At 63.4% G+C, this 113,980-nt stretch carries 106 protein-coding genes, 1 tRNA gene, 1 other RNA gene and 1 riboswitch; of the genes, 52 read left to right on the top strand and 56 right to left on the bottom strand.

What is annotated here, in order from left to right; translation table 11 throughout:
* Positions 1-140 precede the first annotated feature (140 nt).
* From dacB to B0G73_RS25985, 3 genes are all read left to right on the top strand, one after another.
* On the top strand, positions 141-1,892 hold the full coding sequence (gene dacB, locus B0G73_RS25995; RefSeq protein ID WP_106284133.1) for a D-alanyl-D-alanine carboxypeptidase/D-alanyl-D-alanine-endopeptidase: 1,752 nt from the start codon (positions 141-143) through the stop codon (positions 1,890-1,892).
* 188 nt (positions 1,893-2,080) lie between these two features.
* Entirely contained in the window at positions 2,081-3,043 is a 963-nt protein-coding gene (locus B0G73_RS25990) for a sterol desaturase family protein (RefSeq protein ID WP_106284089.1), read from the top strand.
* 97 nt (positions 3,044-3,140) lie between these two features.
* Positions 3,141-4,391, top strand: coding sequence for an SGNH/GDSL hydrolase family protein (locus tag B0G73_RS25985; protein ID WP_106284088.1), 1,251 nt, complete (start codon positions 3,141-3,143; stop codon positions 4,389-4,391).
* Positions 4,392-4,498: 107 nt separating this feature from the next.
* Here the strand turns inward: B0G73_RS25985 and B0G73_RS25980 are convergent, their stop codons facing one another.
* The 9 genes from B0G73_RS25980 to B0G73_RS25940 form a co-directional block, all read right to left on the bottom strand.
* Entirely contained in the window at positions 4,499-5,539 is a 1,041-nt protein-coding gene (locus tag B0G73_RS25980) for an L-threonylcarbamoyladenylate synthase (protein WP_106284087.1), read from the bottom strand.
* Between the two features lie 10 nt (positions 5,540-5,549).
* Positions 5,550-6,746: a 5-(carboxyamino)imidazole ribonucleotide synthase gene (locus B0G73_RS25975; RefSeq protein WP_106284086.1), complete on the bottom strand. Its 1,197-nt coding sequence runs from the start codon at positions 6,744-6,746 to the stop codon at positions 5,550-5,552.
* A 112-nt stretch (positions 6,747-6,858) separates the two neighbouring features.
* Complete coding sequence (gene purE / locus B0G73_RS25970) at positions 6,859-7,377, bottom strand: 5-(carboxyamino)imidazole ribonucleotide mutase (protein ID WP_106284085.1); 519 nt, start codon at positions 7,375-7,377, stop codon at positions 6,859-6,861.
* 223 nt (positions 7,378-7,600) lie between these two features.
* Entirely contained in the window at positions 7,601-8,491 is an 891-nt protein-coding gene (locus B0G73_RS25965; protein ID WP_012434235.1) for a phosphoribosylaminoimidazolesuccinocarboxamide synthase, read from the bottom strand.
* Positions 8,492-8,623: 132 nt separating this feature from the next.
* Entirely contained in the window at positions 8,624-9,688 is a 1,065-nt protein-coding gene (fba, locus tag B0G73_RS25960) for a class II fructose-bisphosphate aldolase (protein WP_106284084.1), read from the bottom strand.
* A 316-nt stretch (positions 9,689-10,004) separates the two neighbouring features.
* Positions 10,005-11,441: a pyruvate kinase gene (pyk, locus tag B0G73_RS25955; RefSeq protein ID WP_106284083.1), complete on the bottom strand. Its 1,437-nt coding sequence runs from the start codon at positions 11,439-11,441 to the stop codon at positions 10,005-10,007.
* 457 nt (positions 11,442-11,898) lie between these two features.
* Positions 11,899-13,092, bottom strand: a complete 1,194-nt coding sequence (locus tag B0G73_RS25950; protein WP_106284082.1) for a phosphoglycerate kinase — start codon at positions 13,090-13,092, stop codon at positions 11,899-11,901.
* 273 nt (positions 13,093-13,365) lie between these two features.
* Complete coding sequence (locus B0G73_RS25945; RefSeq protein WP_106284081.1) at positions 13,366-13,689, bottom strand: AzlD domain-containing protein; 324 nt, start codon at positions 13,687-13,689, stop codon at positions 13,366-13,368.
* Positions 13,686-14,432: an AzlC family ABC transporter permease gene (locus B0G73_RS25940; RefSeq protein WP_106284080.1), complete on the bottom strand. Its 747-nt coding sequence runs from the start codon at positions 14,430-14,432 to the stop codon at positions 13,686-13,688. Before B0G73_RS25940 ends, B0G73_RS25945 begins: the two co-directional genes overlap by 4 nt.
* Positions 14,433-14,652: 220 nt before the next feature.
* Between B0G73_RS25940 and B0G73_RS25935 the strand changes: the two genes are divergently transcribed.
* The 6 genes from B0G73_RS25935 to B0G73_RS25910 all read left to right on the top strand — a co-directional run bounded on the left by B0G73_RS25935 (position 14,653) and on the right by B0G73_RS25910 (position 19,553).
* On the top strand, positions 14,653-15,576 hold the full coding sequence (locus B0G73_RS25935) for a branched-chain amino acid transaminase (RefSeq protein ID WP_106284079.1): 924 nt from the start codon (positions 14,653-14,655) through the stop codon (positions 15,574-15,576).
* Between the two features lie 62 nt (positions 15,577-15,638).
* Positions 15,639-15,833 (top strand): zinc-finger domain-containing protein, encoded by a 195-nt coding sequence (locus B0G73_RS25930; protein ID WP_007180502.1) that lies wholly within the window; start codon positions 15,639-15,641, stop codon positions 15,831-15,833.
* 357 nt (positions 15,834-16,190) lie between these two features.
* Positions 16,191-17,216 (top strand): lipopolysaccharide heptosyltransferase II, encoded by a 1,026-nt coding sequence (gene waaF, locus B0G73_RS25925; RefSeq protein ID WP_106284078.1) that lies wholly within the window; start codon positions 16,191-16,193, stop codon positions 17,214-17,216.
* Between the two features lie 167 nt (positions 17,217-17,383).
* Positions 17,384-17,830, top strand: coding sequence for a nuclear transport factor 2 family protein (locus B0G73_RS25920; RefSeq protein ID WP_106284077.1), 447 nt, complete (start codon positions 17,384-17,386; stop codon positions 17,828-17,830).
* A 39-nt stretch (positions 17,831-17,869) separates the two neighbouring features.
* A complete protein-coding gene (locus B0G73_RS25915) occupies positions 17,870-18,976 on the top strand; it encodes a hydrolase (protein WP_106284076.1) in 1,107 nt (368 codons plus the stop codon).
* A complete protein-coding gene (locus B0G73_RS25910) occupies positions 18,969-19,553 on the top strand; it encodes a DUF2946 family protein (RefSeq protein WP_106284075.1) in 585 nt (194 codons plus the stop codon). The genes B0G73_RS25915 and B0G73_RS25910 overlap by 8 nt, the downstream gene beginning before the upstream one ends.
* Positions 19,554-19,632: 79 nt before the next feature.
* On the opposite strand, the gene B0G73_RS25905 is transcribed toward B0G73_RS25910, so the two are convergent.
* Positions 19,633-21,342, bottom strand: coding sequence for a M48 family metalloprotease (locus tag B0G73_RS25905; RefSeq protein ID WP_106284074.1), 1,710 nt, complete (start codon positions 21,340-21,342; stop codon positions 19,633-19,635).
* Positions 21,343-21,466: 124 nt separating this feature from the next.
* Here B0G73_RS25905 and moaC point away from each other — a divergent pair, with 124 nt between their 5' ends.
* Positions 21,467-21,943 (top strand): cyclic pyranopterin monophosphate synthase MoaC, encoded by a 477-nt coding sequence (gene moaC, locus B0G73_RS25900; RefSeq protein WP_106284073.1) that lies wholly within the window; start codon positions 21,467-21,469, stop codon positions 21,941-21,943.
* Between the two features lie 60 nt (positions 21,944-22,003).
* Here moaC and B0G73_RS25895 read toward each other — a convergent pair whose 3' ends face one another.
* From B0G73_RS25895 to recA, 8 genes are all read right to left on the bottom strand, one after another.
* The gene (locus B0G73_RS25895) at positions 22,004-23,788 is read right to left on the bottom strand and encodes a Wzy polymerase domain-containing protein (protein ID WP_106284132.1); all 1,785 of its coding nucleotides are present in this window, start codon (positions 23,786-23,788) and stop codon (positions 22,004-22,006) included.
* Positions 23,789-23,947: 159 nt separating this feature from the next.
* The gene (locus B0G73_RS25890; RefSeq protein ID WP_243856787.1) at positions 23,948-24,433 is read right to left on the bottom strand and encodes a pilin; all 486 of its coding nucleotides are present in this window, start codon (positions 24,431-24,433) and stop codon (positions 23,948-23,950) included.
* 281 nt (positions 24,434-24,714) lie between these two features.
* A complete protein-coding gene (locus B0G73_RS25885) occupies positions 24,715-25,419 on the bottom strand; it encodes a TerC family protein (RefSeq protein WP_106284071.1) in 705 nt (234 codons plus the stop codon).
* Positions 25,420-25,563: 144 nt separating this feature from the next.
* Complete coding sequence (sucD, locus tag B0G73_RS25880; protein ID WP_106284070.1) at positions 25,564-26,445, bottom strand: succinate--CoA ligase subunit alpha; 882 nt, start codon at positions 26,443-26,445, stop codon at positions 25,564-25,566.
* A 152-nt stretch (positions 26,446-26,597) separates the two neighbouring features.
* Entirely contained in the window at positions 26,598-27,767 is a 1,170-nt protein-coding gene (gene sucC / locus B0G73_RS25875) for an ADP-forming succinate--CoA ligase subunit beta (RefSeq protein WP_012434252.1), read from the bottom strand.
* On the bottom strand, positions 27,764-28,504 hold the full coding sequence (locus B0G73_RS25870; RefSeq protein WP_106284069.1) for a DUF2889 domain-containing protein: 741 nt from the start codon (positions 28,502-28,504) through the stop codon (positions 27,764-27,766). The genes sucC and B0G73_RS25870 overlap by 4 nt, the downstream gene beginning before the upstream one ends.
* A 150-nt stretch (positions 28,505-28,654) precedes the next feature.
* Complete coding sequence (recX, locus tag B0G73_RS25865; RefSeq protein WP_106284068.1) at positions 28,655-29,362, bottom strand: recombination regulator RecX; 708 nt, start codon at positions 29,360-29,362, stop codon at positions 28,655-28,657.
* A 7-nt stretch (positions 29,363-29,369) separates the two neighbouring features.
* Positions 29,370-30,446, bottom strand: a complete 1,077-nt coding sequence (recA, locus tag B0G73_RS25860; RefSeq protein WP_012434255.1) for a recombinase RecA — start codon at positions 30,444-30,446, stop codon at positions 29,370-29,372.
* Positions 30,447-30,678: 232 nt separating this feature from the next.
* On the opposite strand from recA, the gene B0G73_RS25855 reads away from it, so the two are divergent.
* The 5 genes from B0G73_RS25855 (at position 30,679) to B0G73_RS25835 (ending at position 35,512) form a co-directional block, all read left to right on the top strand.
* A complete protein-coding gene (locus B0G73_RS25855; RefSeq protein ID WP_106284067.1) occupies positions 30,679-31,467 on the top strand; it encodes a response regulator transcription factor in 789 nt (262 codons plus the stop codon).
* 9 nt (positions 31,468-31,476) lie between these two features.
* Positions 31,477-33,024, top strand: a complete 1,548-nt coding sequence (locus B0G73_RS25850) for a sensor histidine kinase (RefSeq protein WP_106284066.1) — start codon at positions 31,477-31,479, stop codon at positions 33,022-33,024.
* A 218-nt stretch (positions 33,025-33,242) separates the two neighbouring features.
* Positions 33,243-34,901, top strand: a complete 1,659-nt coding sequence (locus B0G73_RS25845) for an MFS transporter (RefSeq protein WP_106284065.1) — start codon at positions 33,243-33,245, stop codon at positions 34,899-34,901.
* 89 nt (positions 34,902-34,990) lie between these two features.
* Positions 34,991-35,067: transfer RNA gene (locus B0G73_RS25840), tRNA-Met, on the top strand.
* Between the two features lie 94 nt (positions 35,068-35,161).
* A complete protein-coding gene (locus B0G73_RS25835) occupies positions 35,162-35,512 on the top strand; it encodes a PepSY domain-containing protein (protein ID WP_106284064.1) in 351 nt (116 codons plus the stop codon).
* A gap of 126 nt (positions 35,513-35,638) precedes the next feature.
* Here B0G73_RS25835 and B0G73_RS25830 read toward each other — a convergent pair whose 3' ends face one another.
* Positions 35,639-36,082, bottom strand: coding sequence for a MarR family winged helix-turn-helix transcriptional regulator (locus B0G73_RS25830; protein ID WP_106284063.1), 444 nt, complete (start codon positions 36,080-36,082; stop codon positions 35,639-35,641).
* Positions 36,083-36,217: 135 nt separating this feature from the next.
* Between B0G73_RS25830 and B0G73_RS25825 the strand changes: the two genes are divergently transcribed.
* Positions 36,218-37,756: a DHA2 family efflux MFS transporter permease subunit gene (locus B0G73_RS25825; protein ID WP_106284062.1), complete on the top strand. Its 1,539-nt coding sequence runs from the start codon at positions 36,218-36,220 to the stop codon at positions 37,754-37,756.
* 57 nt (positions 37,757-37,813) lie between these two features.
* Here B0G73_RS25825 and B0G73_RS25820 read toward each other — a convergent pair whose 3' ends face one another.
* Entirely contained in the window at positions 37,814-38,491 is a 678-nt protein-coding gene (locus B0G73_RS25820; RefSeq protein ID WP_106284061.1) for a FadR/GntR family transcriptional regulator, read from the bottom strand.
* Positions 38,492-38,781: 290 nt separating this feature from the next.
* On the opposite strand from B0G73_RS25820, the gene dgoD reads away from it, so the two are divergent.
* The 3 genes from dgoD to B0G73_RS25805 all read left to right on the top strand — a co-directional run bounded on the left by dgoD (position 38,782) and on the right by B0G73_RS25805 (position 40,776).
* A complete protein-coding gene (dgoD, locus tag B0G73_RS25815; protein ID WP_106284060.1) occupies positions 38,782-39,930 on the top strand; it encodes a galactonate dehydratase in 1,149 nt (382 codons plus the stop codon).
* Positions 39,931-40,217: 287 nt separating this feature from the next.
* Positions 40,218-40,520 carry a hypothetical protein gene (locus B0G73_RS25810; RefSeq protein ID WP_106284059.1) on the top strand — a complete coding sequence of 101 codons (303 nt, stop codon included), beginning with the start codon at positions 40,218-40,220 and terminating at the stop codon, positions 40,518-40,520.
* A 13-nt stretch (positions 40,521-40,533) separates the two neighbouring features.
* Positions 40,534-40,776, top strand: coding sequence for a YodC family protein (locus B0G73_RS25805; protein ID WP_106284058.1), 243 nt, complete (start codon positions 40,534-40,536; stop codon positions 40,774-40,776).
* Positions 40,777-40,954: 178 nt separating this feature from the next.
* On the opposite strand, the gene B0G73_RS25800 is transcribed toward B0G73_RS25805, so the two are convergent.
* Positions 40,955-41,884: a CopD family protein gene (locus B0G73_RS25800; RefSeq protein ID WP_106284057.1), complete on the bottom strand. Its 930-nt coding sequence runs from the start codon at positions 41,882-41,884 to the stop codon at positions 40,955-40,957.
* Positions 41,881-42,258, bottom strand: coding sequence for a copper homeostasis periplasmic binding protein CopC (copC, locus tag B0G73_RS25795; protein WP_106284056.1), 378 nt, complete (start codon positions 42,256-42,258; stop codon positions 41,881-41,883). The genes B0G73_RS25800 and copC overlap by 4 nt, the downstream gene beginning before the upstream one ends.
* A 382-nt stretch (positions 42,259-42,640) precedes the next feature.
* Between copC and B0G73_RS25790 the strand changes: the two genes are divergently transcribed.
* The 4 genes from B0G73_RS25790 (at position 42,641) to B0G73_RS25775 (ending at position 47,278) form a co-directional block, all read left to right on the top strand.
* Positions 42,641-43,372 (top strand): c-type cytochrome, encoded by a 732-nt coding sequence (locus B0G73_RS25790; protein ID WP_012434267.1) that lies wholly within the window; start codon positions 42,641-42,643, stop codon positions 43,370-43,372.
* Positions 43,373-43,393: 21 nt separating this feature from the next.
* Positions 43,394-44,692: a cytochrome c gene (locus B0G73_RS25785; protein WP_106284055.1), complete on the top strand. Its 1,299-nt coding sequence runs from the start codon at positions 43,394-43,396 to the stop codon at positions 44,690-44,692.
* Between the two features lie 196 nt (positions 44,693-44,888).
* Positions 44,889-45,509, top strand: a complete 621-nt coding sequence (locus B0G73_RS25780; protein ID WP_106284054.1) for a hemolysin III family protein — start codon at positions 44,889-44,891, stop codon at positions 45,507-45,509.
* A gap of 215 nt (positions 45,510-45,724) precedes the next feature.
* Complete coding sequence (locus B0G73_RS25775; protein ID WP_106284053.1) at positions 45,725-47,278, top strand: DEAD/DEAH box helicase; 1,554 nt, start codon at positions 45,725-45,727, stop codon at positions 47,276-47,278.
* Between the two features lie 183 nt (positions 47,279-47,461).
* Here the strand turns inward: B0G73_RS25775 and B0G73_RS25770 are convergent, their stop codons facing one another.
* From B0G73_RS25770 to ggt, 4 genes are all read right to left on the bottom strand, one after another.
* The gene (locus B0G73_RS25770; RefSeq protein ID WP_106284052.1) at positions 47,462-47,986 is read right to left on the bottom strand and encodes a hypothetical protein; all 525 of its coding nucleotides are present in this window, start codon (positions 47,984-47,986) and stop codon (positions 47,462-47,464) included.
* A gap of 102 nt (positions 47,987-48,088) precedes the next feature.
* Positions 48,089-48,916, bottom strand: a complete 828-nt coding sequence (locus tag B0G73_RS25765; RefSeq protein WP_106284131.1) for a ferritin-like domain-containing protein — start codon at positions 48,914-48,916, stop codon at positions 48,089-48,091.
* A gap of 347 nt (positions 48,917-49,263) precedes the next feature.
* Positions 49,264-50,628, bottom strand: a complete 1,365-nt coding sequence (locus tag B0G73_RS25760; protein WP_106284051.1) for an MFS transporter — start codon at positions 50,626-50,628, stop codon at positions 49,264-49,266.
* A 192-nt stretch (positions 50,629-50,820) separates the two neighbouring features.
* Positions 50,821-52,458 (bottom strand): gamma-glutamyltransferase, encoded by a 1,638-nt coding sequence (ggt, locus tag B0G73_RS25755; protein WP_106284050.1) that lies wholly within the window; start codon positions 52,456-52,458, stop codon positions 50,821-50,823.
* 349 nt (positions 52,459-52,807) lie between these two features.
* On the opposite strand from ggt, the gene B0G73_RS25750 reads away from it, so the two are divergent.
* From B0G73_RS25750 to B0G73_RS25740, 3 genes are all read left to right on the top strand, one after another.
* The gene (locus tag B0G73_RS25750) at positions 52,808-53,587 is read left to right on the top strand and encodes a DeoR/GlpR family DNA-binding transcription regulator (RefSeq protein WP_106284049.1); all 780 of its coding nucleotides are present in this window, start codon (positions 52,808-52,810) and stop codon (positions 53,585-53,587) included.
* 305 nt (positions 53,588-53,892) lie between these two features.
* A complete protein-coding gene (locus B0G73_RS25745; RefSeq protein ID WP_166679045.1) occupies positions 53,893-54,090 on the top strand; it encodes a hypothetical protein in 198 nt (65 codons plus the stop codon).
* A gap of 208 nt (positions 54,091-54,298) precedes the next feature.
* The gene (locus tag B0G73_RS25740; protein WP_106284047.1) at positions 54,299-54,928 is read left to right on the top strand and encodes a TetR/AcrR family transcriptional regulator; all 630 of its coding nucleotides are present in this window, start codon (positions 54,299-54,301) and stop codon (positions 54,926-54,928) included.
* Positions 54,929-55,002: 74 nt separating this feature from the next.
* Here the strand turns inward: B0G73_RS25740 and B0G73_RS25735 are convergent, their stop codons facing one another.
* Positions 55,003-55,377 carry a hypothetical protein gene (locus B0G73_RS25735; protein ID WP_106284046.1) on the bottom strand — a complete coding sequence of 125 codons (375 nt, stop codon included), beginning with the start codon at positions 55,375-55,377 and terminating at the stop codon, positions 55,003-55,005.
* A 203-nt stretch (positions 55,378-55,580) separates the two neighbouring features.
* Between B0G73_RS25735 and glpD the strand changes: the two genes are divergently transcribed.
* From glpD to B0G73_RS25715, 4 genes are all read left to right on the top strand, one after another.
* Positions 55,581-57,110, top strand: coding sequence for a glycerol-3-phosphate dehydrogenase (gene glpD, locus B0G73_RS25730; RefSeq protein ID WP_106284130.1), 1,530 nt, complete (start codon positions 55,581-55,583; stop codon positions 57,108-57,110).
* Positions 57,111-57,286: 176 nt separating this feature from the next.
* On the top strand, positions 57,287-58,786 hold the full coding sequence (glpK, locus tag B0G73_RS25725; RefSeq protein ID WP_106284045.1) for a glycerol kinase GlpK: 1,500 nt from the start codon (positions 57,287-57,289) through the stop codon (positions 58,784-58,786).
* Between the two features lie 94 nt (positions 58,787-58,880).
* A complete protein-coding gene (locus B0G73_RS25720) occupies positions 58,881-59,594 on the top strand; it encodes an MIP/aquaporin family protein (RefSeq protein ID WP_106284044.1) in 714 nt (237 codons plus the stop codon).
* Between the two features lie 177 nt (positions 59,595-59,771).
* Positions 59,772-60,458 carry an HAD family hydrolase gene (locus B0G73_RS25715; protein WP_106284043.1) on the top strand — a complete coding sequence of 229 codons (687 nt, stop codon included), beginning with the start codon at positions 59,772-59,774 and terminating at the stop codon, positions 60,456-60,458.
* A 171-nt stretch (positions 60,459-60,629) separates the two neighbouring features.
* Here B0G73_RS25715 and ribB read toward each other — a convergent pair whose 3' ends face one another.
* The 4 genes from ribB to B0G73_RS25695 form a co-directional block, all read right to left on the bottom strand.
* Positions 60,630-61,349, bottom strand: coding sequence for a 3,4-dihydroxy-2-butanone-4-phosphate synthase (gene ribB, locus B0G73_RS25710; protein ID WP_106284042.1), 720 nt, complete (start codon positions 61,347-61,349; stop codon positions 60,630-60,632).
* A gap of 147 nt (positions 61,350-61,496) precedes the next feature.
* A riboswitch (FMN riboswitch) is annotated at positions 61,497-61,680 on the bottom strand.
* Between the two features lie 119 nt (positions 61,681-61,799).
* Positions 61,800-62,489 (bottom strand): helix-turn-helix domain-containing protein, encoded by a 690-nt coding sequence (locus tag B0G73_RS25705; RefSeq protein WP_106284041.1) that lies wholly within the window; start codon positions 62,487-62,489, stop codon positions 61,800-61,802.
* A gap of 187 nt (positions 62,490-62,676) precedes the next feature.
* Positions 62,677-63,843 carry an MFS transporter gene (locus B0G73_RS25700; protein WP_106284040.1) on the bottom strand — a complete coding sequence of 389 codons (1,167 nt, stop codon included), beginning with the start codon at positions 63,841-63,843 and terminating at the stop codon, positions 62,677-62,679.
* Between the two features lie 16 nt (positions 63,844-63,859).
* Positions 63,860-64,258 carry a VOC family protein gene (locus B0G73_RS25695; protein WP_106284039.1) on the bottom strand — a complete coding sequence of 133 codons (399 nt, stop codon included), beginning with the start codon at positions 64,256-64,258 and terminating at the stop codon, positions 63,860-63,862.
* A 109-nt stretch (positions 64,259-64,367) separates the two neighbouring features.
* Here B0G73_RS25695 and B0G73_RS25690 point away from each other — a divergent pair, with 109 nt between their 5' ends.
* From B0G73_RS25690 to lnt, 7 genes are all read left to right on the top strand, one after another.
* Positions 64,368-65,351 (top strand): LysR family transcriptional regulator, encoded by a 984-nt coding sequence (locus B0G73_RS25690; protein ID WP_106284038.1) that lies wholly within the window; start codon positions 64,368-64,370, stop codon positions 65,349-65,351.
* A gap of 151 nt (positions 65,352-65,502) precedes the next feature.
* Positions 65,503-66,876 (top strand): tRNA (N6-isopentenyl adenosine(37)-C2)-methylthiotransferase MiaB, encoded by a 1,374-nt coding sequence (miaB, locus tag B0G73_RS25685; RefSeq protein ID WP_106284037.1) that lies wholly within the window; start codon positions 65,503-65,505, stop codon positions 66,874-66,876.
* A 59-nt stretch (positions 66,877-66,935) separates the two neighbouring features.
* Positions 66,936-68,009, top strand: coding sequence for a PhoH family protein (locus B0G73_RS25680; protein WP_106284036.1), 1,074 nt, complete (start codon positions 66,936-66,938; stop codon positions 68,007-68,009).
* A 48-nt stretch (positions 68,010-68,057) separates the two neighbouring features.
* Positions 68,058-68,519, top strand: a complete 462-nt coding sequence (gene ybeY, locus B0G73_RS25675; protein ID WP_106284035.1) for an rRNA maturation RNase YbeY — start codon at positions 68,058-68,060, stop codon at positions 68,517-68,519.
* 48 nt (positions 68,520-68,567) lie between these two features.
* Positions 68,568-69,269, top strand: a complete 702-nt coding sequence (locus B0G73_RS25670; protein WP_106284034.1) for a gamma-glutamylcyclotransferase — start codon at positions 68,568-68,570, stop codon at positions 69,267-69,269.
* A gap of 201 nt (positions 69,270-69,470) precedes the next feature.
* The gene (locus B0G73_RS25665) at positions 69,471-70,364 is read left to right on the top strand and encodes an HlyC/CorC family transporter (protein ID WP_106284033.1); all 894 of its coding nucleotides are present in this window, start codon (positions 69,471-69,473) and stop codon (positions 70,362-70,364) included.
* Positions 70,365-70,424: 60 nt separating this feature from the next.
* Positions 70,425-72,128 carry an apolipoprotein N-acyltransferase gene (gene lnt, locus B0G73_RS25660; protein ID WP_106284032.1) on the top strand — a complete coding sequence of 568 codons (1,704 nt, stop codon included), beginning with the start codon at positions 70,425-70,427 and terminating at the stop codon, positions 72,126-72,128.
* Between the two features lie 137 nt (positions 72,129-72,265).
* On the opposite strand, the gene B0G73_RS25655 is transcribed toward lnt, so the two are convergent.
* Together B0G73_RS25655 and B0G73_RS25650 are read right to left on the bottom strand one after the other, a co-directional pair.
* Positions 72,266-73,024, bottom strand: coding sequence for a M48 family metallopeptidase (locus tag B0G73_RS25655; RefSeq protein WP_106284031.1), 759 nt, complete (start codon positions 73,022-73,024; stop codon positions 72,266-72,268).
* Between the two features lie 302 nt (positions 73,025-73,326).
* Positions 73,327-73,941: a glutathione S-transferase C-terminal domain-containing protein gene (locus B0G73_RS25650; protein WP_181196645.1), complete on the bottom strand. Its 615-nt coding sequence runs from the start codon at positions 73,939-73,941 to the stop codon at positions 73,327-73,329.
* Positions 73,942-74,144: 203 nt separating this feature from the next.
* Here B0G73_RS25650 and B0G73_RS25645 point away from each other — a divergent pair, with 203 nt between their 5' ends.
* From B0G73_RS25645 to purH, 5 genes are all read left to right on the top strand, one after another.
* Positions 74,145-75,551, top strand: coding sequence for an aminopeptidase P N-terminal domain-containing protein (locus B0G73_RS25645; RefSeq protein WP_106284129.1), 1,407 nt, complete (start codon positions 74,145-74,147; stop codon positions 75,549-75,551).
* Positions 75,552-75,557: 6 nt separating this feature from the next.
* Positions 75,558-76,964, top strand: coding sequence for a UbiH/UbiF/VisC/COQ6 family ubiquinone biosynthesis hydroxylase (locus B0G73_RS25640; RefSeq protein WP_106284029.1), 1,407 nt, complete (start codon positions 75,558-75,560; stop codon positions 76,962-76,964).
* Between the two features lie 240 nt (positions 76,965-77,204).
* Positions 77,205-78,269, top strand: coding sequence for a tRNA dihydrouridine synthase DusB (gene dusB, locus B0G73_RS25635; protein ID WP_106284028.1), 1,065 nt, complete (start codon positions 77,205-77,207; stop codon positions 78,267-78,269).
* A complete protein-coding gene (locus B0G73_RS25630) occupies positions 78,266-78,499 on the top strand; it encodes a Fis family transcriptional regulator (protein WP_007180440.1) in 234 nt (77 codons plus the stop codon). The genes dusB and B0G73_RS25630 overlap by 4 nt, the downstream gene beginning before the upstream one ends.
* 55 nt (positions 78,500-78,554) lie before the next feature.
* A complete protein-coding gene (gene purH, locus B0G73_RS25625; RefSeq protein ID WP_106284027.1) occupies positions 78,555-80,120 on the top strand; it encodes a bifunctional phosphoribosylaminoimidazolecarboxamide formyltransferase/IMP cyclohydrolase in 1,566 nt (521 codons plus the stop codon).
* Positions 80,121-80,357: 237 nt separating this feature from the next.
* Here the strand turns inward: purH and B0G73_RS25620 are convergent, their stop codons facing one another.
* A complete protein-coding gene (locus tag B0G73_RS25620) occupies positions 80,358-80,597 on the bottom strand; it encodes a hypothetical protein (RefSeq protein ID WP_106284026.1) in 240 nt (79 codons plus the stop codon).
* Between the two features lie 128 nt (positions 80,598-80,725).
* On the opposite strand from B0G73_RS25620, the gene ruvC reads away from it, so the two are divergent.
* Positions 80,726-81,268 carry a crossover junction endodeoxyribonuclease RuvC gene (ruvC, locus tag B0G73_RS25615; RefSeq protein WP_106284025.1) on the top strand — a complete coding sequence of 181 codons (543 nt, stop codon included), beginning with the start codon at positions 80,726-80,728 and terminating at the stop codon, positions 81,266-81,268.
* Positions 81,269-81,485: 217 nt separating this feature from the next.
* On the opposite strand, the gene B0G73_RS25610 is transcribed toward ruvC, so the two are convergent.
* Positions 81,486-82,118, bottom strand: a complete 633-nt coding sequence (locus tag B0G73_RS25610; RefSeq protein ID WP_106284024.1) for a LysE family translocator — start codon at positions 82,116-82,118, stop codon at positions 81,486-81,488.
* A 160-nt stretch (positions 82,119-82,278) separates the two neighbouring features.
* Here B0G73_RS25610 and ruvA point away from each other — a divergent pair, with 160 nt between their 5' ends.
* From ruvA to B0G73_RS25595, 3 genes are all read left to right on the top strand, one after another.
* Positions 82,279-82,860, top strand: a complete 582-nt coding sequence (ruvA, locus tag B0G73_RS25605; RefSeq protein WP_106284023.1) for a Holliday junction branch migration protein RuvA — start codon at positions 82,279-82,281, stop codon at positions 82,858-82,860.
* 117 nt (positions 82,861-82,977) lie between these two features.
* Entirely contained in the window at positions 82,978-84,042 is a 1,065-nt protein-coding gene (gene ruvB, locus B0G73_RS25600; protein WP_106284022.1) for a Holliday junction branch migration DNA helicase RuvB, read from the top strand.
* A 35-nt stretch (positions 84,043-84,077) separates the two neighbouring features.
* Positions 84,078-85,019, top strand: a complete 942-nt coding sequence (locus tag B0G73_RS25595; RefSeq protein WP_106284021.1) for an oxygenase MpaB family protein — start codon at positions 84,078-84,080, stop codon at positions 85,017-85,019.
* A 186-nt stretch (positions 85,020-85,205) separates the two neighbouring features.
* Here the strand turns inward: B0G73_RS25595 and B0G73_RS25590 are convergent, their stop codons facing one another.
* The 3 genes from B0G73_RS25590 to tyrS form a co-directional block, all read right to left on the bottom strand.
* Positions 85,206-85,877 carry a histidine phosphatase family protein gene (locus B0G73_RS25590; protein ID WP_106284020.1) on the bottom strand — a complete coding sequence of 224 codons (672 nt, stop codon included), beginning with the start codon at positions 85,875-85,877 and terminating at the stop codon, positions 85,206-85,208.
* Between the two features lie 104 nt (positions 85,878-85,981).
* The gene (gene dtd, locus B0G73_RS25585; RefSeq protein WP_106284019.1) at positions 85,982-86,440 is read right to left on the bottom strand and encodes a D-aminoacyl-tRNA deacylase; all 459 of its coding nucleotides are present in this window, start codon (positions 86,438-86,440) and stop codon (positions 85,982-85,984) included.
* 31 nt (positions 86,441-86,471) lie between these two features.
* The gene (tyrS, locus tag B0G73_RS25580) at positions 86,472-87,722 is read right to left on the bottom strand and encodes a tyrosine--tRNA ligase (RefSeq protein WP_106284018.1); all 1,251 of its coding nucleotides are present in this window, start codon (positions 87,720-87,722) and stop codon (positions 86,472-86,474) included.
* A 206-nt stretch (positions 87,723-87,928) separates the two neighbouring features.
* Between tyrS and B0G73_RS25575 the strand changes: the two genes are divergently transcribed.
* On the top strand, positions 87,929-89,059 hold the full coding sequence (locus tag B0G73_RS25575) for an anhydro-N-acetylmuramic acid kinase (protein ID WP_106284017.1): 1,131 nt from the start codon (positions 87,929-87,931) through the stop codon (positions 89,057-89,059).
* A gap of 83 nt (positions 89,060-89,142) precedes the next feature.
* Here B0G73_RS25575 and erpA read toward each other — a convergent pair whose 3' ends face one another.
* The 3 genes from erpA to rplM form a co-directional block, all read right to left on the bottom strand.
* Positions 89,143-89,508, bottom strand: a complete 366-nt coding sequence (gene erpA / locus B0G73_RS25570) for an iron-sulfur cluster insertion protein ErpA (protein ID WP_007180424.1) — start codon at positions 89,506-89,508, stop codon at positions 89,143-89,145.
* A 278-nt stretch (positions 89,509-89,786) separates the two neighbouring features.
* Positions 89,787-90,179 (bottom strand): 30S ribosomal protein S9, encoded by a 393-nt coding sequence (gene rpsI / locus B0G73_RS25565; protein WP_007180423.1) that lies wholly within the window; start codon positions 90,177-90,179, stop codon positions 89,787-89,789.
* Positions 90,180-90,190: 11 nt separating this feature from the next.
* Complete coding sequence (rplM, locus tag B0G73_RS25560) at positions 90,191-90,619, bottom strand: 50S ribosomal protein L13 (RefSeq protein ID WP_007180422.1); 429 nt, start codon at positions 90,617-90,619, stop codon at positions 90,191-90,193.
* Between the two features lie 646 nt (positions 90,620-91,265).
* Between rplM and B0G73_RS25555 the strand changes: the two genes are divergently transcribed.
* Positions 91,266-91,688, top strand: coding sequence for an OsmC family protein (locus B0G73_RS25555; RefSeq protein ID WP_106284016.1), 423 nt, complete (start codon positions 91,266-91,268; stop codon positions 91,686-91,688).
* Positions 91,689-91,801: 113 nt separating this feature from the next.
* On the opposite strand, the gene rnpB is transcribed toward B0G73_RS25555, so the two are convergent.
* From rnpB to pyrC, 3 genes are all read right to left on the bottom strand, one after another.
* An RNA gene (rnpB, locus tag B0G73_RS25550) (RNase P RNA component class A) lies at positions 91,802-92,215 on the bottom strand.
* A 119-nt stretch (positions 92,216-92,334) separates the two neighbouring features.
* Complete coding sequence (locus B0G73_RS25545; protein WP_106284015.1) at positions 92,335-93,162, bottom strand: DUF3025 domain-containing protein; 828 nt, start codon at positions 93,160-93,162, stop codon at positions 92,335-92,337.
* 11 nt (positions 93,163-93,173) lie between these two features.
* Positions 93,174-94,235, bottom strand: a complete 1,062-nt coding sequence (gene pyrC, locus B0G73_RS25540; RefSeq protein ID WP_106284014.1) for a dihydroorotase — start codon at positions 94,233-94,235, stop codon at positions 93,174-93,176.
* Between the two features lie 166 nt (positions 94,236-94,401).
* Here pyrC and B0G73_RS25535 point away from each other — a divergent pair, with 166 nt between their 5' ends.
* Positions 94,402-95,337 carry a class II glutamine amidotransferase gene (locus B0G73_RS25535; RefSeq protein WP_106284013.1) on the top strand — a complete coding sequence of 312 codons (936 nt, stop codon included), beginning with the start codon at positions 94,402-94,404 and terminating at the stop codon, positions 95,335-95,337.
* A 118-nt stretch (positions 95,338-95,455) separates the two neighbouring features.
* On the opposite strand, the gene B0G73_RS25530 is transcribed toward B0G73_RS25535, so the two are convergent.
* The 6 genes from B0G73_RS25530 to B0G73_RS25505 all read right to left on the bottom strand — a co-directional run bounded on the left by B0G73_RS25530 (position 95,456) and on the right by B0G73_RS25505 (position 101,276).
* Entirely contained in the window at positions 95,456-96,181 is a 726-nt protein-coding gene (locus tag B0G73_RS25530; protein WP_012434314.1) for an amino acid ABC transporter ATP-binding protein, read from the bottom strand.
* Complete coding sequence (gene gltK / locus B0G73_RS25525; protein WP_106284012.1) at positions 96,178-96,855, bottom strand: glutamate/aspartate ABC transporter permease GltK; 678 nt, start codon at positions 96,853-96,855, stop codon at positions 96,178-96,180. Before gltK ends, B0G73_RS25530 begins: the two co-directional genes overlap by 4 nt.
* Entirely contained in the window at positions 96,855-97,595 is a 741-nt protein-coding gene (locus B0G73_RS25520; protein ID WP_106284011.1) for an amino acid ABC transporter permease, read from the bottom strand. Before B0G73_RS25520 ends, gltK begins: the two co-directional genes overlap by 1 nt.
* Positions 97,596-97,677: 82 nt before the next feature.
* Complete coding sequence (locus tag B0G73_RS25515; protein WP_106284010.1) at positions 97,678-98,571, bottom strand: glutamate/aspartate ABC transporter substrate-binding protein; 894 nt, start codon at positions 98,569-98,571, stop codon at positions 97,678-97,680.
* Positions 98,572-98,858: 287 nt separating this feature from the next.
* Positions 98,859-100,181: a Glu/Leu/Phe/Val dehydrogenase gene (locus B0G73_RS25510; RefSeq protein ID WP_106284009.1), complete on the bottom strand. Its 1,323-nt coding sequence runs from the start codon at positions 100,179-100,181 to the stop codon at positions 98,859-98,861.
* Positions 100,182-100,319: 138 nt separating this feature from the next.
* A complete protein-coding gene (locus tag B0G73_RS25505) occupies positions 100,320-101,276 on the bottom strand; it encodes a LysR family transcriptional regulator (protein ID WP_106284008.1) in 957 nt (318 codons plus the stop codon).
* Between the two features lie 236 nt (positions 101,277-101,512).
* On the opposite strand from B0G73_RS25505, the gene B0G73_RS25500 reads away from it, so the two are divergent.
* The gene (locus B0G73_RS25500; RefSeq protein WP_106284007.1) at positions 101,513-102,265 is read left to right on the top strand and encodes a glycosyltransferase family 2 protein; all 753 of its coding nucleotides are present in this window, start codon (positions 101,513-101,515) and stop codon (positions 102,263-102,265) included.
* A gap of 127 nt (positions 102,266-102,392) precedes the next feature.
* Positions 102,393-103,781 carry an adenylosuccinate lyase gene (purB, locus tag B0G73_RS25495; RefSeq protein WP_106284006.1) on the top strand — a complete coding sequence of 463 codons (1,389 nt, stop codon included), beginning with the start codon at positions 102,393-102,395 and terminating at the stop codon, positions 103,779-103,781.
* Positions 103,782-103,871: 90 nt separating this feature from the next.
* Here the strand turns inward: purB and B0G73_RS25490 are convergent, their stop codons facing one another.
* From B0G73_RS25490 to edd, 4 genes are all read right to left on the bottom strand, one after another.
* A complete protein-coding gene (locus B0G73_RS25490) occupies positions 103,872-104,369 on the bottom strand; it encodes a gluconokinase (protein WP_106284005.1) in 498 nt (165 codons plus the stop codon).
* 10 nt (positions 104,370-104,379) lie between these two features.
* Positions 104,380-105,777, bottom strand: coding sequence for a GntP family permease (locus tag B0G73_RS25485; RefSeq protein WP_106284004.1), 1,398 nt, complete (start codon positions 105,775-105,777; stop codon positions 104,380-104,382).
* Between the two features lie 259 nt (positions 105,778-106,036).
* Positions 106,037-106,678: a bifunctional 4-hydroxy-2-oxoglutarate aldolase/2-dehydro-3-deoxy-phosphogluconate aldolase gene (gene eda, locus B0G73_RS25480; protein ID WP_106284003.1), complete on the bottom strand. Its 642-nt coding sequence runs from the start codon at positions 106,676-106,678 to the stop codon at positions 106,037-106,039.
* 87 nt (positions 106,679-106,765) lie between these two features.
* Positions 106,766-108,676 carry a phosphogluconate dehydratase gene (gene edd, locus B0G73_RS25475; RefSeq protein WP_106284002.1) on the bottom strand — a complete coding sequence of 637 codons (1,911 nt, stop codon included), beginning with the start codon at positions 108,674-108,676 and terminating at the stop codon, positions 106,766-106,768.
* A 298-nt stretch (positions 108,677-108,974) separates the two neighbouring features.
* On the opposite strand from edd, the gene B0G73_RS25470 reads away from it, so the two are divergent.
* On the top strand, positions 108,975-109,820 hold the full coding sequence (locus B0G73_RS25470) for a MurR/RpiR family transcriptional regulator (protein WP_106284001.1): 846 nt from the start codon (positions 108,975-108,977) through the stop codon (positions 109,818-109,820).
* Between the two features lie 68 nt (positions 109,821-109,888).
* On the opposite strand, the gene B0G73_RS25465 is transcribed toward B0G73_RS25470, so the two are convergent.
* The gene (locus tag B0G73_RS25465; protein WP_106284000.1) at positions 109,889-110,638 is read right to left on the bottom strand and encodes an OmpA family protein; all 750 of its coding nucleotides are present in this window, start codon (positions 110,636-110,638) and stop codon (positions 109,889-109,891) included.
* A 126-nt stretch (positions 110,639-110,764) separates the two neighbouring features.
* Positions 110,765-113,980 (bottom strand): YadA family autotransporter adhesin (locus B0G73_RS25460; RefSeq protein ID WP_181196644.1); only part of this gene is annotated, 3,216 nt, incomplete at its 5' end.

Below are 113,980 nucleotides of genomic sequence, written 5' to 3'. Positions count from 1 at the left end.
GCAGCCTGGCGGCAACTCTCTACAATGGGCGCTTTGCTTCGCGCGGCCGGCGTTTTGCATCCGCGCGCCAACGCGATCCATCGGCGCCGCCGGGATTGCCGCGTGCCCCACGCTCTGACATTTTGCTTTTTCGCCCGTCCATGACGCACGCTTTTCTGGTTTCTCTTGCACGCCGCATCAAGTATGTTCGTCATGTCGCGCTGCGTACGCGATCCGCTTCTGCTTCCGCCGCTCCAGGCACACTCGCTGAGCCGTTCTATGGCGTGGTTCGCGCAGCTTCGGCCATAACACCCGCTTCCACCATGCATCTGCCGCGCCGGTTCGCGCCGCGCGCCGTGACATGGCTCGTCGCCTGCGCCGCGCTCGGCTGCGGCGCATCGCTGCCGCTAGTCGCGCAGGCTCGCGCCAAGGCCACGCGTCCGAGCGTCAACGTCACCACGGTCTTGCCGCAGTCGGTGATGCAGGGCTTGCAGCGCGCGCACGTGCCCTTGTCGTCGATCAGCGTGGTCGTGGAGAAAGTCGGCGATCGCACGCCGATCCTCGCACTGAACGCCGGTAAGCCGATGATGCCCGCCTCGACGATGAAACTCGTCACCACCTACTCGGGCTTGTCGATACTTGGCCCGGACTACCGCTGGCGCACGAGCGCCTACGCGGACGGCAACGTCGATGCCAACGGCGTGCTGCACGGCAATCTCTACATTCAGGGCACGGGCGACCCGAAGCTCGTGCCGGAAGAACTGATCGATCTCGTGCAGAAGATCCATAAGGCCGGCATCAACGGCATCAACGGCATCGACGGCGCACTGGTGCTCGACAAGCGCTACTTCGATGCGTCCACGCGCGACCTACCGCCGTTCGACGACGACGCCAGCGCGCCGTACAACGTCGGCCCCGATCCACTGCTGTACGCATTCAAATCGCTGTCGTTCACGCTGACGCCGTCGCCCGACGGCAGCGTCGCGATCGACGTGCTGCCCGCGCTCGCGCAGTTGCAGATCGACAACCAGATGCACGCGGTGAACGGCCCGTGCCGCGGCGACGCGGCCTCAGTGTCGCCCACTGTCACGCCGCAACCGAACGGCACCGTCGTGGCCTCGTTCAGCGGCGACTATTCGATGCGCTGCGGCCCGCGCACGATCAACGTCGCGGTACTCGATCACTCGGCGTTTTTCGCGGGCGGTTTTCTCGCGCTCTGGCAGCAAACCGGCGGCACGTTCAGCGGCGCGACGCGCGAAGGCGCGGTGCCCGTCGGCGCGAAACTGGTGGCGACGCATCAGGGGCCGGTGCTGTCCGATATCGTTCGCGACATCAACAAGTTCAGCAACAACACGATGGCGCGCAACCTGTTCCTGACGATCGGCGCCGCCGAGGAAAAAGGGCCCGCGACGACCGCCAAATCGGCGCGCGCAATCCAGGCGTTTCTGCGCCGCGACAGCGTGGACATGGAATATCTGACGCTCGATAACGGCTCGGGCCTCTCGCGCGACGAGCATGTCACCGCGCTCTCGCTCGCCGATCTATTGCAGCGGGCCAACGCGAGTCCGGTCGCGCAGGTCTTCGTGGAGTCGCTGCCGATCGCGGGCGTCGACGGCACCATGCGCAACCGCTTGACCAACCAGGGCGCGGGCGGCAATGCGCACATCAAGACGGGCACCTTGCGCGACGTTCGGGCAATCGCGGGCTATGTGGCCTCGGCGGACGGTAACAGTTACGTGGTGGTCAGCCTCATCAACGATCCGCATTCGGAAGCCGCGCGCGCCGCGCACGACGCGCTGCTCGAATGGGTGTATCAAGGACCGTCGCAGGGCTTCACCAAGGTGTCCGATCCGGTCGTCGAACCGCGCAGCATCAAGCCCAGGAAAAACCCGCACGCGCGTGGCGCTCACTGAGTGTTCCTTCTAGCGAAGCCGCGCGCGGCAACGTGCTCAAGCGTGTACGCTGTCGGGCAGTGTTTGAGGCGCGCGTAATACGCTGGACGTGGCGCCGGGGCGGTGCATCGATTACGGTCCCGCTCGAACAAAAACGACAACATCCGCTGCGCACAGCGCGGCGGCCAGGGACCACGGAGGAAGACACAATGCAATTCGATGCCGAATTGCTGCTGCTCGCCATGGCGCCGGTCTTTCTCGCATGCATCGGCTGGGAGGCGTGGCACCTGCGGCGCACGCTACCGGGCGCGCAACTCTATAGCTGGCGCGACACGCTCTGCAACGCCGCGCTCGCGCTGATGCAGCAAGCCGCCGACAAGCTCGCGTGGCTCGCCATCATTCCGGTCTACGCGTTCTTCTACGATCACTATCGCATCTACACATGGCAGGCGGGCTGGGTCTCGTTTGCCGTGCTGTTCATCGCGCAGGATCTGCTCTACTACGTGTTCCACCGTTGTAGTCATCGCGTGCGCTGGCTGTGGGCCGCGCATGTCGTGCATCACTCGTCGGAGCGCATGAATTTTTCGACCGCGTTCCGTCAGAGCCTGATGTATCCGGTCGCGGGCATGTGGCTGTTCTGGACGCCGCTCGCCGTGCTCGGCTTTCCGCCGAAGCAGATCGTCGCGATCGTGCTGATCAATCTCGGCTTTGAGTTTTTCGTGCATACGCAGGCCATCGGCAAACTCGGCTGGCTCGAAAACGTGTTCAATACGCCGTCGATTCATCGCGTGCATCACGCGCGCAACGACCGCTATATCGACCGCAACTACGCCGGCGTGCTGGTGATCTGGGATCGCCTGTTCGGCAGCTACGTCGAGGAAGATTTGCGCGATGCGCCGGTGTACGGCATTGTCGAGCCGCTTCACACGTACAACCCGCTGAAGGCGACGTTTCACGAATGGGCGTCGATGGCCGCCGACTTCGCGAGCGTGCGAGGCGGGCGCAACAAACTGCGCGCGCTGTTTGCGCCGCCCGCGTGGGCGGCGGATTATCATGCGCGGCGCGCCGCCGGTTCATCGGGAGCGCGCATGGACTCAGGTGAATATTCGAGCGAGGCTACGCGCGCGAAGCAAGACCATACGGCCGCGTTTCAAACACCACGCAGGCCGTAGAAGATTCTGTAAGCTGTCGTCACGCCGCCTAAGCGGTGGGCGCTGCCTGCAACACATGGCAAAGGGCCACACATACATACGAGGAGATGTCGTCAACATGAAGCAAACAGCATCGCGGAAACAACATTGGCTGCGTGTCACGCAGATCGCCATGGCCAGCACGGCATTCGCTCTGCTCGCGGCTTGCGGCGGGGGGAGCGACAATAACAACAACGCCAGCAGCACGCCTGCGGGCGGAGTCAAGTTGCAGGTCGTGTCGTTCGGCGACAGCTTGTCGGATGTCGGCACGTACTCGCCGGTCATTCAGGGGAGCTTCGGCGGCGGCCGCTTCACGACGAACCCGGGTGAAGTGTGGACCCAGAAGGTCGCTGAGTATTACGGCGACACGTTGACGCCGGCCTACCTCGGCGGCTTCGGCCAGCCGCTGGTCGCAACGGGTGGCCTGGGCTATGCGCAAGGCGGCTCGGACGTCGTCAATGCTCAAGGCCAGGGTTGGGCGCCCAACAACATGGCCGCGACGACCGTGCCGGTCGTGACCCAGGTGGCCAACTACCTGGGCGCGCATGCGAGCTTCAATCCGAACCAACTCGTGCTGATCAACGGCGGCGCGAACGACATCTTCCAGTTCGCGGGGACTACCGCCAATCTGACGGCGCTGGGCGCCGCGCTACAGACGCAATACCCGCTGCTCGTGCAAGCCGGCACACTGCCTAACTCGCAAGCGGGCCAAGTGGCGTTCATCGTCGGCTACCTGCAGAAGTTGCCCAATCCGCAGATCGCGCAGGCCGCCACGCAGCTCGCGGCGCAAGTCCAGAAGATCGTCGGCTCGGGCGCGACTCACGTGGTGGTGTCGACGGTGCCGGACATCGGCAACACGCCGCTCGGCGTCGCCGCCAACGCAAGCACGCCGGGCACAGCTGCGCTGCTGTCCGGCATTACCGCGGCGTATAACTATCTGCTGGTGCAGAACCTGACGGCTCTCGGCCTGGTGGGTACGGGCAAGGTCATCGTGGCCGACGCGTTCACCTGGATCGATCAGCAATTGCCGAACTACAAGGCGCTGGGCTTCACGGTGTCGAACACCGGCACGGCGTGTAACCTCACGTCGATGCAGGCCAACGCAACCGCATACGCCACCGCCAATCCGAGCGCGACGAACGGGCTGACGCCGGCTCAGTACGGCGCCCAGTTCGGCCAGTCGCTGTTCTGCTCGCCGCAGACTTATACGGTGGCTGGCGCTGACCAGACCTATATGTTCGCGGATACGGTGCACCCGAGCACGCATTTGCACGCGTTGTTCGCGCAGTACGTGCAGCAGCAGATCGCTGCGACGGGGTTGGGGAAGTAAGCAGGCGAGACGTTGCAGGCAAAACGGCGGATCGAGGCTCGATCCGCCGTTTTTCTTTGCTGTGGTGAATGAGAGGCCCGGCGGCTGATGCAGCCGTGCTGCCGGCATTATCCTTGCGCTTCGAACGCGGCGGCCGCCCGGCCAAGCCGGTCATTCACTGCGATCCACTCAATCGTATCCGGCAGCTTCTCGATCAGAATCCGCGTCACGTTCGCGCGATCCAGCGCCCGCAGCAAGCCATACAATTCACGCGCGTAGACATGCGGATCTTCAGGCGCCGCGATGAAATGCACGCCTTCGGCATCGGCCCAAGGTCCGGCTCGAGACGCACGCGCCACCAACGCCACGCGCTCATCCGCTTGCCGCGCGGCAAGCAAAGGCTCCAGCGCGACGAACGGCAACAGCGCCAGCGGCGTGCGCGGCGCGTAATGCGCCTTCAACGTGCCGGAAGCCCGCGGCGCAGTCGCGTCCGAGCCGTCGGGCAAACGCGGCGCCTCGCCGAGCACGTCGGCGATGTCTTGCGGTGTTACACGCCCCGGTCTCAACAACGCCGGAAAGCCGCGCGACAAATCCAGAATGGTCGATTCGATACCGACATCCGACGCGCCGCCGTCCAGCACATGAATCGTGTCGCAGAACTCGTCGCGCACGTGTTGCGCCGTAGTCGGGCTCACATGTCCGAACCGGTTCGCAGACGGCGCAGCAACGCCGCCGTGTCCGCCGCGCAATGCATTGAACGCCTCGAGCAACGCTTGCGCGACCGGATGCGACGGGCAGCGCAATCCCACCGAATCCTGGCCGCCGCTCACCGCCGCCGGAATGCGCGCGGCGCGCTTCAGAATTAACGTGAGCGGACCCGGCCAGAACGCGTCGATCAACCGCTGCGCCTCCGCAGGCAAATGCTCGACCCAATAGTTCGGGTCGCCTTGCGGCGCGAGATGCACGATCACCGGATGATTCGCCGGCCTGCCCTTCGCCGCGTAAATGCGCGCGACGGCGTCGGGACTTTCGGCGTCGCCGCCGAGACCGTAGACCGTCTCCGTGGGAAACGCGACCAGGCTGCCCGCGTCGAGCAGCGCCGCCGCGTGTTCGATCTGCGCGGCGCTCACCGGCATTGCGGCTTCGGCGTGTTTCGGTTGATCCGGCATGATGCTCGCGTCAGCTCGTGATGATGTGCAGAAGCCGCGCGCAATCGCGTCCCGCCGTGCGCGCTTCTTCGAGCGTGGCAGCCGTGAAGTTCACGTGGCCCATCTTGCGGCCGCATCGTGCCTCTTCCTTACCGTACAGATGCAGACGGGCTGCCGGCATGGCGGCGACTTCATGCCACGGCGGCGTGACGGCGGCGCGCTTCGGACCGTCCGGAAACCAGACGTCGCCGAGAATGTTCAGCATGACAGCCGGCGAATGCTGGCGCGTGTCGCCGAGCGGCATGCCGGTCATGGCGCGCACCTGTTGCTCGAACTGGCTGGTCGCGCAGGCGTCGACGGTGTAGTGGCCGGAATTGTGCGGGCGCGGCGCCATTTCATTGGCCACCAGCGAACCGTCTTCGAGAATGAAGAACTCGACGCACAGCACGCCGACGTAACCGAGCTTGTCGGCGATTTGCAGCGCAGCCTGTTGCGCCTGCTGGACGAGCGTGGGGCTCGCATCGGGCGCCGGGACGATGGTGTGCGACAGCACGCCGTCGCGATGCGTGTTCTGCGCGAGCGGATAAACCACCGACGCGCCGCTCGCCGCCCGCGCGATCAGCGCGGACACTTCGAACTTCAACGGCAAACGCTTTTCCAGCACGCACGGTACGCCGGCCAGCGAAGCATGCGCCTCGCGCACTTCCTCGGCGTTGCGCACGCGAATCTGGCCTTTGCCGTCGTAGCCCATGCGGGCGGTCTTGAGAATACCCGGCAGCACGGCTTCCAGCTTCGCATCGTCGAGCGCGGCCAGCGCATCCGACGATTCGATCACCACGTGCGGCGCCACCGTCACGCCCGACGACGCGATAAAACGCTTCTCGGCAATACGGTCCTGGGCTACGGCGACGCAGCGCCCGGCCGGACTCACGAACGTAGTCCGCGCGAGGAAGTCGAGACTCGCGGCCGGCACGTTCTCGAATTCAGTCGACACCGCCGCGCACAGCCGCGCCAGTTCGGTCAGCGAAGCTTCGTCGTCGTAAGCCGCGCGCAAGTGGCGATCGGCGACGGCGCCCGCCGGACTGCTTTCGTCCGGATCGAGCACGGCAACGCGATAGCCCATGGCCTGAGCGGCGAAACAGAACATGCGGCCGAGCTGGCCGCCACCGACCATGCCAAGCCATGCGCCGGGCAGAATCGGTGAAACCGGTATGTTGTCTGGGTTCATCTTAGTGGTCGGTCGCGGCCGGGTGCTGTGTGCAATGCGTGCGTGCAATGCGATGTCAGGCACCCGGCCGGGGGTCGGACAGGGGACGTCTTCAAGCAATCGGTTCGTGCGCTTACAGCGCCGGCAACACCATGGCGTGAGCCGCTTCGTTCTGGCGCACGCGGAACGCAGCCAGCTTCTGCGCGTACTCGTCGCTCGTGCCGCTCAGGAGCGACACCGCGAAGAGCGCCGCGTTCGCCGCGCCCGCTTCGCCGATCGCAAATGTGGCGACCGGCACGCCCTTGGGCATCTGCACGATCGAATGCAACGAATCGACGCCCTTCAGGTACTTGCTCGCCACCGGCACGCCGAGCACCGGCACCGTGGTCTTGGCGGCCAGCATGCCCGGCAGATGCGCCGCGCCGCCCGCACCCGCGATGATCGCGCGAATGCCGCGCTCGCGCGCGCTTTCAGCATAGGCGAACATTTCGTCGGGCATGCGGTGCGCCGATACGACCTTCGCTTCGTAGGGCACGCCGAATTCCTGCAGAATCGCCACGGCGTTCTTCATGACTTCCCAGTCGGAACTGGAGCCCATCAGCACGCCGATAACCGGCGCGCCATGCGTATGGGCGGTTTGTGCTTCACTCATCTTACGGCTTCCTTGTTTCTTGAGAGCGCCCGGCCCTGTCGCTTCGCGCCAGACGCCCCGGCGGAGCGGAATAGTTAGCAGCGGCCCGGCGCCCGGTTAGAAGCGCCACAAAGTCGTCGCTTCGCGCCGCCCGGCGAGGCCGTGGTTGCAGAGACGGCTTCCTCGGGAGCGGGCAAGCCACGGCGGCCCGCGCTTTCTCGCGCGCGCCAAGCGCTGCGCGCAATCAGGCGAGCTTATGTCCGGTCAGGCGTTCGAGCGCTTCCTGATACTTCTCGCCCGTCTTCGTGACCACGTCGTCCGGCAGCTTCGGCGCCGGCGGCTCTTTCTTCCACGGCTGGGTTTCGAGCCAGTCGCGCACGAACTGCTTGTCGAACGACGGCGGGTTGGTGCCGACCTGATACTGGTCGGCCGGCCAGAAGCGCGACGAATCCGCGGTCAGCGCCTCGTCCATCAGATACAGCTTGCCGTGATTGTCCAGACCGAACTCGAACTTCGTATCCGCGATGATGATGCCGCGCGTGGCCGCGTAGTCGGCCGCTTCCTTGTACAGCTTGATCGAGATGTCGCGGATCGTGGCCGACAGTTCGGTGCCGATGCGGCGCTCCATCTCGTTGTACGTGATGTTTTCGTCGTGATGGCCCATTTCGGCCTTGGCTGCCGGCGTAAAGATCGGCTCAGGCAGCTTCTGCGCGTTTTGCAGACCCGGCGGCAGTTCCACGCCGCACACCGAACCGGTGGCCTGGTAGTCTTTCCAGCCGCTGCCGGCCAGATAGCCGCGCACCACGGCTTCGACGAGGATCGGCTCAAGGCGCTTGACGACAACCGCGCGGCCCTTGACCTGCTCGACCTCGTCCGCCGCCACGACGGACTCGGGCGCGACGCCCGTCAGGTGGTTCGGCACCACATGCTTCAGTTTCTCGAACCAGAAGTTCGCCATTTCGTTGAGCACGCGTCCCTTATTCGGAATCGGCTCGCCCATGATGACGTCGAACGCCGACAGACGGTCGGTCGTGACGATCAGCAACTGGTCGTTGCCCACCGCATAGTTGTCGCGGACTTTACCGCGGCCGAGCAGCGGCAGCGAGCGGAGCGTGGATTCGTAGAGGGTAGACATCGTCGTGGTTCGCTAAAAGTGAGGCAAAAAGTGTGACCGGAACAAAAGGGAAACGCCGTTCCCCGGATGATGCGGGAACGGCGGTCTAACGACAACCTGGCCAAACGGCCAGGCGCGGAGCCTGTTGATAGCTTAGCGGACGACCTGCGAGAGCTCGCCCGCTTTGTACTTCTCCGCGATTTTATCAAGCGAAACCGGCTTGATCTTGCCAGCCTGGCCTTCGCAGCCGAATTGCGTGTAGCGCTCGACACAGATTTTCATCGCCGCTTCGCGCGCCGGCTTGAGGTAATCGCGCGGATCGAACTTGCCCGGGTTGGTCGCCATGTAGCGGCGGATCGCACCGGTGATGGCCAGACGCAGGTCGGTGTCGATATTGACCTTGCGCACGCCATTCTTGATGCCTTCCTGGATTTCCTCGACCGGCACGCCGTACGTTTCCTTCATGTCGCCGCCGAACTCGCGGATTTCAGCCAGCAGCTCCTGCGGCACCGACGACGAACCGTGCATCACCAGGTGGGTGTTCGGAATGCGCTGGTGAATTTCCTTGATGCGCTGGATCGACAGAATATCGCCCGTGGGCTTCTTGCTGAACTTGTACGCGCCGTGCGACGTACCGATCGCGATGGCCAGCGCGTCGCACTGGGTCAGCTTGACGAAGTCGGCAGCCTGCTCCGGATCGGTCAACAACTGCTCGCGCGTCATCGTGCCTTCCGCGCCATGGCCGTCTTCCTTGTCGCCCTTCATGGTTTCCAGCGAACCGAGCACGCCCAGTTCCGCTTCCACCGTGATGCCGATCGAGTGAGCCGCTTCCACGACCTTGCGGGACACGTCCACGTTGTACTCGTACGACGCGACCGTCTTGCCGTCGGCTTCGAGCGAACCGTCCATCATCACGCTGGTGAAACCGCTGCGGATCGCCGCCATGCAGACCGCCGGCGACTGGCCGTGATCCTGGTGCATCACGACCGGAATGTGCGGATACGACTCGACCGCGGCTTCGATCAGGTGACGCAGGAACGCTTCGCCCGCGTACTTACGCGCGCCGGCCGACGCCTGCATGATGACCGGAGCGTTGACCTTGTCGGCCGCCGCCATGATCGCCTGGACCTGCTCCAGATTGTTCACGTTGAATGCCGGAAGACCGTAGCCGTTTTCAGCGGCGTGGTCCAGCAGTTGACGCATTGATACGAGAGGCATGCAATAACTCCATAGATTGAAACGAAATCTTGTGCCGTCGGCATCTTTTTTTGCGAGCTGGTCTCGAAGCAAGCCACATACCCGTTCACGCAGTCTCTAAAGCGCGGAGCGGTCCTTACCGCTCGACGCGCGATTGGAGCCTGTGCGCCGCCTCTCGCGGAGCATGGCAACCTGCTTCGGCCAATGAAAGCTATCGACCGGAGTTGGCGCAAAGCACCCACTCCCGGTCCGACGCAGAGCGTGCCGATCGAGCAGAGCGCATGTCGATCAGAGCCAGCGCTTCAGCACCGACCCCGATCGCACGCACCACACGCGCTCAATACGGTTCGCCGACCCGTACGATCTTCAGCGTGTTCGTGCCGCCGGCCTGACCCATCGGCTCGCCGACGGTCAGCACCACCATGTCGCCGCGCGACGCGTAACCCTTGCTGACCACGGTCTCCAACGCCTGCTGCAACGCCGTGTCGCGATCAGTGTTGGTGTCCAGATGCAGCGAAGTCACGTTGCGGTACAGCGCCATGGCCCGCTCGCTGCCGACCCGCGGCGTGAGCGCGAAAATCGGCACGTGGGTCCAGTGACGCGACATCCACAGCGCGGTCGAGCCGGACTCGGTCAACGCCACGATCGCCTTCGCGCCGAGATGGAACGCCGTGAACAGCGCGCCCATCGCGATCGACTGGTCGATCCGCGTAAACGTGCGGTCGAGGAAATCCTTGTCCAGCTCCGACTGCTCCGACTTCTCGGCTTCGATACAGATCGCCGCCATGGTCTCGATGGTCTGCACCGGATACTTGCCCGCCGCCGATTCCGCCGACAGCATCACCGCGTCCGTGCCGTCGAGCACCGCGTTGGCGACGTCCGACACTTCGGCGCGGGTCGGCACCGGCGCGTGGATCATCGACTCCATCATCTGCGTGGCGGTGATCACGAACTTGTTCGATTCGCGCGCCATACGAATCATCCGCTTTTGCAGCGCGGGGACTGCGGCATTCCCCACTTCCACGGCCAAGTCGCCGCGCGCGACCATGATGCCGTCCGATGCATCGAGAATGCCCTGTAGCGCCGGAATGGCTTCAGCGCGCTCGATCTTGGCGATCATCTTCGGCTTGATGCCGAACGGCGCGCCGGCGATGTTCGCCAGCTGACGGGCCATTTCCATGTCGGTGGCGTTCTTCGGGAACGATACCGCGACGTAATCCACGCCGAGCGACATGGCGGTGCGGATGTCTTCCATGTCCTTGGCGGTCAGCGCGGGCGCCGTCAGACCGCCGCCCTGGCGGTTGATGCCCTTGTTGTTCGACAGCTCGCCGCCGATCTTCACAACGGTGTGAATCTCGTTGTTGATCACGCGCGCGACGTTCAGCACGATCAGGCCGTCGTTGAGCAACAGCACGTCGCCCGCTTTCAGGTCGCGCGGCAGGTCTTTGTAGTCGAGACCGGCGCGCTCTTCGTTGCCGAGTTCGCAGTCGGCGTCGAGGATGAACGGCTCGCCGGCGATCAGATTGATTTTGCCGTTTTCAAATTTGCCGACCCGGATCTTCGGGCCTTGCAGGTCCGCCATGATGGCGACTTCACGGCCGGCCTGGCGAGCCGCCTCGCGCACGAATTCGGCGCGTTGGCGGTGGTCGTCGGCGGTGCCGTGCGAGAAATTGAGCCGTACCACGTCCAGTCCTGCCTGCATCATTTGCAGCAGGATTTCCGGCGTGCTGGAAGCCGGTCCGATGGTGGCGACAATCTTGGTGGCGCGATGCATGAGTCTCCTCGTCTGGATAGGATCGCTGGGAAAAGCGCTGCGAGTCGGATGCGGAGGCTGCGCACCGAAAGATGCTGCCGGGGGCTGCGCGCCGGTTGAAACCAGCGTCGCTTTATTGGATGAAGCGGTATTCGAGACCAGCACGGGAGGTGCCGGTGGCGGGGCGAGTTCTTCGTCGGGGAGTTCTGCGGATGGCGAGGGGGTCTGTACAGCATCTGCGCTGGACAATTCCGCTGCCTCGCCGGCAGTGGTCAACTCCGCGAGCGCGAGGGGCGCCCCGGATTCTTGTTGCTGTTCGGCGCTAACTCGGCCGGTCGCGAATTCAAGCGCGGGGTCGGCCGCTGCCGGCGTGGCGGCGGAGCGCGCCGCGCGTTCCCCTGCCGATTCCGCCGCGATGTTGCGCGGCTTGCCGCCGCGCGCTTTTGCAGACTTTGCCGTTGGGGAGCGCGTCGCCACGTTAAGCCCGCGATTCCAGAACTTCGACGGCGGGCAGCTTCTTGCCTTCGAGGAACTCGAGGAAGGCGCCGCCGCCCGTCGAGATATAGCTGACCTTGTCGTGGATGCCGTACTTGGCGATCGCCGCGAGCGTATCGCCGCCGCCGGCAATCGAGAACGCCGACGACTTGGCGATAGCGTCCGCCAGCGTTTTGGTGCCGTTGCCGAACTGGTCGAATTCGAACACGCCGACCGGGCCGTTCCACACGATCGTGCCGGCTTTTTCCAGTTGCGCCGCGAGCACCTTGGCCGTTTCCGGTCCGATGTCGAGGATCAGGTCGTCGTCTTGAACGTCGGCGACGGCCTTGATTTCAGCCTTGGCGGTCGGCGAAAACTCTTTGGCCGTGACCACGTCGGTCGGGATCGGCACCGAGGCGCCGCGCGCTTTCGCGGCGTCGATGATGGCTTTGGCCTCGTTCACCAGATCGGCTTCGGCGAGCGACTTGCCGATCTTCAGACCGGCAGCCAGCATGAACGTGTTGGCGATGCCGCCGCCCACGATCAGCTGATCGACCTTGTCGGCGAGCGACTTAAGAATGGTCAGTTTGGTGGACACCTTCGAGCCGGCGACGATCGCCACCAGCGGACGCTTAGGCGCGCCCAGCGCCTTGCCGAGCGCTTCGAGTTCGGCGGCCAGCAGCGGGCCGGCGCAAGCTACGGGCGCATATTTGGCGATGCCGTGTGTGGTGGCTTCAGCGCGGTGCGCGGTGCCGAACGCGTCGTTCACGTAGATATCGCAGAGCTTCGCCATTTTCTGCGCGAGCTCGTCGGAATCCTTCTTTTCGCCCTTGTTGACGCGGCAGTTTTCCAGCAGCACGACCGAGCCCGGCTCGACATTCACGCCATTTTCCACCCAGTTCGCCACCAGCGGCACGTCACGGCCGAGCAGTTCGGCCAGACGCTTCGCGACCGGCGCCAGCGAGTCTTCCGGCTTGAAATCGCCCTCGGTCGGACGGCCCAGGTGCGACGTGACCATCACGGCGGCGCCCGCGTCGAGCGCGGCCTTGATGGCCGGCACGGAGGCGCGGATACGGGTGTCTTCGGTGATGTTGCCTTGATCGTCCTGCGGCACGTTCAGATCGGCGCGGATGAACACGCGTTTGCCGGATAGCTTGCCTTCGGCGATCAGATCGGAGAGACGCAATACCTTGTTCATGGGCTTTTGTGCATGCGAGTTGATGGGAAGGCGGTGGCGGACGGCGCGCGGTACTCAAGCGCGGTGAACTCCAGCGCTCAGGCACGGCAGCGGCTCCACTGAATCGGGTGCCGGCGGCAGAGCCGCGGCCCGCGCGCCTTGCGTCGGCGCGCGTATCCCGGAAACAAGCATTTTAACTGATCCACACGGCCTTCTGACCCGCGACCGGGCGAATGTCCCGTATTTGGAGCAAGCGGCGTCTATGCCGCAACGCACCATTTCCTGCCTCTTCAACTACATGAAGAGCCGCAACAGCGTGAACACGACCATTCCTACGACAATCGTACCGAGCATGGTGCGGCGCCACAAAAACCACCCGAGACCCGCCAGCGTGGCGTAGAACTCATGGTTCGACGGCGCGAACGACAGGCCGTCGGGCGTCGCCAGCACGTCCGGCAGGACCACGGCGGCGAGCGCCGCAGCCGGTGCATAACGCAGCATGCGCTGCACCCGCGCCGGCAAAACGGTGCGCTCGCCGCCGATTAGAAACATCGCGCGTGTCACGGCGGTGACCAAAGTCATGCCGAAAATGGCCAGCCAGATCTGCGTGGATGTCATCGGGAATCTCCGGCGCTGTTACGGATGCGGCGCAAGTCGGCGCGCTCGACCATCAGGTCGGCTGCGCTGCCGGCGATGATCGCCGCGATCACCGCGAGCGGCAGCGCGAGCCGGTACGGCAAGTCGAACGCTAGCAGCGACACCACACCGGCGACGGCGACCGCGACCAGCGTGGAGCGCGTCGCGATCGCCGAGATCATGATGGGCAGCAAGGCCAGCGTGCCCGCCAGCGCAAGGCCCCAGTTATCGGGAATCAGGCTCGCCAGCAGAATCCCGGCGATCGACGACACCTGCCACGACAGCCAGCTGCAAATCGCCATGCCCCAGTAATACGCCTCCTTGCCCGGCACATATCCGGTCGGGAAGCTCTTCTTCTGGAACAGCAGATAGATGACGTCGCCATTGAAGTAGCCGAGCACGATGCGCCGCCACATCGACAGATACGAAAAATGCGGCGCGAGACCCACGCTGAAGATCACGAAACGCGTATTGACCATCGCGGCGGTGAGCAGCACGGTCCAGATGGGCAGCTTGGCGGCGAGCAGCGGCAGCACCGCCAGTTGCGACGAGCCCGCATAGCACAGCAGCGACATGGTGAGCGCCTGCGGCAACGTGAGCACCGATTTGCTCATGGCGATGCCGGTGACGAGCCCCCAGGAGAAGATCGCCATCAGCGTGGGCGAATAGTCGCCCGCGCCTTCGCGGAAGGCACGGCGATTGGTATCTGACAGGCGAGCGAGCATGGGGGCGAAACGTGGGCGCCAAGGGGCGCTGCAAGGATGGGAAGTCGGCGCCAGGTCGTCAAGCACCCGCTGGCGCATTCGGATATGAATTATGCGTGCGCTGGATTATAGCGTCGGGAATGCGGCCAAATGCCCGTTTCGTGTGCAAAAGACGTTAAAATGCGGGTCCTGGCTATACCCGACATAGCTACGCCTAACAACGCACCCGCTGGAGAATCGTATGTCAATGGCCGACCGCGACGGCAAGATCTGGATGGATGGCAAGCTCATCGACTGGCGCGATGCCAAGATCCACGTGCTCACCCACACGCTGCACTACGGCATGGGCGTCTTCGAAGGCGTACGCGCCTACAAGACGGCGGACGGCGGCACCGCGATTTTCCGTCTGCAGGAACACACCAAGCGTCTGCTGAACTCGGCCAAGATCTTCCAGATGGACGTGCCGTTCGACCACGAAACGCTCGCCGCCGCGCAATGCGAAGTGGTACGCGAAAACAAGCTCGAATCCTGCTACCTGCGCCCGATCATCTGGGTCGGCTCGGAAAAGCTCGGCGTGTCGGCCAAGGGCAACACCATCCACGTGGCGATCGCCGCCTGGCCGTGGGGCGCGTACCTCGGTGAAGACGGTATCGCCAAGGGCATTCGCGTGAAGACTTCGTCGTTCACGCGCCATCACGTGAACGTGTCGATGGTCCGCGCCAAGGCGTCGGGCTGGTACGTGAACTCGATCCTCGCCAACCAGGAAGCCATCGCCGACGGTTACGACGAAGCACTGCTGCTCGACGTGGACGGCTACGTGTCGGAAGGCTCCGGCGAGAACTTCTTCCTCGTGAACAACGGCAAGCTGTACACGCCGGACCTGTCGTCGTGCCTCGACGGAATTACCCGCGATACGGTCATCACGCTGGCGCGCGACGCGGGCATTCAGGTGATCGAAAAGCGCATCACGCGCGACGAGGTTTATACCTGCGACGAAGCGTTCTTCACCGGCACCGCCGCCGAAGTCACGCCGATCCGCGAACTCGACAACCGCACGATCGGCTCGGGCACGCGCGGCCCGATTACCGAGAAGCTGCAGTCGGGCTTCTTCGATATCGTGAACGGCAAGAGCGACAAGTACGCGAACTGGCTCACCAAGATCTAACGCGCGCTGCACCGGGATCAACCGGCGAAGCACACGCACCCTGCATACAACGAGAACGTCTCATGAGCGAAATCAAGGAAATGCCGCTGGTCGAACTGTCGGCAAAAGACCTGCCGGCGTATTGCCCGAATCCGGCCATGCCGCGCTGGAGCGCGCATCCGCGTGTCTTTATCGATGTCACGCATGGCGAAGCCAAGTGCCCGTACTGCAGCACGCGTTACAAGCTGCGCGACGGCGAAGTGGTCAAGGGTCATTGAACACGGCGCACTGAGCACTGGTTGCTTGTGGCGCCGCTTGCCGGGTCGGCGGCCCGCTTCGTTGCGGGTTGCGCGCAGGTTGCTCGTGGGGTTCGCTTCTTGATCGGCTGCGGGTTGTGCCGCGGCGAGGTTCGTCGTTGCACGAGCCGGCGCCGGTCGTGTAGCAGACCGTGACCATGCCACGCGCACGCGCAACCCGGTCCGAAAGCAGGCGCGTCACAGCAGGGCCGCCACCGCGGCGCGTCCGGCCATGCCGGAAATACGCCACGCGGCTTGCGGCTTTCCCCCTTTTACTAATCCGAATGCCACGCGCAAAACCTGCGCGGGGTTTCGTTTCGACACCGGACACTCACTCTGATGCGTCGCGCGTTGGTTATCGCACCGAACTGGATCGGTGACGCATTGATGGCGCAGCCGCTGTTTGCGCGCCTCGTGAAATTGCATCCGCGCATCGTCATCGACGCGGTCGCGCCCTCGTGGGTCGCACCTGTACTCGAACGTATGCCGGAAATCCGCGACGTCTACGCCACGGATCTCGCGCACGGCAAGCTGCAAATGCTGCGCCGCTGGCAGCTGGCGAGCGACTTGCGCGATGTCGGCTACGACGCCGCCTACGTGCTGCCGAACTCGCTCAAGTCGGCGCTGATTCCGTGGATGGCGGGTATTCCGCTACGCATCGGCTATACCGGCGAGAGCCGCTACGGCCTGCTGAACGTGCGTCATGCGAACCCGCGCAAGGACGAGCGCCCGCCGATGGTCAGCCAGTACGCCGCCCTCGCCTATGCGCCCGGCGCCAAGCTGCCCGACGACCTGCCGATGCCGCGCCTCGACGCGGACCTGAACGAAGCGTCGCGCGTCTCGGCACGCTTCAATCTCGACACGCGCGTGCCACTGCTGGTGTTCTGTCCGGGCGCCGAATACGGCCCGGCCAAGCGCTGGCCGCCCGAGCACTTCGCATCGCTCGCGCAAATGGTCGGCCAGTCGTTCCCGTACACGCAGATCGTCGCACTCGGTTCGCCGAAAGACGCGCCGCTCGCGCAGGCCATTGCCGAGCGAGCGCCGAACGTGCGCAACCTGTGCGGCCAGACCGCGCTGGGCGAGGCGTGCGCCTTGATCTCGCGCGCCAACGCGGTCGTCACCAACGATTCCGGCCTGATGCATGTGGCCGCCGCGCTGCGCCGGCCGCTGGTGGCCGTGTACGGTTCGACCGATCCGCGCCATACGCCGCCCCTGTCCGAGCTTGCGAAGGTACAATGGCTTCATCTCGAATGCAGCCCCTGTTTTGAGCGCGAGTGTCCGCTTGGTCATCTGAACTGCCTGAAGCAGTTGAGCGCCGAGCAGGTATTCGGCGATTTGCGCGGCATGTTGCTGGCGCAACGCTGAACTCGCTGACACTTGCACGCAACACCGCACGCCCTGAGCGCGTCGCGTCATGTTCGCGCCTTGCGGCGCGGGCATTCTGGCGCTCGGGTGCGATTGTCCGGTGCCCCGGACTGTCCCGCTGACCGCTGTCCCGCAACCGCGCGCCGCGCACAAGAGACTGACGAGCCATGCCACGTTTTGCCCATATCTTCGAAGCCGCCGCCGATACCCTGAACGCCTATTACCAGGCCGTCGCCGAGGTCAATATCGACAGCTTGATGGGTCTGTGGATCGATGAAGAGTTCGTCAGTTGCATCTGCGCCGACGGATCGCACCTGCACGGCCTCGACAGCATTCGCGCGGGCTTGCAGACCCAGCTCGAAACCGCGCGGGTTTCCATCGAGCCGCTCGATATCCGCGTCTACGACAGCCTCGGCACCGTGGTCTACGCGATTGCCGAAGCGCACCGGCCGGCCGACCCGAAGGCCACGCCCGCCATGGTGTTCACGACTTACGTGATGGTTCACGAACGCGGCGAATGGCGCATCGCCCACATTCACGCGAGTCCGATGCCCAACGAAGCCGCCAGCCAGTTCGCCACGAAGATGCGGCATGGCCAGGGGTCGCTGCACTGACGCGCACCGCGCGTTCCACTTTTTTGTTCTGAAGCAGGCATGAGCACGCCCCGCAGGAAGTCCCTTTTGGGCACGACGCACGATCAATCCGCTTCTTCCGGCGCCGCACGCGCCGCGGCCGCCGTCGAGGCGACGGTCGAAGCGGCCGTCGACTTGCTCTACCGCGCGCCGCTCTGGCTGCCGAACCGGCATGTGCAGACCATCGTCCCGTCGCTGTTTGCGCGCCGCCCCGCCGTCTCGTTTCGGCGCGAGCGCTGGGACACGCCAGACGGCGATTTCATCGATCTCGACTGGGTCCAACATGCGGACCACGCCGACGCCGCACCTCGCATTCCCGCCGACACCGCCCCGCTCTTCGTGCTGTTTCACGGCCTCGAAGGCAGTTCCGGCTCGCACTACGCCGCTTCGTTGATGGCGGCCGCGCGCGAGTGCGGCTGGCATGGCGTCGTGCCGCACTTTCGCAGTTGCAGCGGAGCGTTGAACCGCATGCCGCGCTTCTATCATCTCGCCGACAGCAACGAAGTCGACTGGGTGCTGCGCCGCCTGCGCGCCGCGCATCGCGGGCCGATCGTGGCGGCCGGCGTGTCGCTCGGCGGCAATGTGCTGCTGCGCTGGCTGGGCGAGCGGCGCGAAGACGCGGCCTCGGTGATCTCGGCCGCCGCGGCGATCTCGACACCCATCGACGTGCATGCCGGCGGCCGAGCGTTGTCACAGGGTTTCGGCCTCGTCTACACGCGCAGTTTCCTGAAGACGCTCAAGCAGAAGGCCGAGCAGAAGCTGGTTCAGTTTCCCGGCCTGTTCGACCGCGACGCGATGCTGGCAAGCCGCACCATGTACGAGTTCGACAACGTGGTGACCGCGCCGCTGCACGGCTTTCGCGATACCGACGACTACTGGAGCACGGCGACCACGCGTCCGCTGCTGCCGCACATTCAGGTGCCCACGCTGGTGCTGAACGCGCGCAACGACCCGTTCCTGCCGGCTGCGGCATTGCCGTCGCGGCATGAAGTCTCGGCGGCGGTGGAACTCGACCAACCCAGGCACGGCGGCCACGCCGGCTTTATGACCGGGCCGTTTCCGGGCCGCATCGACTGGCTGTCACGGCGCGTGCTCGGCTATCTGGAGCAGCACGTCGATCATGGATGACATCGTCAAGCAGGCCTTGGCCAAATGGCCGAATGTACCGAGTTGCACAGGGTGGCTGATGTTGGACAGGCGCGGCAACTGGCGCATGCGCGACGAAGCCGCGCAGTCGAGTGGTTCGCCGGGCACGCCGATCCGCCATGAAGCGTTGCTCGCGTTCATCAACCGGAATTACGACGCTGACGAGCGCGGGCAGTGGTATTTCCAGAACGGTCCGCAGCGCGTGTATGTCGAGTTGGGCTATACGCCGTGGGTGGTGAGGCTGTCGGCCAATACGGAGGCCGGCGCCGCAGTGCTCGCCTTGCAGGACCAGGCGGGCGGCCCATTCGAGCCCGCAGCCGTGTTCGTCGATGAAGAAGGCGGCATTCTCTTTACCGACGGCGCGACGCCGCCCAGAGTCGCCGTCCTGCACGACCACGATCTGGAAATGTTCTCCGATCACGCGACGCTGGCGGACGATTCGATGAGCGGCGAGTTTCGCTGGAACAATCAGGTTGTGCTGCCGCTGCAGGCTGTGCGGCGAAGCGACGTTGCGGCGCGGTTTGGATTTGTGCCAAGTCCGGCGGCTGCGGGCGCTTGAACCTTAGCCTACGCGCGGCGCCGTGCTTCGACGAGGCCAGCGCGTTGAACCCCGCCAGGCGCAGGCGACCAGGCGACGCTCAACTCTTCTCGTCCAGCCGCTCCTCCTGATAGCGGCTTTCCATCTCATGCAGCCTCGCGTCGACGGTCGCGAGGTCGTAGTAGCCGATCGTCTTCAGATCGCGCGCGTCCTTCAATTGACGGATCGCCGAAGGCCACGCTCCCTCCAGCGCGAACTTTTCAGCCATCGCACGATGCTGGGTCAATGCGTCGCCCGTGCCCGCGCTAGCCTGGGCAAGATACAGCCACCAGGCCGGCTGATCGGGCTGGGCACGGGTTTCTTTTCGCGCAAGCGCCTGAGCATCGGCAAAGCGGTGCAAGGTCAGCAAGGTGCGGATATGCATGTCGATGGCGGCATTCGACTGCGGCCAGCGCTTCTGCGCCAGCTCGGCAAGACGCGCGGCTTCGTCGTCGCGGCCGGCGCGCCGCGCGATGTCGGCAGCCAACACGTCGAGACTCGGCGAACTGCGTGCCGTGCCGCCCTCGGCCTGCTCACCCGTCGCGAACGCGGCGCGGGACGACGCCAGCGACGCCGCCGCGTCGTCGTAACGTTCGAGCAGCATCTGCCCGTACGCGATGCCGTACCAGTTCGCCACGACGTTGACCGCGGTGCGGTCCTCGATCTCCGAGCGCAAGCGCGAAATCTCGTCGCCGTATTCGCTGCGCGAGCGGTCCTGCAGCAGACGAGAGCGGGCCCGCACGAAACCATATTCGGCCGATTGATGCGGTTGCCGGTAAGGCGCGCGGCGCGCACGGTCCTCCATGTCGGCAATCCGTTCGCCGGTCAGCGGATGGGTGCGCGCGTACGCCGGAATGCCGGTGTCGCTCATCGCGGCACGATCGAGGCGGCCGAAGAAGGTGGTCATCGCGTAGGGATCGTAGCCGGCACCGGCAAGCAGCAGAAAGCCGACACGGTCCGCCTCGTGTTCGGCGGACCGGGAGAAGCGCAACTGGTTGTCGACCGCATACGCCTGGCCGCCGATCGCAATCGCGCTGCCGAGGTCGCCGCTATGCGCGAGCACGCCGGCCAGCACGCCGAACAATAGGCCCGCGAGCGCCGCATAGCCGCTGCGTTCGCCGGTCGTGATCATGCGCGAGATGTGCCGCTGCAAGACGTGTCCCATTTCGTGACCCAGCACCGATGCCAACTCGGACTCGGTCTGCGTGGCCACGATCAGGCCGGTGTTCGCGCCGATAAAGCCGCCCGGCAGCGAGAAGGCGTTGATCTGCGGGTCGCGCACCGCGAACAGATCGAAGTCCGGCCGATATCCGCCGATATAGAGCGCGCTCGCCGCCGCGGCCAGTTTCGCGGCAACCGAGTTCAGATAGTCGCGCACCAGCCAGTCGTCGAGATAGTCGGGGTCGCGGCGCAGTTCGCGCATCACGCGCTCGCCGAGCTTGCGCTCGGCCTGTGGCGTGAGCGAGCCGGAACCGCCGTTGCCGAGATCGGGGAGTTGTTGCGTCACGATCGGTGTGCGCCAGTTGGCGTTCACGCCGGTGTTGCCGGAGAAGCGGCTCTGCGCGCCGCCGTACACGCCGAACACGCCTTGCGCGATATCGGACGGAACGAGCGGATCGGCGTAGGCATCGGCCGGGCCGCTGACCAGTGGCGGCTCCGCGGACAAGGTGTTGAGCGCGATGCTCGACCCGCCGGGCGATTGCGCGAACGCGCCCGGCGGTGCGGCCAGCGCGACAGACAGCAACGCAGCGAGGAACCGTTTGGGACGCATCGCGAGCTCGAGTTGACGAAGTCGAAAGCGACGCCCGCCGCTCAGACTAAGATAGCGGGCATGGGCAATTGTAATCCGCCCATGCCGCGCTGCTATGATAGGCGCCCTCTGAAGGAGCCCAACCATGCCTGAACTCACTCATTTCGACGCAGCCGGCCAGGCGCATATGGTGGACGTCGGCGGCAAGCAGGAGACCAGGCGCATCGCCATTGCGCGCGGCTCGATTCGCATGCTGCCGGAAACCTTCGCGCTGATTCGCGACGGCAACGCCAAGAAGGGCGACGTGATCGGCATCGCGCGGATTGCCGCGATTCAAGGCTCGAAGCGCACCGCCGATCTGATTCCGCTGTGTCATCCGCTTGCGCTGACGCGCGTCAAGGTGGATTTCGAGCTCGACGACACGCTGCCGGGCGTGCATTGCACGGTTCAGGTTGAAACGCTGGGCCGAACGGGCGTGGAGATGGAAGCGCTGACTGCCGTGCAGGTCGGGTTATTGACCGTGTACGACATGTGCAAGGCGGTGGATCGCGGAATGACGATCACCGATGTGCGCGTGCTGGAAAAGCACGGCGGGAAGTCGGGGGATTGGGTGGCGAGTTGACGACCGCTGCGTCATCAACTCACCCTTGAATCCTTGAAGCATGAAAGCGAACGCAGCGCCTCACTCCTCGTCGCTGTTGTCGTCCTCATTGACGTCGCCCGGCGGCATGCCGTAGCGCTTGACCAGTTCCGCCTTGAAACCGGCCAGCGTTTTCTGCTCGTCGCAAAGCTCGTACACGTAGCTCAGTTGCGACGGCCAGTCCTTCAGCTCCGTGGCGAAAATCTTCAGTCGTTCGACAGTATCGAGTGCCCCGGCCTGATCGCCGCTCAACGCCTGCAACACCGCATAGCGACGCAATACGGTTTCGCCCGGCAGCAGCGCCATCGCCTGTTTGTGCATGGCGAGCTTCTGTGGCAGATCCGTCGAATTCATCGGCAAAAGCGTCGCCAGACCATATTCGCCCCACGCCTGGAACAGGAACGACGGGTCCGCGCGATATTGCTCGGCGGGACGCTGGCCGTAGTACAGCACCTCGGCGCGCGCATAGTCGCGATACACCGGATACAGCGCGGCCAGCCCGCCGAACAGCACCACGGCAAAGACGCCGAACGACAGCCGTGCGGGCACGAGCCGCAGCGGCCGCGTTTCCAGCAGGCCGAACACGAACATCGCCGGCAACAGGAAGAACATGTACTGCTGCGGATATTCGACCAGCGCGTGCATGACCAGCACGCCGATCAGCGCAATGCCGAATACGCGCGCTGAACTTTGCGGTGCGCGCACCACGCGCACGAGCCACGTAATCAGACCGAACAGCACGATCGCGAGGCCGATCAAACCGGTCTTCGCTAGCAGGTCGATAAAGATGTCGTGCGAATTATTGGCGATCTCGACGCCGCCGAGCGACTTCGCAAACTCGTACTGGTAGCTCGGAAATTCGCCCCAACCGACCCCCAGCAGCGGATGCGTCTTGAACATCGTCCAGCCGTACTTCCACAGCGCGAGGCGCGGCGCGATCTGGCCGGCATCCTGAAAGCGTTCCGCCGCGGACTGTCCGAGTTCCAGGTGATAGTGAACGTTGGCCCAACGGATCAGCGCGTTGATCACGAAAAACAGCACGGCGAGCGCAATCGGAATGATCCATTCGCGATTGCCGCGGCGTACCTGCGCCTGATCGCGCATCTGCGCGAACGCCATCCAGAAACCTGCCACCACGATCACACCCATCTGCAGCCACGGCCCGCGCGACACGGTCAGCGCGAGGCCCACCGCGAAAATCGTCGACACGAGGAACCAGATGCTCACGGCGATCCGCCGCGTTTGCACGAGGAACAGCGCACCCGCCATCGCAAACGCAATGTAGGTGGCGAGGTGGTTGGCCTGAGCCATGTTGCCGAACGGCCGGCGCTCGACGCTCACGTTATATGCGACCACGAGCGGCGACACGCGCACTTCGAGGTGAAACAACTGGATGATCTGGCAAAACACCGCAAACAGTCCGCCGACGATCAACGCCCCAGCCGCCCAGCGCAACGCGGTCTCGTTGAGCTTGGCGCGCGTGAAGCCATAACCGGCGTGCGTCGCCATGAAGGCCGCCAGCAAATAGCCGCCGCCGAGCCAGTTCATGGAAGGTTGCGAGACCGGCAACACCACCGACTGCGCCACCAGCAACAGCCCGAACAGCAACGGCACCAGCGCGACCACCGGCGACGCGAACGTCACACGCGGCTCGGCGCTCGCCACCATCAGCACGACACCCGCCCCGGTCAGCAGATACAGGGCGAGTGCGGTGAATTCAGCGTAAAAGGTCGGAATCGGATACGTATGGTTGACAACTGCATAAGGCAGCACCAACGCGAGAGACAACAAAATGAAAGACAGATAGCGCGCGAAAGGGGTGGGCATCGAGGAACCGGTGGGCGTCAGCAACCGGCGCACTATACAAAAAAATCCTCCTGCTGTGCGCCGGGCCGGCTGAAATATCCCAAAAATCAGCCCTTTACGTGCGGACGACTGCGACGCCGCGCCGCTCTCCCGCTTATCGCGCGGTCATGTCGCATGCGTTCATGAGCGGCACTCAGGCGGGGCGAGATTCGACGGCAACGTGGGCGCATCGGTGGGTGCCGGGCCTGCGCCCGGCGCCGGCAGCGAGGACGCCGCTTTGCCGCCCGCAAAACATTCCCACGTCAGCGCGCCCGCCTGGACTCCGCCCTTGCTCAACGCGATGCGCGCAGTCGGCGCATCCGCATTGTCAGGCACCGACGGCACGAGCGTGAGCGTGTTCGAACCAACGGCTGCGACGCGCGTCGTGAAGGCGACGGTGATCTGGCCGGTGTCGTCGTCGACCCGAATGGATTCGACGTTGCGGGTGGCGGGCGGCGACGCATAACCACCACTGAACGTATTGCCGCTCGCAGCGTTTTCAGCCACCGCCAGCCGCGCGGACGCCGCCAGCGACAGCCCCTCGCCGACGCGGCTGCGAGCGAGATAGTCCTGATACGCGGGAATCGCATAGGCGGCGATCACGCCGACGATCGCCAGCACGATCATCAGCTCGATCAGCGTGAAACCGAAACCGAGGCGTCGGCAGGCACGCGCGAGACGCGCGGACCAGCCAGCCCGGCAAGATCGCGAGCGCGTGGCCAGCGAGGATTGGGAGTACGGGCAATAAGGCAAAGTGAAGATCATCGGCAGGCTCCTGAAACGAAAACGCCTGCCCCACGGATCGGGAACAGGCGTATCAATCGTAGCCAGCGGCGTTCGTGTCAGACAGTCAGCCGAATGGCTAACGTTGCAGCATGGTGCGCCTCATGCCGACGCCGGAGCGCGTCTCAAGCCGCCGCGCGATGGGCGTTGCGGCGCTTGAGCAGATAACCAAGGACGACGACGAACAACGCCCCCGCAATGCTCATGCCGTATTCGGCCAACGGCGTATCGAGGATCGGCCAGCGATCGCCTGCCGGGTCGTTGATGATCAGCCCGCCCGCGATCCAGCCCAGCAACCCGGCGCCGAGCGTGATGACGATCGGAAAGCGGTCGAGCAGTTTGAGAACCAGCTGGCTGCCCCACACGATCAACGGGATGCTCACCACCAGACCGAAGATCACCAACGCCAGACGGTGCTCGGGATCGGCCGCCTCAGCAGCGCCCGCGATCGCGATCACGTTGTCGAGGCTCATGACCGCGTCCGCGACAATGATGGTCTTGATCGCCGCCATCAGCTTGTCGGCCGGCTTGATGTTCTCATGCGGGTCGTGCGCCGGCGCCATCAGACGCACGCCGATCCACAGCAGCAACAGGCCGCCCGCGAACTTCAGCAGCGGCACATCGAGCAGCGCGACCGCGAACGCGATCAACGCCACGCGCAGCACAATCGCGCCTGCCGTGCCCCACAGCACGCCTTTCGTGCGCTGGGACGGCGGCAAATTGCGGCAGGCCAGCGCGATCACGACGGCATTATCGCCACCCAGCAGAATGTCGATGACGATGATCTGGATGACAGCGCCCCAGTGGAGCGTGGCGAAGAACTCGAGCATGATTGAAAGAATAAGAAGAAATGCGGCGAGCGGCCAATAAAAAAGCGGAGGAGTCTGCACTCCCCCGCTTTTTGAACCGTGTGCTCACGAAAGGACTTCGTAAGCGTATCAAAAAACGCGCCGTGACAGCGCGCGAATTTCGATTTACAGCATCGCCTTCAGAAGACGCGCCATTTCCGACGGGTTCTTCGTGACCTTGATGCCGCAGGCGTCCATGATTTCCAGCTTCGCTTCAGCGGTGTCAGCACCGCCCGAGATCAGCGCGCCGGCGTGGCCCATGCGCTTGCCCGGAGGCGCCGTGACGCCCGCGATGAAGCCAACCACCGGCTTCTTCATGTTGTCCTTGATCCACTCAGCCGCGTTGGCTTCGTCCGGACCGCCGATCTCGCCGATCATGATGACGGCGTCCGTTTCCGGATCGTCGTTGAACATCTTCATCACGTCGATGTGCTTCAGACCGTTGATCGGGTCGCCGCCGATACCGACCGCCGACGACTGGCCGAGGCCGATCGCCGTCAATTGGCCGACCGCTTCGTACGTCAGCGTGCCCGAACGCGACACGACGCCGATGCGGCCCTTGCGGTGGATGTGACCCGGCATGATGCCGATCTTCAGTTCGTCCGGCGTGATCGTGCCCGGGCAGTTCGGGCCGAGCAGCAGCGTCTTGCGGTTTTCAGCACGCATGCGAGCCTTCAGCTCGATCATGTCACGGACGGGAATGCCTTCCGTGATACAGATCGCCAGATCCAGATCGGCTTCGACCGCTTCCCAGATCGCAGCCGCGGCGCCTGCCGGCGGAACGTAAATCACCGACACGGTCGCGCCCGTTTCAACCTTGGCTTCAGCGACGCTAGCGTAGATAGGAATGCCTTCGAAGTCTTCGCCGGCACGCTTCGGGTTCACGCCCGCAACGTACGCTTCGCGGCCGTTTGCATATTCACGGCAAGCACGCGTGTGGAACTGACCGGTCTTGCCGGTGATGCCCTGCGTGATGACCTTGGTGTCTTTGTTAATCAGAATCGACATGTATTGACCTCTGTTCGTTTGGCGTCGTGCGGCGGCGCCGCGAGGCGGAATGTTCCTCGCCCGCGGCGCGCTCGCACGTCGCCATTCGTAATCCTGGTTAATCCTGGCAAAAGCCCTGACAAAAGCCCTGGAAAAAGCGGCTAAGGGAAGGCTTACGCCTTGCCCGCAGCAGCCGCGACGACCTTCTGAGCCGCTTCTTCCATGCTGTCCGCCGCGATGATCGGCAGACCGGATTCAGCGAGCATCTTCTTGCCGAGGTCTTCGTTCGTGCCCTTCATGCGGACCACGAGCGGCACCTTCAGCGAGACGGCCTTCGACGCCGCGATCACGCCTTCCGCGATCACGTCGCAGCGCATGATGCCGCCGAAAATGTTGACCAGAATCGCGGTCAGGTTCGGGTTCTTCAGCATGATCTTGAACGCTTCCGTGACCTTCTCGGTCGTGGCGCCACCGCCCACGTCCAGGAAGTTCGCCGGTTCGCCGCCGAACAGCTTGATGGTGTCCATCGTTGCCATGGCGAGGCCAGCGCCGTTCACGAGACAGCCGATGTTGCCGTCGAGCGAGATGTACGCGAGGTCGAACTTCGAGGCTTCGACCTCAGCCGGATCTTCTTCGTCCAGATCGCGGTACGCGACGATTTCCGGGTGACGGAACAGCGCGTTCGAATCGAAGTTGAACTTGGCGTCCAACGCGATGACCTTGCCGTCGCCGGTCAGGATCAGCGGGTTGATTTCGGCCAGCGATGCGTCGGTTTCCCAGAATGCCTTGTACAGGCCTTGCAGGATCGCGCGCGCTTGCGGCAGCGAAGCAGCGGGCACGCCGATCTTGGTGGCCAGTTCGTCGGCTTCGGCGTCTTTCAGGCCGGTTGCCGGATCGACAGCGATCTTGTGGATCAGCTCAGGCGTCTTTTCCGCGACTTCTTCGACGTCCATGCCGCCTTCGCTCGATGCCATCACGACGATCTTCTGCGACACGCGATCGATCACGAGGCCGACATACAGTTCCTTCTTGATGTCAGCGCCTTCTTCGATCAGCAGACGATTCACCTTCTGGCCTTCCGGACCGGTCTGGTGCGTGACGAGCTGCATGCCGAGGATCTGTTCCGAGTACTCGCGAACCTGATCCAGCGACTTGGCGACCTTCACGCCGCCGCCCTTGCCACGGCCACCCGCGTGGATCTGAGCCTTCACGACCCATACCGGGCCGCCGAGCTCTTCCGCGGCCTTGACCGCATCATCCACCGAGAAGACCGGCTTGCCGCGCGGTACCGCGACGCCGAATTTCCGCAGGATTTCCTTACCCTGGTACTCGTGAATCTTCATGCGTGATTCCCTTCAGTCTGAGAGTTGGATTGAACTTCGTTTCCGCTGCCGTCGTTCATGCCGGACGCGTTGCCGCCCTCGCCTGCCTGGCGGACTGCCCCGTCGCCTGACGATGCCGCGCGATCCGCTGTATACGGAGCGCGGCCATACCAGCGCGGATAAAACTGCTGCACCGCCTCGCCGTCGAAACGCAGCGCGTGGCAGCGTCCCAGCTGGAATGGCGGTTTATCGTTGGAATGCTCGCCTGTGCTGTTAGACGATCCGTCTCCTGAACCTGCGTTCGCGCCCGGCGCACTGTCACCGGTATTCCACACTTCACCCGCGAACGCCTGAATCGCGGCGGTCGGCAGCATTGCGCACAGCTCGGTGAGATGCGTGCAACCCGCCGTGCCACCGAGCACACGGGCAGACTCGCGACGGAAGTTTTGACGGAGATTGAGCCCGATGAGGGCACGGTAGGCGGGATTGCTGGCTTGGCACAAACCAGGATAGGGCACCCAGTCGGACGACGCCTCGGCGTCGACGACATTGAGCTTGCGATCGATGGTGATGCGAAGCCAGAGTTCATGGATCGGCTGACCCTTGGGCCGGACGCCCGACGCAAGCACTACGTCGCGCGGTTTTTCGTCAGTCAAGCACGCTTCCACATCCCACAGGCCATCGGCTCGCTCATAGGCTTCCGCTCTGATTGCGCGACGATGGCGCAACTGACGGGACACGGGCGGGGAGAGCGGCATGCGGGAAGGAAAGGCCGGATTGGAAAACCCACGAATTTTAGCATACTGGGTATTTGGGACAGGTCCGATTGCGCACGGCCGTGCCGTGCGCGGCTGGGAGCGGAACGTGCCGCCCCAAAGGCTTTTGTATGCGAACGATGGACGACGCGGCTACTCGCCGCTCCACTCCTCGTCCATTCCCTTGAGGATTTTGCCGATCGTGGCGCCCGAAAATCCGCGCGATGCCAGAAAGCGCTGCTGTTTCGCCCGTTCGGCGGGCGTTTCGGGAAGCCGGCCGAACTTCTTTTGCCAGACGGCATGGGCGCGGGCGAGTTCGGTTTCGCGCAGTTGCGCGCTGGCCTCTTCGACGAGCGTCTGGTCGACCGAATGCTGCTTCAATTCGCCAACTATCCGGCTCGCGCCCAATCGTGACGAGCGGCGATGAATCAGGCTTTCGGCAAAGCGCGAGTCGGACAGCCAGTTTTCGGCTTCCAGCGAGTCGAGCACGGTGTCGAGAGAGTCGGTTTCCTCGACGAATGGCTTCAGCTTGCGCGCCAATTCGGTGCGGCTGTATTCGCGGCGGGATAGATAGCCGAGCGCGCGACCTTTTAAAGACCGTGCCGGACGTTTGGATTGTTTGGCTTCGTCTTGCCCGGGTTTCGCTTCGCCCGGGACGCGACGTGAGCGGGTGTAGGTGGTCTCGGAGGGATCCGAGCCTATGGGCGGCGGGGATTCAAACTGCGCGCGCTGCAGATTGCGGCCCGCAGCGCGGTCGTGTGCGTCGAACGATTCGAACGGATCGAACGACTCGTCGTCTTCATCACGCGGGCCGTCCGCGTGGCGTCCGGAATCGGACAACGGCCGGCCCTTGCGTATCACGTGATGGTTACTCTTCTTCGTCCGCGACTTCAGCGGCTGCGCCGGTCACGGCTTCAGCCATGGCATTCACGCCCAGCGATTCGCGGATACGATTTTCGATTTCACGAGCGATATCCGGATTTTCGCGCAGGAATTCACGCGCGTTGTCCTTGCCCTGACCGATACGTTCGCCGCTGTAGCTGTACCACGCGCCGGCCTTGTCGACGATCTTGGCTTGCACGCCCAGGTCGATGATTTCGCCCTGACGTGAAATGCCTTCGCCGTACAGAATGTCGAAAATCGCTTCGCGGAACGGCGGCGCTACCTTGTTCTTCACCACCTTCACGCGCGTTTCGTTGCCGATCACTTCGTCGTTCTTCTTGATCGAACCGATACGGCGAATGTCCAGACGCACCGACGCGTAGAACTTCAGCGCGTTACCACCCGTGGTGGTTTCCGGATTGCCGAACATCACGCCGATCTTCATGCGGATCTGGTTGATGAAGATCACGAGGCAGTTCGTGCGCTTGATCGTGCCGGTGAGCTTGCGCAGCGCTTGCGACATAAGACGCGCTTGCAGACCCGGCAGCGAGTCGCCCATTTCGCCTTCGATTTCAGCCTTCGGCACAAGCGCCGCGACCGAGTCGATCACGATCATGTCGATCGAACCCGAGCGCACCAGCGCGTCGGCGATCTCGAGCGCCTGTTCGCCGGTGTCCGGCTGCGAAACCAGCAGTTCGTTCACGTTGACGCCGAGCTTGCCCGCGTACTGGATGTCCAGCGCGTGTTCCGCGTCGATAAACGCTGCCGTGCCGCCGAGCTTCTGCATTTCGGCGACGACCTGCAACGTCAGCGTGGTTTTACCGGACGATTCCGGGCCATAAATTTCGACCACACGGCCACGCGGCAAACCGCCGACGCCCAACGCGATGTCGAGGCCGAGCGATCCGGTTGAGACCACCTGGATATCTTCGACCGCCTCACCTGCGCCGAGCCGCATGACCGACCCTTTGCCGAACTGCTTTTCGATCTGTGCGAGTGCGGCAGCGAGTGCCTTGCTCTTTTCAGCCGTCAGTCCAGCCGAGCCTTTCTTGCTTTCTTCCATGAATCGTCCTTTGCTATGATGAACGGCGTCTGAGGCGGATGTGCAGCCCACTTTGAAAGGACAGCACACGAAACCCAGACACTGTATAAAAAAACAGTGGTTTTGGCAAGCACGATTCTCATGCGAACGCGCATTTTTACCGTCGCGCTGCCCAACTACCCACAATAATTTTCGGAGACCGCTGTGCGCCGGGGGGACACCCACGGTGCCGGCAAGGCCAGGCTGGCGCACCATGCGAATTCTGATTGCCGAAGACGACAGCATACTCGCGGACGGTCTGGTTCGATCACTCCGCCAATCGGCCTATGCCGTCGATCACGTAAAGAGCGGCGTCGAGGCCGATACCGCGCTGTCGATGCAATCTTTCGACCTGCTGATTCTCGATCTGGGCCTGCCGCGCATGTCCGGCCTCGAGGTGTTGCGGCGCTTGCGCGCGCGCAATTCCACCCTGCCGGTGCTGATTCTGACCGCCGCGGACAGCGTCGACGAGCGCGTCAAGGGCCTCGACTTCGGCGCCGATGACTACATGGCCAAGCCCTTCGCGCTGAACGAACTCGAAGCACGCGTGCGCGCCCTGACGCGGCGCGGCGCCGGCGGCGGCCCGACGGTCGTGCGGCATGGCTCGCTGTCGTTCGACCAGGTCGGCCGGATCGCCTATGTCAACGAGCAGGTGATCGACCTGTCGGCGCGCGAACTGGGTTTGCTCGAAGTGCTGCTGCAGCGGATCGGCCGGCTGGTTTCGAAGGAACAACTCGTCGATCATCTATGCGAATGGGGCGAAGAAGTCAGCAATAACGCGATCGAGGTCTACGTGCACCGCCTGCGCAAGAAAATCGAGCCGAGCGGCGTGCGCATCATCACCGTGCGGGGTCTGGGCTACTGTCTTGAGAAAGCCGCGTCAACGCCGAGCGCAAACACGAACGCGGGCACGAACGCCGCGACCGCCGCCCCGCCCGCCGAGCCCGAACCGCCCGCCGCGCCGCCGTCCGGCGCGATGCCGGCGAGCCATCACTACAAATAGAGGCCGCCCATGTCCGCACGCGCAGACCGCGCCACGGCGCACGCGGCGGACCTCGACGAGGCGCGCGACGAGCGCTACGCCAACCCGTTCGCCCCGCCCGACGAAACCGAAGCCGCCGCCGAGGCGCGCCCGCGCTCGCTGTTCGGCGAGATTCTCGACTGGATGCTGGCGCCGCTGCTGCTGCTTTGGCCGATGAGTCTCGCGGTCACCTATCTGGTCGCCAAGTCGATCGCGAACGGCCCGTTCGACCGCGCGCTGGAAACGGACGCCTACGTGCTGGCCCGCCAGATTCATCCGGTGAACGGCGTGGCGGAACTGACGCTGCCCGACTCCACGCGCGACTTTCTGCGCGCGGACAATGTGGACAGTGTGTTCTATCAGGTGCTCGGCACGCGTGGCGAACTGGTGGGCGGCGAGCGCGACATGCCGCTGCCGCACGAGGAAGACCGCCCGCAGCCGGGTCTCGTCGAATTTCGTGACGATGTGCTGCGCGGCAACGATATCCGCGTCGCCTACACAACCGTGGAGTTTCCGCAGACGCCCGGCGCGCAACCCGTGCTGGTGCAGGTCGCCGAAACGCTCGACAAACGCAGCCAGCTTGCCAACGACATCATCAAAGGCGTGATCCTGCCGCAGTTCGTGATTCTGCCGCTCGCGATCCTGCTGGTGTGGTTCGGGCTCTCGCGCGGGCTCGCGCCGCTGCACGCGCTGCAGGCGCATATCCGCGCGCGCCGCCCGGACGACCTGTCGCCGCTCGAGGCGCGTCGCGCGCCGCCGGAAATCGAGCCGCTCGTGACATCGTTCAATGATCTGCTGACACGTCTCGAACAGAACATGGAGCTGCAAAAGCGCTTTATCGCCGACGCCGCGCATCAGATGAAAACCCCGCTCGCCGGCTTGCGCACGCAGGCCGAGCTGGCGCTGCGTCAGGACGCCTCCGCGGAAGTGCATCGCTCGCTCGAGCAGATCGCCACCAGCTCGGAGCATGCCGCACGGCTCGTCACGCAACTGCTGGCGCTGGCGCGCGCGGAGAACCGCATGTCGGGTCAGATTTTCACACCGGTCGAAGTGACGGAGGTCGCGCGCAGTGCAGTGCGCGACTGGGTTCAGGCCGCGCTCGCCAAGCAGATGGATCTGGGCTACGAAGCGCCTGACGAACCGGTCGAAGTGAATGGCAATCCGGTCATGTTGCGCGAAATGCTTTCGAATTTGATCGACAACGCCATCCGCTATACGCCGCCCGGCGGCCGCATCACCGTCAGAGTGCGGCACGACGCGGCGGCGCGGCTCGTGCATCTGGAAGTCGAGGATACCGGCCTCGGCATTCCGGTCGCGGAGCGTTCGCGGGTGATCGAGCGCTTCTACCGGATTCTCGGCCGCGAAGGCGACGGCAGCGGCCTCGGACTCGCGATCGTCCGCGAGATCGCGACCATGCACGGCGGCGAGCTGACGATCGACGACAACGTCTATCAAACTTCGCCGCGGCTTGCCGGCACGCTCGTACGCGTCAGTTTGCATGTGCATGAACGGGCCGGGACTTACCCTAACGCGACCTGAATGCGTCGATTCGCCGACTCAATATTGAGATACGTTGAGCGCAAATTGGGCTGGTTTGGCGCCAGATAGGCGCGTGTTGGGCGAAAACCCACAACACAGACCAGGCCTGCAAATTCACCCCGCCACGTCAGTACGCCGTAAGTTTCCACTCCAATAATCGGTTTCACGGGAACGCCGTTACCGGCGAACCGCGTGCATATCAATATTGGAGACGACATATGGCTACCGTTGGCGGGCAAATCTCGCACGTGCCGATGACGCGCGAAGAGAAGCGGGTGATCTTCGCATCGTCGCTGGGTACGGTTTTCGAGTGGTACGACTTCTATCTGGCCGGCTCGCTGGCGGCCTTCATCAGCAAGAGCTTCTTCTCCGGCGTCAATCCGACAGCCGCCTTCATCTTCACGCTGCTCAGCTTCGCGGCCGGCTTCGCGGTCCGGCCGTTCGGCGCGATCGTGTTCGGCCGGCTCGGCGATATGGTCGGGCGCAAGTACACGTTCCTCGTAACGATCGTGATCATGGGCTTGTCGACGTTCCTGGTCGGCTTCCTGCCGGGTTACGCGTCGATCGGCTTTGCATCGCCCGTGATCTTCATCGCGATGCGGATGCTGCAAGGCCTCGCGCTCGGCGGCGAGTATGGCGGCGCCGCCACCTACGTGGCCGAACATGCGCCGCCGGGACGCCGCGGCTTCTACACGGCATGGATCCAGACCACCGCCACACTCGGCCTGTTCCTGTCGCTGCTGGTGATTCTCGGCGTGCGCACGGCAATGGGTGAGGATGCGTTCGGCGCCTGGGGCTGGCGCATTCCGTTCATCGTCTCGATCCTTCTGCTGGCCGTGTCGGTGTGGATTCGTCTGCAACTGCACGAATCGCCGGTGTTCGAGCGCATCAAGTCCGAAGGCAAGACCTCCAAGGCGCCGCTGACCGAAGCCTTCGGCCAGTGGAAGAATCTGAAGATCGTGATTCTCGCGCTGATCGGCCTCACCGCCGGCCAGGCCGTAGTCTGGTACACCGGCCAGTTCTACACGCTGTTCTTCCTGACGCAGACGCTGAAGGTGGATGGCAGCAGCGCCAACATCATGATCGCGCTCGCGCTCCTGATCGGCACGCCGTTCTTCCTGTTCTTCGGCTCGCTGTCGGATCGTATCGGCCGCAAGCCGATCATCATGGCCGGCCTGCTGATCGCCGCGTGCACGTATTTCCCGCTGTTCAAGGCGCTCGCGCACTACACCAACCCGGCACTGGAAGCGGCGACCGCGAAGGCGCCGATCGTCGTGATCGCGAATCCGGACGAGTGCTCGTTCCAGTTCAACCCGGTCGGCACCGCGAAGTTCACGAGTTCCTGCGACATCGCCAAGAGCGCGCTCTCGAAGGCCGGTTTGAACTACGAGAACGTCGCCGCGCCGGCGGGCACGCTGGCGGAGATCAAGGTCGGCGATACGGTGGTCAACACGTATGACGGCAAGGCGGCGGACGCCAAGGATCAAGGCAAGGCGTTCGACAAGACTCTCGCGACGACGCTGAAGACCGCCGGTTATGCGCCGAAGGCCGATCCCACGCAGATCAACTGGCCAATGACCGTGGTGATTCTGACGATCATGATGATCTACGTGACGATGGTCTACGGCCCGATCGCGGCGATGCTGGTGGAGATGTTCCCGACGCGCATCCGCTATACGTCGATGTCGCTGCCGTATCACATCGGCAATGGCTGGTTCGGCGGCTTCCTGCCGGCCACCGCCTTCGCGATCGTGGCGGCGAAGGGCAATATCTTTTCGGGGCTGTGGTATCCGATCGTGATCGCGCTCGTCACCTTCGTGATCGGCATGCTGTTTGTCCGGGAAACCAAGGACTCGGATATCTACGCGAAGGATTGACGCGTCTGATGGACGTAACGGCTTCTTGAAAAAGTTGTGCACCGGGGGTTGACAGCCTCCGGTGCCGTCCGCATAATCTCGCTTCTTTCGGCGAATTAGCTCAGTTGGTTAGAGCGACGGAATCATAATCCGCAGGTCCGGGGTTCGAGTCCCTGATTCGCCACCAGTTGCAAGAAAAAGCCGCTGATCCGCAAGGTTCAGCGGCTTTTTTGTTTTGGCTTTCCGAACTGCAACTACAGCACCTTCAAGGAGGTTTCTTGATGACGTTCCGCACCGCCGCGATTGCCGCGGCTACCGCTTCCATCGCTTGTCTCAGCGGCACGGCCGCATTCGCCGCTCAGGCTCAGACACCGCCCGACAGTCAGTGGCGCAGCAGCGCAACCACGCTCTCCACACTGCTGCAGGACGGCTACAAGATCGTGGCTGTGGTGAATGGCGCCCACGGCAACGCTGGGTCAGCCGACACGATTTTCGTCCAGCGCGATCAGAGCGCATTCAAATGTATCGACCCGCAGCAGACCGACGCAAAAACGAGAACGTCCGTCGCGCCGCCGGCGTGTTTCGAACTGGTGCCGCCGTCGGGAGCGTCGGGGACGCCCGAGTCGAAGTAGCCGGCACGGCATGCCGAAGCGTGCCGTCAACCGCACGCGCTGCGCCGACCTTCGGACTTTGAAGCTACGGCCTGAAGCCGGCGCCGGCGCAATCGACACCTCGCGCAACCAGCCGCGCGCCGCCTGTCACCGATCCACCAACCGGCTCAAATTCCCCCGCACCCGCTGCAACAACGCGATCAACTGCTTCGCTTCTTCATCGGTGAAGCCGTTGAGCGCTTCGAGCGCGACTTCGTCGCCGACCTTGCGCGCCTTGCCGAGTGTGCGCTCGGCCTTCGGCGTCATGTTCACCTGACGCTCGCGGCGGTCCTGCGGATTGGCCGTCCGCTCGATCCAGCCGCCCTCTTCCATCCGATCCAGCAGACGGCCCGCCGAGATCGGCGCGACCTCGAGCAGGTCCGCAAGCCGCGCCTGATTGGTGTCGCCGTAGTGCGCGAGATAGGCCAGCACGCGGCACTGCGCGCGCGTCAAGTCGACCGACGACTTCGCGAGATCGTCGAAACGCTTGCCTGTCAGGCGACCGACGTCGGAAATCAGAAAGCCGAAGCGCTCTTCGAGTTGGGTTTTCATGGGCGGATTATACGAAAGGCCTTTGTTTATTAGCGTTGAAACGGGCGTATTCAGGCTCCGCATAATTCCCGATGGCAGACTCGTGCGCAGTCGATATACTAAGCATGCTTACTATATCGACGACCCCGCTCATTCATGTCCTCCGACACCCCGGCGGCCCGCGCCGCCGCGCCGCTCAACCGCCCGATGATCACCGTCTCGATCATGCTGGCGACGTTGATCCAGACGCTCGACAGCACGATCGCCAACGTGGCGCTGCCGCATATGCAGGGCACGCTGTCCGCGTCGCAGGATGAAATCACGTGGGTACTGACCTCGTACATCGTCGCCGCGGCGATCGCCACGCCGCTCACCGGCTGGTTGTCCGACCGGCTGAGCGTCAAGCGTCTGCTGATCTTCGCGATTGGCGGCTTCACGGTATCGTCGGCGCTGTGCGGGTTGTCGGAGACGCTCACGCAGATCGTCGCATCGCGTTTGCTGCAAGGGATTTTCGGCGCGTCGCTGGTGCCGCTGTCGCAGTCCATCCTGCTCGACATCAACCCGCGCGAGAAGCAGGGGCAGGCCATGGCCGTCTGGGGCATGGGCGTGATGGTCGGACCGATTCTTGGGCCGACGCTCGGCGGCTGGCTCACCGACAGCTACAACTGGCGCTGGGTGTTTTTCATCAACGTGCCGATCGGCGCGTTCGCGCTGTTCGGTGTGGCGACCTTCCTGCCCGCGCGCGAACCGAAACACGATGCGAAGTTCGACGCGTTCGGCTTCGCCACGCTCGGTCTCGCCATCGGCGCATTGCAGGCCATGCTCGATCGCGGCGAGCAACTCGATTGGTTCGGCTCGAACGAAATCGTCATCGAAGCCTTGCTCGCGGCCATCAGCTTTGCGTTCTTTCTCGTGCACACGGCCACGGTCGGCAAGAAATCGTTTTTCAAATATGAGTTGCTGAAGGACCCGAACTTCGCCACGGGGACGTTTTTCATCTTCGTGATTGGCGCGGTGATGTACGCGACGCGCGCGTTGCTGCCGCCCATGTTGCAGAACCTGATGAACTATCCGGTCGCGACCACCGGCCTCGTCACCGCGCCGAGTGGTGCGGGCACGATGGTCGCCATGCTGCTCGCCGGGCGCCTGCTGAAGCGGATCGACGCACGGCTTCTGCTGCTCGCCGGCTTTCTGATCTCGGCGTTCGCGCTCTGGCAGATGATGCAATACACGATCGTGCTGTCGGCGTCGGACATTGTCTGGCCCGGGGTGATTCAGGGCTTTGGGCTCGGCCTCGTGTTCGTGCCGCTGAGCGCGCTGACTTTCTCGACGCTCACGCCGGAACTGCGCGCGGACGGCACCGCAACGTATAGCCTGATGCGCAATATCGGCAGCAGTATCGGCATTTCGATCGTGCAAACGCTGATGACGCGCAACACGCAGGTCTCGCATGCGGACCTCGCGGCCAACATCACACCCTTTAACCCCGCCGTCCAGCCGATGCTCACTACCGGCTCCAATTTCGACATGGCCGCGCTGAACGTGTCGATCACGCAGCAGGCGTCGATGATCGCGTATCTGAACGACTTCAAGCTGATGTTCATGGCGACGCTGCTAGTCATTCCGCTTCTGCTGTTGATCCGCCCCGCGCATAAGGCGGCGGACGCGTCGGTGGCGCATGCCGCGATGGATTGAGACACGGCGCTAACCCGGTTAGTCGCCATCGCAATGGGCCGCGCGCGACGCCCGCGACTAACCTTCGATCCGCCCGCGCGTCACACCCAGCAGTGCCGCCATCGCCGCGCGCGCAGCCGCGGCGTCGCGATCGCGAATCGCTTCGAACACCGCCGTATGTTCGGCCAGCGACGCATTGAACACCTCCGCGCGTTTTGCATTCAGACGCAGTTGCGCTTCGAGTGTGCGCTCGATCAGCGTGCCGAGCGGAATCAGCAATTCATTGCTGCACGCGGTCAACACGCTCAAATGAAATTGCAGATCGGCTCGCACCCATTCGTCGACATTGCGCGCCGCCACCATCGCTTCGTGGGACTCCGCGAGCGCGTGGAAGGTGTCGTCCGTATGCGAAGCCGCCGCCAGACTCGCGGCATACGGCTCGATCATCTCGCGCATTTCCTGCAGGTTGAGCGCGAACGCCATCGGCTCGGCGACCCGCGAGTACCAGTCGAGCACGTCCACATCGAGCAGATTCCACGCGCGTTTCGGCCGCACGCGCGTCCCCACGCGCGGACGCGATTCGATCAAGCCTTTCGAAGTCAACGTGCGCAACGCCTCGCGCAACACCGTGCGACTCACGCCGAACGCTTCCATCAACTCCGCTTCGCGCGGCAGGATCGAATCAGGCGCGTAGTCGCCGCGCAGAATCGCGGTCGCCAGCCGATGGGCGACACGCCCATGCAGATCGTGCTGAATAGCTTTCTCCTAGCGGCCTTGCAGCGCTATTGATACGGGAACCGAGGCCGGAACGAGCGCGATTATCCGGCATCTCATCTCAGCCGTGAGATCCCTGCTTCGACAACGCCGTGCCGAGATGCGGGTGTTGCCACTATCTGGCCAATAGTACTATTAATAGTACTTAAGTGTGCTTTTGATGTAGCATGTGAATCCTCGAAATAGTTCGCAGACGCCTAAGGCCGATGCTTCGCATGGGGCCGGAGTAAGCGCAAAAGCACTAACTCCGGCCGACAAAGGAGACGCACACCATGAAAATCACCAAGCTCGAAACCTTCATCGTTCCGCCGCGCTGGTGCTTCCTGAAAATCGAAACCGACGAAGGCGTCGTCGGCTGGGGCGAACCGGTGGTCGAAGGCCGCGCGCATACGGTGGCGGCTGCGGTTGAAGAACTGTCCGACTATCTGATCGGCAAAGACCCCCTTCTGATCGAAGACCATTGGCAAGTGATGTACCGCTCGGGCTTCTATCGCGGCGGCCCGATCACCATGAGCGCGATCGCCGGCGTCGACCAGGCGCTGTGGGACATCAAGGGCAAGCACCATGGCGTGCCGGTCCATGCGCTGCTCGGCGGCCAGGTGCGCGACAAGATCAAGGTGTATTCGTGGATCGGCGGCGACCGTCCGAGCGACGTGGCCAATAACGCGCGCGCCGTGGTCGAACGCGGCTTCAAGGCGGTGAAGATGAACGGCTCGGAAGAGTTGCAGATCATCGACACCTTCGACAAGGTGCAAGGCGTCATCAACAACGTCGCGGCCGTGCGCGAGGCAGTCGGACCGAACATCGGCATCGGCGTGGATTTCCACGGCCGCGTGCACAAGCCGATGGCCAAGGTGCTGGCGAAAGAACTGGACCCGTACAAGCTGCTCTTCATCGAAGAGCCCGTGCTGTCGGAGAACGCCGAAGCGTTGCGCGACATCGTCAATCAGACCAACACGCCGATCGCGCTGGGCGAGCGTCTTTACTCGCGCTGGGACTTCAAGCACATTCTGTCGGGCGGCTACGTCGACATCATTCAGCCGGACGCATCGCACGCGGGCGGCATTACCGAGTGCCGCAAGATCGCGTCGATGGCGGAAGCCTACGACGTCGCGCTCGCGCTGCATTGCCCGCTCGGGCCGATCGCGCTGGCGACGTGTCTGCAGATCGATGCGGTGAGCTACAACGCGTTCATCCAGGAACAGAGCCTCGGGATTCACTACAACCAGGGCAACGACCTGCTCGACTACATCAGGAACCCGGAAGTCTTCAAATACGAAGACGGCTTCGTGTCGATTCCGCAAGGCCCGGGGCTCGGCATCGAGGTCAACGAGGAGAAAGTGCGGGAGATGGCCAAGGTCGGCCATCGCTGGCGCAATCCGGTGTGGCGCCATGAGGATGGCAGCGTCGCCGAATGGTAATCGCGTAAAGGAGCGCCGCCCGTGGGCGGCGTTTTTGTTTGCGTCGGCGGCCGCATCGACAATGCGGCCCGCGCGTTACGGTGACGTGACGCGCAGGCCGTCGCAGTAACGTAACATCCCGGACCGAACCCATCCGAGCAGGCGTTTTCCGCGCCCTTCCCAGACCCGCTCAAATTCCTGCAAAGCCTTATCCACAAAGGCTTTCACGCCATCCGTTCGACACCACACATACACATGGCCCGCTCTTTGCTCAAATGCATTCAAACGACAAATGCATCGGGGAAATCATGGGCGAATTCCTGCCAGACTATCTGCTCCGCGAACAGGCCGCCGTCGGCGCGTTGGTGGCGTTCGGCGTCCTGCGCATCATCGGCGCGGCACTCGCATTCGAACGCGGCTGGCGCATCTCGGTCGTCGAGAAATGCTTCATCGGCGCCGCGATCGTGTACTGCCTGCCGCAACTGTTCGATCTGCTGACGCATATGTACGGCTCGCGCGCCGCGGGCGCCGAACTGGAAGGCAAAGCGGCGGGCTGCGCCATCGCCCTCTTTTGTGCGCCGATCCTCGGCCATCGGCTCGGTCTCGAATAAGCGGAGCCTCGCCATGCAATTGGCCAGGCGGCTCATGAGGCGGCCAAAACCCACGTTTCGCGCGGGCGACGTCCTGAAACTCAAGTCAGGCGGCCGTCCGATGACCGTCACCTGGAGCGGCCGGGTGCTATTCGCATCAGGTAACTGGCTGATCTGCCAGTGGTTTAGCGAGACCGGCGAGTTGCAGCAGGAGATGTTTCCGGAGGAGACCCTGGAGCGGACGAGCCACGTACTCGCCGCCTCAAAAGTGCAGTAACGGATTGCTGGCCACCGCCAGGCGACCGTGTGTATTGCGCCGCACGCTTTGGCTGTGCGGCGCTTTTTTATGCGGCCGATGTCGCGCTTGCGAGACGTTGCGAACCTGAATCCTTAAGGACGCGGTTGCTGTTCAGGTGCCACCTAGCCCGCCTCGCGGATAACCTCGCGTCACGGTGTCAGCCGAGCGCGGCGAACGCAGGCACGCTATGCGACAACGCGGCCGCCGCGACGAACACGCCGATCATCGCCAGCGCTTCCAGATACAGCACGTTGACGAAGGTGTGGGCGTCCATTGTCGAGGCCGTGCGGCGCAGGCGCGGCAGCGCCAGAAAGCGGTTGAGTCCGCCGAGCACGAGCGCGAGCCCGACCAGCGCAAGCTTGAGCATCAGCACATGGCCCCACGTGCTGAGTTCGATCGCCTCGAACGAGCCGCCGGAACCTCGCACCGCGTTGAAGACGCCGGAGAGCAGCACGAGCGCAACCGCCACCACCGAGACGTTCGACACCTGAGTCGCGGTGCGGATCAACATGCCGCGTGCAGTCGAGGTACCGAGTGCCGGCAGCACCGCGAGCCCTGCCGCCATCGCCAGACCGCCCCACACGCTGGTGACGAGCACGTGCAGCGTTTGCATGGCGATCGCAGCCGAGGCCGGGCCGGCATCCGCCGCGTGACCGAGCGACGCCTTGCCGGCGGCGATCGCGACCACCGCGAGCCACAGGAGCGCATTGCGCAGCATGCCCGTATGGCTGGCCATGGCCGTGCCGAGCAGCACCAGCGCGCCGGCAAACGCAAGGCTCCAGCCATAACCGACATGAGTTTGCGTCAGCACCGTCGGCACCACGCCGATGGCGGCCGGCAACCCGACACCGCTCATCGACGCCGCCTGATACAGCAGCCAGCCGAGATCGGCGAGCACCAGCACCACGGTGGCCGTCAGCATCGACCGTTGCGCGCGCAACCAGGCGGGGCGCGCGGGCGAGATTTTCTGCTGGGCGTCCTTCGCGAGCCACGCGCCGAGCAACGCCGAACCGACGGCAAACGCAAACGCGACGTTCATGAGCGCGGCCATGGCGACCTGCCCGATCCAGAGTCCGTCGATGCTCATTTGACGATAAACGCAAAGTCGCCTTGGGTACGGTGGCCGTCCGTGGCTACCGCGATCCAGTGCACGGCATAGCGGCCGGTGCTCAACTGCGGCAGCGGCAGATGCATGACCCTGGCGTCGTCCTTGTCGACCTGCGACTCAATTGCCGCGGCCGCCTTGCCGCTGGTGTCGGCAAGCGTGATCTTGCTGAAAGCCGGTTCGAGCGGCTCGGTGAAGTGGATCGTCACTTCGGAGGGCGCGGCGACTTCGGCGTTGGCCGCCGGCTCGCTCGAGCTCAGATGCGCATGGGCGAATGCCGTGGACGTCACAAGCAGCGCCGCGGCGCCGAGCATCGACGCTCGCAACGCCGGACGGGAAAAATCAGGTAGCTTCATGTAAGACCGATAGCGGATGATCAGGAAACAGTGGGGGGCGTCGGGCCGGACACGTCGAGGCCGGGACCACGTCGGATCCAGTCCGGCGCGCCCGGAAGTGTACGCTTCGATGGTTCGCGCGGGCGTCGGTTCAACCTGGTTTATAGATAGATCGCCCAGGCTCGAGCGTTGCGCCATTGATCGCGCAGACAAATTTGGGATAACAGTCAGGCAGCGTGAAACGCTTGTGCGCGTCAAACTGTCGCATGGCTGTGACAGCCGGAACCTTCTCTAATGTGCCAAATAGTCATCATCACCCTTCGATGATAGAATGCTGCGTCGCCGCAGCGCCGGCTGCCCTTCACACCGAGCCGCTCGAAGTTCGGTCAGGTCCCCGATTTTGATGGAGTTACGCGTGTCTTCAAGACGCATTTTCCGCCCGTTGCTCGCCCTTCTGCTGATCGGCTCCGCGGGCGTTTATAGCGCTGCGAAAGCGCAGACTCAGCCGAAAGCCCCCGATACGATGGAAGCGCGCGTGCAAGGCTGCACGGCCTGCCACGGCACACATGGGCAAGGTACGGACAACGACTACTTCCCTCGCCTCGCGGGCAAGCCTGCCGACTATCTGTACAACCAGCTACAGAATTTCCGCGAAGGGCGCCGCAAGTACCCGCCCATGAACTACCTCGTCACGTATCTCTCGGACGACTACCTTCATCAGATCGCCACTTATTTCTCGCAACAGCGTCCTCCGTATCCGCCGCCGGCCAAGCCGACGGTATCGTCGAGCACGCTCGCGCGCGGCCAGCAGATCGTGCTGAACGGCGACGCGTCGAAGCAGATTCCGGCTTGCGCGGCCTGCCACGGCAAGACGCTGACCGGTATGCAACCCGCTATCCCGGGTCTGGTCGGCCTGCATTCGGACTACATCAGCGCGCAGCTCGGCGCATGGCGCTCGGGTTCGCGCCATGCCATCGCGCCTGATTGCATGCACACCATCGCCACGCGTCTGACCGACGAAGACGTGAACGCCGTTGCCGCCTGGCTTTCCACGCAGCAGGCCCCACAAAACCCCGTGCCGGCTCCAGCCCGCTCGATGAAGACTCCGCTTGCCTGCGGCAGCGAACCGCAATAAGGCACCGGGAGAGACACTCAAATGAAACGCAAGTCTTTGTTCGCCCTCTCGGCAGTCGTCGTCGTTGCGGCTGCCGCACTCGTTCCCGTCCTGTGGTCGGGCGGCGACCATCTGCATAACGGCACGGCCATGGCGGCAACGCCCGCCGACCAGGCCGCGCTGATCAAGCAAGGCGAGTATCTCGCCCGCGCCGGCGACTGTATCGCCTGCCACACAGTGCGCGGCGGCAAGCAGTTCGCCGGCGGTCTGCCCATGGCCACGCCGTTCGGCACGATGTTCACGCCGAACATCACGCCTGACGACCAGTACGGTATCGGCAAGTGGACGCAGGACGACTTCTATCGCGCCATGCACACCGGCCGTTCGAAAGACGGCAGTCTGCTGTATCCGGGCTTCCCGTTCACCAGCTACACGAAGGTCACGCGCGCCGACTCGGACGCGATCTACGCGTACCTGCGTTCGGTCGCGCCGGTCAACGTGCCGAGCCGTCCGCACGAACTGAAATTCCCGTTCAACCAGCGCAACATGCTGATTGGCTGGCGCACGCTGTTCTTCCGTGAAGGCGAGTACAAGCCGGATCCGACCAAGTCGGTCGAATGGAACCGTGGCGCGTACCTGATCGAAGGTCTCGGCCACTGCGGCATGTGCCACACATCGATCAACGCCATGGGCGGCCCGGTGAGCTCGGCGGCGTTTGCCGGCGGCCTGATCCCGCTGCAGAACTGGTATGCACCGTCGCTCACGTCGAACAAGGAAGCCGGCCTCGGCGACTGGGAAACCAAAGACATCGCCGATCTGCTGAAGACCGGCGTGTCGAACCGCGGCGCCGTGTTCGGTCCGATGGCTGAAGTGGTTCACAACAGCCTGCAGTACATGTCGGACGCGGACATCAACGCGATGGCCACGTACCTGAAGACGATTCCGCAGAAGAGCGAAGCACCTGAGCCGCTGCAGCTCGAAACGTCTGAAAAGTTCGGCGGCGAACTGTTGAAGCAAGGTCAGAAGATCTACGCTGACAACTGCGCGAAGTGCCATGCGGAAAATGGCCTCGGCATGCCGCCGGCCTTCCCGCCGCTCGCGAACAACCAGTCGATTCAGATGCCGTCGGCGGTCAACCCGATCCGTATGGTGCTGAACGGCGGATACCCGCCGAGCACGGATGCCAACCCGCATCCGTACGGCATGCCGCCGTTCGCACAAGCACTGTCGAATCAGGAAGTCGCGGCGGTTGTGACGTACATCCGTATGTCCTGGGGCAACCACGGCACGGCCGTGTCGCCGCAGCAAGTGTCCGATCTGCGTTCGGCGCCGCTCGACTAAGCAGCGTTCGTTGCACCCGGGGCGCGGCCTGCGAAATTCGCGGCCGCGCCCTTCGTTTTTGAAGGACCGGTATCATAGGGGAGTATTTACCCTGAGATAAACGCCGGGCCGCCGCTAGTTTTCTCGCCCCCGCGGGGGTTCGGCGCGCAGCGACAGGTCTGGGGGCGCTTATGAAACTGGGCAGGAGATAAGAATCGTGCATGCCGGGGAGCGTTTCAACAGCATTACCCACCTCGTCGGCGCCGTACTGTCGGTGGCGGGTCTTGCAACGCTCGTGACGATGGGCGCGCTCGACGGCGACGCGTACAAGGTGGTCAGCTTCAGCGTGTACGGTGCGATGCTGTTCGTGCTGTATGCTATCTCGACGCTTTACCACAGCGTGCGCAATCCGCGCGCGAAGGCGGTTCTGCAGAAATGTGACCATTCGGCGATCTACCTGCTGATCGCCGGCAGCTACACTCCGTTCACGCTCGTCACATTGCGCGGACCGTGGGGCTGGTCGCTATTCGGCGTAAGCTGGGGGCTTGCCGCTCTCGGCATCGTGCAGGAATTGACGCTGGGGCGACGCACCCGCAGCGTTTCGATGGTGCTGTATGTCCTGATGGGATGGCTCGCGCTCGTTGCCGTCCGCCCGCTGGTTGAAGCCTTACCGGCAGCGGGTACCGCCTGGCTCGTGGCCGGCGGAATCATCTATAGCGTCGGCATCTACTTCTTCATCAACGACGAGCGCATCCGGCACGGACATGGTATCTGGCACCTGTTCGTACTGGCGGGCAGTCTGTGTCAATTCGTCAGTGTCGCGCGCTACGTCGCATGACACCCCACGGCGGCGAAATGCAACTTAAGGCCAGTCAACGTGTCTGCATAGCGCGTTGAAGCATTCGGCACGCGTTTGCGCGCGTGCCGCCGATTTCTCTGCGAACGGAACTGGGCTTCGGCCTCGAACACGCCATGCGGGTGTGTTCATGCCGCGTTCATGCCTGCCTGAATTCAGGTGTGTCCGTCCGCGAAACTGCATTGCAAAGATCTTTTATGTCTTTTGATTCCCTCGGCTTGTCCGAACCGTTGGTCCGCGCTGTACACGAACTCGGCTACACCACTCCGACTCCGATCCAGACGCAAGCGATTCCCGCCGTGCTCAACGGCGGCGATCTGCTGGCCGGCGCGCAAACCGGCACCGGCAAGACTGCCGGCTTTACGTTGCCGATCCTGCAACGCCTGAACACCATGCCCGCCGTTACGACCGGCTCGGGCAAGCGCGCGGTGCGCGCGCTGATCCTCACGCCCACGCGTGAACTGGCCGCGCAGGTCGAAGAAAGCGTGCGCGCGTACGGCAAGTATCTGAAGCTGAAGTCGACCGTGATGTTCGGCGGCGTCGGCATCAATCCGCAGATCGGCGCACTGCGCAGCGGCGTGGATATCGTCGTCGCAACGCCGGGCCGTTTGCTCGACCACATGCAGCAGAAGACCATCGACCTGTCGCATCTCGAGATTCTCGTGCTCGACGAGGCCGACCGCATGCTCGACATGGGCTTCATCCACGACATCAAACGCGTGCTGGCGAAGCTGCCGCCGAAGCGGCAGAACCTGCTGTTCTCAGCCACTTTCTCCGACGAGATCAAGACGCTCGCCGACAACCTGCTCGACTCGCCGGCGCTGATCGAAGTCGCGCGCCGCAATACGACGGCGGAAACGGTCGCGCAGAAGATTCACCCGGTGGATCGCGACAAAAAGCGCGAACTGCTCACGCATCTGATCAAGCAACATAACTGGTTTCAGGTGCTGGTGTTCACGCGCACCAAGCACGGCGCCAACCGTCTTGCCGAACAGCTGACCAAAGACAGCATCAGCGCCCTGGCAATTCACGGCAACAAGAGCCAGTCGGCCCGCACGCGCGCGCTCGCCGAGTTCAAGGACGGCACGCTGCAGGTGCTGGTCGCGACCGACATCGCGGCGCGCGGCATCGATATCGATCAACTGCCGCACGTGGTTAACTACGATCTGCCGAACGTGCCGGAAGACTACGTGCACCGCATCGGTCGCACGGGCCGCGCGGGCGCGACGGGCGAAGCGATTTCGCTGGTGTGCGTCGACGAACTGCAGTTGTTGAAGGACATCGAGAAGCTGATCAAGCGCCCGGTGCCGCAGGAAGTGATCGCCGGTTTCGAACCGGACCCGACTGCGAAGCCGGAACCGATCCTGCGTCGCGGCCAAGGTGGCGGCGGCGGTGGTGGTGGTCGTTCGCCGCGTCAGGGTCAAGGCGCACCGAAACGCGATGGCGCGGGTTCCGCGAAGCCGGCGCAGCGCTCGGGTCAACGCCCGGCGAACGGTCAACAGCAGCCGAAGCCGCATGGCGCGAAGCCGGCCGGCAATGGCGGCGGCCAGCCGCGCCGTGACGGTCAACGTCACGACGACCGGCCGCGCGCCGTCGCGCATGAGGGCAGCGCCGCGCAGCATGCGCCGCGCAAGCCGCAAGCCGCGAAACCGCAAGGCGGCAATCCGGGTGCGTTGCTGGGCGGTGCCAAGCCGCGCAACGAGGCGCCGCGCGGTGGCCAGCCCACGCGCAGTGGTCAGCGCGGCCGTTAAGCTTCGAGGCTCAGCCCACGCTCGCTGGCCACTGTCGTTGCGCTAAGCACGACGGGCCGGCGGCAGCGGGCAAGATAGCCGCCACGCCTAAAGGCACACACTCGCCGGCCGTTCCTTGCACCAAGGACGGCGGCCGGCAGCAAGCCGCTCAACCATCCACGGCAGTTGTCCTTACATCGAGGGCTACCGGCCCGCCGCGGCAGCCGCTTGCTTCAGGTGCTCGATCTGCTGTTCCCATCGATCGAGCACCGCCTCTCCGTCCCCTTCCAGTTCGAACGTAATGCCGCTCGTCAGGCGCGCATAACGAACGCTTTGCGCCTCGGCCGTGTCGATCGAGCCGTGCAGATAGACAAGCCCGCTGGCATCGCCCGCGACGCTCGCTAGCGGCGTCATCAGCAACTGCACCTGATAGAACGCCTCGTCGCAGACAAAGGTGAGCGCTGCCCGTCCGCTGTGCGCGATGGCGCGCGTCGCCCTCGCTTGCGGCCACAGCGCGATGCATAACGTGCGCGAGTCAGGCGCGTACAACTCGCCGACGCCAAGCAGCGACGTGCGCACATGGCCATTCGTATCGACGCTCAGCAGCGACGCGGTGAACCCCGTCTTGCCCGCGAGCGACGAACCGTCGAACAAGGCGCGTACGGCATCGGGCCATTCATCGAACACGTTCTGTTCGACTGGACGTTCGGGTGTTGGGGAATCGCTCATGGTATCGATGGGATGAGAAGTGAGCCAGTCTGCATCATGCCTCGAAAAGCAAATGGCCCGCCTAAGCGGGCCATTTGCAACACCGGGATTCACGCCAGGCGATCAGCGAAAGAACACGTGCTGCGTGATCTTGGCGAGCGGGTAATGCACGCCCGGCTGGATCCGCGCCGGCAGATTCAGCGGCTTGAGCAGCATCTTGACGCACATATCGGCCGACAGATTGCGCCGCACCAGCGCATTGATCCGCGCCGCGCGCGCGCGGTTGTAGGTCGAGTCGTGCACGCGCTCCGGATAACGAGTCGCGAAGACGTGCCGCAAGGCGATTTCCGAGTCTTCGTTCTTGATCTCCATGACCCGGCGCATAAGCGCGCCGAGCACAGCCAGCCGGCCGTTGCCTTCGATCTTGTTGTACTTCTTGAAGTACTTGAAAAAGTGCTTGTAGTGACGCACTTCGTCGGTGCGGATGTTGTCGGTGATCTGCTTGAGCACGGGCTCGTCCGAGCATTCGCCGATCGCGCGATACAAGGTCGCGGTGCCGGTTTCCACCACGCAGCGCGCGACCATCTCGAGCGCGCGGGTCTTTTCGAAGTCCTCCACTGAGCAGGTCAGCGAATACTCTTCCATGAAATTACGAAATGCCGTGTCCCAGTCGAATTCGGGCCACACGTAAGCGATATACGTCTTGAGCGCGCGACCGTGCTGCAACTCTTCAGGCTCCCACTCCTGGTTGAGCCAGGCCGAGACTTCAGGATCGCCGTTAAAGAAAGTGCTCAGATTGCTGGTGTACAGATCGGAGCCGCTTTCGATAAACGAAGACGCGCACAGCAGCAGCAGCAAGTCTTCGTTAGCGACGGCCTTTTGCCGATCAATGCGGGTGAGGTCGATGTCCTCGATCCGCCAGGGCATGACATGGTTCAGCTCTGTATGCATCGTGTCTTGCTCCGAAAGCTGTATCGACTCGCGGAGCATGCTCGAGACCGCCCGCTCTCGGCCGGGCCGGTCCGCCGTGTCTGATACAGCGCCTTGAATTAGAGTTAACCCCTTGTATCCTGCATCTTAGTCGGTGTTTCGCAACTCTGCAGATAACAGAGCACAGACCATGCCGACGCGCCGCAGTTCCAATGGCGCGGTAGTCGAATCATTCGACCGGACAAAAGCGCATCGCGCGGAGCATAAAAAAAGCCAGCTGAAGAGCTGGCTTGAGTTTGCGGCGATCGCTCGTCAGTCAGGTTGGACGGGCGTAGCGGCGCTTTGATTCAACGGCGCAAGGCCTGCGATCAGGCCATCTGAACGCCTCGCGTCAGACGCACGCGGCGCATGCGCCACGCCACGACCACGAGCGAGAGACCCGACAGTAGCGCGGCAATCAGCACGTAATAACTTGGCGCAAGTTTGTCGCCGGTCAAATGAATGAACGTTTCGACGATGGTGGGCGCGAAGCCGCCGAAGATCGTCACGCCGATGCTGTAACCGATTGAAAGACCGGTCGAGCGCACCTGCGTCGGAAAGATTTCGGACATCAGCGCGGGCATCGGTCCGGAGTAAGCGGCCTTGAAAAGTCCCGCCGTACCCTGCAACACGAGCAGCCAGCCGACGGTCGGATGAGACTGCAGCAGCGCGAACATCGGATAGATCAGCGTGCCCATCAAAATCGACGTGGTCAGCATGATGCGAATCCGGCCGATGCGATCGGACAACGCGCCCATCACCGGCGAAAGCAGGAATTGCAGGCCGCCGTTGAGCACCACCACGCCGAACGATGCCGCCGCGGGCATGTGCAATTGCTTGACGGCGTACATCGGCATGTAGAGCTGCAGCACATAGACGCCCACCGTGGATTGCGCGACGATGCCGACCGCGAGCAGCAGGTTGACCCACTGGCTCGCGAACGAGGCGTCCTTCTCCGCGTTTGCCGTCGAGCGAGCGCTGGCCGCTTCGCGTGCCTCGCGCAGCGCGAGGAACTCCGGCGTCTCGTCGAGATGCGAACGGATGTAATAGCCCACCGGGCCGACCAGCAAACCGAACACGAACGGCAGGCGCCAGCCCCAGTCGTTCAGTTGCGCGGGCGGCATCCATGCAGTCAGCAACGAGCCAAACGCGGCGGCCGTAATCGCGGCAAGCCCCTGGCTCGCGAACTGCCAACTCGCGTAATAGCCGCGGCGCGACGCGCTATGCTCGACCATGAACGCCGTCGCGCTGCCGAACTCACCGCCCACCGCGAATCCTTGCACGAGCCGCGCGAGCAGAATCAGAATCGGCGCCGCGATACCGATCGATGCATACGGCGGCATTACCGCCATCGTGAAAGTGCCGACCATCATCAGCGCGATGGCGAGCGTCAGTGCCGCCTTGCGTCCCTTGCGGTCGCCGTAGACGCCCAGCACGACCGCGCCCAGCGGCCGCATCAGAAACGAAATGCCGAAGGTGGCGATAGCGAGCAGCGTGGAGAGCCACTCGTCCTGCATCGGGAAAAACTGTTTGGCGATGATGGTCGCGAAGTAGCCGTAGACCAGAAAATCGAACCACTCGAGCGCATTGCCGACCGACGACGAAAACACGATCCGCCGCACCATCGCTTTGGAAAGCGGCGCGGGCGCGGAATGAGGGGAAGCTGCCGCCGAAGGCGACGCGTGGGTCTGCATGATGTCTCCTGCCCTGTCTGATGCTCGATGCCGGATGCCGGATGCCTGGCGTGCGAGAGGCGACGCCGGCAACCGGTGTATTTGATCTGCGCGGTGCCTTTAGCGTGCAGCGGAATGCGCGCCAAAGCGTCGCCTGCGCACGCACGGAAGCGCCGCTTCGAGCGGCGCCCCGCCTCGCGCATGGATGCCTGCTTAGAACCCCGCAGCCAAGCCGTCACGGCGGCTATCGCTTGCCGCCACATAGCCGCGCTCCGGATCGTTGCGATCGAGCTTCCAGATGTACTGGCCGGAGCCGAAGTCCATATACGGATCGTCGACCGACTTGATCGTGTGGCCGAGCTTCTGCAAGGCCTCGGCGGTCTTCGGATCGAGCGTCGATTCGATGTCGATCGTGAAGTCGCGATTGACCTTCCAGCGCGGCGCGTCGCACGCGGCCTGCGGCTGCTGACCGTAGTCGAGCATCCGCACGATGGATTGCAGGTGACCTTGCGGTTGCATGTCGCCGCCCATCACGCCGAAGCTCATCACCGCTTCCTGCCGGCCGTCCACCTGCTGCGTGAGGAACGACGGGATGATCGTGTGGAACGGCCGCTTGCCGCCTTCCACCACGTTCGGCGATTTCGGGTCCATCGAGAATCCGCAGCCGCGGTTCTGCATGGCGATGCCGCTATCCGGCACCACGATGCCCGAGCCAAAGCCCATGTAGTTCGACTGGATGAAGCTGACCATCATGCCGCGCTCGTCAGCCACCGACATGTAGATGGTCCCGCCGGCCTTCGGCATGCCGAAGTCGAACTGCGTGGCGCGCTTGTGATCGATCAGTTTGGCGCGCGAGGTGAGGTACGCGTCGTCGAGCATCTGCTCCGGCGTGACTTCCATGGAGCGCGGATCGGCCACATAGCGGTAGACATCGGCGAAGGCCAGCTTCATGGCTTCGATCTGCAAGTGCTGCGACTCGACGTTGTCGACCGCCAGTTCCTTCACATCGAATTTTTCGAGGATGCCCAGTGCGATCAGCGCCGCGATGCCCTGCCCGTTCGGCGGAATTTCGTGCACCGTGTAGCCGCGATAATCCTTGCCGATCGGCTCGACCCAATCCGCTTTGTAGTTGCGCAGATCGTCGAGTGTCAGCGCGCCGCCGCCTTCGCGGGCGAACGCGGCGATCCGTTCAGCGATCTCGCCTTCGTAGTACGCACGCGGGCCTTGCTCGGCGAGCTTGCGCAGCGTCTTCGCGTGGCCGGGGAAGCGCACCAGTTCGCTTACTTCCGGCGCGCGGCCGCGCGGCATGAAGGTTTGCGCAAAGCCCGGCAGATCCTTCAGTTCCGGCACGGCAGCCGCCCACTTATAAGCGACGATGCTCGCCACCGCGTGACCGCGCTCGGCGATTTCAATGGCCGGCTCCATCAGGTCCGCGAACGGCAGCGTGCCGAACTTCTGATGCAGCGCTTCCCAGCCGGCGATCACGCCGGGCACCGTCACCGCGTCCCAGCCGCGTTTCGGTTGCTTAGCGAGACCGTTTTCCTCGCCATACTTGCGCTTGAAGTAGTCGACGTTCCACGCCGCCGGCGAGACGCCCGACGCATTCAGGCCATGCAGCTTCTTGCCGTCCCACACCAGCGCGAACGCGTCGCCACCCAGCCCGCACGAGACCGGCTCGACCACGGTGATGGCCGCTGCGGCCGCGATCGCCGCATCGACGGCATTGCCGCCTTTCCACAGCATGCGTAGGCCGGCTTGCGCCGCGAGCGGATGCGAAGTCGAAACGATGTTGCGCGCGAATACAGGCAGACGCGGCGTCGGGTAAGGGTTTTGCCAGTTGAAGCCAGTCATGTCGAACACTCTCGAAAGCACGGCCCGGCATGTGGAAACGCCGGAAGCCATTGGAAACGGATCGAACGCGGGGTGAGGCGAGGTGAAGCGCGAATCAACCGAGGAACCCCGGATTGCATCGTGATCCGGCCCAAAAAACAAATTCATTTATCAAATGAATAAATGCGTAAATGGCCTGAATAGATCGGCGCGCGGTCGTCTCGTCTCTTATGCATGTCGCACGAGTTGGCAGACAAGGTGCGCGATGGTCTTACAATACGCTCACCCCGTTCACGCATCACCCGCTTACCGGCCAGCCTGGCGCGCCGGCGGCGGGCAGCGCCGACAAAAAACCCACGAACCGAGACACATGACCCGAGACCCCCGCCTGACTCTCAATGCCCGGCAACAGGAACTGCTGGAGTGGGTGCAACGCGACGGCTTCGTGACCGTGGACGACCTCGCGGCCCACTTCGACGTGACACCGCAGACGATCCGCCGCGACGTCAATTGGCTCGCCGACATGAACCTGCTGCGCCGTTATCACGGCGGCGCGAGTCTGCCAACCAGCTCCGAAAACGTCTCCTATACGGCGCGTCAGCGCATGTTTCACGACGAGAAACGGCGCATCGCGGCGTTAGTGGCCACTCACATTCCCGATCAGGCGTCGCTCTTCATCAACCTCGGCACCACCACCGAAGAAGTGGCGCGTGCGCTCAATCGCCACCGCGGCCTGCGGGTGATCACCAACAACCTGAACGTCGCCAGCATGATGAGCGGCTATCCGGACTGCGAGGTGCTGGTGACGGGCGGCATCGTGCGGCCGTGGGACAAGGGGATCGTCGGCGAACTGGCGATCGATTTCATCCGGCAGTTCAAGGTGGACTTCGCGATCATCGGCACGTCGAGCATCGAAACAGATGGCACACTGCGCGATTTCGACACGCGCGAAGTGCGCGTCGCCGAAGCGATCATCCAGCATGCACGCACCGTTTTTCTCGCCGCCGACAACTCCAAATTCGGCCGCCCCGCTCTGGTTCGCCAAGGCCATCTCGATCAGATCGACGCGTTGTTCACGGACATCGCACCACCCGCCGAGATGACCGAGACGCTCGTGGCCGCCAACTGCCAGGTGTATATCGCCGGCTGACGCCAGGCGTTTTTCGCCATGTTGCAGTGCACGCGAAACTTCGAGTGAAATCAAGGATCTGGCCGCCGCTCCTAACCGCCTCCCATGCACCCAGTTGTCAAAGGGAAAATTTACTGGGGCGGATTTGGTGTTTAACGTGCGGATGACTACACTCCAGTTCCCGGCGTACTTTTCCGCATTCTGCGTAGCGCCGTTGCATCAAACTTTCGTTAGAGCCGTACCTCCCGCCTGATTCTTTGCGGACTTCACTGGCAAAAGCCAGTCGCCGGCAAGGCCGTCCGCGTTTGCTTGACATGGAGAGAACGATGCTAAGTCCGCATGAATTCGCCACGTTGTTGCTCGTCAAGGATGCTCCGAACCAGGTCGATATGGAGCGAGAAGAACTCGACGCCCTTCTGGAACGCCAGTTGGTGCAACTCGAACGGCTCGCGTCGGGCAACGAACAATGGCGCGTGACTGAAATCGGCGATAGCGCATTGCGAGCCATCAAGCGTCTTTCCTAGTTTTGCGGGTTTCATTGCGTCTTGCGGGCGGACGAGCGGTTGACGTCCGCCGCCGTGACGGCGCACGCGCCGCGCTTTCATCGCACGCGCCCTTGCTGCTTGAAATCTTTCTCTTCGCGTAAAACGTAGGATGCCGCCCGGCGTCCGTTTTGTTGTGCCCAAATCATTTACACAGTAAATTGACGCGACGGACTTTCTGCCCTCGCGCATGCCCAAAACGCTCTCCCCCGACGACATCCAGCAATTCCGCGAGGCCATGCGGCGCGTGGCCGAGAATGCGTTCGCGACGCGTGGCGCGGCGGGCGTGACAATGCGCGAACTGGCGAGAGAACTCGGTTGCAGCGCCATGACGCCCTACCGCTACTTCCGCGACAAGGAGGAGATTCTCGCGATGGTGCGCGCCGCGGCATTCAACCGCTTCGCGGCGCGCCTCGAAGCGGCCGCGAAGACTGCCCCGGAGATGGATCACTCGGCGGTGAGCGAAGCCTACGTGGCGTTCGCGCTCGACGAACCGCACGCCTATCGGCTGATGTTCGATCTGGCTCAGAACGCCAGCGTCCATCCGGAACTTGCCGCCGCCTCGCAGCGCGCGTGGCGCACGCTCGGCGAGCACTTCGAGCAGCTCGTCGCCGCGGGCATTCTGGAAGGCGATCCGCAACTGATCGGTTACGCGTACTGGGCGAGTCTGCACGGCTTCACCATGCTGACGCTGGCTAATCAGTTACCGTTGCCTCAGGTGCAGCAACCTGCCGGCGCCGGCAATGCGCCGACTCGCGAAGCCGTGTTCGCGCAAATTCGCCGCATGCTGTGGCGCGGCGCACAGCCGCAACGCGCCTAGCGCTCACTGCGCGCGAAACAGACCGGTTCACGAATGGCGACAAGCGAGCCGAACCGCGGCGCTCGCGCTTGGGCTTAACCGTTGCGCAACGTCGGATCGACGGTCGCGCGCCAGCTCAACGCCTTGGCCCGCTGTTCGGTGAAGAACGTCACCCACTGGTTACGCACCTGCGGATCGGTGCTCGCGCCCTGGCTCGTGTAATGCTGCGCGATCGACGTCTGAAACGCGCAGAAATCTTCTTTCGACAGCTTGCCGCTGCGGTTCGCCACGTACGCGTCGAACATCGCCGCATAGACGCCTTGCGCGTCGTTGCCGTAGTCGACCGTTTGGGGACTGCACATCTGCTGCAGCGACGCAAACGACGGCGCGCCCCTCGTTCCGCTCAGGCTCGGCGAGCTGACGCACCCCGCGAGAAGCGTAGCGGCGCCGATCATCAAAAGTCCACGCATGAATTCACCTCGAAATGGCTGCTGCCGAGAGTATCGTCCGTGGCCGCGCGTTGCGCCACTACCCGGGACAACCGTTAGAGAGGCGCCTAAACAAACCGAACTTTACTTTTTCGAATATGTTCATTAGAGTTCGAAAACGAACACTATCGGTTCGATAGGTTTTCCAAACAGTTTTGGCGGATACGACGCAGGGGACACAGCAGGTGACGCAAGGCTCAAGATACGATTTGCTCGTCGTGGGCGGCGGGATCAACGGTGCAGGCATCGCGCGCGATGCGGCGGGTCGCGGCCTGTCGGTGCTGCTCTGCGAACAGGACGATCTGGCGGCGCATACGTCGTCGGCCAGCACGAAGTTGATTCACGGCGGCCTACGCTATCTGGAATATCGCGAGTTCGGCCTGGTGCGCAAAGCGCTGCAGGAGCGCGAGACACTGCTGCGCGCCGCGCCGCACATCATGTGGCCGCTGCGCTTCGTGATGCCGCACATGCCCGATCTGCGCCCGGCCTGGCTGATCCGCGCCGGCCTCTTCCTGTACGACCATCTGGCCAAACGCGAACTCCTGCCAGGCTCGCGTGGCATCGTGATGCGCAATCATCCGGCGGGCGCGCCGCTGGTCGATTCGATCAAGCGCGGCTTTGTGTACTCGGACGGCTGGGTCAACGACGCGCGCCTCGTCGTGCTGAACGCACTGGATGCGCAGGAGCACGGCGCAAAAATTCTCACGCGCACGAAGCTGCTGAGCGCCGTGCGCGCGGGCGGCGAATGGCGTGCACAACTCAAACGCGCGGACGGCACGATTCTGGACGTGCGCGCCGCCTCGATTGCGAACGCCGCGGGTCCGTGGGTCGGCGAACTGCTGCAAGGCGCGCTCGGCCGCGCCGCGTCGCACAGCGTGCGGCTCGTGAAGGGCAGCCACATCGTCACGCGGCGCCTGTTCGATCACGATCACGCGTACATCTTCCAGAATCCGGACAAGCGCATCATCTTCGCGATTCCGTACGAACACGACTACACGCTGATCGGCACGACGGACCTCGAATATCGCGGCGACCCGTCGCAAGTGGCGATCAACGCCGACGAAACGCAGTACCTGTGCGACTCGATCAACCGCTACTTCAAGCAGAAGATTTCGCCGGCCGACGTGCGCTGGACATATTCGGGCGTACGTCCGCTGCTCGAGGAAGAAGGCGCGGACAACCCGTCCGCGGTCACGCGCGACTACTCGCTCGAACTGGACGCTCCCGCCGGTGAGGCGCCGCTGCTGTCGGTGTTCGGCGGCAAGATCACCACCTTCCGCAAACTGGCGGAAGAAGCCGTCGACAAACTCGCGCAAGCGCTGCGCCACGGGGCGGCTTCGTGGACGGCTGGCGCACCTTTGCCCGGCGGCGACATTCCAAACGCCAACTTCGAGCGCTTTCTGAACGAATTCAGGCAGCAGCATGCATGGCTGCCGGCCGATCTGGCGCATCGCCTCGCCCGCGCTTACGGCACGCGCGTCAAGCATGTGGTCGGCAATGCGCGTTCCGTGGCCGATCTCGGCCGCACCTTCGCGCCGGGCCTTTACGAAGCGGAACTGACGTATCTGCGCGACACCGAATGGGCGCGCAGTGCGCAGGACGTGCTGTGGCGCCGCTCGAAACTCGGCTTGCACGTCGAACCCGGCACGCTCGATTCGATCACACGCGATATCGATGCGTGGTTCGCTCGCGAGCCCGAGCGACAGAGCGCATAGTCAGACATCGCCACGCGGCGCGCTCGCCGCAGTAAAAAACAACCGCATCGATTCACCCCTCGGCTGGACCACGCGGGGCCGCATCATCGCACGTGTTGCTGCCCGCGCAAAACTAGAAGCCGTTCCCGTCGCCGGCTATCCGTCCGGCGATTCATAAAACGCATGGAGAAGAGACAATGCAGGACCAGTACATCCTCGCGCTTGACCAAGGCACCACCAGCTCGCGCGCGATGCTGTTCGACCGGCTCGGCAATATCGTGTCGATCGCGCAAAAGGAATTCCAGCAGATCTATCCGCGTCCGGGCTGGGTCGAACACGACCCGCAGGAAATCTGGTCGACCCAGGCGGGCGTCGCCGCCGAAGCCGTGACGCGTGCCGGCATGAACGGCACTTCGATCGCCGCGATCGGCATTACCAATCAGCGCGAGACCACCATTGTGTGGGATCGCGAAACCGGCCATCCGATCTATAACGCGATCGTCTGGCAAGACCGCCGCACCGCCGACTTCTGCGACCAACTCAAAGAGCAAGGGCTCGAAGAAAAAGTCCGCGCCAAAACCGGCCTGCCGATCGACTCGTACTTCTCGGCGACCAAGATCCGCTGGATACTCGACAACGTCGAAGGCGCGCGCGAAAAGGCCAAACAGGGCCGCCTCGCATTCGGCACCGTCGACAGTTGGCTCGTGTGGAATTTCACCAAAGGCGGCCTGCACGTCACCGACGTCACCAACGCGTCGCGCACGATGCTCTTCAACATCCATTCGCTGAAGTGGGACGACGAACTGCTCGAAGCGCTCGATATTCCGCGCAGCATGCTGCCGGAGGTGCGGCCTTCGTCGGAAGTGTACGGGCCGACCAAGACCACCGTGTTCGCCTCGAAGATTCCGCTCGCGGGCATCGCCGGCGATCAGCACGCCGCCCTCTTCGGCCAGATGTGCACGGAGTCGGGCATGGTGAAGAACACCTACGGCACAGGCTGCTTCCTCGTGATGAACACCGGCGACAAGCCGATCGAATCGAAGAACAATCTCGTCACCACGATTGCGTGGCAGATCGGCGATCAGATCAATTACGCGCTCGAAGGCAGCATCTTCATTGGCGGCGCCGTGGTGCAATGGCTGCGCGACGGCCTCGGCATCATCAAGAACGCCGCTGAAATCGAAACGCTGGCGCGCAGCGTGTCCCACTCCGACGGCGTGTATCTGGTGCCCGCCTTCGCCGGCCTCGGCGCGCCGCATTGGAACGCGCGTGCTCGCGGCACGCTGTTCGGCGTGACGCGTGGCACGTCCTCGGCGCATATCGCACGCGCCGCGCTCGATTCGATCGCCTATCAATCGCTCGACGTGCTGAAGGCGATGGAAGCCGACTCCGGCATTCGCATCGGCGAATTGCGGGTGGACGGCGGCGCCTGCGCGAACAATCTGCTGATGCAGTTCCAGGCGGACATTCTCGGCGTCGACGCGGTGCGCCCGAAGGTGGCGGAAACCACCGCATTGGGCGCGGCATATCTCGCCGGACTTGCGGTGGGTTACTGGAAAGACGTCGACGAACTGCAAAGCCAGTGGAAGCTCGATCGCCGCTTTACGCCCGCCCTGCCGCACGCCGAGGTCAAGCAATGTCTCGACGGCTGGCAGCGCGCGATTCGCGCCGCGAAGGCCTGGGCCGATACGCCCTGAGCGCATCTTCCAACACCTTCCTTCAACGATATCGACTATAAGGCAGCCGCTTATCCCGCGGCTTCCCTCATAACTATATTTCGGATACCCAACGATGTCTCCTTACATTGCTGAATTCATCGGCACAGCACTCGTGGTGCTGCTCGGCGACGGCGCCGTCGCCAACGTGCTGCTCGCGCGCACCAAAGGCAAAGGCGCGGACCTGATCGTGATCGTCATGGGCTGGGCGATGGCCGTGTTCATCGCCGTCTACGTCACTGCGTCGTTCAGCGGCGCGCACCTGAATCCCGTCGTAACCATCAGCCTCGCGCTGGCCGGCAAATTCGCCTGGGCCAAAGTGCCCGGCTATATCGCGGCGCAAATGCTCGGCGGCATGGCCGGCGCGCTGCTGGTGTGGATGGCGTATCGTCAGCACTTCGCCAAAGAAGCCGACGCCGACGTGAAGCTCGGCGTGTTCTGCACCTCGCCCGCGATTCGCAGCGTGCCGCACAACCTGCTCACCGAAATGATCGCCACATTCGTGCTGATCCTGGGCGTGCTGTATCTGGCTTCGCCGCAAGTCGGTCTCGGCGCGCTCGACGCGCTGCCGGTCGGTCTGCTGGTTCTCGGCATCGGCATCTCGCTCGGCGGCCCGACCGGCTACGCGATGAGTCCCGCTCGCGATCTGTCGCCGCGTTTGATGCACGCGCTGCTGCCGATTCCAGGCAAGCGCGACAGCGACTGGCACTATGCGTGGATTCCGGTTTGCGGTCCGTTGCTGGGTGGCGCGGCGGCGGCGTGTCTGTATCTGTATCTGCACGCGCATTGATCCGCGCGGCGTAGGTAGGGCTCACTCAGGCGTACGTCACGGTGCGCCTGAGCAAAGAAGTCACGGAAAGCAGCGGCGCCGCTCAGGCGCCGCCAAAGCACGTATCATGACGCTTTCACTTACCGCGCATGCGCTCGCAATTGCCTTGCGCATGCGCTTCGCTTTCCGTTTTCAGGCATGATCGACCACCTCATTTGTGACTGCGACGGCGTCCTCGTCGACAGCGAAATCATCGCTGACCGCGTGATGCTCGAAACGCTGACCGCCACGTTCCCCGGCCTCGACTTCGAACCCATCGTCAAGACGGCCTTCGGTCAGCAAACGTCGCGCTTTCTCGAAGGCATCGAGAAGTCATTCGATATCACGCTGCCCGCGAATTTTTTCGACACCATCGAACACAATGTCGAGCTCGAACTCGCGGCTTCGCTGAGCCCGATCAACGGCGTGCGCGACGCCTTGCAACGCGTCACGTTGCCGGCGGCCGTCGTGTCGAACAGCCGGATGGCGCGCGTGAATGCGTCGGTGCGGCGCGCGGGTTTGCAGCAGATTTTCGGCGAACGCATTTTCAGCGCGGAACAGGTGGCGCGGCCGAAGCCCTATCCCGATGTGTATCTGTTCGCCGCGAAAACGCTGGGCGTGGAACCGTCGCGATGTGTGGTGGTGGAAGACAGCGTGGCGGGTTTGAATGCCGCGCGCGCGGCGGGCATGAAGACGATCGCTTTCGTCGGCGCGAGCCATATTCCCGATGGCTACGCGGACGCGCTGCGCAAGATGGGCATGACGCGGATCATGCAGCATATGGATGAGTTGCCCGCGCTGGTCGAAGCGGGCGTACGCGGCGAGTTCGGCGACGTGCAGTCGTAGCAGTGGCGGCTAACGCAAAAGCCGGCTGCAATGCCGGCGTTCGTGGCGAATTCGGCGGCGTGCAGCCGTAACCGTTACGCGGCAATTGGAAAAGCCGGCAATTCAAGCTTGCCGGCTTTTTTGCATCTACGCGGTAGCGCATGCGCGCGTCACCTCACGCGCGCACACGAGTCACACCTCGTCAGCCACGCACTCGCGCGCCCGCGCCAGCGCCTGACGAAACTCCACCAACTCGGCGATAGTCAGCATCGGCAGATTGTGTTGCGCGGCAAAACGCTCCACGTCCGCACCGCGCGTCATCGTGCCGTCCGGGTTCATCAGTTCGCATAGCACGCCGGCCGGCTTCAGACCCGCCAGAATCGCGAGATCGACCGTGCCTTCCGTGTGGCCGCGACGCGCCAGCACGCCGCCGGGTTGCGCACGCAGCGGGAACACGTGACCGGGACGCACGATATCGGCGGGCTTCGCCGTGTCGGCGATCGCGGCGCGAATGGTCGTCACGCGATCGAGCGCGGAGACGCCGGTAGTCACGCCGTCGCGTGCTTCGATCGAGACCGTGAACGCGGTGCCGTGACGGCTTTCGTTGTTGACGGACATGGGCGGCAGTTCGAGCGCGCGGATTTTCTCGTCGGGCAAACACAGGCAGACGATGCCGCTGCATTCGCGGATCAGCAACGCCATGGTTTCGACGGACAGACGCTCGGCGGACACGATCAGATCGGCCTCGTTCTCACGGTCGTGGTCGTCTTGCAGAACGACGGCGCGGCCATCGCGCATGGCTTGCAAGGCGGCGGCGATACGCGGCGGAACGGCTTCGGTGGCGAGCAGCGGGAGATCGAGGAATGCGCTATCCGCAATCGTCGACGGAGCAGGGAAAGTAGCAAAGGTCATGATTGAAACGCTCATCGCAAAAGTTGGGCGAGAAACGTTTCAGGGCATTGCAAACAGACAAAGACGCGCCGTTGAACGCCGCGCAAAGCGACGCTCGCGCACCGCCTCGACCTGCAAGCGGCGCCACGGAAACGAACATGACTATCTGCACATCTTCTTCCATCCGGACTCTAACCGTCGGCCCTGGCTTCTCACCAGATCTGCTGACCCCACTTCAGTCTTTCCTGTTCGGAAGACCGTACGACGTGGGCGCTCGCGGGCTCACCGGCTCACGCTTTCGCGTTGCCGGCATACCGCCGGTGGGGAATTTCGCCCCGCCCTGAAGACGCACTGATTGCCGGATCGACCGGCTGGCAAAGCATACAGCAGTCGCGCCGCACCTGCAGCGCAACCCTACTCGTCAGACGGAGATCTCCGGCTCGGAGCAAATCCGTCCGTCAACGATACCGATCAAACCGGCGCGGCCTCGCGCGCCGGCTCATGGTGCGTTTGAACGTCCCAGCGCGGCGGCGTCTCCGCTTTCAACGTCACGCGAAACGCGCGCGCTTCCGTGTCGCCAGGATTGCGCAGGCTATGCGGCTGGTCGGCGTCGAACACGATCGCGTCGCCCGTGGCCAGCAACTGGCGTTGATCGTGGACGCTGACTTCCAGCGTGCCCTCGCTCACCACCAGATTCACCGTGGTGCCAGGCGCGCGGCGCGTACCGGCTTCGGTGTGCAGCGGCGCGATACGCAATTCGTGAAACTCGGCGGCGGTCGGCTCGGCGTCGGGATAAAGCGGCCGGGCCGAATAGCGTCCGTTCGAACTGACGACACGCGACGAACGCTCCGCCGGCAAATGCTCGAAGCCGTTGGTCGCGTGACGCCGCAAGAATGCCGCCACCGACACCTTCAACGCCGCCGCCACCTTGCACAGCACCTTGATGGACGGCACGCTGCGCGCCGACTCGATCTGCGCGAGCATGGCGCGAGAGACGCCGGACGCGCGAGCCAAAGCGTCGAGCGACAGTTGCCGCTCGGCGCGCAAACGGGCGAGGTTCACGCCGACCAGATGTTCAAGTGCATCGAAGGGTTCAGCGGCGCGCGGCGACGTATCGGTGTCAGCCGTGGGATCGCGAACCAGCGCAAGCGGGGAATGCATGATTGCCTCCAGGAGCGCCGCCGGACGGCGGGCAAACGGTTAGTGGAAGCAAGATAGCATCGCGCCGCGCCACGCCCAACGAAGTTATCTTCACACTGTTATCAGCATTGCGGAGGACGTTTTCCGCAATGCTTGTGCGAATTTTTCATAAGGGCGCGGGCGCGGCGATTCACGGACTCAAGCACGCTCACGCCCGCTGCGCCACCGTCGTCGCCGGCGCGTCCATGCGCGCCGCGAACCACGTCAACAGCAATGCCGCCACGCTGACCGCCGCCGCCACCCACGGCAAGGTATCGAGCGAATGGCCGTGATTGATCACCAGGCCGCCGAGCCACGCGCCGCCCGCATTGCCGACGTTGAACGCACCGATATTCAGCGTCGAAGCCAGATTCGGCGCCGCGGCCGCTTTCTCGACTACGCGCATCTGCAACGGCGGCACCGTGGCGAACGCGGCAATGCCCCATACGAAGATCGTGATCGCCGCGGCCACCTGCGAATGGCTCGTGCGCGCGAAGATCGCCATCACCACCGCGAGCGCCACCAGAATGCCCATCAGCGACGGCATCAGCGCACGGTCCGCCAGCTTGCCGCCGATCGTATTACCGATCGTCAGACCCACGCCGAACAGCACCAGGATCAGCGTCACGCCGCGCGGCGAGAAGCCGCTCACCTGCTCGAGAATCGGCGCGATATAGGTGAACACGACGAACACGCCGCCGAAGCCGAGCACCGTCATCGCGAGCGCGGTCCAGACTTGCGGATCCTTCAACACGCGCACTTCATGACCGAGGCCGACCGGGCCGGCATCATGACGATTCGGCACCAGCGCCGTCACGCCCGCGAGCGACAGCACGCCGAACGCGCTGACAATCCAGAACGCCGCGCGCCAGCCGAATTCCTGGCCGACGAACGTGCCGAACGGCACGCCGAGCACGTTCGCGAGCGTCAGGCCGGTGAACATGAGCGCGATCGCGCTGGCGCGCTTTTCGGCCGGCACGAGCGAAGCCGCCACCACCGCGCCGATGCCGAAGAACGAACCGTGCGCGAACGACGTCACCACGCGCGCGATCATCAGCACGGAATAGCTGGACGCGACCGCGCACAGCGTATTGCCGACAATGAACACGCCCATCAGCAACTGCAACGCCAGCTTGCGCGGCATCTTGCTGGTCACCACCGCGAGCAGCGGCGCGCCGACCGCGACGCCGAGCGCGTAGCCGCTCACCAGCAATCCCGCCGACGGAATCGACACCGCCAGATCGTGCGCGACCTCGGGCAGCAAGCCCATGATCACGAACTCTGTCGTGCCGATTGCGAATGCGCTGATCGCCAGCGCGAGTAATGGAATGGGCATTTCTCTTCTCCAGGTTCTAAATTTGAGCGTGATGCAGCGCGGTCACGAATTCGACGACGACGCCCGGCGCGAGCGCCACGAACAGTTGCGCCTGTGCCTCTTGCGGTCCCATCTGCGGCACGCGCGCGGTTTGAAAGTCGACGCCGTGCGCGTGCAGGCGACCGAGCAGCGCCTGCCATTCGGCGGCGCTCTCCAGCCGGAAGGCGATGTGGTCGATGCGCGGCGCCGTCCTGCCACCCGCGGCGGGCGCTGTCGCGTCGATCAGGTGAATCAGCGGGCGGCCGTTCGCGTACAGCCAGTAGCCGTCAATCGAAAACGGCGGCCGGGCGCCTTCGGTCAGCCCGGCGACGTCGACGAAAAAACGCCGGGCCGTGTCGAGGTCGGCAGTGACGATGGTCGCGTGATCGAGTTGCATGGCGTAGCAGTCTCAGGGTTTTCCATGAGCGCATTGTCGGGGCTGCATGTCAATTTGATAATTGGCGTAGCATTTGAAGCATTTTCAAATCTCATTTGAAAGATTCCTCATGGACAACCTCGGTGACATCCGCCTGTTCGTCGAAGCGGCGCAGCAGGGCAGCCTGTCGGCCGCCGGCCGCAAGCTGGGACTGACGCCCGCCGCCGCCAGCGCGCGCCTTGCCAAGCTCGAAGCCGGCCTCAAAGCGCGCCTGTTCGAGCGCACCACCCGTCAACTCAGGCTCACTGACGAAGGCCGCCTGTACCTGAACTGCTGCCGTCAGGCGCTGCAATCGCTCGACGACGCCGAAGCGGCCTTGCAAGCCGGTCAAGGTGTCGTGCGCGGCAAGGTGCGGGTGTCGGCGACCTCGGACTTCGGCCGCAATCTGCTGATGCACTGGCTCGACGAATTCAACGCGCTGTATCCGGAAGTGACCTTCGCGCTCACACTGTCGGACTCGCTGGCGAACCTGGTGCAGGAAGACATCGATCTGGCGATCCGCTTCGGCGTGCCCCAGGACAGTTCGCTGGTCGCCCGCAAGCTGGCGCCGAACCGGCGCGTGCTGTGCGCGTCGCCGGACTACATCGCGCGCAAGGGCGAGCCGAAGGATCCGCACGATCTGGCCAATTTCGACTGCATCGTGCTGGCCACCGCCGCCGGGCTGGCGAACGAGTGGCGCTTCACGCGCGGCGACGAGGTGCAGCACTACACCGTGCCGTTCGACACCGCCCGCGAAACCAACGACGGCGCGGTCGCCCGCGAATGGGCGCTGCGCGGCTACGGCATCGCGATCAAGTCGATGTGGGACGTGGAAGCCGACCTGCGCGCCGACGGCCTGAAAATCCTGCTGCCGGAATGGCGTTATCCGGACGCGCCGCTGCACGCGCTCTACCATCGCAACCGCTTCATGGCGCCGCGCGTGCGCGTGTTGCTGGATTTTCTGAGCGAGCGTTTCGCGCAGGTGTCGGACGAACTGGAAGGCCTGCTGGGCTTGCCGCCGGAGCGTGCGCACGGCGAGGCGGCCGGGGAAACCGCATCGCGCGAAGGGCTATAATATTGAGCTACGCTGCAAACGTGCCCCGAAAGCTGCCCACGGCGGCCCATAACGGTAAACAAGCGCCGCCCCGCGGCCCGCTCGCACGTTTCGCCCTGTTCACCTTTTTAAACGACGCCCCCAGGTTAACCACTGCGACCGGCGAAATTCAATGACCAAGAAAGTTTATGTAAAGACCTTTGGCTGCCAGATGAACGAGTACGACTCCGACAAGATGGTCGACGTACTCGGCGCGGCTGAAGGACTCGTCAAGACCGACACGCCGGAAGACGCGGACGTCATTCTGTTCAACACGTGCTCGGTGCGCGAAAAGGCGCAGGAAAAAGTGTTTTCCGACCTCGGCCGCGTGCGCGAGTTGAAGGAAGCGAATCCGAATCTGATCATCGGTGTGGGCGGCTGCGTGGCGAGCCAGGAAGGCGCGGCAATCGTGTCGCGCGCGCCGTATGTCGATCTGGTGTTCGGCCCGCAAACACTGCACCGTCTGCCGCAAATGATCGACAAGCGCCGTGAAAGCGGCCGCGCGCAAGTGGACATCTCGTTCCCGGAAATCGAAAAGTTCGATCACCTGCCGCCGGCGCGCGTCGACGGCCCGAGCGCGTTCGTGTCGATCATGGAAGGTTGCAGCAAGTACTGCAGCTATTGCGTCGTGCCATACACGCGCGGCGAAGAAGTGTCGCGTCCGCTGGACGACGTGCTGACCGAAATCGCCGGCCTCGCCGACCAGGGCGTGCGCGAAGTCACGCTGCTCGGCCAGAACGTGAACGCCTACCGCGCCGGTCTCACGCTCGGTTCGACAGAAATCGCCGACTTCGCCCAGTTGATCGAATACGTCGCGGATATTCCGGGCATCGAACGGATTCGCTACACCACGTCGCATCCGAAGGAATTCACGCAGCGCCTGATCGACACCTACGCGAAAGTGCCGAAGCTCGTCAGCCACCTGCATTTGCCGGTGCAGCACGGCTCCGACCGCATCCTGATGGCCATGAAGCGCGGCTATACGGTGCTCGAATACAAATCCGTGATCCGCAAGCTGCGCGCGATCCGCCCCGACCTGTCGCTCTCCACGGACCTGATCGTCGGCTTCCCCGGCGAGACGGAAGAAGACTTCGACAAGATGATGGCGCTCGTGCACGAGATGAAGTACGACACCAGCTTCTCGTTCATCTACAGTCCGCGTCCCGGCACGCCGGCCGCGAATCTGCACGACGACACGCCGCGCGAAGTGAAGCTCGAGCGTCTGCAACATTTGCAGGCCACCATCGAGGAAAACGTGCAGCGCATCAGCGATTCGATGGTCGGCAAGATCGAGCGCATACTGGTCGAGCGCCCGGCCCGCAAGGATCCGAACGAACTCGCCGGCCGCACCGAGAACAACCGCGTGGTGAATTTCCCGGCGCCGGTCGCGTCGCACGCCAGGCTGATCGGCCAGATGGTCGACGTGAAAATCGTCAAAGCGTACCCACATTCGCTACGTGGCGAGCTCGTGCTGGTTCATGACGACGCCCCGGCCACGACCCACTAAGCGACGCAAACCCGCGCCGCCAACCCGCGTATCGAAACCGACAGGATCGACCCACCGCCTTGAAGACCACTCAGCAGCATCTGGAATTCACCGCACCGCGCGAAGACAACGCGCGGCTCGCCAACCTCTGCGGCCCGCTCGACGAGAATCTGCGCCAGATCGAGCAGGCGCTCGACGTAACGCTGCAACGCCGTGGCCACCGCATCACGATTCGCGGGCGCGGCGCGAAACTCGCGCTCACCGCGCTCGAAAAGTTCTACGACAACTCGCAGAAGCCACTGTCGGTCGACGATATCCAGCTCGCGCTCGTTGAAGTGCGTCAGCCGGCACGGCGTCGCACGAACGGCAACGGCCATGGCACGGAAGCGCTGGACCCGCGTTTCCCCGGCAATCCGGATCATCCGTTCGACGAGCCCGCCGACGCCGGCGACGACGACATCGAAGAACTCGGCCCGAAGCTGTACACGCGGCGCGCCGACCTGCGCGGCCGCACGCCGGCGCAGCGCGAGTATCTGAAGCAGATCATCTCGCACGACGTGACCTTCGGCATTGGCCCGGCCGGCACCGGCAAGACCTATCTCGCGGTGGCTTGCGCGGTGGACGCGCTCGAACGCGACCAGGTCAAACGCATCGTGCTGACGCGTCCGGCTGTCGAAGCGGGCGAGCGGCTCGGCTTCCTGCCGGGCGATCTGGCGCAAAAGGTCGATCCGTATCTGCGTCCTTTGTACGACGCGCTGTACGATCTGCTCGGCTTCGACAAGACCGCCAAGATGTTCGAGCGGCAAATGATCGAAATCGCGCCGCTCGCCTACATGCGCGGCCGCACGCTGAATCACGCGTTCATCATCCTCGACGAGGCGCAGAACACCACGCCCGAACAGATGAAGATGTTCCTCACGCGGATCGGCTTCGGCTCGAAGGCGGTGGTCACCGGCGACACGACTCAGGTCGACTTGCCGCGCGGCCACAAGAGCGGGCTGATCGAAGCGCAGCAGGTGCTGGCCGATGTGCGCGGCATCGCGCTGACACGCTTTACCAGCGCGGACGTGGTGCGGCATCCGCTGGTCGCGCGAATTGTGGAGGCGTACGATGCGCATTCGCAGAAAACCGCCAGTCCGGCGGATTCGCGCTAAGCGCCCGCAGCTATAAAGAACGCAACGAAAGCATTAAAACGACACCGCATGAGCCGCGCCCCGAAACTGACGTTGAATCTGCAATTCCCCGCCGCCAGGACCTGGCCGGAACACAAGGCGCTGCTGCCGCGCGCCACCGTGGCCGGCTGGATCAAGGCGGCGCTCTTCGCGGACGGCGAACTGACGGTGCGTTTCGTCGATGCCGAAGAAGGCCGCACGCTGAACCGCACCTATCGCGGCAAGGATTATTCGACCAACGTGCTGACCTTCGCCTACGCCGAATCGGAAGACGATCCCGTGACGGGCGACCTGATCCTCTGCTGTCCGGTGGTCGAGAAAGAAGCCGCCGAACAGGGCAAGCCGCTCATTGCGCATTACGCGCATCTGCTCGTGCACGGCACGCTCCACGCCCAGGGCTACGACCACGAAGTCGAGGAAGAAGCCGAGGAAATGGAAGCCATCGAAACGGAAATCCTCGGCAAGCTTGGCTTTCCCGATCCGTACCAGTAGGCGTCGATCACCCGCGCGTCGCCAACGTCCAATCCGTTCAAAACCATCGTGAGCCTCTCTTCTCCTGAAGCCGACACCCGAACACCGTGCCCGGACTATCCGCCGGCGCTCGGCGAATCGCGGCTTCTGACGGACGAGGAGTTGCGCGCGTCGCTCGACTGCACGTTGCGCGACTGGGACCGCAAAAGCGACCTATGGCTCTTCGGCTACGGGTCGCTGATCTGGAATCCTGGCCTGCCTACCGTCGAAGCCACCCGCTCCAAAGTCCACGGCTATCACCGTGGGCTGTATCTGTGGTCGCGCGTGAATCGTGGCACGCCCGAACAGCCCGGACTCGTGCTGGCGCTCGATCGCGGCGGCTCGTGCACCGGCATCGCATTCCGGCTCGCGGCCGAAGGCTCGATGCCGCATCTCGAAGCGCTCTGGCGCCGCGAAATGGCGATGGGTTCATACCGGCCGGCGTGGCTGCCGTGCGTGCTCGCCGACGGCCGGCGCGTCGACGCACTCGCCTTCGTCATGCGCCGTGACGTGCCGACCTACACCGGCAAGCTGCGCGACGAGATTGTCAAAACCGTGTTCGGCTGCGCGAGCGGCCGCTACGGCACCACGCTCGACTACGTCAGCCGAACGGTCCATGCGCTGCGTGAGAGCGGCATGCCCGACCGCGCGCTCGAAGCGCTGCTCGAACGGTGCCGCGAGGAAAGCCGCGAAGCGAACGTGAAAGCGGGCCAGAAAGCAGACCAGAAATAACCGCGGCGAACGGCGCTTTTTTTCCCGAAAACGCTTTTCCGCGCGTAATCAGTTAGGATTGACCCACGCCCGTCCTCACGGGGGAGCCGCTTCACCCCAGCTTCACTCATCGCCCAGCCGGGCGGGACACGGTCCTGCCATGTGCCTGGTGTATCCTTAATGCTCTGCAACAGCGCGCCCAGTCTTGCCGGGCGCACTACCATGAACGACACGTATCCCAGTCGACGCGAACTCGACAAACCGCAGGAAAAGCGCTCACTCCTCGAGCGTCTGACCGACTTCATCTCGCCCGAGCCCGACTCGCGCGCCGAACTTCTGGAAATTCTGCAGGATGCGCACGAGCGCAACCTGATCGACGCCGACTCGCTGTCGATGATCGAAGGCGTATTCCAGGTGTCCGAACTCAGCGCGCGCGACATCATGGTGCCGCGGGCGCAAATGGACGCGATCAATATCGCGGAGAATCCCGCCGAATTCATCCCCTACGTGCTGGAAAAAGCGCACTCGCGCTATCCGGTGTTCGAGGGCAATCGCGACAACATCATCGGTGTGCTGCTGGCCAAAGACCTGCTGCGCTATTACGCCGAAGAAGAGTTCGACGTGCGCGGCATGCTGCGCCCCGCCGTGTTCATCCCCGAATCGAAGCGCCTGAATGTGCTGCTGCACGACTTCCGCGTGAATCGCAATCACCTCGCGGTGGTGGTCGACGAATACGGCGGCGTGGCCGGCCTGATCACGATCGAAGATGTGCTGGAACAGATCGTCGGCGATATTGAAGACGAATACGATTTCGACGAGGAAAGCGGCAACATCATCGCCTCGCCGGACGGACGTTTCCGCGTGCGCGCGCTGACCGAAATCGAACAGTTCAACGAGGCCTTCGGCACGCACTATTCGGACGATGAAGTCGACACGATCGGCGGACTCGTCACGCATCATTTCGGACGGGTGCCGCATCGTGGCGAAAAAGTCCGCCTCGACGATCTGATCTTCGAGATTCTGCGCGGCGATGCCCGCCAGATTCACATGCTGCTGGTGCGCCGCGATCCGCTCGCGGGCCAGCGCGAGCGCGAAGCGCAGCACGTGCAGACCTGAGCCCGCTTTTCGCTGGGTCTTGTTCCCGCCTCTCCAACTCCTCACGCCGACCGCGCAACAATGGCCGACCCGATGACTTCCCGTTCGCGCCGCAGCGTGAGCGCTCCTGCCGCCCAGCAAACCCTTGGCCGAACGCTGCCGCGCTGGCATTACCTGGTCGCGCTGGCCGCGGGTGCGGCCAATACGCTCTCGTTCGCGCCGACGCCGCACGGCGGCTGGCTCGAACTTGCGATCTTCGCGTTCTTCTTCGCCTGGCTCACGCGCAGCACCGGCTGGAAAAGCGCGGCGCTGACGGGCGGCGCATTCGGCTTCGGTAATTTCGTGACCGGCGTGTGGTGGCTCTACGTCAGCATGCATTTCTACGGCGGCATGGCGGCGCCGCTCGCCGGCGCGGCCGTCGTGCTGTTCTCGCTGTATCTGGCGATATATCCGGCGCTGGCGGCGGGCGTCTGGTCGTTCTGCGCCGGACACGCGCGCAACGGCACGGCCGCCGACGACACGCCCTTCTCGCCGACCTGGCATGGCGCGCTGGCGTTCGCGAGTGCATGGGCGATCGGCGAATGGTTGCGCGGCACGGTGTTCACAGGCTTTCCGTGGCTGGCGAGCGGTTACGCTCAAGTGGACGGTCCGTTTGCCGGCTTTGCACCGGTGGCGGGCGTGTACGGCGTCGGCTGGATGCTGGCGCTGGTGGCCGCGCTGATCGTGCAGGCTTTGCTCGCGTTCCTCTCCTCGCGCAAGCAAAGCCGGGCCGGCAACACCGGCAATAACGGCGCGAAACCGGGCGTGGCGCGCGTCGTCGTGCCGGGCGCGATCGCGTTGGCGCTAATCGCCGCCGGCCTGCTGTTGCCGCTCGTGCAATGGACGGTGCCGGCCAACGCGCCGCTGACCGTGCGTCTGCTGCAGGGCAATGTCAAACAGGAAATGAAATTCGAGGAATCCGGCATGCGCGCCGCGATCGATCAGTTTCAACAAATGATCACCTCGAAACCCGCCGATCTGATCGTCACGCCGGAAACCGCCATCCCGGTGCTCGCGCAGCAGTTGCCGGCGCCGTTCGCCTCGGCGGTGCGCAACTTCTCGGACTCGACCGGCAGCGCGATTCTGTTCGGCGCGATCGGCGGCACGATCACGCCGGAAGGCCAGGTGATCGACTATACGAACAGCCTATTCGGCGTCACGCCCGGCACGCGCGACGTGTATCGCTATGACAAGCACCATCTCGTGCCGTTCGGCGAATTCGTGCCGTGGGGCTTCCGCTGGTTCGTCAATCTGATGAGCATTCCGCTCGGCGATTTCTTCCGTGGCGCGCCGGTGCAGAAGCCGTTCATGGTGCACAACCAGCCGGTCGCCGTGGACATCTGCTACGAAGACATTTTCGGCGAGGAGATTGCGCGGACCATCCGCGAAAGCGCTACGCCCGCCGGCGTGCTGGTCAACTCGACCAACCTCGCCTGGTTCGGCGACACGATCGCACTCGACCAGCATCTGCAGATTGCACGCATGCGCTCGCTGGAAACCGGCCGCCCGATGCTGCGCGCGACCAACACCGGGATGACCGCCGCGATCGACGCAAATGGCAAGGTGATCGGACGCCTGACGCCGTACACGATCGGCTCGCTCGATGTCACCGTGCAAGGAACCGCGGGCAGCACGCCTTACATCACGAGTGGCAATAACACCGTGCTGGCAGTTTCGTTGCTGCTGTTGGCGTTTGGCTTTGCGTTCGGGCCGGGCATTACGCGGCGGCGCAACGGCAAGCAATAAGCCGCGCGATCAAGCGCATCGATCCCGCGCGCCGCTTGTATAAAAGCGGCGCGCGCGAATCGAGACACAGGGAAACACCGCCATAAAAAACGCGCGCCGCGGAATACCGCGAGCGCGCGTTTTAGCCCGAATCAAATTTACTGGTTCGAAGCAATGCGCTGCTGAATATGCTGCGCACGCGCCGGCGAAGCCGGATGCGAACTCAACATGCTCGATTTACCGCCATCCAATGCGGCGAGCTTGTTGAATGCCGTCACCAATCCCGACGGATCGAGATTCTTCTTTTTCTGCAAGTCGAACGAATAATCGTCCGCGGCGCTTTCCTGCGTTTGCGAGAATTGCGCGTTAATCAGCTTCTCCGAAAAATCGCCGAGTTGCGAACCGGACAGCGCCCCCGCCACCCCGCCCGCCGACGACGCCACCGAGCGTGCCGCCGAAGTCGCATACGCGACCTGCATCGCCTTCTTCGTGTGACCGAGCGCCACGTGGCCCATTTCATGGCCGACCACGCCGCGCACTTCGTTGTCGTTCATCATGTCCATCAGACCGCTGTAGACGCGCACGCAGCCGTTGGCCATGGCCCACGCGTTGACGTCTTTGGTCATATACACCTTGTAGTTCACCGGCGTGCCGTTGATGTTGTCGCCCAGTTGCGCGGCGATCTTGTTCAGCCGCTTCTGGTAATTGCTGTTCGCGGCGGCAATCTTGTTTTCGCTGTCGAGTTGCGCGCACGACTTGTCGGTCAGGGCGCGCACGTCGGCGTCGCTCAGCGTGGCAGCCTGAGTGGCCATCTGGCCGGACTTGATCAGCGCGGACGGATCGACGTTGCCGACATTCGAGCACGCTGCAAATAAAGCGCAGGCGGAAACGGCAATGGCAAGGCGGTACGATTTCATGGTGGAAGTCTCTCTACGATGTTATTCGTTTCTGCGGCGCGCTTTTCATGCACCGCCTGTTCGCAACAGGTTTCATATCGGCAGGAAAAGAAACCGTTATGTAAATTGCATAAACCCGCATGGACGCATTTACAGCCTGCCAAAGACAAAAAAATGCGCCTGACGGGCAGGCGCATTTTTACCACAAACGTAAGCTTTAATTCATGACTCTGGAAGCATAATGACACTATTTTGCAAACTTCCCGATACGGCGAGCCATGTTATTCAAGACTGCATCGCCACGCATCCATTTAGCTCACTATTCAGTCGGAGGGCGCCGTATCAATGAACGACTGACGCAGCGAGAGCTTCTGGAAATGTTTGTCCAGGTTCGGATACGGTTCGCGCCAGTTCAATTCCGGCATACGGAAATCCAGATAACCCAATGCGCAACCCAGCGCGATATCGGCGAGCGTGTAGTGATTGGCCGCGCACCACGTCTTGCTGCCCAATCCCTGCGCCATCGCGACCAGGGCTTCGTCGATCTTGCGCTGCTGGCGCGCGACCCACGCGTCCACGCGCTGCTCCGGAGCGCGCTGCGTGCCTTCGAGGCGGATCAGCACCGCCGCGTCCAGCACGCCGTCGGCGAGCGCTTCCCAGCAGCGAACCTCGACACGCTCACGTCCCGACTGGGGAATCAGCTTGCCGACCGGCGAAAGTGTATCCACGTATTCACAGATCACGCGCGAGTCGAACACTGCTTCGCCATCTTCCATCACGAGGCACGGCACCTTGCCGAGCGGATTGAAAGTGTGAATGCGGGTGTCCGGCGCCCAGACATTCTCGGGCACCAGTTCGTAGTCGATCTTCTTATCGGCCAGCACGATCCGCGCTTTACGCACGAAGGGACTGGCGAGCGAACCGATGAGTTTCATCATTACCATCTGCCTTTTTCTGAATCCGGCGAAAGTATAAGTGCTTGGCGGCGTTCACGAGCGTCCGGAAGCGTCACGCCGGCGCTTCGCGAGCCGCACGGGGACTTGCTGTGGACGGATTGCAACAGCGCCGCCGGCGCGTTGGCCGCCGCTTCCATGAGTATCCCGCGCAAAATAACTCCGCGCATGGGCGCTACAATCGCACGATGAACCAGCCGACCGAACTCACCATCGCCATCGACGTCTACCGCACGCGCCGTGAACGCGTACTCGCCGCGCTGCGGGCAGCGGGCGGCGGCGTCGCCATCGTGCCCACCGCGCCGGAAGCACTACGCAACCGGGACGCCGATTATCCGTATCGGCATGACAGCTACTTCTATTACCTGACCGGTTTCACCGAACCCGAAGCGCTGCTGGTGCTCGACGCCAGCGCCGCGCCCGGCGAACCGGCGTCGGTGCTGTTCTGCCGCGAGAAAAACGTCGAGCGCGAAACGTGGGAAGGTTTCCGTTTCGGCCCTGACGGCGCGCGCGCCGCCTTCGGTTTCGACGCCGCGTTCGCCATCGGCGAAATCGATACGCAACTGCCGCGACTGCTCGCCGACAAGCCGTCGCTGCATTACGCGCTCGGCGCCTCGGCGCAACTGGACGAGCGAGTGCGCGGCTGGCTCGACGCGGTGCGCGCGCAAAGCCGTGGCGGCGTCGCCGCGCCGGCGGCCGCGCGCGATCTCGTCCCGTTGCTCGACGAGATGCGGCTCATCAAGGACGATCACGAACTCGCCATCATGCGCCGGGCCGGGCAGATTTCCGCCCAGGCGCATCGTCGCGCCATGGCGGCGTGCCATCCGGGCGTGCGCGAGTACGAACTTGAAGCCGAGCTGCTCTATACGTTCCGCAAGTTCGGCGCGCAGGCGCCGGCCTACACGTCGATCGTCGCGGCCGGCGCGAACGCCTGCGTGCTGCACTACCCGGCCGGCAACGCGATTGCTCAGGACGGCGACCTGATCCTGATCGACGCGGCCTGCGAACTCGACGGCTACGCGTCCGACATCACCCGCACCTTCCCCGCGAGCGGCCGCTTCACGCCGGCGCAGCGCGAGCTGTACGACATCGTGCTGGCCGCGCAGCAGGCCGCGATCGACGCCACTCGCGCCGGCGCCACCTTCGACGACCCGCACCAGGCCGCCGTGCGCGTGCTGTCGCAGGGTCTGCTCGACACCGGCATCCTCGATCGCGCGAAATTCGCCTCGGTCGACGACGTAATCGCGGAGCGCGCCTACGCGCCCTTCTACATGCACCGCACCGGCCACTGGCTCGGCATGGACGTGCACGATGTCGGCGACTACCGCGAACGGGGCGCGCCACGCGACGAAGCGGGCGCGCTGCCGTGGCGCACGCTGCAGGCGTCGATGACGCTGACCATCGAGCCCGGCCTGTATATCCGGCCGACCGAAGGCGTGCCCGAGCGCTACTGGAACATCGGCATCCGTATCGAGGACGACGCCATCGTCACGCCGACTGGCTGCGAACTGATGACCCGCGAGGTGCCGGTCGCCGCCGACGAAATCGAGGCGCTGATGCAGGAAGCCCGCGCGGCATATGAATCAAGGAAGTAACCCGCAATGAACGACGTTTCCCAGTCGACGGTGATCCTGAAGCCCGCCAAGGCCGGCCAGCCCTTCGATTTCGACGTGACGATCGTCGGCGCCGGTCCGGTCGGGCTGGCGCTGGCCGGCTGGCTGGCGCGCCGCAGCGCGACGCGGGAGTTGAAAATCGCGCTGGTGGACGCGCGCGAGCCGGAAGATTCGATCGCCGATCCGCGCGCAATCGCCGTGTCGCACGGCAGCCGAATGATCCTGGAGCCGCTGCGCTGGCCCGCCGACGCCACCGCGATCCAGCGCATCCACGTGTCGCAGCGCGGGCACTTCGGCCGCACGCTGATCGATCATGGCGAACACGGCTTGCCGGCGCTCGGCTACGTGCTGCGCTACGGCTCGATCGTGCACGGTCTCGCCGAGGCGGTCCACGCGACCCCGGTGCATTGGTTCCGCTCCACTTCCGCTGCGGCGCCGACGCAGGAATTCGACGGCGTCACGTTGCCGATCGAAACCGCGGGCGTCACGCGTCAGTTGCGCACGCGCATTCTGGTGAATGCCGAAGGCGGCCTGTTCGGCGATCAGAAGTCCGCTAAACGCGCGGCAAAACGCGCCGACAGGGACGCGCGCATGAGTGCGGACGAGGAAGTCGGCCACGACGACGGCGAAAGCGGCGGCTACGATGACAGAACCGGCAGCCGAGCCGCGGATAGCGCGGCGAAAACCGCTGATCAGCACAGCGACCGGGACGGCAACGCCGCGCGCCGCGCCGGCCGAGGCGCCGTCGAACCGGGCTCGCGCGATTATGGGCAAACCGCGCTGGTCGGCACGGTGACTGTTTCCGCGCCGCAACCGCACGTGGCGTGGGAGCGCTTCACGTCGCAAGGGCCGATCGCATTGCTGCCGATGGGCGGCGTGCGCGGCGCCGACTACGCGCTGGTCTGGTGCTGCGCGCCCGATGAAGCCGCGCGCCGCGCGCAACTCTCCGACGAAGACTTCCTGCGCGAACTCGGCACCGCGTTCGGCGACCGCATGGGCCGTTTTACGCACATCAAGGGACGCGCGTCGTTCCCGTTGGGACTGAACGCCGTGGAAACGCTGGTGAACGGTCATGTCGTCGCGATCGGCAACGCGGCGCAGACGCTGCATCCGGTCGCGGGCCAAGGTCTGAATCTGGGTCTGCGCGACGCGCATGCGCTCGCCGACGCCTTGTCGGCGGAAGGTCCGACCCCGCTCGCGCTGGCCACCTTCGCGCAACGCCGCGCGCTCGACCGGCGCTTGACGATCGGCGCAACGGACACGCTCGCGCGTCTCTTTACCATCGACTTCGCGCCCCTTGCCGTCATGCGCGGCCTCGCTCTTACCGCGCTCGAATTCCTGCCGCCGGTCAAAACCGCGCTGGCACGGCAAATGATGTTCGGACAGCGCCGCTAGGCGCGCCGCCCGCTCGCGCCGCGCGGCCTTTTTGCCCGTCGCACAAGGGTCGGCGCTGGCAGCGCCGGTTCTATGAATCGGCGCACTTTCATAGAAGATTTAATGGGTTACGACAGTCACATGTCGGGTGCCGGCTATCCGTTAACGCTAAAATAGCGGTTTTCTCTCGCATTTCGCGAACGCTCCGATTGACAGAAAATTGAGCAATCGGCTGCGCCCGCGTCCACCGCGTCCCACGTTATGCCCACTCTCGGCCCCCACAATCTGCGTAATAACCTGTTCGTCGCGCCTATGGCCGGCGTGACCGACCGGCCGTTCCGGCAACTGTGCAAACGGCTGGGCGCGGGCTATGCGGTGTCGGAAATGGTCGCCTCGAACGCGCAGTTGTGGAAAAGCGAGAAGACCATGCGCCGCGCCAATCACGCGGGCGAGGTCGAGCCGATCGCCGTGCAGATCGCCGGCGCCGATCCGGCCATGATGGCCGAAGCGGCCCGCTACAACGTGGCGAACGGCGCGCAGATCATCGACATCAACATGGGCTGCCCGGCCAAGAAGGTGTGCAACGTGGCGGCAGGTTCGGCCCTGTTGCAGAACGAGCCGCTGGTCCAGCGCATCGTCGAGGCCGTGGTCGGCGCCGTCGGCGTCGGGCCCGACGCGGTGCCCGTCACGCTGAAGATCCGCACGGGCTGGGATCGCGAGAACAAGAACGCGTTGAACGTCGCGCGTCTGGCCGAAGCCGCCGGCATTTCCATGCTGACCGTGCACGGCCGCACGCGCGCCGACCTGTACCACGGCGAGGCCGAATACGAGACCATCGCCGCGGTGAAAGCGGCTGTGCGCATTCCGGTGGTCGCCAACGGCGACATTACCTCGCCGCACAAGGCGCGCGAGGTGCTCGCCGCCACCGGCGCGGACGCCATCATGATCGGCCGCGCCGCGCAAGGGCGCCCATGGCTGTTCCGCGAGATCGAGTACTTCCTGCAAACAGGTGAGTTGCTGCCGCCGCCGCGCATCGACGAAATCCAGCAGGTGATGAACGAGCATCTGGAAGACCACTACGCGTTCTACGGGGAATTTACCGGTGTCCGCACTGCGCGTAAGCACATCGGCTGGTACACTCGCGGCCTTTCTGGCGCCAACGTGTTCCGGCATCGCATGAATACGCTGGACACCACGCGCGAACAACTCCTCGCCGTCAACGAATTCTTCGACGCCCAAAAGGCGATCTCAGACCGTCTTGTCTACGTCGACGAGACGCTCAACGAAAACGGCGAGCCGGACCAAACCGACCGACTAGCAGCATGAGCAAGAACAATATCGAACAATCTGTCCGCGACAGCCTGGGAATGTATTTCCAGGACCTCGACGGCTCCAATCCGCACGACGTCTACGACATGGTCATTTCCTGCGTAGAAAAACCCTTGCTCGAAGTGGTGCTCGAGCAGGCCGGCGGCAATCAATCGCTGGCCGCCGAGTATCTCGGCATCAACCGCAATACGCTGCGCAAGAAACTGCAACAGCACGGGTTGTTGTAGTTCGTTGTAGTTTCAGGCGCCCTGCCACGTTTCCCTTCGGCTTTTCGTCTTCATCATGATCAAGCAAGCGCTCATCTCCGTTTCCGACAAGTCCGGCATTGTCGACTTCGCCAAGTCGCTGTCGGACCTCGGCGTCAAGATCCTGTCGACCGGCGGCACCGCGAAACTACTCGCGGACGCGGGTCTCTCCGTCACCGAAGTCGCCGATTACACGGGCTTCCCGGAAATGCTGGACGGGCGCGTGAAAACGCTGCATCCGAAGGTGCACGGCGGCATTCTCGCGCGCCGCGACCTGCCGGAACACATGGCAGCGCTTGAAAAGCACGACATTCCGACCATCGACCTGCTGGTCGTGAATCTATATCCGTTCGTGCAGACCGTGTCGAAAGAAGAATGCTCGCTGGAAGACGCGATCGAGAACATCGACATTGGCGGCCCGACCATGCTGCGGTCGGCCGCGAAGAACCATCGCGACGTGACGGTGGTGGTCGATCCGGCCGACTACGCGGTCGTGCTCGACGAAATGCGCGCGAACCGCAATGCCGTGTCGTACAAGACGAACTTCCGCCTCGCCACCAAAGTATTCGCGCACACCGCGCAATACGACGGCGCGATCACGAACTATCTGACGAGCCTCACCGACGAGTTGCAACACTCGTCGCGCAACACGTATCCGGCGACGTTCAACCTCGCGTTCGAGAAAGTGCAGGATCTGCGCTACGGCGAAAACCCGCATCAGAGCGCGGCGTTCTACCGCGACCTGTCGGTGCCGGCCGGCGCGCTGGCGAACTACAACCAGTTGCAAGGCAAGGAACTGTCGTACAACAACATTGCGGATTCGGACGCAGCGTGGGAATGCGTGAAGACTTTCGACGTGCCGGCCTGCGTGATCGTCAAGCACGCAAATCCGTGCGGCGTGGCGCTCGGCGCGGATGCGCACGACGCATACGCCAAGGCGCTGCAGACCGATCCGACCTCGGCGTTCGGCGGCATCATCGCCTTCAACCGCGAAGTGGATGAAGCGGCGGCGCAAGCCGTGGCCAAGCAGTTCGTCGAAGTGCTGATCGCGCCGTCGTTCAGCGCCGAAGCGCGCCAGGTGTTCGCGGCCAAGCAGAACGTGCGTCTGCTGGAAATCGCGCTGGGCGAAGGCCATAACGCGTTCGATCTGAAGCGCGTGGGCGGCGGCCTGCTGGTGCAATCGCTCGACTCGAAGAACGTGCAGCCGCACGAACTGCGCGTGGTCACGAAGCGTCATCCGACGCCGAAGGAAATGGACGATCTGCTGTTCGCGTGGCGCGTGGCGAAGTTCGTGAAGTCGAACGCCATCGTGTTCTGCGGCAACGGCATGACGCTCGGCGTCGGCGCCGGCCAGATGAGCCGCGTGGACTCCGCGCGCATTGCGAGCATCAAGGCGCAGAATGCCGGTTTGACGCTGGCCGGTTCGGCCGTGGCGTCGGATGCGTTCTTTCCGTTCCGCGACGGCCTCGACGTAGTGGTGGCGGCAGGCGCGACCTGCGTGATTCAGCCGGGCGGCTCGATGCGCGATGATGAAGTGGTTGGCGCCGCGGATGAACACAATATCGCGATGGTGCTGACTGGCGTGCGACATTTCCGGCATTGATTTTGGGGGTTGGCAGTGGCGCCGGGTTCTTGTTGAAACCGGGGTTGCTGGTGAGGGTTGAGGTTTAGGGAAACGGCCTGGCGGAATTATTCGCCGGGCCGTTTTTTTTGGTGCGGCGTTGGGGCGACTCGTGTGCCGGTTGCTTTGCTTGTTCCGCTTTGTTTCACCTGTTCCGGTTGTGCCCGGTGTGCCGCTTGTTCCGGCTCTGCCATGCCCGCGCTCCGCGTTGCGCGTCGCTCAGTCGTCCGGTTCCTTTCTCGCATAGCCGCCACTCACATCAGCGTGTTGGCTGATATAAGTGCTGAGCCCCTGCCCGCGTTGCGCGAGACGTTTCAACGCAGCGACATGCCGTGCGCCGACGCTGGCCTCGGTGTACCAATACACCACACCGTGCCTGAAGCGGACTGCGACGAAATCGTCGCTGATTTCATAAGCCTCGACGCCCGAGTCGCCGCTGAGATTCCGATAGCGCTCCATGTGCGAATGCCTCCTTGCAGCACACCCAGCAGTTTTTATTCCGCCGACATCGCCACGCGCCGACCGCCACGTGGCGCGGGTGTTGTAGTATCGCAAGCACCTGGTTTTTACCGCCTTTGCGGCACCTCATGAGAATTCTCGGCATCGACCCCGGCCTGCGCGTGACCGGCTTCGGCGTGATCGACCAAAGCGGCCACAAGCTCAGCTATGTCGCAAGCGGCGTCATCAAAACCGCCGACGCCGATTTGCCGTCGCGTCTGGGCACTATCTTCGAAGGCATCTCCACATTGATCCGCCAGCATTCGCCGGATCAGTCGGCGATTGAAAAAGTGTTCGTCAACGTCAACCCGCAATCCACCTTGCTGCTCGGCCAGGCGCGCGGCGCGGCGATCTGCGGACTGGTCGCGGGTGGCGTGCCGGTCGCCGAATATACGGCCCTGCAATTGAAACAGGCCGTGGTGGGCTATGGCCGCGCAACCAAAGAGCAGATGCAACAAATGGTGGTGCGCCTGCTCAATCTCTCCGGCGTACCCGGCACCGACGCCGCCGACGCGCTCGGCATGGCAATCTGCCACGCACACGGCGGCACGACGCTAAGCACGTTGGGCGGCATTGCGCCCTCGCTGGCGAAGAAGGGGCTGCGGGTGAGGCGCGGACGTTTGGTGGGGTAGCGCTACAAGCGCAACCCGTTCACCGCATTTAGCACCGCGCCCGCGTGCGTCGTCGCTCAAGGCCCGTGGGCCGCCTCATGGCTCGGCGTTCGTGGCTCGGCTCACGGCTCACGGCTCACGGCTCACGGCTCACGGCTCACGGCTCACGGCTCACGGCTCACGGCTCACGGCTCACGCAAGATGGTACGCAACGCATCTACACTGCGCAGTTGCCCGATCAAGTCCGGCTAGCCAGCGCGAGGCGGCAAGCCAACCCCGCGAAAACCGTACCCAACAAATACTGCGGCACCCGGGACGGCCGCCGCCCTGCCGACAGCTTGCGGCTCAGCTTGCTCGCCATCAGGATCACCGCGCCATTCACGCAGAAGCCGATCAGGTTCAGCACGGTGGCCAATACCATGATCTGCAACGCGACCGACCCCGCTTCGGGCCGCACGAATTGCGGAAATAGTGCGAGCACGAACAGCGCGACTTTTGGATTCAGCAGATTGGTGAAGAGGCCCTGACGGAAAATGCGGCCAATCGGATAACGGCTCATCGACGCATTGGGCGCGAGCACCGTGCCCTGCGCACGGAATGTTTTCCAGGCGAGATAGAGCAGGTACGCGGCGCCGGCAAATCGCACGACGTCGTATGCCATTGGCACGGCCAGAAAGAGTTGTGACAAGCCGAACGCCGCGGCCAACGCGTGACAATACGTGCCGACCAGAATGCCCGCCAACGACGCAAAGCCCGCGGAACGCCCCTGGCTCACACTGCGCGAGGCAATCAGCAACATGTCGGGACCGGGCGTGGCGGTCAACGCGAGACACGCGCCGCCAAACAGCGCGAGAGTGGTGAGGCTCAGCATGAAAGCTCCTTCTGGGTGAGTGGGTTGAGAACCCGCCAAAAGGGAGCTCAGTCTATGGGGTGGCCTCGCGCGGGTCAACCGCGATTACGCGTAACTCGCTGTCCACTCGACGCTCACGCGCTGCGCTACACTCGCCCTTTCTCTCGAGATTGAATTCGCCATGATCGGTCGCATTGCCGGCGTTCTGCTGGAAAAAAACCCGCCGCATCTGCTCATCGACTGCAACGGCGTCGGTTACGAAGTCGATGTGCCGATGAGCACGTTCTACAACCTGCCCTCCACCGGCGAGCGCGTCGTGTTGCTCACGCAGATGATCGTCCGCGAAGATGCGCATCTGCTGTACGGCTTCGGCACCGCCGAGGAACGCTCGACGTTCCGCGAACTGCTGAAAATCTCCGGCATCGGCGCGCGCATGGCGTTGGCGGTGCTGTCGGGCATGAGCGTGCATGAACTCGCGCAGACCGTCACGATGCAGGACGCGGCGCGTCTGACGCGCGTGCCGGGCATCGGCAAGAAAACGGCGGAGCGCTTGCTCCTCGAACTGAAGGGCAAGATCGGCGCAGACCTGGGCGCGATGGCGGGCGCGGCGTCGGCATCCGACCACGCCTCCGATATCCTGAACGCACTGCTCGCATTGGGTTACTCCGAAAAAGAAGCGTTGGCCGCCGTCAAAAACGTGCCGGCCGGCACCGGCGTTTCCGAGGGCATCAAGCTCGCGTTGAAGGCGCTGTCCAAGGGCTAAGCTCAGCCTCCGGTTCGACATGCGAGCGACAGCTGAAGCTTCGCACGCGCCTACACGCCGCGCACCCTGGCCATTCGGCCGAGTTTCGCGGCAGGCGGCTCGCGGTACAATGAACGCATGATCGAAACCGACAAACTCGCCGCCGAGCGCATCATCGCGGCCACGCCCGTCTCGCCGAACGAAGAAGCGTTCGAGCGCGCGTTGCGTCCGCGCCAGCTCGAAGAATATGTCGGGCAGGAAAAAGTGCGCGGCCAGCTGGAAATCTTTATCGAGGCCGCCAAGCGCCGCTCCGAATCGCTCGACCACGTCCTGCTGTTCGGGCCGCCGGGCCTCGGCAAAACCACGCTGGCGCACATCATCGCGCGGGAAATGGGCGTGAATTTGCGGCAAACGTCGGGACCGGTGCTCGAGCGCGCCGGCGACCTCGCCGCGCTGCTCACCAATCTCGAAGCCAACGACGTTTTGTTCATCGACGAAATCCACCGGCTCTCGCCGGTCGTCGAAGAAATTCTGTATCCGGCGTTGGAGGATTATCAGATCGACATCATGATCGGCGAAGGGCCGGCCGCGCGCAGCGTGAAGCTCGACCTGCAACCGTTCACGCTGGTCGGCGCGACCACGCGCGCGGGCATGCTGACCAACCCGCTGCGCGACCGCTTCGGCATCGTGGCGCGGCTCGAGTTTTATAACGCCGAGGAACTGGCGCGCATCGTTACGCGTTCGGCGTCGCTGCTTCATGCACAGATCCATCCTGACGGCGCGTTCGAAATCGCCAAGCGCGCGCGCGGCACGCCGCGGATCGCGAACCGCTTGCTGCGGCGCGTACGTGACTTCGCCGAAGTGAAGGCCGACGGCAACATCACCGCGCAAGTGGCCGACGCCGCACTCAAGATGCTCGACGTGGATGCAGTCGGCTTCGACCTGATGGACCGTAAGCTGCTCGAAGCAATTCTGCACAAGTTCGACGGCGGCCCGGTCGGCGTCGACAATCTGGCGGCGGCAATCGGCGAAGAGCGCGACACGATTGAAGATGTGCTCGAGCCGTATCTGATCCAGCAAGGCTTCCTGCAACGCACGCCGCGCGGCCGCGTCGCCACGCTGCTCACGTACCGGCATTTCGGCCTCGCCGCGCCGGATTCGTCGAGCGGCCTGCCGGGTCTATGGGATTCGGCCGCGACCTGAGCGGCACACGTCGAGCCTCACGAAACCGAATCAGGATGTCCGACCAAACCAGTCAGCCCAACTCGTCCAACGGTCTCGCGCATCTTCTCACCGGCAGGCTCCGCTCGAAACTGGCCGCCGGCGTCACGCATCTGACAAGCGGCAGCGGTCCCACGCTCGACTACTCGTCGCCTCCGGGCGACCCTGGTCTGTTCGGCCCGGACTCGATGTGCTGGAAAGTCCACGCCGATTTCACATCCATGATGACGGGCGGCATCAGCGCGCTTCTGCTCCAGGCGCTGCACCCGCTGGCGCTCGCCGGCGTGTGGGACCATTCGACGTTTCGCACGGATATTCTTGGCCGCCTGCGCCGCACCGCGACGTTTATCGCGGGCACCACCTTCGGGAGCCGGCGCGACGCGCTGGCGCTGATCGAACGTGTGAAGCACATTCATCTTGGCGTGAGCGGCGTCGCGCCTGACGGCCGGCCCTATCGCGCGAGCGAGCCCGCGCTGTTGACCTGGGTGCATGTCGCCGAAGTATCGAGTTTCATGACCGCGCACTTGCGCTATGTGAATCCGTCGCTGTCGATCGCCGCGCAGGATCAGTACTTCATGGAGACCGCACGAATTGCGGAGATGCTCGGCGCGTCGGACATTCCGCGTTCGCGCGCCGAGATCGACGCTTATCTGCTCGCGATGCAGCCCGGGCTTTTCGCGAGCGAGCGCACGCGCGAAGTCGTGAGGGTTCTGATGAACGCGCCCGCCCCGAGCGTATCGATGCGGCCGGCCGGCGTCTTGATGGTCAACGCCGGCGTCGATCTTCTGCCCGATTGGGCACAGGCGATGCTGGGATTCCAGCGCTATGCGGTGCTTCGCCGCGCGGTGGCGAGGCCTGGTGTGCGGCTAATCGCGCCGGTCATTCGCTGGGCGCTGGTGAATGGTGTGTCGAAACGGGCGCGCCGGCGCGTCGCCGCTGGCGTAAGCGAAACGGAGTAACGCGAGCGACGGCGCTCGAACGCGCACAAGCTGCGCGATCAAACGTCCGTGACAGTCGCGGACAAAAACCGCGTGAATATGCGTATAAGTTGCGACACCGTTCTTCGGCCGCCCGAATTCGCTGGCCGCGCGCGGACGGTCCGAATCAGCCGCGCAAACTCACGCCGCCCAATCGACGCACGCCAATCACCGCCCCGGCTGCGGCACCTTCTTGAAGCTATCATCCTCGCTCGGCGCATCGAGGTGCGAGACGTCCGCCCACGACACGATCGTCGCCTTGCCGTTGTCGAAATCCACCGTGTTCACGCTCGTGTTCAGCAGCGGGTAGTTACGCGGTGCATCGAGCGGCAAACCGCAGGCAAAGCGTCGCACGCAATCGAGCACGCCGCCGTGCGCGACGCAGGCAATCCGCCCACCGGGATGCGCGGCGACCAGCGGTTCGATCGCGTGCAGCACGCGATGGTAGAGCGTGCGCAGCGACTCGCCGTCCGGCGGTGCGAAGCCTGCATCGCGGGTTTGCCAGTGCGCGTATTCGTCGGGGAAACGCAGGGCGATCTCGTCGCTATCGTGGCCCTGGAACGCGCCATAGGAACGCTCGCGCAGACCCTCGCGCAATTGCAGCGGCAAGCTGAGCACGTCGGCGACCGGCTGGGCAGTTTGCTGCGCGCGTTGCAGGTCGCTCGAATAGATCGCGTCGAGGCGTGCGCCCTGCTTCGCCTCATCGGCCATGCGGCGCGCCAGGCGCTGCGCTTGCGCGAGCCCCGTGGTAGCGAGCGGAATGTCGATGTGACCTTGAATGCGCTTGATGCGGTTCCAGTCGGTCTCGCCGTGCCGGATGAACAGAATCTGCGTCGTCATGGAAAGAAAGTGGGCGCCTTGGCCGGTGTTGCCGAGCCGCTATTGTCGCAAAAGCGGCTGGAGGAATGGATGCGCACGCCAAGGTGCGCATTGAAGGATAGAGATCAGGCGTTCGTCTTTAGCCAGAACGTGACCGGCCCGTCGTTGACGAGCGAGACCTGCATGTCGGCGCCGAACTCGCCGGTCTCGACGATCGGATGTTTCACCCGCGCCGCCGCGACGAAGTAGTCGAACAGGCGCTTGCCTTCATCCGGCGGCGCGGCCGGCGTAAAGCTCGGGCGCAGGCCGCTGTTGGTGTCCGCGGCCAGCGTGAACTGCGACACGAGCAGCAAACCGCCCGCGCGCCCGGCGCCGTCGATATTCTGCACGGAGAGATTCATCTTGCCGGCGGCATCGCTGAACACGCGGTAGCCGAGCACCTTGGCCAGCAGCCGTTCGGCGGCTGCCTCGGTGTCGCCGCGTTCGGCGCACACGAACGCGAGCAGTCCCGCTTCGATCCCGCCGGTCACGCGGTCGGCCACGCGCACTTCCGCGCGCCGCACGCGTTGGATCAGCGCGATCATCGGCTCAACTCCGGAAGCGCCGCTCTGAACATCAGGCTGTCAGCGTAACGCGCGCAAAACGGCGCTTGCCGACCTGCACGACGTACTCGCCGGCTTCGACTTTCAGGCCCTTGTCGGACACGGTCGCGCCGTCGATCTTCACACCGCCCTGCTCGATGTTGCGCAGCGCTTCGCTCGTCGACGGCACGAGATTGGCCTGCTTGAGCAACTGGCCAATCGCGAGCGGTGCGCCCGCGAGCGTCACGGCCGGAATATCGTCCGGCACGCCGCCTTTCGCGCGATGGTTGAAGTCTTCGAGCGCGCGCTCGGCATCGGCTTGCGAGTGGAAGCGTGCGACGATTTCCTGGCCGAGCAGCACCTTGAAATCGCGCGGATTGCGGCCCGCTTCGATTTCCCTCTTGAACCCGGCGATTTCGTCCATCGGACGGAACGACAGCAGTTCGAAGTAACGCCACATCAGCACATCGGAAATGCTCATCAGCTTGCCGAACATGTCGGTCGGCTTTTCGCTGATGCCGATGTAGTTGTTCTTCGACTTCGACATCTTCTCGACGCCGTCCAGCCCTTCGAGCAGCGGCATTGTCAGGATGCATTGCTGTTCCTGGCCGTATTGCTTCTGCAACTCGCGGCCTACCAGCAGATTGAACTTCTGGTCCGTGCCGCCGAGTTCGAGATCCGCGTTCAGCGCCACCGAGTCGTAGCCTTGCATCAGCGGATACAGGAACTCGTGAATCGAGATCGGCACGCCACCCTGAAAACGCTTGGTGAAGTCTTCGCGTTCGAGAATCCGCGCCACCGTGTAGCGTGACGCGAGCTTGATCATGCCGTCGGCGCCGAGCGGCATCGACCATTCGCTGTTGTAGCGGATCTCGGTCTTGTCGCGGTCGAGCACGAGCGCGGCCTGATCGAAATACGTTTTCGCGTTCGATTCGATCTGCTCGCGCGTGAGGGGCGGACGCGTGGCGTTGCGGCCCGACGGATCGCCGATCAGCGACGTGAAATCACCGATCAGGAAGATCACGGTGTGGCCGAGATCCTGCAGCTGACGCATCTTGTTCAACACGACCGTGTGGCCGATGTGGATGTCCGGCGCGGTCGGATCGAGCCCGAGTTTGATACGCAGCGGCTTGCCAGTCGCCGCGCTCTTCGCGAGTTTTTGCGCGAATTCGTCTTCGATCAGCAGTTCGTCGACACCGCGTTTGGTGACGGCGAGGGCGTGACGGACTTCGTCGGTGATCGGGAAGGCGGCAGCGGGATTAGGCTTGGTGGACTCGGTGCTCATGCTGGAAACGTGAAGTCGCGAAAAAAGGAGATTGTCCCATAGATGCGCGCCGCCGCGCCCAATGAGGCACCTAAGAACGCCCCGCCGGTGCACGATTTCTCCGTTCAACGTCGTGCCACCCGCGTCGCGACGCTTTATATTCGACCGCGCTTCACCCGATAATCTGCTACAACGAATCGCAACGAACCATCGAGAGGAGCAGCAACGTGGCGCAAGACCCCGCAGACGGCGTCTACTTTGGATTGATGTCCGGCACCAGCATGGACGGCGTGGACGGCGTGGCCGTCAGGTTCGCGCAAGGCAAGCCGCCGGTGGTGCTGGCCGAGGCGTTCGTCGGCTTTGCCGCGGGCCTGCGCGACGCATTGTTCGCGCTCCAGCAACCCGGCGACAACGAGATCGAGCGCGAGGCGCTCGCTGCCAATGCGCTCGCCACGCGTTACGCGGTGTGTTGCCACGACCTGCTGCACAACAGCCGCGTTCCCGCCGCGGAGGTGCGCGCGATCGGCGTGCATGGGCAGACGGTGCGGCATCGGCCGGAAAAGGGCTATACGCGGCAAATCAACAACCCGGCATTGCTCGCGGAAATGATGCATATCGACGTGATCGCCGATTTCCGCAGCCGCGACGTCGCGGCCGGCGGCCAGGGCGCACCGCTCGTGCCGGCGTTTCACGCCACGGTGTTCGGGGCGAAAAACGAAACGCGCGTGGTTTGCAATCTTGGCGGCATCAGCAATATCACGATTCTGAACGCGACGGGCAGCGTGCGCGGGTTCGACTGCGGGCCGGCCAATGCGCTGCTCGACGAGTGGGCGCAACGCCATCTCGGCAAACCATTCGATGAGAACGGCCATTTCGCGGCGGGCGGCCAGGTGGATCGCTCGCTGTTGAACACCTTGCTCGATGAGCCCTTTTTCGCGCAACAGCCGCCGAAGAGCACCGGCCGCGACCTGTTCAACGCGGAATGGCTCGACGCGAAGCTGCAGCCATTCGCCGGACTCGCCCCCGCCGACGTGCAAGCGACGCTGGTGGCGCTCACGGCGGTGACAGTCGCGCGCGAAATCGAACGGCACGCATCGGATGCGAGAGCGGTCTATGTCTGCGGCGGCGGCGCGCGCAATCCGGAGATCCTGAAAGCCTTGCAGCAGGCGCTGGAAGAAAGCGGCGTGAGCGGCGTACCCGTCATGACGACGGATGCGCTCGGCGTGCCGCCAAGCCAGGTCGAGCCGCTGGCGTTCGCCTGGCTTGCGATGCGCTGCGTGGCGCGTTTGCCAGGCAATCTGCCGGCGGTGACGGGCGCGTCGGCCGAGCGTGTGCTAGGAGCGATTTATCCGCGCTGACCGATACACAGTTTATTGGTGCGGGAAATAAGAAACGGGGCCGAAGCCCCGTTTCTCATTTCAACCTCTTACTCAACGAGCCATCACACCGAGAACGATGAGCCGCAACCACAGGTGGTCGTAGCATTCGGGTTCTTGATGACGAACTGCGCGCCGTTGATGTCGTCCTTGTAGTCGATCTCAGCGCCGACCAGGTACTGGTAGCTCATGGAATCGATCAGCAGCTGGACGCCGCTCTTGTTCATGACGGTGTCGTCTTCGTTGACGGCTTCGTCGAAGGTAAAACCGTACTGAAAGCCCGAGCAGCCGCCGCCCTGCACGAAAACGCGCAGTTTGAGGTCCGCATTGCCTTCTTCTTCGATCAGTTGCTTGACCTTGTCAGCCGCTGCGTCGGTAAAAACGAAGGGGGCGGGCATCTCGGTCACGGGTGTATCAGTGACTGCGTTCATTCGAACTCTCCAAAAAGCTTCTAACCGCTATTGTAGGGCTGATCTCGATATCGTGCTGAAGCCCACAAAATCAATGGGTTCTTCCCGCAAATTGAGGGACGGCGCATTTTGCCGCCGCCAGCCCCGCCAGGCGGGATACATCGCCGCTTTGGCGACGAGTTCGTCGCGGCAGCACCGGGAGCACTGAGCCGCGAACCCATGAAAAAAAGCCGCCAACGCGAAAGCGTTGGCGGCTTTTGCAGCGCGCCCGCCCGAAAGCCGGCTCGCGCCCGAAGCGATTAACGCTTCGAGAATTGCTTCCTGCGACGTGCCTTGTGGAAGCCGACCTTCTTACGTTCGACTTCACGTGCGTCACGCGTAACGAAGCCAGCCTTCGACAGTTCCGGCTTCAGCGTTGCGTCGTAGTCCATCAGCGCGCGCGTGATGCCGTGGCGAACCGCACCGGCTTGACCCGTTTCACCACCACCGTTCACGTTGACTTTGATGTCGAACGTGACGCCGTGGTTCGTGAGTTCCAGCGGCTGACGCACGATCATGAGCGACGTTTCGCGCGAGAAGTAATCGGCGATAGGCTTGCCGTTAACAATGATCTCGCCCTTGCCAGCCTTGATGAAGACGCGTGCGACGGCGCTCTTGCGGCGGCCCGTGCCGTAATTCCAGTTACCGATCATGTGGGCTCCCCTTAGATCTCGAGCGCTTTCGGCTGTTGTGCCGAATGCGGATGCGTTGCTTCAGCGTAGACCTTCAGCTTCTTGATCATCGCGTAGCCGAGCGGGCCCTTCGGCAGCATGCCCTTGACCGCTTTCTCGAGCGCGCGGCCCGGGAAGCGTTCTTGCATCTTGCCGAACGTCGTTTCATAGATACCGCCCGGGTAGCCCGAGTGACGGTAGTACTTCTTGTCAGTAGCCTTGTTGCCCGTGACGCGCAACTTACCCGCGTTGATAACGATGATGAAATCACCGGTGTCGACGTGCGGAGTGAATTCAGGCTTGTGCTTGCCGCGAAGACGGTGTGCCACTTCGCTGGCGACACGCCCGAGAACCTTATCCGTCGCGTCAATCACGTACCATTCACGCGTAACCTCATGGGCTTTTGCGGAAAACGTCTTCATGATCGATCCAAAAAAATTGCTGCGCCCAATGTGTTTTTTCCTGCTTGTAGTGTGCGCATCGAGGCGCGTGCAGGCTCTCCCTGGTTCTTCCTCCGCGGGCGCGGATGCGGAAAAGCCCTGAATTATAAAGGAATTTGCTACGGCAAGTCAAAACGTACGGGAATGTGCGCGAGATTTCGCGGCGATCCGGCTATTGGAAGCGCGATTTGACGCATTTGACGCACTATCGCGCCCGAGCGCGCAGGACGCGGGCGAAAAAAAACCCGAACGAGCGGTTCGGGTTTAATCCACCAAAGGAGGAGGTGGAGGAGACAGAAACGATTATATGAGCCGACCTTGTGCGATGCAAGAACATTTGCATTGCGAAACGTGATTTCACAATGTGAAAGTCAACTTTCTCGGCACCATATCGCAAATTTTCCTTTGAAATCAAACGCTAAATACCGCTTGCGCGACCATGCCGTTAGTTGTCATCTAGAGTAAAACCCCTAACCATGTCAGGGCCTTCCCGATGCGGCTGAACATGCCGCAGCGCAACACACAAGCCGCATCCGGCATAACTGGAAGCAAAAGTCGCCTCGGGCAGACACCCAAACACCCGGCTACAATGCCCTTTCGATAAAGTAAACGCGCGGTGGAGCACAGCATGGAATGCAAGGTGAGCTGGATGGGGCAGGACGGGATGGCGTTCGCAGCCGAGACGGGCAGCGGGCATCTGGTGACAATGGACGGCGCGCCTGAAGGCGGCGGCCGCAACCTCGCGCCGCGTCCGATGGAAATGGTTTTGCTCGGCACGGGCGGCTGCACCGCCTACGACGTCGTGATGATCCTGAAGAAAAGCCGTCAGGAAATCAGCGATTGCTCGGTGACGCTGAAGGCCGAACGCGCCAGCGAAGATCCGAAAGTGTTCACCAAAATTCACTTCCATTTCACGGTGACGGGCAAAAATCTGAACCCGGCCACTGTGGAACGCGCGATCAACCTGTCGCACGACAAATACTGCTCGGCGTCGATCATGATCGCGAAGACCGCTGAGTTGACGCACTCGTTTGACATCGTCGCGGGCTGATTGCCGCCTCACGGCGACCGCGGCGCGGGTGCCGAACGAACACTCGCCGCCCTGCACGCGCACTAAAAGAAAAATGCCGGCGTCCAGATGGACGCCGGCATTTTTTTGTCAGGTGGCAAAGCAAGCCGATAAGCCGGATTCTGTGCACGCGCAACGCCCGAAGACGCGACGCGCGTGGCAGCCATTCCTCTAGGCGCGCCATTGCTGACGCGCTCAAGCTTCCTACCCGCAGACGTGACAGGGGCCCCGTCCTGCATCTCGAAGATGCTAGCCTGCCTACTTGGAATTGCTCCGGGTGGAGGTTACCGTGCCGGTCTGCCTTGCAGCAGCCGCGGTGCGCTCTTACCGCACCGTTTCACCCTTACCTGATCCCGGCTTGCGCCGGGCCATCGGCGGTTTGCTTTCTGTTGCCCTGTTCCGCGTGTTGCCACGGATGGCCGTTAGCCATCACCCTGCCCTGTGGAGTCCGGACTTTCCTCGCCCTCTTCGGCCGAAACCTCGGAGGCCGCGACTGCCTAGCCTGCTTTGCTGGGGCGGATTTTAACATCTGCGGGACGGACGGCCCGGTTTAACCGCTGAAATAGCCGAACGGCCAGGAGAATCCGAGGTCAGTTTCCGCGTCGGAATCCGAACGCACCTGCCGCGCTCAACGCGCACGCCGCCCCGAGCGAAACACGGAGGTGTCGTCGTAAAACTCGCGCGACTCGTTCTCCGGCCACCAACCCGGAACACCCAGCACCGGCAACGGCGCAAACATGCGGCTTGCCAGCGCATCGGTATTCAGCAGCGCCGCCGCGACGGAGTCGTCCAGCCAGGCGTCTCGCTTCGCAACGTCCCAGTCAAAATACACGGCCGGCACTTCGACGATCCAGGCATGCCCCGTGCAAGCCTTGAACGGCGCAATCAGCTTCTCCATCAGCGCATGGCCGAAACATCGCACTTCGCAACTCGCCCCCCATGCATCGCGCCGGGCCACCAGCAGCGTATGCCAGTCGAACCCACGCAAGGCCTCGCTCAAAGCAGGATCAGCGCAAGCGAACAGCAGCGCGTTTTCATCGAACAGGGTTAGCGCATCGCGCACGCCGCCGCGGGTCGGACCGACGCCCAACACGTCGATGGCCGCCGACTGCCGCGCGTTCAGCGCCGCTTTGATGCGCGGAAAGGCGAACCACATCGACGCATTGAAGAAGTCGTGCAGATTGTGGCGCGTCGGCACACAGCCGGTCGACGCGATATGCGCCTCGTACGCCGCGCCGGCAGGCAAATCATCTTGCGCGATGAACGCGAGGCGCTGACCGCGCCCGGTGATCTGCCGCATCGCACCGGCATCGGCGTTCATCTCAGCGAGCAATGCCACGTAGCTCGTCAGGGCCGCTTGCTGCCACCGCTTGCCGCGTTCGACAAAAGGCGCGAACCACGGCCTGGTCCAGTCGATTGCAGCAAAGCCCGTCGGCTCCGCCTCGTGCGCCTGCATCTTGCTGAGCCTTAAACCAGCCGCCAGCCAATCGACTCGCCGCCGCGCAGCGGCACGACCGGCGTATCGCCGACCGGCAATTCAGCCGGCAGCGTCCATTCCTCGCGGCGCAGCGTGACCTTCTCTTCACTGCGCGGCAGGCCGTAGAAGTCTGCGCCGAAAAAGCTCGCGAAGCCTTCGAGCTTATCGAGCGCGTTGGCGTTGTCGAACGCTTCCGTGTACAGCTCCAAAGCATGCAGCGCCGTATAGCAACCCGCGCAGCCGCATGCATGCTCTTTCAGCCCCTTCGGATGCGGCGCGCTATCCGTGCCGAGGAAGAAACGCGGATTGCCCGAGGTCGCCGCTTCGACCAGCGCCACGCGATGCGTCTCCCGCTTCAACACCGGCAAACAGTAGTAATGCGGCCGAATGCCGCCCTGGAAGATCGCGTTGCGGTTGTACAGCAGGTGATGCGCCGTAATCGTCGCGCCCAGCAGTTCCGGCGCTGCGCCGGCTTCGCGGATATAGTCCACCGCGTCTTTCGTGGTGATGTGCTCGAACACCACCTTCAGCGCCGGAAACTCGCGGCGCAACGGCGTCATGACCCGGTCGATGAACACCTTCTCGCGGTCGAACAGATCGATCGACGAATCCGTCACTTCGCCGTGCACGAGCAGCGGCATGCCCACTTCCTGCATGACCTCGAGCGTTTTCGCGCACTTCATGATGTCGGTGACGCCCGCGTCCGAATTGGTCGTCGCGCCCGCCGGATACAGCTTCACGCCATGCACGAAGCCGCTTTCGCGCGCGCGGCGGATTTCGTCGGGCGGCGTGTTGTCGGTGAGGTACAGCGTCATCAGCGGTTCGAATTTCGCGCCTTCGGGAATCACGGCAACGATTCGCTCGCGATACGCCTGCGCCATCGCGGTGGTCGTGACCGGCGGCTTCAGGTTCGGCATGATGATCGCACGGCCGAACTGGCGCGCGGTGTCCGGCAACACGGCCGCCAGCATTGCGCCGTCGCGGACGTGCAGGTGCCAGTCATCCGGACGGGCGAGCGTGATGGAGTCGATAGAAGCGTTGGAAGCGGTCATGGCGGCGGGGGACGAGATTCGACGACAAAAGCCAATCTACGCGGTCAATCCGCAACGTTGCGGCATAAACACGTGTCAATTTTGCTATTTGGCGTTTCTGGCTCGGTGATATGCTTGGAAAATCATCATTGTAACGGCTCGCCCCGTTCACAGGCTTACCCGCAACATGTGCCAACTTCTTGGAATGAACTGCGCCGCGCCAACGGACGTCACGTTCTCGTTCACCGGCTTTGCGGCGCGCGGCGGCGTCACTGATCACCACGCCGACGGCTGGGGTATCGCCTTCTTCGAAGACAAAGCCTGCCGCCTGTTCATCGACCATCAGTCGTCGGCGACCTCGCCGATTGCCGAAATGGTCAAGCGCTACCCGATCAAATCGAAGAACACGATCGCGCATATCCGCAAAGCGACGCAAGGGCACATCCTGCTGGAAAACTGCCACCCGTTCATGCGCGAACTGTGGGGACGCCACTGGATCTTCGCGCATAACGGCGACCTCAAGGATTATTCGCCGGCGCTATCGGGCGTGTATCAGCCGGTTGGCACAACCGACAGCGAACTCGCTTTCTGCGCGCTCCTCGAAGGCCTGCGCAAGGCGTTTCCCGGCGCGCAGCAACCGCCGCTCGACGAACTGTTTGCCGCGCTCGAAACCCTCACGCGCGAAATCACACAGTTCGGCGTATTTAATTTCCTGATGTCGAACGGCCAGGCGCTGTTCGCGCATTGCTCCACGCATCTGCACTACATCGTGCGGCGCTGGCCGTTTTCCACCGCGCATCTCGTCGACGCCGACGTGTCGATCGATTTCGCCAAATACACCACGCCCGAAGACCGCGTCGCGGTGATCGCCACCAAGCCGCTGACCGACAACGAAGTGTGGACCGCCTTCGAACCGGGCGATCTGATGATGTTCCAGCACGGCGACGTGATCGGCCGCGTCAATGTGCCGGTGCCGGCTGCGGTGCTGGAAAAGCTGCGCAATCCGGCTTTGGATGCGTCGGCGTCGGCGAGCACGATCGCAGCTTCGACTGGCTCGTCGCCCGATGCGCAAGCCGAGGTCGATCTCGAAGCCGCAGACGACGCGGCCGCGTTCGAATCCTGAGCGCGAGGATTCGCTAAAAAAACGAATCGCCAGAAACAACAAAGCCGCTTCTTCCGAAGCGGCTTTTTTCTGCCCGCGCCGCGACGCGTGAACTGCGCGGCGCGACGCCACAACAAACTCAGTGCAGGATCTTCGCCAGAAAATCCTTCGCGCGATCCGACTTCGGATTGGCGAAGAAGTCTTCCTTGCGGTCGTCCTCGACGATCAAGCCTTTGTCCATGAAGATCACGCGGTGCGCGACCTTCTTCGCGAAGCCCATTTCGTGCGTCACGCACATCATGGTCATGCCTTCCTGCGCGAGTTCGACCATCACGTCGAGCACTTCGTTGATCATTTCCGGATCAAGCGCGGAGGTCGGCTCGTCGAACAGCATGGCGATCGGATCCATCGACAATGCGCGCGCAATCGCCACGCGCTGTTGCTGGCCACCCGACAACTGGCCCGGAAACTTGTCAGCATGCGCACGCAGGCCGACGCGATCGAGCAGCTTCAAACCCTTCGCCGTCGCCTCGTCGTTCGAGCGGCCGAGCACCTTCACCTGCGCGAGCGTGAGGTTCTGCACGATCGACAGATGCGGGAACAGTTCGAAGTGCTGGAACACCATGCCGACCTTGGCACGCAGCTTCGACAGATTGGTTTTCTTGTCGGTGAGCGACTGGCCGTTGATGACGATCTCGCCCTTCTGGAACGGCTCGAGGCCGTTGACGGTTTTGATCAGCGTGGATTTGCCCGAGCCCGACGGCCCGCACACCACCACCACTTCACCCTTTTTGACTTCCGTCGTGCAGTCGGTCAGCACTTGAAACTGGCCGTACCACTTCGAAACATTCTTGATAGAGATCATCTTGCGACCTTTTTCTGAAGACCTTTGACGAGGCTCGACGCGACCACACAGATCACGAAATAACACGCGCCCGCGAACAGTACCATCTCGACATTCGTACCGTCACGGTCGCCAATATTCGTGGCGGTGCGGAAGAAGTCGGCGAGGCTGATCACGTAGACGAGCGACGTATCCTGAAACAGCACAATGCCCTGCGTGAGCAGCAGCGGCACCATGGCGCGGAATGCCTGCGGCAGCACGATCAGACGCATGGACTGCGCGTATGTCATGCCGAGCGCGAACGACGCGTTGACCTGCCCGCGCGCCACCGACTGAATGCCGGCGCGGATAATCTCCGAATAGTAAGCCGCCTCGAACAGCGAGAAAGCGACCATGGCCGACGCGAGGCGAATGTCGATATCCGGCGACAAACCGAGCACGTTTTGCAGCACTTGCGGCACGATCAGGAAGAACCACAGCAGCACCATCACCAGCGGGATGGAACGGAAAATCGTCACGTAGCCCTTCGCGAACCACTCGAAGGGTTTGAACGACGACAGCCGCAACATGGCGAGAATGGTGCCCCAGACGATACCGAACACGATTGCGATCAGCGTGATCTTCAACGTGACAATGGCGCCGGTCCACAGCGTAGGCAATGCGCCCGGAATACCGCTCCAGTCGAAATGATGCATTACTTGCCTCCGATATAGCCGGGCAACCGGGTCTTGGCTTCGACCCAGCGCATGAGTTGCATCACGACCAGATTGATCAGCATGTACGCGATCGTGACCGCGATGAACGACTCATACGTCTGCGACGTGTAGTCGACCAGTTGGCGCGCCTGGGCGGACAGATCGAGCAGACCGATCGTCGACGCCACCGCCGAGTTCTTGAAGATATTCAGAAACTCGGAAGTCAGCGGCGGCACGATGATGCGGTAGGCGACCGGCAGCAGAACATAGCGGTACGTCTGCCATTGCGTGAAGCCCATGGCAAGGCCCGCGGCGCGCTGACCCTTCGGCAACGCGTTGATCCCCGAGCGCACCTGCTCGCACACGCGCGCAGCCGTGAATAGCCCGAGACAGATGATCGACGACGAGAAAAACTGCGCGCTCGGCGGCAGTTGCTTGAACCAGTTGCCGATCGAAGCGGGCAGCAACTCCGGTATCACCAGATACCAGATGAAGAACTGCACGATCAGCGGGATGTTACGGAAAATCGCGACATAGAGCGTGCCGATGCCCGACGCCCATTTATTCGGCACCGTGCGCAGCACGCCGAACAACGAACCGACGATCAGCGCGATCACCCACGCCGACAGCGACACGGTAATCGTCACCCAGAAGCCCGACAGCAGCCAGCCCAGATACGTGGTCGGCTCGCCGGTGGAGACGGGACTCAGCAGAATGCCCCAGTTCCAGTGATATGACATGACCAAGACTCCAGCAAAAAGAAACGGAAGAAGCGCGTGGCCCCTTCCGTTTCGTTCAGCGTTTCAAAAAAACAGCTAAGGTTTAATCGATTGCCTTGTCATTCGGGCTCTTGTAGAGCGCCTTGATGTCGTCGCTTTCCGGGAAGTTCAGGTTCAGGCCCTTCGGCGGGATCGGCGATTCGAACCACTTCTTGTAGATCGCGTCGGCTTCGCCCGAGGTTTCGACCTTGGCGATCGCGTCGTCGACTACCTTCTTGAACTCCGGATCGTTCTTGCGAATCATGCAGCCGTACGCTTCATGCGATTGCGGCGTGCCGACAATCACGAAATCGCCCGGATTGTTCGACTTCGCGCGTTCGCCCGCGAGCAGTGCGTCGTCCATCATGAAGGCAGCGGCGCGGCCGGTGGAGAGCGTCAGGAACGACTCGCCGTGGTCCTTCGCGCTGATGATGTTCATGCCCATGCTCTTGTCCTGGTTCATCTTGCGAAGCAGGCGCTCGGACGTGGTGCCGGCGGTCGTGACGACCGTCTTGCCCTTCAGGTCCGCCCAGTCCTTGATGCCGGAGTCTTTCTTGGTCATCAGGCGCGTGCCGATCACGAAGATCGTGTTCGAGAAGGCAGCCTGCTGCTGACGTTCAGCATTGTTCGTGGTCGAACCACATTCCATGTCGACGGTGCCGTTCTGCACCAGCGGAATACGGTTTTGCGACGTGACCGGCGTGAGCTTGACCTTCAGGTTCGGCATGTTCAGCTTCTGCTTCACTGCCTCTACGACCTTCAGCGCGAATTCCTGCGAGTAGCCGATGACGTTCTGCTTGTCGTCGTAATACGAAAACGGGATCGACGATTCGCGATGACCCAGCGAAATGACACCCGTGTCCTTGATCTTTTTCAGCGTACCAGCGTCTTGCGCATGCGCGCCAACCGTAAACAGTCCGAGAGTCGCGAGCAGCAGCGCAGCTTTTTTAACCTTCATGTGTGATCTCCTTGGCAAGAACCGGCGCCAGTTTAGCAAAGTAATTATTCTGAAAGTATGGCTATAAACCATGTTGTTGCGCGCGCGCCGCTAGGGGTTTGCGGCGCTTTGGGGGCAGGTCGGTCAACCTTTCCGTATATGCAAAGGCGGGCGGCATCGATACGATGCCGCCCGCCGGGTCGAACACGCAGTCTTGTGGACCGCGCTGAAGCAAGGATTGGCGGCGGTCCCGCGGGGTAGCGGAACCGCCGTTTGAAGCGGAAAAGAAGCCGAAAGAAGCGGAAAGATCAGGGATACAGGCCGCGCAGTTCGCGTGCTTCCAGGATCCGCTTACATGCGACGATAAATGCCGCTGTCCGCACGGACACCTTCTGCTCGCTCGACACTTGCCACACTGCGGCAAACGCTTCACGCATCACGCGCTCGAGGCGCTGGTTGATCTCGTCTTCCGTCCAGAAGAAGCTCGAGAAGTCCTGCACCCACTCGAAGTACGACACGGTCACGCCGCCGGCATTGGCCACCACGTCCGGAATCACGAGGATGCCGCGATCGTGCAGGATGTCGTCCGCAGCCGTGGTGGTCGGGCCGTTCGCGCCTTCCACGACGATCTTCGTCTTGATCTTGCTGGCGTTCTTTTCGGTGATCTGGTTTTCCAGCGCCGCCGGAATCAGGATGTCCGATTCGACGGTCCAGAACTCCTCGTTCGTGACGGCGTCGGCTTCGGGGAAACCACCCACACCGCCCGTCCTGGCCACGTGGTCGAGCAATGCGACGGCGTCGATACCGGTCGACTTGTACAGCGAGCCGGTGTGATCCTGCACCGCGACCAGTTTCGAACCGGCTTCCTGGAACAGACGCGCCGCGATGCCGCCCACGTTACCGAAACCTTGAACCGCAATGCGTGCGCCTTCGATGTCGACACCGATACGGCGCGCGGCTTCCGAAGCCGTCACGAACACGCCGCGGCCCGTCGCCTCGCGGCGGCCGAGCGAACCGCCCAGCGTAATCGGCTTGCCCGTCACCACGCCGGTGGCCGTTTGGCCCTGGTTCATGGAGTACGTGTCCATCATCCACGCCATGATCTGCTCGTTCGTGTTCACGTCCGGCGCGGGAATGTCGGTATTCGGTCCGATGATGATGCCGATTTCGCTGGTGTAACGGCGCGTCACGCGCTCCAGTTCACCACGCGACAAGGTGCGCGGGTCGACACGGATGCCGCCCTTCGCGCCGCCGTATGGCACGTTCACCGCAGCGTTCTTCACCGACATCCACGCCGACAAGGCCATCACTTCCGACAACGTCACGTCCTGGTGGTAACGCACACCGCCCTTGCCCGGACCGCGCGACACGTTGTGCTGCACGCGATAGCCTTCGAAGTGAGCGACCGTGCCGTTATCGAGTTCGATAGGCACGTCGACGATCAGAATGCGCTTCGGGCGCTTCAGGGTTTCGAGCCAGCGGGACAGGGAGCCGAGATACGGCGCGACGCGATCCACCTGACGCAGGTAGTTGCCCCACGGGCCGAGATCGTCTTTATTCAGGTAGGAAGGAACCGACTGCAACGTTGATGCGGATTGGGCTGCTTGTGCTGCCTGTTGCTGGGATGACATGAACGCTCCGGCGTTGAACGAATGTCAGCATTGTGGAAAAACGCCGTTTTGAAATCCAATGCCGTTTCCTTATCCGATTATGTTTTTTTTGCATAACCATCAAGAAGCCGCAAATTCGCGTCGTAAGGAGGCAGGATTTCAGGCCGTGCCTTGCGCCAGTTCTTGCGACACCACCTCCCACAATTGACGCGCGAGTATCTGTCGCGCATCGTCGCTCTTCGCCGCGAGCTTGTCGCGATAGAGGCGGATCTCCATGGTCAGTGTGAGCTGGCCTTCCGGCGTGCCGCGCGTGGCGCGGTCAAGACGGATCAGCTTGCCGTCGGCGACCGCGTCCTCGACCGCGCTGTGCGGCAGGAAGGCAATGCCGTGCCCGGCCAGCGCCATCGCCTTGAGTCCCTCGGCCATGTCGGTTTCGTAGAGGCGGTCGAGGTACAGGCGCGCCGGCGCGTTGGCGAGTATCACTTCGGTCATGCGTCCCAGATAGGCGTTCGGCGTGTACGACAGGTAAGGCGTGGGCGCCTCGCCCGTGCCCGGCAACGTGTGACGCGGCCGGCCAGCGCGGCCCGGCGCCGAAAACGGACTGATCGGTTCGTTGCCGAGCGTCAGCATGTCGTAGCGGCCCGGATCGAGCGCGACCGGATGGCTGGGATGGTGATAGCCCATCATCAGATCGCAGCCGCCTTCCACCAGCGACAACGCCGCGTCGTGCACGTTCAGGGCGCGCAGACGCGTGTGGATCGGACCCAGATGGGCTTCGATCCGCTGCAGCCAGCGTGGAAAGTAAGTCAGCGACAACGTGTGCGGCACGGCGAACTCGATGGTCGCCTGCGGCGTCGCCGTATGGCCGCGCAGCAACGCGCGCGCTTCGTGGAACTGCGAGAGCATCGCGAGCGCCTGTTCGTTGAACACCTGGCCGGCCGCCGTGAGCCGCGTCGGATAGACCGAGCGGTCGATCAACTCCGTGCCGAGCCATGCTTCGAGCGCCTGAATCCGCCGGGAGAACGCCGGCTGCGTGACGTGGCGCAATTCAGCCGAGCGGCTGAAACTACGCGTTTCCGCGAGCGAAACGAAGTCTTCGAGCCATTTCAGTTCCATGCGGGGCCTGCTGCCGACGGGAGAGAGGAAGTCAGCATTCTAGTGGGTGTCGTGAGACCGCCAGGTGCGGCCGTGCGCGAGATCGCGTGATAACCCCACGTCAGGAAATCGGATTGCGCCGATGGCGCCGCCCGGCCGCCAGCCGCTATCTTGCTGCGCGCACACCCCGGCGGCAGCACGCCGCACCCTCCATCAACTCTCTTTGATAACGCGCCTTTCCGTGCGCGAGACCCGCCATGTCCCCACTCGTCTCCATCATCACGCCGACGGCCAATCGCGACGGGTTCCTGCCGGCCATCGCGCGCTGCGTGCTGCGCCAGCAGGTCGACTGGGAATGGCTAATCCTCGACGACAGCCCCGAGCCGAGCGCGTATTTGCAGGCGCTGGCTTTGCAGGACGCGCGCATTCGCTACTTTCATTGCGCCGCGCGCATGTCGATCGGCGCCAAGCGCAACGCGCTGATCGCGGAATCGCGCGGCTCGCTCATCGCCCATTTCGACGATGACGACCACTACGCGCCGCACTACCTCGCGCACATGGTCACGACGATGCAGGAGAACCGCGCAGACCTGATCAAGCTGTCGGGCTTCTTCATGTACGCGCCGCACACGCAGTTCTTCGGCTACATGGACCTGAATGCCAAGGTAGGCCTGCACTACGAACTGAGCGGGCGTTCGGTCAGCCCCATCGAATTCCACGAGAAGATGCAGATCGGCGCGGACTTTATCCTGTTCTACGGCTTCTCTTATGTGTACGACAAAGCCCTTGCCGCGGTCTCGGCCTTCGACGACATCAATCTGTGCGACGACGAGAGCTTCATCCGGCGCGTAGTCGAAGCGGGCCGCAACGTGATCGCGGTGGACGATCCGCAAGCGAGCTGCCTGCATCTGGTCCATCCCGCCTCCACCTCGCGCTGCTTTTCGCGCTACTCGCTGCCGCCGTTCACGCTGCCTACCCTGTTCCCCGGCTACGAAGGCTATCCGGGCTAGCCGCCGCGCGGGCGTTACGCCGGCGCCGCGTGGCGCCGCGCCGAAATCGGCCGGTCGGCGTCCGGTGGTAAAATTCGCGGTTCCCGCAGTTTCCTCCGCGTTTTCACCCTTGCGCCACGCCGCCATCATGTCCGACACCCATCCCGACACCCTCTTCGCGCTGAACGCGCTCTCCCCGCTCGACGGCCGCTACGCCTCGAAAACCGAAGCCTTGCGCGACTGGCTCTCGGAAGCCGCTTTCATGCGCAACCGCGTGACCGTCGAAATCCATTGGCTGATCGCGCTCTCGCGCGCCGGTTTCGCCGAAGTGCCGCGCTTTTCCGAAGCGTCCGAGCAATTCCTGCTGCAACTGGCCGAGCGCTTCACCGCGCACGACGCCGCGCGCATCAAGGAAATCGAACGTGTGACGAATCACGACGTGAAAGCGGTCGAGTACTGGCTGAAAGAATCGGTGAAGGGTCAGGCGGAACTGGAGCGCGCGAGCGAGTTCATCCACTTCGCCTGCACGTCGGAAGACATCAACAACACGTCGCACGGCCTGATGCTGGCGGGCGCCCGCGAACACGTGATCCTGCCGGCGCTGCGCTCGGTGCATCAGCGTCTCGTCGCTCTCGCTCACGCGCACGCCGAGCAGCCGATGCTGTCGCGCACGCACGGTCAGCCGGCCAGCCCGACCACGCTCGGCAAGGAACTCGCCAACGTCGCCGCCCGCCTGGAGCGCGCGATCGATCGTATCGCCAAGGTCGAACTGCTCGGCAAGATGAACGGCGCGGTCGGCAACTTCAACGCGCATCTCTCTGCGTATCCGGAATTCGATTGGGAAGCGTTCTCGCGCGAAGTCGTCGAGCAACGTCTGAAACTCACCTTCAATCCGTACACGATCCAGATCGAGCCGCATGACTATATGGCCGAACTGTTCGACGCGGTATCGCGCGCCAATACGATCCTGCTGGATCTGGACCGCGACGTGTGGGGCTATATCTCGGTCGGTTACTTCAAGCAGCGCACCAAGGCCGGCGAAATCGGTTCGTCGACCATGCCGCACAAGGTCAACCCGATCGACTTCGAAAACTCGGAAGGCAATCTCGGCCTGGCCAACGCCACGCTGCGCCACCTCGCCGACAAGCTGCCGGTCTCGCGCTGGCAGCGTGACCTGACCGATTCGACAGTGCTGCGCAATATCGGCGTGGCGTTCGGTTACTCGCTGCTCGCGTACGACTCGCTGATCCGCGGTCTGGACAAGTTGGAAGTGAATGCGCAGCGTCTGAACGAAGACCTCGACAACTGCTGGGAAGTGCTGGCCGAGCCGGTGCAAACGGTGATGCGCCGTTACGGCATCGAGAATCCGTACGAGCAGTTGAAAGAACTGACGCGCGGCAAGGGCATCACGCGTGAAGCGCTGCAAACGTTCGTCAACGGCCTCGCGATTCCGCAGGACGCGAAAGATCGTTTGCTCGCGATGACGCCGGGCTCCTATATCGGCAAGGCAGTCGAATTGGCTAAGCGGATCGCTTAAGCGGTCTCGATTGCCGATTGCCTCGTTAAAGTCGAGGCGTAAAAAAACCGCTCCGTGGAGCGGTTTTTCATTTTCAGCAGCGAAACACACTCACTTGCGCGCTTCGACCTGCTTCAGCACCTCGACGACGATTTCTTCCGGTGACAATTCGATGCTCACCGTAATCGCTTCGTCCGGGCCCGGCTCTTCGAGCGTATCGAGCTGGCTTTGCAGCAGCGACGGATCGAAGAAATGCCCGGTGCGCGTGGTCAGACGCTGCTCCAGCACCTCACGCGAACCCTTCAGATACACGAAGCACACGTCCTTGTCGCCATCGCGCAAAACGTCGCGGTACGAGCGCTTCAGCGACGAGCACGTGAACACGGCCGTCTCGCCCGCCTTCTGCTTCTCGACAATCGCGGCGCGGATGGTTTGCAGCCACGGCCACCGGTCTTCATCGGTAAGCGGAATGCCGTGGTGCATTTTCTCTTTGTTGGCGGCGCTGTGAAACGCGTCGCCATCGGTGAAGGCGCAATGCAGGCGTTCCGCCAGCATTTCGCCAATTCTCGTCTTGCCGGCGCCCGACACGCCCATTGCGATCAGAATCATCAAAAACTCCTTACACGACCGCCGCGAGTGCGAAGGTCAAACCCAAGCCCATCAGTGAAATGATGGTTTCGAGGAGCGACCATGTCTTGAAGGTCTGCCCCACCGTCATACCGAAGTATTCCTTGATCAGCCAGAAACCGCCGTCGTTCACGTGCGAGAAGATCAGCGAGCCCGAACCCGTGGCGAGCACCAGCAACTCCGGCTCCACATGCACGCCGCTAGCCGAAGCGATCGGTGCGACGATGCCGCACGCGGTGGTCATGGCGACCGTCGCCGAACCCGTGGCCAGACGAATCAGTGCGGCCACCAGCCAGCCGAACAACAGCGGCGACAGATGCATGGCCGTTGCCACATTGACGATTTCCTTCGAAATACCGCTATCCATCAGCACGCGCCCGAAACCGCCGCCCGCGCCGACGATCAGCGTGATGCCCGCGATCGGCGCGAGACAGTCGCCGCAGAATTTCTGGATCTGCTCGCGAGTGAAACCGCGGCTCGCGCCGAAGGTCCAGAAGCTCACCAGCACCGCGATCAGCAGCGCGACGTCCGAATTGCCGGCGAAGTGCAGCAGGTCGTTCGGTAAGGTTTTCGGCGTGGTGAAGAGATCGGCCCAGCTTCCCACCAGCATCAGAATCACCGGCAGCAGGATCGTGAGCAGCGTGATGCCGAAGCTCGGCAGTTCGCGCTTGGGTGCCACGTTCTGCGCTGCGTTCTGCGCGCCGTTTTTGGTCTCGTCACCGTGGCCGAGAAATTGCGCGGCAAGCGCGTTCTCTTTCGGCAGCTTGATGTATCGACTGATCAGCAACGCGAACAGCGGACCCGCGACGATCGCGGTCGGCACACCGACGATCAGCCCATAAGCGATGGTCTTGCCGATATCCGCGTGATACGCCTGCACCGCGAGCATCGCGGCCGGATGCGGCGGAAGCAGGCCGTGCACGACGGACAGACCCGCCACCATCGGCAAGCCGACCAGCAGCAACGACTTGTTGGTGCGCTTCGCAACGTTGAACGCGATCGGGATCAGCAGCACGAAACCGACTTCGAAGAACACCGGCAAGCCGACGATGATCGCCACGATCATCATCGCCCAATGGATGTTTTTCTCGCCGAAGAAGTTGATCAACGTGGTGGCGATGCGCTCGGCGCCGCCCGACTCGGCCATCATCTTGCCGAGCATGGTGCCCAGACCGACCACGATGGCGATATGCCCAAGCGTATTGCCATTACCCGTTTCGAACGATTTGACGATGGTCGCCATCGGCATGCCGGATGCAAGACCCAGCAGCAGCGACACGATGATCAGAACGAGGAACGGATAAACCTTGTAGCGTGTGATCAGCAGGATCAGCAATGCGATGGCGATCACCGCGAAGACCAGCAGCGTGCTGCCGTGGACAGCTTCCATGAAGCTCCTCCTTTTGCGTTATTGATTGTGAGTGCGTGCGGAACACAGCCAGCACCGTGTCTCACGGCGACCTGTACGGGGCCTTGAAACCGGGCTGACCGCGCGGACGCTGAATTTTACTGTTTGTTATCTCAAGACGTGCGCCAATTCTCCGCGCATATCGCAAAAAGAGCCTCGCCAAGACAGCCTGAACAGCTGTATCGACGAGGCTCCTTCGTGTCGGACCTTGATAAAGGGTTAACGAGCGCGCGGATTCAACCTAGTGAGCCGGCGCCGCCAGCTGGCTCGCGGCACGCGCCAGACGCGTGACCTCGTCCCAGTTTTGCGCGGCGAGCGCGGCTTTCGGCGTGAGCCATGAGCCGCCCACGCACACCACGTTCGGCAGCGACAGGAAATGCGTGGCCGTTTCCGCCGTGATGCCGCCGGTCGGGCAGAACTTCAGATTCGGGAACGGGCCGTGGAACGCTTGCAGCATCGGCACGCCGCCGGCTTGCTGCGCCGGGAAAAACTTCACGATCTCGTAGCCGAGCTCGAGCGCCGCGATGATGTCCGACGGCGTCATCACGCCCGGTAGCAGCGGCAAGCCCGCATCCTGCGCGGCCTTGTGCATGTCTCTAGTCAGGCCCGGCGAGACGCCGAACTGCGCACCCGCCTTCTTGGCCTGAGCGCAATGCTCGGGCTTCGTAATCGTACCGACACCCACCACGATATCTTCGGCCAACTGGCTCGCGCGTTCGATCGCTTCGAGGCCTGCTGCGGTGCGCAAGGTGATTTCCAGCACCTTCACGCCGCCCGCGTGCAGCGCGCGCGACACGTGTTCACCCTGTTCGACCGAGTCGAACGCGAGCACCGGAATCACCGGGCCTAGGCGCACGATATCGCTTACTGTTTTCGACGTCATAGTCAGACTCCTTGTTCTGCAGCACTTGGCTGGCTTGAGTGGTGCTTGTTGGGTGCCGATTTGCTGCTTGCGTGCCGCTAGCGTGTTTCAGGTGTGCGCTTTGGCTTTTTCGCCGTGACGCGCAGCCTCGTGAGTGTCGTGCGACGCTGCATGAGGCGCCGCGCGCTCGCCCACCATCGCGCCGAATACCGACGCTCCCTGCTCCGCCGGCGCCGCCGCCGCGCGGAACACGCCGAACAGCTCACGGCCGAAGCCAACTTCGTTCGCCGCCTGATGCTGCGGCGCGGCGCCCTGGCGCGCGCTCCATTCCGCCGCGTCGATTTCCATGTCGAGCACGCCGGCGTCGGCGTCGATCACCAGCATGTCGCCCGTGCGCACCTTGCCGATCGGCCCTTGCAGCAACGCTTCCGGCGACAGATGAATCACCGCCGGCACCTTGCCCGACGCGCCGGACATGCGGCCGTCCGTGACCAGTGCAACATGGAAACCTTGATCCTGCAACACACCGAGCAGCGGCGTCAAACGGTGTAATTCGGGCATGCCGTTTGCGCGCGCGCCCTGGAAGCGCACGACAGCGATGAAGTCGCGCTTCAGCTCGTGCTTGTCGAACGCTTCCTGCACGGCTTCCTGCGAATCGAACACGATCGCCGGCGCCCTCACCTTGCGATGCTGCGCCGCCACCGCCGAAATCTTGATCACGCCACGGCCGAGCTTGCCCTGCATCAGACGCAGGCCGCCGTCCGGCTGGAACGGTTCTTTGATGCCGCGCAGCACCGCGGTGTCTTCGCTCGCTGTCGCACCCGGCACCCATTGCAGCTTGCCGTCGATCAGCTTCGGCTCTTCGGTGTAGTGCTTGAGCCCCTTGCCCGCGACCGTGTTCACGTCTTCGTGCAGCAAGCCGCCTTCGAGCAGATTGCGCACGAGGAACGCGACGCCGCCGGCTGCGTGGAAGTGGTTCACGTCCGCCTTGCCGTTCGGATAGATTTTCGCGAGCAGCGGCACGGCTTGCGACAGCGTGTCGAAGTCGTCCCAGTCGATCACGATGCCGGCCGCGCGTGCAATCGCGACCAGATGCAGCGTGTGGTTGGTCGAGCCGCCCGTCGCCAGCAACGCGACGATGCCGTTGACGATCGCCTTTTCGTCGATCACGTGGCCGATCGGCATGTAGTTGCCGCGCTCGACCGTCAGATCGAGCACACGGCGCGCGGCCTGCGCGGTCAGCGCATCGCGCAGCGGCGTATGCGGATGCACGAAAGCCGAACTCGGCAGATGCAGGCCCATCACTTCCATCAGCATCTGGTTGCTGTTCGCCGTGCCGTAGAACGTGCAGGTGCCGTGGCTGTGATACGCGGCGGCTTCCGCTTCGAGCAGCGCGCCGCGATCGCATTGGCCGGTCGCGAAGAGTTGGCGTGTTTTGGCTTTGTCGTCATTCGACAGGCCGCTGCCCATCGGGCCGGCCGGCACGAAGATGGTTGGGATATGGCCGAATTGCAGCGCGCCGATCAACAGGCCCGGCACGATCTTGTCGCAGATGCCGAGGCACAGTGCCGCGTCGAACATGTTGTGCGTGAGCGCGACTGCCGTGCTCATGGCGATGACCTCGCGCGAGAACAGCGACAGTTCCATGCCCGCATTGCCTTGCGTGACGCCGTCGCACATGGCCGGCACGCCGCCCGCGAATTGCGCGACGCCGCCGTTTTCACGCGCGGCCTGCTTGATGATGTCCGGGTAGTTTTTGTACGGGGCGTGGGCCGACAGCATCTCGTTGTACGAGGACACGATGCCGATGTTCGGCTCGCGAATCTGCTTGATGACGAGCTTGTCGTTGCCTTCGAGGCCGGCGAAACCGTGCGCCAGATTGGCGCAGGAGAGCGCGCCGCGCGCCGGGAACTTGCCCTGCGCCTGGTGGATGCGGGCGAGATACGCCTCACGAGTGGGCTTGCTACGCTCGACCACGCGCTGCGTGACCTTCAACAATTGCGAATGCGGGGAAACCATCGGAGCTCCTTCGTCGCTGGCCTAAGACGCGCAGTCGATGCGCGCGCGATGCCAGGTGGGTATCGCGGGGGCGTCGGGTCAACCGACAACGTCATGTTAGTAGAAAAACTACACGATCGCAATGTGGATTCTTGTTGCGACGCCGCATCGCCGAATCGTCAGAAGCCCTTTACTGCCGGCCCGCCGCCAAATTTCAACAACATCCTAGGGAATACACCTACGCGCCAAATGTAGTTTTTGTACCTTTCTGGCAATCAGCTATAGTCCACGCATTCTTCAGCATAGTGCGAGTTTTCCGATGATGCTGTCCCAAGTCGAAGAGATGCGCGAGCAGTTGCGGCCGTCCGAGCGCAAGCTGGCCGACTATGTGATCGAATCGCCACGCGAGGTGCTCGATCTGTCGATGACCGAAGTCGCCGCCCGCGCGGGCGTCAGCCAGCCGACCATCGCGCGGTTCTGTCGCGCGTTGGGCTTTTCGGGGTTTCGTGAGTTCAAGATCCGGCTGGCGCAAGGTATCGCGTCCAGCGTGCCGACCGTCTATCGCGACGTGCGGTCGGACGAAGGTGCGTCCGGGCTGATCGCCAAAGTGTTCGACCGGACCATCGGCACGCTGATCGAGGTGCGCAACAGCCTGTCGCCGGACAGCATCGAAGCGGCCGTCGAACTGCTGGCGAACGCCGCGCGCATCGAGTTTTACGGCGCGGGCGGCTCGGGCATCGCCGCGCAGGATATACAGCACAAGTTTTTCCGGCTCGGCATGCCGAGCGTCGCGTACTCCGATCCGCACACGTATTCGATGTCGGCGGCGCTGCTCGAACCCGGCGACGTCGTCGTGGCGATTTCCAATACCGGCCGCACGCGCGACATCATCGATTCAGCGCGCTCCGCGCTCGCACGCGGCGCCAAAGTGATTGCCATCACGCACGGCAGTTCACCGCTCGCACGGGTTGCGAGCATTTGCCTGTTCTCGAACGTCGTGGAAGAAAACGACGTGTTTTCACCGATGACCTCGCGCATGTCGCATCTCGCGATCGGCGACATTCTGGCGGTCGGCGTGGCGCTCAGGCGCGGACCTGAACTCGTCGAAAGGCTCGGCCAGGCGAAAGGCGTGATCGGCCGGCTGCGCATCGACGGCGAGCCCTGAAGCGCCGGAATAGAAAAAGGCCTGCGCGACGGCAGGCCTTTGATGGTCAAACTTTTGCGTCGCCCGACTTACTCGGCGAAGACGCGCACGTCGACACGACGGTTTTGCATACGACCTTCGGCGGTTGCGTTCGTGGCGACCGGATCAGCGCTGCCCATGCCCTTCGATGAGAACTGGTCGGCCTGAAGGCCACCGTCGCGCAGATAAGCGACGACAGCCGCGGCACGCGCTTCGGAGAGCATCCGGTTATGCGGCTCGGAGCCTGTCTTGTCGGTATAGCCGATCACGGTCACGCGACGAAGGTGTACTTCCTTGTTCACGCGCAAGAACTGGTCGAGATTGTCCTTGGCGACCGCGCTGAGTACCGAGCTATCGGTGGCGAAGTTCGCGTTGCCTTGCAACAGCAGACGGCGTTGTTGCACCGTGACTTGCGGTTGCGGGGCGGGTTGCTGCGCGATCACCACCGGCGCCGGCTGCTGTACGACTGGCTGCGTCACCGGCTGCTGCACGGCAGGCGTACCGCACATGAAGGTTCCTTCACGCGGATCTTTCTTCGGCTCGTTGTTGCGTACGCCGTCAATCGATTCGAGCCAGGTGACGGGCTGGGCTTTACAAGTTTCTTCGGCCACGCGCACACAAGCCTGCGAGCTTTCGAAAAGTCCCTGACAGGTCACGTGATAAGTGCGTGCCTGCTGGTTCGGCGTGCTGATGGCGTGCAACGTGTAGGTCGCACCCGACTGCGTGGTACAGGCAGCGAGCGCGGCGACGAACGCGCCGAGCAACGGCGCGCGGAGATATTTAAAAAGAGTCGAGTTCATTTCAACGGATTCAGTGTTTGAAGCGGCGCCGTTGCTGCGTGTGCTGCCAACAACGGCGCGCTTTCAGTTAGGAAATCTGCGGATCAGGGCCGACGGATGGAATTTGCATCCCATCCGTCGAGGCGCTTACCACTGATAGGAAGCACCCAAGCCGACGGTCGTGCCTTGCGAGCTGGTGCCCGCGCCGGCCTTCATCTTCAGGTTCTCGGTAATACGCGCCGAGATGCCGAGTGCCACAGCGCTCGAACCCTTGTACGTACCGCTGCCGATACCGACCGCGATCGTCTTGCCTTGATCGACGTCCGGAATCATGGTCAGTGCCGTAGCCGCCGCGATACCCGCGTAGGAGTTCTTCGCAACCTGGTTGACGCTGCTCTGCACCGAACTGATCTGCTTGTCGGTGTAGTCCTTCGCGGTCATGCCGGCCGGCACGTTGCCGACGGCCGAACCGATTGCATCGTTCAACTGGCCGACGTTGACCGCGTCGGTCGTTGCCGTACCCGCTGCCACGTTGGTGACCTGGCGTTCGTTGCCCGCCGAGCCCACCGACACCGTGTTAGCACGGTCCGCCACCGAGTTCGCACCCAGCGCCACCGAGTTGGCCGCGCTTGCGCTGGCGTTCGCACCCATTGCCGTCGAATGCGTACCGCTCGCGACCGCTGCTTCCGTGTCACGGTTGCCGTTTGCAGCAAACATCGGGTTGCTCGCTGCGGCGGCAATGTTCGTGACGGTGGAAATCGCCGCGTTCATCTGCGTGACGTTGACTGCGTCGTCGCCGGCCGTACCTGCTGCCACGTTGTGGATCGTCGTACCGCCTGCAACACCGTTACCCATCGTAATGCTGTTGTAGTTGGTCGTACCGTCCGCGTTGTGGTCATACGTGACTGCCGCGTTCGTCGTGCCGTTAGGATTGATCACGCCCGACGCCTTCAACTGCGCGACGTTCACCGCATCCGTATCCGCCGTACCTGCCGCGACGTTGGTGATCTGGCGTTCGTTGCCCGCCGAGCCCACCGACACCGTGTTGGCGCGATCCGCCACCGAGTTGGAACCCAATGCCACCGAGTTCGCCGCCAGCGATTTCGCGTTACCACCGATCGCCACCGAATCCGCGCCGATTGCCTGGGAATCCGGCAACGCGGAGTTGGCGTGGAAGTACGTGACACCGCCACCATTGCTGATGGTGTTCAGCGTGTTGTTGATGTTGGTGATCGCCGTCGTGTTCTGCGTCGTGCGGTCGTCCAGATTGGTGATCGCGTCACCCACGTTGTTGACGGTCGTGCCGCCCACCGCGTAAGTCGGCGCCGTGATGGAGCCATCCGTGTTCACCGTCGAACCACCGCCGATTGCATTCGCGACGCTCTGCGACACACCGAACAGCTGCGAACCGTTCACCGCATCCACGCTCGTTGCGCTCACTTCACCAGCGGCCACGCCGGTCAGCTTGCGCGAACCCGCCGTACCCGTGAAGTCCACCACCGTACCGTCGCTATCCTTCGCCACGGTGATGTTGCGCGACGTCGCATCCTGCTGCACCAGACCCACCGAACCGTTGTTGATGTTGTTCGTCAGGTTGGTGATGTCGCTCGAGTTCTGCGTCACCTGCTGGTTGGTCGCATACAGCTCGCTACCATTGACCGCGTCCGTGCTGGTCGCGCTCAGGCGGCCTGCCGCGACGTTGGTGATGGTGCGCTCGTTACCCACCGAGCCCACGCTCACCGTGCTCGTCGGAGCCGTGCCTGCAAACGTGTAGTTCACGCCGCCGACGGTCGCGCCAGTGGTCGCCACTGCTGCTGCCGTCGTCGAACCCGCGCCCAGTGCCACCGCGCCGGCATTCGCTGCCGATGCGTTGCCGCCGATCGCCACTGCATCCGCGCCCGTTGCCGACGAATCCGCCAGCGTCGAGTTCGAGTGGAAGTACTTGATGCCCGTACCGCCGTTGGTGATGTTGTTCACCACGTTGCTGATGTTGGTGACATTACCCGCGATGTTGCTGACGTTGTTACTCAGGTTCGCCACGTTGCTGTTCGTCGAGTACAACTGCGAACCGTTGACCGCATCCGTGCTCGCGGCGCTCAGAACACCCGCCGTTACACCGGTCAGCTTGCGCGAACCCGCCGTACCCGTGAAGTCCACCACCGTACCGTCGCTACCCTTCGCCACGGTGATGTTGCGCGACGTCGCATCCTGCTGCACCAGACCCACCGAACCGTTGTTGATGTTGTTCGTCAGGTTAGTGATGTCGCTCGAGTTCTGCGTCACCTGCTGGTTGGTCGCGTACAGCTCGCTGCCATTGACCGCGTCCGTGCTGGTCGCGCTCAGGCGGCCTGCGGCCACGTTGGTGATGGTGCGCTCGTTACCCACCGAGCCCACGCTCACCGTGCTCGTCGGAGCCGTGCCTGCAAACGTGTAGGTGACGCCACCGATCGTCGTGCCACTGGTCGCCACTGCGGTCGTCGTCGTCGAATTCGAACCCAGTGCCACCGAGTTCGCCGTCGTTGCCGAAGCGTTGCCACCGATCGCCACTGCGTCCGTGCCCGTTGCCGACGAATCCGCCAGCGTCGAGTTCGCGTGGAAGTACTTGATGCCCGTACCGCCGTTGGTGATGTTGTTCACCACGTTGCTGATGTTGGTGACGTTGCCCGCGATGTTGCTCACGTTGTTGCTCAGGTTCGAAACGTTATTGCTGACGTTGTTCACCTTTGCATCTTCCGATTGCAACTGGCTCACGTTCACCGCGTCCGTCGCTGCCGAACCGGCTGCCACGTTCGTGATGCGACGTTCCTTGCCCGCTGCACCAACCGACACTTCACCGCCCAGCGCCGTCGCTGCCGTGATCGCCGAGCCGCCGGCCGGCGTGAAGCCTGCCGTCGTCAGCGTCGTCGAGTTCGCCACCGAGTTTGAACCCAGTGCCACCGAGTTCGCCGTCGTTGCCGAAGCGTTGCCACCGATCGCCACTGCATCCGTACCCGTTGCCGACGAATCCGCCAGCGTCGAGTTCGCGTGGAAGTACTTGATGCCCGTACCGCCGCTGGTGATGTTGTTCACCACGTTGCTGATGTTCGTGACATTGCCAGCGATGTTGCTGACGTTGTTGCTCAGGTTCGAAACGTTATTGCTGACGTTGGTCACCTTCGCATCTTCCGATTGCAACTGGCTCACGTTCACCGCGTCCGTGGCGTTCAGGCCTGCTGCCACGTTCGTGATGCGACGCTCTGCACCTGCTGCGCCCACCGACACTTCACCACCCAGCGCCGTCGCTGCCGTGATCGCCGAGCCGCCGGCCGGCGTGAAGCCTGCCGTCGTCAGCGTCGTCGAGTTCGCCACCGAGTTCGAACCCAG

The organism is Paraburkholderia sp. BL25I1N1 (genome assembly GCF_003002025.1).
Classification (GTDB): Bacteria; Pseudomonadota; Gammaproteobacteria; order Burkholderiales; family Burkholderiaceae; genus Paraburkholderia.
Note: the sequence above shows the minus strand (reverse complement) of the source record. Positions and strands in the feature narration are given on the sequence as shown.

Excerpts from the sequence above, each read along its gene's own strand:
- B0G73_RS25790 (WP_012434267.1), top strand. The coding sequence starts at position 42,641 with ATGGAGTTACGCGTGTCTTCAAGACGCATTTTCCGCCCGTTGCTCGCC.
- dgoD (WP_106284060.1), top strand. The coding sequence starts at position 38,782 with ATGAAAATCACCAAGCTCGAAACCTTCATCGTTCCGCCGCGCTGGTGC.
- rplM (WP_007180422.1), bottom strand. The coding sequence starts at position 90,619 with ATGAAGACGTTTTCCGCAAAAGCCCATGAGGTTACGCGTGAATGGTAC.
- dusB (WP_106284028.1), top strand. The coding sequence starts at position 77,205 with ATGCCCACTCTCGGCCCCCACAATCTGCGTAATAACCTGTTCGTCGCG.
- glpK (WP_106284045.1), top strand. The coding sequence starts at position 57,287 with ATGCAGGACCAGTACATCCTCGCGCTTGACCAAGGCACCACCAGCTCG.
- copC (WP_106284056.1), bottom strand. The coding sequence starts at position 42,258 with ATGAAGCTACCTGATTTTTCCCGTCCGGCGTTGCGAGCGTCGATGCTC.
- purE (WP_106284085.1), bottom strand. The coding sequence starts at position 7,377 with ATGAGTGAAGCACAAACCGCCCATACGCATGGCGCGCCGGTTATCGGC.
- B0G73_RS25985 (WP_106284088.1), top strand. The coding sequence starts at position 3,141 with ATGAAGCAAACAGCATCGCGGAAACAACATTGGCTGCGTGTCACGCAG.
- B0G73_RS25930 (WP_007180502.1), top strand. The coding sequence starts at position 15,639 with ATGAGCGAAATCAAGGAAATGCCGCTGGTCGAACTGTCGGCAAAAGAC.
- B0G73_RS25655 (WP_106284031.1), bottom strand. The coding sequence starts at position 73,024 with ATGAAATCGTACCGCCTTGCCATTGCCGTTTCCGCCTGCGCTTTATTT.
- sucD (WP_106284070.1), bottom strand. The coding sequence starts at position 26,445 with ATGTCGATTCTGATTAACAAAGACACCAAGGTCATCACGCAGGGCATC.
- B0G73_RS25610 (WP_106284024.1), bottom strand. The coding sequence starts at position 82,118 with ATGCTGAGCCTCACCACTCTCGCGCTGTTTGGCGGCGCGTGTCTCGCG.
- B0G73_RS25465 (WP_106284000.1), bottom strand. The coding sequence starts at position 110,638 with ATGAACTCGACTCTTTTTAAATATCTCCGCGCGCCGTTGCTCGGCGCG.
- B0G73_RS25535 (WP_106284013.1), top strand. The coding sequence starts at position 94,402 with ATGTGCCAACTTCTTGGAATGAACTGCGCCGCGCCAACGGACGTCACG.
- B0G73_RS25700 (WP_106284040.1), bottom strand. The coding sequence starts at position 63,843 with ATGCCCATTCCATTACTCGCGCTGGCGATCAGCGCATTCGCAATCGGC.
- purB (WP_106284006.1), top strand. The coding sequence starts at position 102,393 with ATGTCCGACACCCATCCCGACACCCTCTTCGCGCTGAACGCGCTCTCC.
- B0G73_RS25720 (WP_106284044.1), top strand. The coding sequence starts at position 58,881 with ATGTCTCCTTACATTGCTGAATTCATCGGCACAGCACTCGTGGTGCTG.
- B0G73_RS25695 (WP_106284039.1), bottom strand. The coding sequence starts at position 64,258 with ATGCAACTCGATCACGCGACCATCGTCACTGCCGACCTCGACACGGCC.
- B0G73_RS25510 (WP_106284009.1), bottom strand. The coding sequence starts at position 100,181 with ATGTCATCCCAGCAACAGGCAGCACAAGCAGCCCAATCCGCATCAACG.
- B0G73_RS25855 (WP_106284067.1), top strand. The coding sequence starts at position 30,679 with ATGCGAATTCTGATTGCCGAAGACGACAGCATACTCGCGGACGGTCTG.
- B0G73_RS25975 (WP_106284086.1), bottom strand. The coding sequence starts at position 6,746 with ATGAACCCAGACAACATACCGGTTTCACCGATTCTGCCCGGCGCATGG.
- B0G73_RS25630 (WP_007180440.1), top strand. The coding sequence starts at position 78,266 with ATGAGCAAGAACAATATCGAACAATCTGTCCGCGACAGCCTGGGAATG.
- B0G73_RS25935 (WP_106284079.1), top strand. The coding sequence starts at position 14,653 with ATGTCAATGGCCGACCGCGACGGCAAGATCTGGATGGATGGCAAGCTC.
- fba (WP_106284084.1), bottom strand. The coding sequence starts at position 9,688 with ATGCCTCTCGTATCAATGCGTCAACTGCTGGACCACGCCGCTGAAAAC.
- B0G73_RS25760 (WP_106284051.1), bottom strand. The coding sequence starts at position 50,628 with ATGCAGACCCACGCGTCGCCTTCGGCGGCAGCTTCCCCTCATTCCGCG.
- B0G73_RS25765 (WP_106284131.1), bottom strand. The coding sequence starts at position 48,916 with ATGCATACAGAGCTGAACCATGTCATGCCCTGGCGGATCGAGGACATC.
- B0G73_RS25770 (WP_106284052.1), bottom strand. The coding sequence starts at position 47,986 with ATGAGCGATTCCCCAACACCCGAACGTCCAGTCGAACAGAACGTGTTC.
- B0G73_RS25895 (WP_106284132.1), bottom strand. The coding sequence starts at position 23,788 with ATGCCCACCCCTTTCGCGCGCTATCTGTCTTTCATTTTGTTGTCTCTC.
- ggt (WP_106284050.1), bottom strand. The coding sequence starts at position 52,458 with ATGACTGGCTTCAACTGGCAAAACCCTTACCCGACGCCGCGTCTGCCT.
- purH (WP_106284027.1), top strand. The coding sequence starts at position 78,555 with ATGATCAAGCAAGCGCTCATCTCCGTTTCCGACAAGTCCGGCATTGTC.
- B0G73_RS25555 (WP_106284016.1), top strand. The coding sequence starts at position 91,266 with ATGGAATGCAAGGTGAGCTGGATGGGGCAGGACGGGATGGCGTTCGCA.
- B0G73_RS25645 (WP_106284129.1), top strand. The coding sequence starts at position 74,145 with ATGAACCAGCCGACCGAACTCACCATCGCCATCGACGTCTACCGCACG.
- B0G73_RS25980 (WP_106284087.1), bottom strand. The coding sequence starts at position 5,539 with ATGCCGGATCAACCGAAACACGCCGAAGCCGCAATGCCGGTGAGCGCC.
- B0G73_RS25520 (WP_106284011.1), bottom strand. The coding sequence starts at position 97,595 with ATGTCATATCACTGGAACTGGGGCATTCTGCTGAGTCCCGTCTCCACC.
- B0G73_RS25950 (WP_106284082.1), bottom strand. The coding sequence starts at position 13,092 with ATGAACAAGGTATTGCGTCTCTCCGATCTGATCGCCGAAGGCAAGCTA.
- B0G73_RS25920 (WP_106284077.1), top strand. The coding sequence starts at position 17,384 with ATGCCACGTTTTGCCCATATCTTCGAAGCCGCCGCCGATACCCTGAAC.
- B0G73_RS25490 (WP_106284005.1), bottom strand. The coding sequence starts at position 104,369 with ATGATTCTGATCGCAATGGGCGTGTCGGGCGCCGGCAAGACGAGAATT.
- B0G73_RS25805 (WP_106284058.1), top strand. The coding sequence starts at position 40,534 with ATGCAATTGGCCAGGCGGCTCATGAGGCGGCCAAAACCCACGTTTCGC.
- edd (WP_106284002.1), bottom strand. The coding sequence starts at position 108,676 with ATGGTTTCCCCGCATTCGCAATTGTTGAAGGTCACGCAGCGCGTGGTC.
- B0G73_RS25910 (WP_106284075.1), top strand. The coding sequence starts at position 18,969 with ATGGATGACATCGTCAAGCAGGCCTTGGCCAAATGGCCGAATGTACCG.
- B0G73_RS25810 (WP_106284059.1), top strand. The coding sequence starts at position 40,218 with ATGGGCGAATTCCTGCCAGACTATCTGCTCCGCGAACAGGCCGCCGTC.
- B0G73_RS25785 (WP_106284055.1), top strand. The coding sequence starts at position 43,394 with ATGAAACGCAAGTCTTTGTTCGCCCTCTCGGCAGTCGTCGTCGTTGCG.
- B0G73_RS25750 (WP_106284049.1), top strand. The coding sequence starts at position 52,808 with ATGACCCGAGACCCCCGCCTGACTCTCAATGCCCGGCAACAGGAACTG.
- B0G73_RS25870 (WP_106284069.1), bottom strand. The coding sequence starts at position 28,504 with ATGCCGCTCTCCCCGCCCGTGTCCCGTCAGTTGCGCCATCGTCGCGCA.
- sucC (WP_012434252.1), bottom strand. The coding sequence starts at position 27,767 with ATGAAGATTCACGAGTACCAGGGTAAGGAAATCCTGCGGAAATTCGGC.
- B0G73_RS25620 (WP_106284026.1), bottom strand. The coding sequence starts at position 80,597 with ATGGAGCGCTATCGGAATCTCAGCGGCGACTCGGGCGTCGAGGCTTAT.
- B0G73_RS25690 (WP_106284038.1), top strand. The coding sequence starts at position 64,368 with ATGGACAACCTCGGTGACATCCGCCTGTTCGTCGAAGCGGCGCAGCAG.
- B0G73_RS25665 (WP_106284033.1), top strand. The coding sequence starts at position 69,471 with ATGAACGACACGTATCCCAGTCGACGCGAACTCGACAAACCGCAGGAA.
- B0G73_RS25485 (WP_106284004.1), bottom strand. The coding sequence starts at position 105,777 with ATGGAAGCTGTCCACGGCAGCACGCTGCTGGTCTTCGCGGTGATCGCC.
- B0G73_RS25845 (WP_106284065.1), top strand. The coding sequence starts at position 33,243 with ATGGCTACCGTTGGCGGGCAAATCTCGCACGTGCCGATGACGCGCGAA.
- B0G73_RS25640 (WP_106284029.1), top strand. The coding sequence starts at position 75,558 with ATGAACGACGTTTCCCAGTCGACGGTGATCCTGAAGCCCGCCAAGGCC.
- B0G73_RS25470 (WP_106284001.1), top strand. The coding sequence starts at position 108,975 with ATGATGCTGTCCCAAGTCGAAGAGATGCGCGAGCAGTTGCGGCCGTCC.
- B0G73_RS25595 (WP_106284021.1), top strand. The coding sequence starts at position 84,078 with ATGTCCGACCAAACCAGTCAGCCCAACTCGTCCAACGGTCTCGCGCAT.
- tyrS (WP_106284018.1), bottom strand. The coding sequence starts at position 87,722 with ATGAGCACCGAGTCCACCAAGCCTAATCCCGCTGCCGCCTTCCCGATC.
- dacB (WP_106284133.1), top strand. The coding sequence starts at position 141 with ATGACGCACGCTTTTCTGGTTTCTCTTGCACGCCGCATCAAGTATGTT.
- dtd (WP_106284019.1), bottom strand. The coding sequence starts at position 86,440 with ATGATCGCGCTGATCCAACGCGTGCGGCGCGCGGAAGTGCGCGTGGCC.
- B0G73_RS25775 (WP_106284053.1), top strand. The coding sequence starts at position 45,725 with ATGTCTTTTGATTCCCTCGGCTTGTCCGAACCGTTGGTCCGCGCTGTA.
- B0G73_RS25715 (WP_106284043.1), top strand. The coding sequence starts at position 59,772 with ATGATCGACCACCTCATTTGTGACTGCGACGGCGTCCTCGTCGACAGC.
- B0G73_RS25850 (WP_106284066.1), top strand. The coding sequence starts at position 31,477 with ATGTCCGCACGCGCAGACCGCGCCACGGCGCACGCGGCGGACCTCGAC.
- lnt (WP_106284032.1), top strand. The coding sequence starts at position 70,425 with ATGGCCGACCCGATGACTTCCCGTTCGCGCCGCAGCGTGAGCGCTCCT.
- B0G73_RS25745 (WP_166679045.1), top strand. The coding sequence starts at position 53,893 with ATGCTAAGTCCGCATGAATTCGCCACGTTGTTGCTCGTCAAGGATGCT.
- B0G73_RS25940 (WP_106284080.1), bottom strand. The coding sequence starts at position 14,432 with ATGCTCGCTCGCCTGTCAGATACCAATCGCCGTGCCTTCCGCGAAGGC.
- ruvB (WP_106284022.1), top strand. The coding sequence starts at position 82,978 with ATGATCGAAACCGACAAACTCGCCGCCGAGCGCATCATCGCGGCCACG.
- B0G73_RS25965 (WP_012434235.1), bottom strand. The coding sequence starts at position 8,491 with ATGTCTACCCTCTACGAATCCACGCTCCGCTCGCTGCCGCTGCTCGGC.
- B0G73_RS25590 (WP_106284020.1), bottom strand. The coding sequence starts at position 85,877 with ATGACGACGCAGATTCTGTTCATCCGGCACGGCGAGACCGACTGGAAC.
- B0G73_RS25990 (WP_106284089.1), top strand. The coding sequence starts at position 2,081 with ATGCAATTCGATGCCGAATTGCTGCTGCTCGCCATGGCGCCGGTCTTT.
- B0G73_RS25530 (WP_012434314.1), bottom strand. The coding sequence starts at position 96,181 with ATGATCTCTATCAAGAATGTTTCGAAGTGGTACGGCCAGTTTCAAGTG.
- B0G73_RS25885 (WP_106284071.1), bottom strand. The coding sequence starts at position 25,419 with ATGCTCGAGTTCTTCGCCACGCTCCACTGGGGCGCTGTCATCCAGATC.
- ribB (WP_106284042.1), bottom strand. The coding sequence starts at position 61,349 with ATGACCTTTGCTACTTTCCCTGCTCCGTCGACGATTGCGGATAGCGCA.
- B0G73_RS25650 (WP_181196645.1), bottom strand. The coding sequence starts at position 73,941 with ATGATGAAACTCATCGGTTCGCTCGCCAGTCCCTTCGTGCGTAAAGCG.
- ruvA (WP_106284023.1), top strand. The coding sequence starts at position 82,279 with ATGATCGGTCGCATTGCCGGCGTTCTGCTGGAAAAAAACCCGCCGCAT.
- erpA (WP_007180424.1), bottom strand. The coding sequence starts at position 89,508 with ATGAACGCAGTCACTGATACACCCGTGACCGAGATGCCCGCCCCCTTC.
- rpsI (WP_007180423.1), bottom strand. The coding sequence starts at position 90,179 with ATGATCGGTAACTGGAATTACGGCACGGGCCGCCGCAAGAGCGCCGTC.
- B0G73_RS25835 (WP_106284064.1), top strand. The coding sequence starts at position 35,162 with ATGACGTTCCGCACCGCCGCGATTGCCGCGGCTACCGCTTCCATCGCT.
- B0G73_RS25945 (WP_106284081.1), bottom strand. The coding sequence starts at position 13,689 with ATGACATCCACGCAGATCTGGCTGGCCATTTTCGGCATGACTTTGGTC.
- B0G73_RS25800 (WP_106284057.1), bottom strand. The coding sequence starts at position 41,884 with ATGAGCATCGACGGACTCTGGATCGGGCAGGTCGCCATGGCCGCGCTC.
- pyk (WP_106284083.1), bottom strand. The coding sequence starts at position 11,441 with ATGCATCGCGCCACCAAGATTGTCGCCACCATCGGACCGGCTTCCAGC.
- gltK (WP_106284012.1), bottom strand. The coding sequence starts at position 96,855 with ATGCATCATTTCGACTGGAGCGGTATTCCGGGCGCATTGCCTACGCTG.
- pyrC (WP_106284014.1), bottom strand. The coding sequence starts at position 94,235 with ATGACCGCTTCCAACGCTTCTATCGACTCCATCACGCTCGCCCGTCCG.
- B0G73_RS25500 (WP_106284007.1), top strand. The coding sequence starts at position 101,513 with ATGTCCCCACTCGTCTCCATCATCACGCCGACGGCCAATCGCGACGGG.
- B0G73_RS25915 (WP_106284076.1), top strand. The coding sequence starts at position 17,870 with ATGAGCACGCCCCGCAGGAAGTCCCTTTTGGGCACGACGCACGATCAA.
- B0G73_RS25545 (WP_106284015.1), bottom strand. The coding sequence starts at position 93,162 with ATGCAGGCGCACGAGGCGGAGCCGACGGGCTTTGCTGCAATCGACTGG.
- B0G73_RS25830 (WP_106284063.1), bottom strand. The coding sequence starts at position 36,082 with ATGAAAACCCAACTCGAAGAGCGCTTCGGCTTTCTGATTTCCGACGTC.
- B0G73_RS25825 (WP_106284062.1), top strand. The coding sequence starts at position 36,218 with ATGTCCTCCGACACCCCGGCGGCCCGCGCCGCCGCGCCGCTCAACCGC.
- eda (WP_106284003.1), bottom strand. The coding sequence starts at position 106,678 with ATGACGTCGAAAACAGTAAGCGATATCGTGCGCCTAGGCCCGGTGATT.
- B0G73_RS25740 (WP_106284047.1), top strand. The coding sequence starts at position 54,299 with ATGCCCAAAACGCTCTCCCCCGACGACATCCAGCAATTCCGCGAGGCC.
- waaF (WP_106284078.1), top strand. The coding sequence starts at position 16,191 with ATGCGTCGCGCGTTGGTTATCGCACCGAACTGGATCGGTGACGCATTG.
- B0G73_RS25890 (WP_243856787.1), bottom strand. The coding sequence starts at position 24,433 with ATGATCGTGCTGGCGATCGTCGGCGTGATCGCCGCCTATGCGATTCCC.
- B0G73_RS25505 (WP_106284008.1), bottom strand. The coding sequence starts at position 101,276 with ATGGAACTGAAATGGCTCGAAGACTTCGTTTCGCTCGCGGAAACGCGT.
- ruvC (WP_106284025.1), top strand. The coding sequence starts at position 80,726 with ATGAGAATTCTCGGCATCGACCCCGGCCTGCGCGTGACCGGCTTCGGC.
- ybeY (WP_106284035.1), top strand. The coding sequence starts at position 68,058 with ATGAGCCGCGCCCCGAAACTGACGTTGAATCTGCAATTCCCCGCCGCC.
- recA (WP_012434255.1), bottom strand. The coding sequence starts at position 30,446 with ATGGAAGAAAGCAAGAAAGGCTCGGCTGGACTGACGGCTGAAAAGAGC.
- miaB (WP_106284037.1), top strand. The coding sequence starts at position 65,503 with ATGACCAAGAAAGTTTATGTAAAGACCTTTGGCTGCCAGATGAACGAG.
- moaC (WP_106284073.1), top strand. The coding sequence starts at position 21,467 with ATGCCTGAACTCACTCATTTCGACGCAGCCGGCCAGGCGCATATGGTG.
- B0G73_RS25735 (WP_106284046.1), bottom strand. The coding sequence starts at position 55,377 with ATGCGTGGACTTTTGATGATCGGCGCCGCTACGCTTCTCGCGGGGTGC.
- B0G73_RS25705 (WP_106284041.1), bottom strand. The coding sequence starts at position 62,489 with ATGCATTCCCCGCTTGCGCTGGTTCGCGATCCCACGGCTGACACCGAT.
- B0G73_RS25515 (WP_106284010.1), bottom strand. The coding sequence starts at position 98,571 with ATGAAGGTTAAAAAAGCTGCGCTGCTGCTCGCGACTCTCGGACTGTTT.
- B0G73_RS25905 (WP_106284074.1), bottom strand. The coding sequence starts at position 21,342 with ATGCGTCCCAAACGGTTCCTCGCTGCGTTGCTGTCTGTCGCGCTGGCC.